Annotated in this window: 111 protein-coding genes and 1 tRNA gene; 62 read left to right on the top strand and 50 right to left on the bottom strand. The window is 70.0% G+C overall.

Features of this window, described 5'->3' with window-relative positions; genetic code table 11:
• From A5757_RS16760 to A5757_RS16745, 4 genes are all read right to left on the bottom strand, one after another.
• Positions 1–800: DUF222 domain-containing protein (locus A5757_RS16760; protein WP_156618466.1), on the bottom strand; the 800-nt coding region annotated here is incomplete at its 3' end.
• Positions 801–844: 44 nt separating this feature from the next.
• Positions 845–1,942: an agmatinase gene (gene speB / locus A5757_RS16755; RefSeq protein ID WP_066836128.1), complete on the bottom strand. Its 1,098-nt coding sequence runs from the start codon at positions 1,940–1,942 to the stop codon at positions 845–847.
• Positions 1,943–2,575: a TetR/AcrR family transcriptional regulator gene (locus A5757_RS16750; protein WP_082929513.1), complete on the bottom strand. Its 633-nt coding sequence runs from the start codon at positions 2,573–2,575 to the stop codon at positions 1,943–1,945.
• On the bottom strand, positions 2,572–4,134 hold the full coding sequence (locus A5757_RS16745) for an ABC transporter substrate-binding protein (RefSeq protein WP_066836127.1): 1,563 nt from the start codon (positions 4,132–4,134) through the stop codon (positions 2,572–2,574). Before A5757_RS16745 ends, A5757_RS16750 begins: the two co-directional genes overlap by 4 nt.
• Before the next feature lie 200 nt (positions 4,135–4,334).
• On the opposite strand from A5757_RS16745, the gene A5757_RS16740 reads away from it, so the two are divergent.
• Both A5757_RS16740 and A5757_RS16735 read left to right on the top strand, forming a co-directional pair.
• The gene (locus tag A5757_RS16740) at positions 4,335–5,114 is read left to right on the top strand and encodes an SDR family NAD(P)-dependent oxidoreductase (protein ID WP_066836125.1); all 780 of its coding nucleotides are present in this window, start codon (positions 4,335–4,337) and stop codon (positions 5,112–5,114) included.
• 46 nt (positions 5,115–5,160) lie between these two features.
• Positions 5,161–6,345 (top strand): metallophosphoesterase, encoded by a 1,185-nt coding sequence (locus A5757_RS16735; RefSeq protein ID WP_066836123.1) that lies wholly within the window; start codon positions 5,161–5,163, stop codon positions 6,343–6,345.
• A 3-nt stretch (positions 6,346–6,348) separates the two neighbouring features.
• On the opposite strand, the gene A5757_RS16730 is transcribed toward A5757_RS16735, so the two are convergent.
• Positions 6,349–7,017 carry a TrkA family potassium uptake protein gene (locus tag A5757_RS16730; protein ID WP_066836121.1) on the bottom strand — a complete coding sequence of 223 codons (669 nt, stop codon included), beginning with the start codon at positions 7,015–7,017 and terminating at the stop codon, positions 6,349–6,351.
• 53 nt (positions 7,018–7,070) lie between these two features.
• Between A5757_RS16730 and A5757_RS16725 the strand changes: the two genes are divergently transcribed.
• The gene (locus A5757_RS16725; protein ID WP_066836119.1) at positions 7,071–8,567 is read left to right on the top strand and encodes a potassium/proton antiporter; all 1,497 of its coding nucleotides are present in this window, start codon (positions 7,071–7,073) and stop codon (positions 8,565–8,567) included.
• Positions 8,568–8,588: 21 nt separating this feature from the next.
• Here A5757_RS16725 and A5757_RS16720 read toward each other — a convergent pair whose 3' ends face one another.
• Both A5757_RS16720 and A5757_RS16715 read right to left on the bottom strand, forming a co-directional pair.
• Positions 8,589–10,814 carry a molybdopterin-dependent oxidoreductase gene (locus A5757_RS16720; RefSeq protein WP_066836115.1) on the bottom strand — a complete coding sequence of 742 codons (2,226 nt, stop codon included), beginning with the start codon at positions 10,812–10,814 and terminating at the stop codon, positions 8,589–8,591.
• Positions 10,815–10,870: 56 nt separating this feature from the next.
• On the bottom strand, positions 10,871–11,839 hold the full coding sequence (locus A5757_RS16715) for a DNA polymerase domain-containing protein (protein ID WP_066836114.1): 969 nt from the start codon (positions 11,837–11,839) through the stop codon (positions 10,871–10,873).
• Between the two features lie 40 nt (positions 11,840–11,879).
• Here A5757_RS16715 and A5757_RS16710 point away from each other — a divergent pair, with 40 nt between their 5' ends.
• A complete protein-coding gene (locus tag A5757_RS16710) occupies positions 11,880–12,503 on the top strand; it encodes a DUF3159 domain-containing protein (protein ID WP_066836113.1) in 624 nt (207 codons plus the stop codon).
• Between the two features lie 66 nt (positions 12,504–12,569).
• On the top strand, positions 12,570–13,073 hold the full coding sequence (locus tag A5757_RS16705; RefSeq protein ID WP_066836162.1) for a hypothetical protein: 504 nt from the start codon (positions 12,570–12,572) through the stop codon (positions 13,071–13,073).
• Here A5757_RS16705 and A5757_RS16700 read toward each other — a convergent pair.
• The 4 genes from A5757_RS16700 to A5757_RS16685 all read right to left on the bottom strand — a co-directional run bounded on the left by A5757_RS16700 (position 13,070) and on the right by A5757_RS16685 (position 17,029).
• Positions 13,070–14,086 carry a GTP-binding protein gene (locus A5757_RS16700; RefSeq protein WP_066836112.1) on the bottom strand — a complete coding sequence of 339 codons (1,017 nt, stop codon included), beginning with the start codon at positions 14,084–14,086 and terminating at the stop codon, positions 13,070–13,072. The two genes, A5757_RS16705 and A5757_RS16700, sit on opposite strands and share 4 nt — an antisense overlap.
• Positions 14,059–14,940 carry an endonuclease/exonuclease/phosphatase family protein gene (locus tag A5757_RS16695; RefSeq protein WP_066836111.1) on the bottom strand — a complete coding sequence of 294 codons (882 nt, stop codon included), beginning with the start codon at positions 14,938–14,940 and terminating at the stop codon, positions 14,059–14,061. The genes A5757_RS16700 and A5757_RS16695 overlap by 28 nt, the downstream gene beginning before the upstream one ends.
• Positions 14,941–14,980: 40 nt before the next feature.
• The gene (locus A5757_RS16690; protein ID WP_066836106.1) at positions 14,981–16,174 is read right to left on the bottom strand and encodes a mechanosensitive ion channel family protein; all 1,194 of its coding nucleotides are present in this window, start codon (positions 16,172–16,174) and stop codon (positions 14,981–14,983) included.
• 138 nt (positions 16,175–16,312) lie between these two features.
• Positions 16,313–17,029, bottom strand: coding sequence for a TVP38/TMEM64 family protein (locus A5757_RS16685; protein ID WP_066836102.1), 717 nt, complete (start codon positions 17,027–17,029; stop codon positions 16,313–16,315).
• Between the two features lie 78 nt (positions 17,030–17,107).
• Between A5757_RS16685 and A5757_RS23965 the strand changes: the two genes are divergently transcribed.
• The 3 genes from A5757_RS23965 (at position 17,108) to A5757_RS16670 (ending at position 19,919) form a co-directional block, all read left to right on the top strand.
• On the top strand, positions 17,108–18,562 hold the full coding sequence (locus A5757_RS23965) for a diguanylate cyclase (protein ID WP_304440364.1): 1,455 nt from the start codon (positions 17,108–17,110) through the stop codon (positions 18,560–18,562).
• A gap of 85 nt (positions 18,563–18,647) precedes the next feature.
• A complete protein-coding gene (locus A5757_RS16675; RefSeq protein WP_066836098.1) occupies positions 18,648–19,403 on the top strand; it encodes a GAF and ANTAR domain-containing protein in 756 nt (251 codons plus the stop codon).
• Positions 19,404–19,538: 135 nt separating this feature from the next.
• Positions 19,539–19,919: an STAS domain-containing protein gene (locus A5757_RS16670; RefSeq protein WP_066836096.1), complete on the top strand. Its 381-nt coding sequence runs from the start codon at positions 19,539–19,541 to the stop codon at positions 19,917–19,919.
• A gap of 9 nt (positions 19,920–19,928) precedes the next feature.
• Here A5757_RS16670 and nrfD read toward each other — a convergent pair whose 3' ends face one another.
• From nrfD to selA, 6 genes are all read right to left on the bottom strand, one after another.
• Positions 19,929–20,930 carry an NrfD/PsrC family molybdoenzyme membrane anchor subunit gene (gene nrfD / locus A5757_RS16665; RefSeq protein ID WP_066836094.1) on the bottom strand — a complete coding sequence of 334 codons (1,002 nt, stop codon included), beginning with the start codon at positions 20,928–20,930 and terminating at the stop codon, positions 19,929–19,931.
• Positions 20,930–21,838 carry a 4Fe-4S dicluster domain-containing protein gene (locus tag A5757_RS16660; RefSeq protein WP_066836092.1) on the bottom strand — a complete coding sequence of 303 codons (909 nt, stop codon included), beginning with the start codon at positions 21,836–21,838 and terminating at the stop codon, positions 20,930–20,932. Before A5757_RS16660 ends, nrfD begins: the two co-directional genes overlap by 1 nt.
• Positions 21,835–25,095, bottom strand: coding sequence for a formate dehydrogenase (gene fdh, locus A5757_RS16655; protein WP_231984024.1), 3,261 nt, complete (start codon positions 25,093–25,095; stop codon positions 21,835–21,837). Before fdh ends, A5757_RS16660 begins: the two co-directional genes overlap by 4 nt.
• A 150-nt stretch (positions 25,096–25,245) precedes the next feature.
• Positions 25,246–26,481, bottom strand: a complete 1,236-nt coding sequence (gene nhaA / locus A5757_RS16645) for a Na+/H+ antiporter NhaA (RefSeq protein WP_369815961.1) — start codon at positions 26,479–26,481, stop codon at positions 25,246–25,248.
• Between the two features lie 86 nt (positions 26,482–26,567).
• The gene (locus A5757_RS16640; protein ID WP_066836084.1) at positions 26,568–28,262 is read right to left on the bottom strand and encodes a selenocysteine-specific translation elongation factor; all 1,695 of its coding nucleotides are present in this window, start codon (positions 28,260–28,262) and stop codon (positions 26,568–26,570) included.
• Positions 28,250–29,530 carry an L-seryl-tRNA(Sec) selenium transferase gene (selA, locus tag A5757_RS16635; RefSeq protein ID WP_066836156.1) on the bottom strand — a complete coding sequence of 427 codons (1,281 nt, stop codon included), beginning with the start codon at positions 29,528–29,530 and terminating at the stop codon, positions 28,250–28,252. Before selA ends, A5757_RS16640 begins: the two co-directional genes overlap by 13 nt.
• A gap of 54 nt (positions 29,531–29,584) precedes the next feature.
• Between selA and A5757_RS16630 the strand changes: the two genes are divergently transcribed.
• Complete coding sequence (locus A5757_RS16630; RefSeq protein ID WP_066836155.1) at positions 29,585–30,115, top strand: DUF488 family protein; 531 nt, start codon at positions 29,585–29,587, stop codon at positions 30,113–30,115.
• A gap of 4 nt (positions 30,116–30,119) precedes the next feature.
• Here the strand turns inward: A5757_RS16630 and A5757_RS16625 are convergent.
• A tRNA-Sec gene (locus A5757_RS16625) sits at positions 30,120–30,214 on the bottom strand.
• 31 nt (positions 30,215–30,245) lie between these two features.
• On the opposite strand from A5757_RS16625, the gene selD reads away from it, so the two are divergent.
• A complete protein-coding gene (gene selD / locus A5757_RS16620) occupies positions 30,246–31,259 on the top strand; it encodes a selenide, water dikinase SelD (protein ID WP_066836153.1) in 1,014 nt (337 codons plus the stop codon).
• A gap of 25 nt (positions 31,260–31,284) precedes the next feature.
• Positions 31,285–31,665 (top strand): VOC family protein, encoded by a 381-nt coding sequence (locus A5757_RS16615; RefSeq protein WP_066836072.1) that lies wholly within the window; start codon positions 31,285–31,287, stop codon positions 31,663–31,665.
• Here A5757_RS16615 and A5757_RS16610 read toward each other — a convergent pair.
• Positions 31,662–32,702, bottom strand: coding sequence for an SDR family oxidoreductase (locus A5757_RS16610; protein WP_082929509.1), 1,041 nt, complete (start codon positions 32,700–32,702; stop codon positions 31,662–31,664). The genes A5757_RS16615 and A5757_RS16610 overlap by 4 nt on opposite strands.
• 3 nt (positions 32,703–32,705) lie before the next feature.
• Between A5757_RS16610 and A5757_RS16605 the strand changes: the two genes are divergently transcribed.
• Positions 32,706–33,881, top strand: coding sequence for an acyl-CoA dehydrogenase family protein (locus tag A5757_RS16605; protein WP_066836148.1), 1,176 nt, complete (start codon positions 32,706–32,708; stop codon positions 33,879–33,881).
• Here A5757_RS16605 and A5757_RS16600 read toward each other — a convergent pair.
• From A5757_RS16600 to A5757_RS16565, 8 genes are all read right to left on the bottom strand, one after another.
• Positions 33,878–34,201, bottom strand: a complete 324-nt coding sequence (locus A5757_RS16600; protein ID WP_066836150.1) for a YbaB/EbfC family nucleoid-associated protein — start codon at positions 34,199–34,201, stop codon at positions 33,878–33,880. The genes A5757_RS16605 and A5757_RS16600 overlap by 4 nt on opposite strands.
• Positions 34,202–34,209: 8 nt before the next feature.
• The gene (locus A5757_RS23900) at positions 34,210–35,742 is read right to left on the bottom strand and encodes a PPE domain-containing protein (protein ID WP_066836070.1); all 1,533 of its coding nucleotides are present in this window, start codon (positions 35,740–35,742) and stop codon (positions 34,210–34,212) included.
• 40 nt (positions 35,743–35,782) lie between these two features.
• A complete protein-coding gene (gene eccE / locus A5757_RS16590) occupies positions 35,783–37,189 on the bottom strand; it encodes a type VII secretion protein EccE (protein ID WP_066836068.1) in 1,407 nt (468 codons plus the stop codon).
• Positions 37,186–38,532: a type VII secretion-associated serine protease mycosin gene (gene mycP, locus A5757_RS16585; protein WP_066836145.1), complete on the bottom strand. Its 1,347-nt coding sequence runs from the start codon at positions 38,530–38,532 to the stop codon at positions 37,186–37,188. Before mycP ends, eccE begins: the two co-directional genes overlap by 4 nt.
• A 167-nt stretch (positions 38,533–38,699) precedes the next feature.
• A complete protein-coding gene (locus A5757_RS16580; RefSeq protein WP_066836066.1) occupies positions 38,700–38,957 on the bottom strand; it encodes an HPr family phosphocarrier protein in 258 nt (85 codons plus the stop codon).
• A gap of 14 nt (positions 38,958–38,971) precedes the next feature.
• Positions 38,972–41,011, bottom strand: coding sequence for a fructose-specific PTS transporter subunit EIIC (locus tag A5757_RS16575; RefSeq protein WP_066836053.1), 2,040 nt, complete (start codon positions 41,009–41,011; stop codon positions 38,972–38,974).
• 24 nt (positions 41,012–41,035) lie between these two features.
• Entirely contained in the window at positions 41,036–42,022 is a 987-nt protein-coding gene (locus A5757_RS16570; protein WP_066836052.1) for a 1-phosphofructokinase family hexose kinase, read from the bottom strand.
• Positions 42,019–42,786 (bottom strand): DeoR/GlpR family DNA-binding transcription regulator, encoded by a 768-nt coding sequence (locus A5757_RS16565; RefSeq protein ID WP_066836050.1) that lies wholly within the window; start codon positions 42,784–42,786, stop codon positions 42,019–42,021. The genes A5757_RS16570 and A5757_RS16565 overlap by 4 nt, the downstream gene beginning before the upstream one ends.
• A 64-nt stretch (positions 42,787–42,850) precedes the next feature.
• On the opposite strand from A5757_RS16565, the gene A5757_RS16560 reads away from it, so the two are divergent.
• Complete coding sequence (locus tag A5757_RS16560; RefSeq protein ID WP_066836048.1) at positions 42,851–44,605, top strand: phosphoenolpyruvate--protein phosphotransferase; 1,755 nt, start codon at positions 42,851–42,853, stop codon at positions 44,603–44,605.
• Here A5757_RS16560 and A5757_RS16555 read toward each other — a convergent pair.
• Positions 44,602–44,838, bottom strand: coding sequence for a hypothetical protein (locus tag A5757_RS16555; RefSeq protein ID WP_066836046.1), 237 nt, complete (start codon positions 44,836–44,838; stop codon positions 44,602–44,604). The genes A5757_RS16560 and A5757_RS16555 overlap by 4 nt on opposite strands.
• Positions 44,839–44,901: 63 nt before the next feature.
• On the opposite strand from A5757_RS16555, the gene A5757_RS16550 reads away from it, so the two are divergent.
• Positions 44,902–45,876, top strand: coding sequence for a pirin family protein (locus A5757_RS16550; protein WP_066836044.1), 975 nt, complete (start codon positions 44,902–44,904; stop codon positions 45,874–45,876).
• 1 nt (position 45,877) lies between these two features.
• Here A5757_RS16550 and A5757_RS16545 read toward each other — a convergent pair whose 3' ends face one another.
• Positions 45,878–48,031 carry an FUSC family protein gene (locus A5757_RS16545; RefSeq protein WP_066836042.1) on the bottom strand — a complete coding sequence of 718 codons (2,154 nt, stop codon included), beginning with the start codon at positions 48,029–48,031 and terminating at the stop codon, positions 45,878–45,880.
• A gap of 31 nt (positions 48,032–48,062) precedes the next feature.
• Positions 48,063–48,629 (bottom strand): TetR/AcrR family transcriptional regulator, encoded by a 567-nt coding sequence (locus A5757_RS16540; RefSeq protein WP_066836040.1) that lies wholly within the window; start codon positions 48,627–48,629, stop codon positions 48,063–48,065.
• Positions 48,630–48,766: 137 nt separating this feature from the next.
• On the opposite strand from A5757_RS16540, the gene A5757_RS16535 reads away from it, so the two are divergent.
• From A5757_RS16535 to A5757_RS16525, 3 genes are all read left to right on the top strand, one after another.
• The gene (locus A5757_RS16535) at positions 48,767–49,408 is read left to right on the top strand and encodes a TetR/AcrR family transcriptional regulator (RefSeq protein ID WP_066836038.1); all 642 of its coding nucleotides are present in this window, start codon (positions 48,767–48,769) and stop codon (positions 49,406–49,408) included.
• Positions 49,409–49,480: 72 nt separating this feature from the next.
• Positions 49,481–50,440, top strand: coding sequence for a class I SAM-dependent methyltransferase (locus A5757_RS16530; RefSeq protein WP_066836036.1), 960 nt, complete (start codon positions 49,481–49,483; stop codon positions 50,438–50,440).
• Between the two features lie 8 nt (positions 50,441–50,448).
• Positions 50,449–51,216, top strand: a complete 768-nt coding sequence (locus A5757_RS16525; protein WP_066836034.1) for an SAM-dependent methyltransferase — start codon at positions 50,449–50,451, stop codon at positions 51,214–51,216.
• Here the strand turns inward: A5757_RS16525 and A5757_RS16520 are convergent.
• Entirely contained in the window at positions 51,213–52,115 is a 903-nt protein-coding gene (locus A5757_RS16520) for a hypothetical protein (RefSeq protein WP_066836032.1), read from the bottom strand. The genes A5757_RS16525 and A5757_RS16520 overlap by 4 nt on opposite strands.
• Positions 52,116–52,240: 125 nt before the next feature.
• On the opposite strand from A5757_RS16520, the gene A5757_RS16515 reads away from it, so the two are divergent.
• From A5757_RS16515 to A5757_RS16500, 4 genes are read left to right on the top strand one after another with little or no spacing between them, the layout of a single operon-like run.
• Positions 52,241–53,104: an SDR family oxidoreductase gene (locus A5757_RS16515; protein ID WP_066836030.1), complete on the top strand. Its 864-nt coding sequence runs from the start codon at positions 52,241–52,243 to the stop codon at positions 53,102–53,104.
• A gap of 15 nt (positions 53,105–53,119) precedes the next feature.
• Complete coding sequence (locus A5757_RS16510) at positions 53,120–54,082, top strand: NADPH:quinone oxidoreductase family protein (RefSeq protein ID WP_066836028.1); 963 nt, start codon at positions 53,120–53,122, stop codon at positions 54,080–54,082.
• 25 nt (positions 54,083–54,107) lie between these two features.
• The gene (locus A5757_RS16505; RefSeq protein ID WP_066836143.1) at positions 54,108–54,812 is read left to right on the top strand and encodes a haloacid dehalogenase type II; all 705 of its coding nucleotides are present in this window, start codon (positions 54,108–54,110) and stop codon (positions 54,810–54,812) included.
• Between the two features lie 9 nt (positions 54,813–54,821).
• The gene (locus A5757_RS16500; protein WP_066836026.1) at positions 54,822–55,307 is read left to right on the top strand and encodes a DUF456 domain-containing protein; all 486 of its coding nucleotides are present in this window, start codon (positions 54,822–54,824) and stop codon (positions 55,305–55,307) included.
• Positions 55,308–55,323: 16 nt separating this feature from the next.
• On the opposite strand, the gene A5757_RS16495 is transcribed toward A5757_RS16500, so the two are convergent.
• Together A5757_RS16495 and A5757_RS16490 are read right to left on the bottom strand one after the other, a co-directional pair.
• Positions 55,324–56,130 (bottom strand): tyrosine-protein phosphatase, encoded by an 807-nt coding sequence (locus A5757_RS16495; RefSeq protein WP_066836025.1) that lies wholly within the window; start codon positions 56,128–56,130, stop codon positions 55,324–55,326.
• Positions 56,127–57,368 (bottom strand): acyl-CoA dehydrogenase family protein, encoded by a 1,242-nt coding sequence (locus A5757_RS16490; RefSeq protein ID WP_197497361.1) that lies wholly within the window; start codon positions 57,366–57,368, stop codon positions 56,127–56,129. Before A5757_RS16490 ends, A5757_RS16495 begins: the two co-directional genes overlap by 4 nt.
• A 29-nt stretch (positions 57,369–57,397) precedes the next feature.
• Here A5757_RS16490 and A5757_RS16485 point away from each other — a divergent pair, with 29 nt between their 5' ends.
• Positions 57,398–57,874 carry a GNAT family N-acetyltransferase gene (locus A5757_RS16485; RefSeq protein ID WP_066836023.1) on the top strand — a complete coding sequence of 159 codons (477 nt, stop codon included), beginning with the start codon at positions 57,398–57,400 and terminating at the stop codon, positions 57,872–57,874.
• On the opposite strand, the gene A5757_RS16480 is transcribed toward A5757_RS16485, so the two are convergent.
• From A5757_RS16480 to A5757_RS16450, 7 genes are read right to left on the bottom strand one after another with little or no spacing between them, the layout of a single operon-like run.
• Positions 57,846–58,991: an acyl-CoA dehydrogenase family protein gene (locus A5757_RS16480; RefSeq protein WP_066836022.1), complete on the bottom strand. Its 1,146-nt coding sequence runs from the start codon at positions 58,989–58,991 to the stop codon at positions 57,846–57,848. The two genes, A5757_RS16485 and A5757_RS16480, sit on opposite strands and share 29 nt — an antisense overlap.
• Before the next feature lie 34 nt (positions 58,992–59,025).
• A complete protein-coding gene (locus A5757_RS16475) occupies positions 59,026–59,919 on the bottom strand; it encodes a DUF4436 domain-containing protein (RefSeq protein ID WP_066836021.1) in 894 nt (297 codons plus the stop codon).
• 9 nt (positions 59,920–59,928) lie between these two features.
• Positions 59,929–61,353, bottom strand: coding sequence for a Re/Si-specific NAD(P)(+) transhydrogenase subunit beta (pntB, locus tag A5757_RS16470; protein ID WP_066836019.1), 1,425 nt, complete (start codon positions 61,351–61,353; stop codon positions 59,929–59,931).
• A gap of 3 nt (positions 61,354–61,356) precedes the next feature.
• Positions 61,357–62,892 (bottom strand): Re/Si-specific NAD(P)(+) transhydrogenase subunit alpha, encoded by a 1,536-nt coding sequence (locus tag A5757_RS16465; RefSeq protein WP_066836017.1) that lies wholly within the window; start codon positions 62,890–62,892, stop codon positions 61,357–61,359.
• Between the two features lie 59 nt (positions 62,893–62,951).
• Positions 62,952–64,295 carry a glycosyltransferase gene (locus tag A5757_RS16460; RefSeq protein ID WP_066836141.1) on the bottom strand — a complete coding sequence of 448 codons (1,344 nt, stop codon included), beginning with the start codon at positions 64,293–64,295 and terminating at the stop codon, positions 62,952–62,954.
• Positions 64,292–65,311 carry a hypothetical protein gene (locus tag A5757_RS16455; RefSeq protein WP_082929508.1) on the bottom strand — a complete coding sequence of 340 codons (1,020 nt, stop codon included), beginning with the start codon at positions 65,309–65,311 and terminating at the stop codon, positions 64,292–64,294. Before A5757_RS16455 ends, A5757_RS16460 begins: the two co-directional genes overlap by 4 nt.
• Positions 65,308–66,261, bottom strand: coding sequence for a WcbI family polysaccharide biosynthesis putative acetyltransferase (locus A5757_RS16450; RefSeq protein ID WP_231984021.1), 954 nt, complete (start codon positions 66,259–66,261; stop codon positions 65,308–65,310). The genes A5757_RS16455 and A5757_RS16450 overlap by 4 nt, the downstream gene beginning before the upstream one ends.
• Positions 66,262–66,399: 138 nt before the next feature.
• On the opposite strand from A5757_RS16450, the gene A5757_RS16445 reads away from it, so the two are divergent.
• The 8 genes from A5757_RS16445 to A5757_RS16410 all read left to right on the top strand — a co-directional run bounded on the left by A5757_RS16445 (position 66,400) and on the right by A5757_RS16410 (position 74,724).
• On the top strand, positions 66,400–67,410 hold the full coding sequence (locus tag A5757_RS16445; RefSeq protein ID WP_197497360.1) for a glycosyltransferase: 1,011 nt from the start codon (positions 66,400–66,402) through the stop codon (positions 67,408–67,410).
• Complete coding sequence (locus tag A5757_RS16440; RefSeq protein ID WP_066836011.1) at positions 67,407–68,501, top strand: glycosyltransferase; 1,095 nt, start codon at positions 67,407–67,409, stop codon at positions 68,499–68,501. The genes A5757_RS16445 and A5757_RS16440 overlap by 4 nt, the downstream gene beginning before the upstream one ends.
• Positions 68,498–69,487, top strand: a complete 990-nt coding sequence (locus A5757_RS16435; protein WP_066836009.1) for a glycosyltransferase — start codon at positions 68,498–68,500, stop codon at positions 69,485–69,487. Before A5757_RS16440 ends, A5757_RS16435 begins: the two co-directional genes overlap by 4 nt.
• Positions 69,484–70,299 carry a glycosyltransferase family 2 protein gene (locus A5757_RS16430; protein ID WP_066836138.1) on the top strand — a complete coding sequence of 272 codons (816 nt, stop codon included), beginning with the start codon at positions 69,484–69,486 and terminating at the stop codon, positions 70,297–70,299. Before A5757_RS16435 ends, A5757_RS16430 begins: the two co-directional genes overlap by 4 nt.
• Before the next feature lie 11 nt (positions 70,300–70,310).
• Positions 70,311–71,864: a Na+/H+ antiporter gene (locus A5757_RS16425; RefSeq protein WP_231984020.1), complete on the top strand. Its 1,554-nt coding sequence runs from the start codon at positions 70,311–70,313 to the stop codon at positions 71,862–71,864.
• 161 nt (positions 71,865–72,025) lie between these two features.
• Entirely contained in the window at positions 72,026–72,901 is an 876-nt protein-coding gene (locus tag A5757_RS16420; protein ID WP_082929507.1) for an ABC transporter permease, read from the top strand.
• A gap of 16 nt (positions 72,902–72,917) precedes the next feature.
• Complete coding sequence (locus A5757_RS16415) at positions 72,918–73,940, top strand: ABC transporter substrate-binding protein (RefSeq protein WP_066836007.1); 1,023 nt, start codon at positions 72,918–72,920, stop codon at positions 73,938–73,940.
• Positions 73,924–74,724 (top strand): ABC transporter ATP-binding protein, encoded by an 801-nt coding sequence (locus tag A5757_RS16410; RefSeq protein WP_066836004.1) that lies wholly within the window; start codon positions 73,924–73,926, stop codon positions 74,722–74,724. Before A5757_RS16415 ends, A5757_RS16410 begins: the two co-directional genes overlap by 17 nt.
• A gap of 31 nt (positions 74,725–74,755) precedes the next feature.
• Here A5757_RS16410 and A5757_RS23250 read toward each other — a convergent pair whose 3' ends face one another.
• On the bottom strand, positions 74,756–74,884 hold the full coding sequence (locus A5757_RS23250) for a hypothetical protein (protein WP_156618462.1): 129 nt from the start codon (positions 74,882–74,884) through the stop codon (positions 74,756–74,758).
• A 132-nt stretch (positions 74,885–75,016) separates the two neighbouring features.
• Here A5757_RS23250 and A5757_RS16405 point away from each other — a divergent pair, with 132 nt between their 5' ends.
• Together A5757_RS16405 and A5757_RS16400 are read left to right on the top strand one after the other, a co-directional pair.
• On the top strand, positions 75,017–75,682 hold the full coding sequence (locus A5757_RS16405; RefSeq protein WP_066836002.1) for a TetR/AcrR family transcriptional regulator: 666 nt from the start codon (positions 75,017–75,019) through the stop codon (positions 75,680–75,682).
• A complete protein-coding gene (locus A5757_RS16400; RefSeq protein WP_066836000.1) occupies positions 75,679–76,455 on the top strand; it encodes an SDR family oxidoreductase in 777 nt (258 codons plus the stop codon). Before A5757_RS16405 ends, A5757_RS16400 begins: the two co-directional genes overlap by 4 nt.
• Here the strand turns inward: A5757_RS16400 and A5757_RS16395 are convergent.
• A complete protein-coding gene (locus A5757_RS16395) occupies positions 76,452–77,564 on the bottom strand; it encodes an alcohol dehydrogenase catalytic domain-containing protein (protein WP_066835995.1) in 1,113 nt (370 codons plus the stop codon). The genes A5757_RS16400 and A5757_RS16395 overlap by 4 nt on opposite strands.
• 35 nt (positions 77,565–77,599) lie before the next feature.
• Here A5757_RS16395 and A5757_RS16390 point away from each other — a divergent pair, with 35 nt between their 5' ends.
• Positions 77,600–78,040, top strand: a complete 441-nt coding sequence (locus tag A5757_RS16390) for a thioesterase family protein (RefSeq protein WP_066835993.1) — start codon at positions 77,600–77,602, stop codon at positions 78,038–78,040.
• A 13-nt stretch (positions 78,041–78,053) separates the two neighbouring features.
• Entirely contained in the window at positions 78,054–78,497 is a 444-nt protein-coding gene (locus A5757_RS16385) for an SRPBCC family protein (RefSeq protein ID WP_066835991.1), read from the top strand.
• On the opposite strand, the gene A5757_RS16380 is transcribed toward A5757_RS16385, so the two are convergent.
• Positions 78,498–79,190: a GntR family transcriptional regulator gene (locus A5757_RS16380; RefSeq protein WP_066835989.1), complete on the bottom strand. Its 693-nt coding sequence runs from the start codon at positions 79,188–79,190 to the stop codon at positions 78,498–78,500. It lies immediately after the preceding gene.
• Between the two features lie 131 nt (positions 79,191–79,321).
• Here A5757_RS16380 and fadD5 point away from each other — a divergent pair, with 131 nt between their 5' ends.
• The 16 genes from fadD5 (at position 79,322) to A5757_RS16300 (ending at position 96,430) form a co-directional block, all read left to right on the top strand.
• Entirely contained in the window at positions 79,322–80,956 is a 1,635-nt protein-coding gene (gene fadD5, locus A5757_RS16375) for a fatty-acid--CoA ligase FadD5 (protein WP_066835987.1), read from the top strand.
• Between the two features lie 290 nt (positions 80,957–81,246).
• Positions 81,247–81,960, top strand: a complete 714-nt coding sequence (locus A5757_RS16370) for an MlaE family ABC transporter permease (RefSeq protein WP_369815962.1) — start codon at positions 81,247–81,249, stop codon at positions 81,958–81,960.
• A gap of 1 nt (position 81,961) precedes the next feature.
• Positions 81,962–82,843: an ABC transporter permease gene (locus A5757_RS16365; RefSeq protein WP_066835983.1), complete on the top strand. Its 882-nt coding sequence runs from the start codon at positions 81,962–81,964 to the stop codon at positions 82,841–82,843.
• Between the two features lie 2 nt (positions 82,844–82,845).
• Entirely contained in the window at positions 82,846–84,066 is a 1,221-nt protein-coding gene (locus A5757_RS16360; protein ID WP_066835982.1) for an MCE family protein, read from the top strand.
• Entirely contained in the window at positions 84,063–85,094 is a 1,032-nt protein-coding gene (locus A5757_RS16355) for a virulence factor Mce family protein (RefSeq protein ID WP_066835980.1), read from the top strand. The genes A5757_RS16360 and A5757_RS16355 overlap by 4 nt, the downstream gene beginning before the upstream one ends.
• Complete coding sequence (locus tag A5757_RS16350) at positions 85,091–86,686, top strand: virulence factor Mce family protein (RefSeq protein WP_066835978.1); 1,596 nt, start codon at positions 85,091–85,093, stop codon at positions 86,684–86,686. Before A5757_RS16355 ends, A5757_RS16350 begins: the two co-directional genes overlap by 4 nt.
• 3 nt (positions 86,687–86,689) lie before the next feature.
• The gene (locus tag A5757_RS16345; protein WP_066835975.1) at positions 86,690–88,318 is read left to right on the top strand and encodes a virulence factor Mce family protein; all 1,629 of its coding nucleotides are present in this window, start codon (positions 86,690–86,692) and stop codon (positions 88,316–88,318) included.
• Positions 88,319–88,389: 71 nt separating this feature from the next.
• Positions 88,390–89,511: a virulence factor Mce family protein gene (locus A5757_RS16340; protein WP_066835973.1), complete on the top strand. Its 1,122-nt coding sequence runs from the start codon at positions 88,390–88,392 to the stop codon at positions 89,509–89,511.
• 3 nt (positions 89,512–89,514) lie between these two features.
• The gene (locus tag A5757_RS16335; protein ID WP_066835971.1) at positions 89,515–91,080 is read left to right on the top strand and encodes a virulence factor Mce family protein; all 1,566 of its coding nucleotides are present in this window, start codon (positions 89,515–89,517) and stop codon (positions 91,078–91,080) included.
• Entirely contained in the window at positions 91,050–91,694 is a 645-nt protein-coding gene (locus tag A5757_RS16330) for a hypothetical protein (protein ID WP_066835969.1), read from the top strand. The genes A5757_RS16335 and A5757_RS16330 overlap by 31 nt, the downstream gene beginning before the upstream one ends.
• Positions 91,691–92,668, top strand: coding sequence for an RDD family protein (locus A5757_RS16325; RefSeq protein WP_066835967.1), 978 nt, complete (start codon positions 91,691–91,693; stop codon positions 92,666–92,668). The genes A5757_RS16330 and A5757_RS16325 overlap by 4 nt, the downstream gene beginning before the upstream one ends.
• Positions 92,665–93,222 (top strand): mammalian cell entry protein, encoded by a 558-nt coding sequence (locus tag A5757_RS16320; RefSeq protein ID WP_066835965.1) that lies wholly within the window; start codon positions 92,665–92,667, stop codon positions 93,220–93,222. The genes A5757_RS16325 and A5757_RS16320 overlap by 4 nt, the downstream gene beginning before the upstream one ends.
• Entirely contained in the window at positions 93,189–94,034 is an 846-nt protein-coding gene (locus A5757_RS16315) for a mammalian cell entry protein (RefSeq protein WP_066835963.1), read from the top strand. Before A5757_RS16320 ends, A5757_RS16315 begins: the two co-directional genes overlap by 34 nt.
• A 65-nt stretch (positions 94,035–94,099) precedes the next feature.
• Positions 94,100–94,744 (top strand): YoaK family protein, encoded by a 645-nt coding sequence (locus tag A5757_RS16310; protein WP_066836132.1) that lies wholly within the window; start codon positions 94,100–94,102, stop codon positions 94,742–94,744.
• A 71-nt stretch (positions 94,745–94,815) separates the two neighbouring features.
• Positions 94,816–95,652: an SDR family oxidoreductase gene (locus A5757_RS16305; RefSeq protein WP_066835960.1), complete on the top strand. Its 837-nt coding sequence runs from the start codon at positions 94,816–94,818 to the stop codon at positions 95,650–95,652.
• A gap of 1 nt (position 95,653) precedes the next feature.
• A complete protein-coding gene (locus A5757_RS16300) occupies positions 95,654–96,430 on the top strand; it encodes a fructosamine kinase family protein (RefSeq protein WP_066835959.1) in 777 nt (258 codons plus the stop codon).
• On the opposite strand, the gene A5757_RS16295 is transcribed toward A5757_RS16300, so the two are convergent.
• Together A5757_RS16295 and A5757_RS16290 are read right to left on the bottom strand one after the other, a co-directional pair.
• On the bottom strand, positions 96,408–98,564 hold the full coding sequence (locus A5757_RS16295; protein ID WP_066835957.1) for an acyltransferase family protein: 2,157 nt from the start codon (positions 98,562–98,564) through the stop codon (positions 96,408–96,410). The genes A5757_RS16300 and A5757_RS16295 overlap by 23 nt on opposite strands.
• A 66-nt stretch (positions 98,565–98,630) precedes the next feature.
• Complete coding sequence (locus A5757_RS16290; RefSeq protein ID WP_156618461.1) at positions 98,631–99,710, bottom strand: phosphodiester glycosidase family protein; 1,080 nt, start codon at positions 99,708–99,710, stop codon at positions 98,631–98,633.
• A gap of 183 nt (positions 99,711–99,893) precedes the next feature.
• Here A5757_RS16290 and A5757_RS16285 point away from each other — a divergent pair, with 183 nt between their 5' ends.
• Positions 99,894–100,178 (top strand): GlsB/YeaQ/YmgE family stress response membrane protein, encoded by a 285-nt coding sequence (locus A5757_RS16285; RefSeq protein WP_066835955.1) that lies wholly within the window; start codon positions 99,894–99,896, stop codon positions 100,176–100,178.
• A 4-nt stretch (positions 100,179–100,182) separates the two neighbouring features.
• On the opposite strand, the gene A5757_RS16280 is transcribed toward A5757_RS16285, so the two are convergent.
• The gene (locus A5757_RS16280) at positions 100,183–101,496 is read right to left on the bottom strand and encodes a sorbosone dehydrogenase family protein (protein ID WP_066835953.1); all 1,314 of its coding nucleotides are present in this window, start codon (positions 101,494–101,496) and stop codon (positions 100,183–100,185) included.
• Positions 101,474–102,238, bottom strand: coding sequence for a pirin family protein (locus A5757_RS16275; protein WP_082929514.1), 765 nt, complete (start codon positions 102,236–102,238; stop codon positions 101,474–101,476). Before A5757_RS16275 ends, A5757_RS16280 begins: the two co-directional genes overlap by 23 nt.
• Positions 102,239–102,309: 71 nt before the next feature.
• Between A5757_RS16275 and A5757_RS16270 the strand changes: the two genes are divergently transcribed.
• Both A5757_RS16270 and A5757_RS16265 read left to right on the top strand, forming a co-directional pair.
• Complete coding sequence (locus A5757_RS16270; RefSeq protein WP_066835949.1) at positions 102,310–102,762, top strand: MarR family winged helix-turn-helix transcriptional regulator; 453 nt, start codon at positions 102,310–102,312, stop codon at positions 102,760–102,762.
• An 18-nt stretch (positions 102,763–102,780) separates the two neighbouring features.
• The gene (locus A5757_RS16265; protein WP_066835947.1) at positions 102,781–103,698 is read left to right on the top strand and encodes a DUF4436 family protein; all 918 of its coding nucleotides are present in this window, start codon (positions 102,781–102,783) and stop codon (positions 103,696–103,698) included.
• Positions 103,699–103,709: 11 nt separating this feature from the next.
• Here A5757_RS16265 and A5757_RS16260 read toward each other — a convergent pair whose 3' ends face one another.
• The gene (locus tag A5757_RS16260) at positions 103,710–104,693 is read right to left on the bottom strand and encodes a sigma-70 family RNA polymerase sigma factor (RefSeq protein ID WP_231984018.1); all 984 of its coding nucleotides are present in this window, start codon (positions 104,691–104,693) and stop codon (positions 103,710–103,712) included.
• Between the two features lie 72 nt (positions 104,694–104,765).
• Here A5757_RS16260 and A5757_RS16255 point away from each other — a divergent pair, with 72 nt between their 5' ends.
• From A5757_RS16255 to A5757_RS16230, 6 genes are read left to right on the top strand one after another with little or no spacing between them, the layout of a single operon-like run.
• The gene (locus tag A5757_RS16255) at positions 104,766–105,605 is read left to right on the top strand and encodes an alpha/beta hydrolase (RefSeq protein WP_066835939.1); all 840 of its coding nucleotides are present in this window, start codon (positions 104,766–104,768) and stop codon (positions 105,603–105,605) included.
• A 32-nt stretch (positions 105,606–105,637) separates the two neighbouring features.
• Entirely contained in the window at positions 105,638–106,612 is a 975-nt protein-coding gene (locus A5757_RS16250) for a hypothetical protein (protein ID WP_369815960.1), read from the top strand.
• A 16-nt stretch (positions 106,613–106,628) separates the two neighbouring features.
• Positions 106,629–107,378, top strand: coding sequence for a DUF2786 domain-containing protein (locus A5757_RS16245; protein WP_066835937.1), 750 nt, complete (start codon positions 106,629–106,631; stop codon positions 107,376–107,378).
• Complete coding sequence (locus A5757_RS16240; RefSeq protein ID WP_066835936.1) at positions 107,375–107,875, top strand: TIGR04338 family metallohydrolase; 501 nt, start codon at positions 107,375–107,377, stop codon at positions 107,873–107,875. The genes A5757_RS16245 and A5757_RS16240 overlap by 4 nt, the downstream gene beginning before the upstream one ends.
• A gap of 10 nt (positions 107,876–107,885) precedes the next feature.
• On the top strand, positions 107,886–108,545 hold the full coding sequence (locus A5757_RS16235; protein WP_066835934.1) for an O-methyltransferase: 660 nt from the start codon (positions 107,886–107,888) through the stop codon (positions 108,543–108,545).
• Positions 108,546–108,597: 52 nt separating this feature from the next.
• Positions 108,598–109,002 (top strand): SRPBCC family protein, encoded by a 405-nt coding sequence (locus A5757_RS16230; RefSeq protein ID WP_066835932.1) that lies wholly within the window; start codon positions 108,598–108,600, stop codon positions 109,000–109,002.
• A gap of 2 nt (positions 109,003–109,004) precedes the next feature.
• On the opposite strand, the gene A5757_RS16225 is transcribed toward A5757_RS16230, so the two are convergent.
• Complete coding sequence (locus A5757_RS16225) at positions 109,005–109,751, bottom strand: IclR family transcriptional regulator (RefSeq protein ID WP_066835930.1); 747 nt, start codon at positions 109,749–109,751, stop codon at positions 109,005–109,007.
• Positions 109,752–109,815: 64 nt separating this feature from the next.
• Here A5757_RS16225 and A5757_RS16220 point away from each other — a divergent pair, with 64 nt between their 5' ends.
• Positions 109,816–111,165: an FAD-binding oxidoreductase gene (locus A5757_RS16220; RefSeq protein ID WP_066835928.1), complete on the top strand. Its 1,350-nt coding sequence runs from the start codon at positions 109,816–109,818 to the stop codon at positions 111,163–111,165.
• Positions 111,165–111,938: a DAPG hydrolase family protein gene (locus A5757_RS16215; RefSeq protein WP_066835926.1), complete on the top strand. Its 774-nt coding sequence runs from the start codon at positions 111,165–111,167 to the stop codon at positions 111,936–111,938. Before A5757_RS16220 ends, A5757_RS16215 begins: the two co-directional genes overlap by 1 nt.
• A gap of 8 nt (positions 111,939–111,946) precedes the next feature.
• Here A5757_RS16215 and A5757_RS16210 read toward each other — a convergent pair whose 3' ends face one another.
• Complete coding sequence (locus A5757_RS16210; RefSeq protein WP_066835925.1) at positions 111,947–112,639, bottom strand: hypothetical protein; 693 nt, start codon at positions 112,637–112,639, stop codon at positions 111,947–111,949.
• Between the two features lie 117 nt (positions 112,640–112,756).
• Between A5757_RS16210 and A5757_RS16205 the strand changes: the two genes are divergently transcribed.
• Positions 112,757–113,058 (top strand): DUF222 domain-containing protein (locus A5757_RS16205; protein ID WP_156618459.1); only part of this gene is annotated, 302 nt, incomplete at its 3' end.

Here is a 113,058-nt window from a genome sequence, read left to right as displayed (position 1 = left end):
TCGAACCACACCTCGCAGGTCGCATCGCAGAGCAGGTAGCGGCGGTCCTCATCGCTCAGTAGCGGACCCAGGTGCAGGGCGGCGCTGGGTTTCTCGACATCGACATGGACGACGACAGTCGTGTGCTGCCCGTGGGGGCGGCGTGCGGCGTCGGCGTCCCACCCGGCCTCCATCAAGCTCATGAAGGCGTCGAGGTTGGTGGGGAACGGGGCCTCGTCCTCGGCGCCGCGGTCGTGGATCAGGGCATCACGGTGCGATTGCAGGGCGGCGTCGAATGTCGCGGCGTCCAACTTCGGCAGCGTGATCGTCCAGGTGGCGCGGTCACCGTGGTCGCGTTTGGTAATGGAGGCTTTCGGTGCGGGCTGGGGTTTGGGGGGTTGGGGTTCGAGTTTGACCGCGGTGCGCAACTGGGTGACCGTGGCGGCCTCGGCGGTCTGGATGTAGTGCTCATCGGAGCCGTCGGCGGCGTGTTCGGCCAGCACCCCGAGCCGATCCAGCGACAGCCGCCCCTCGCGTAGGGCTTGGGTGCAGCGCGGGAACTCTTCGGCGCGGCGGGCGACGGTGACCATGACCTCGGCGTTGCGGGGGGTGACGCCGGTCTTCCAGGCCACCAGCGCTTCCATGGAGCGGGCGCCGGTCATCCCCCACAGCTTGTCGCGGTCGATCTCCTCGATGATGTCGATCAGGCGTCCGTCGATCGCGTTGCGCTGACCGGACAGCTCGGCGAACTCGTCGAACAGCACCTCGAGGCGGTCTTTCGGGCTGACCCGACTGACCAAAGACACTGCCGCGCTGGACATGACCCCATTCAAGCAGCAGCCACCGACAAGAAATCGCGCCGGATTCAGTGGTGGTGATGGTGCGGCCGTCCGCCGCCCTCACCCCGCCGCCGGGCCTCCTCGCCCTCGCGGATCAACCGCAGCTGCTCGTCGGTGCCGCGGCCCGCCAGCAGCGGTTGAGACGGATCCCAGGTGGTGCCGTCCGCGGCATCCCGGCGCCGACGCGCGATGGCCGAGATCACCTCCAGCACCACGCGATTGCCGAGTAGCGCGGTGATGTCGGCATGGTCGTACGGCGGCGCCACCTCCACGACGTCGACACCGACGACCGGTAGCTCGTAACAGATCCGGCGGACGGCGTCGAGCAACTGCCGGGCCGAGAATCCGCCCGGCTCCGGTGTGCCCGTACCCGGCGCATGACCGGGGTCGCACACGTCGATGTCCACCGACAGGAACACCCCTTCGCACGCGTCGGTCGCGATCGCGAAAGCCTCGGTTAGACACGGTTCCAAACCCCGGGCCACGATCTCGGTCATCTCGTAGGACCGCAGCCCCTGGGCGGCCATCCACTGCAGCACCGGTTCGTCGGGCCAGTACCCGCGCAGACCCAGCTGCAGGAACCGGTCGCCGCGCAGTGCGCCTGATTCGATCAACCGGCGCATCGGCAGACCGTGTCCGACAAGCGATCCCAGGTGGATGTCGCCGGTGTCGGCGTGCGCGTCGAAGTGGATCATCGACACCTTGCCGAACCCGTGGTGGCGGGCCACCCCGGTGTGGTCGGGCCACGCGATGGTGTGGTCACCGCCGAGCACGATCGGGACGGCGCCCGCCGAGGAGATCTTGTACACGTCCTCCTCGATCAGCCGGACGGCCTGCTCGACGTCGCCGCTGTAGAGCGTGACGTCGCCGGCGTCGTACACGCGCAGATCGGTCAGCCCGTCCACCCGCAGCGCCAAGCTGGGGCGCGATCCGTTCTGCGGCAAGTAACAGGCCTGCCGTAGTGCCGACGGGCCGAAGCGCGTCCCTGAGCGATACGTCGTGCCGCCGTCCAGGGGAGCGCCGAGGATGACGACGTCGGCGTCCGCGTAGCTGGCCGGATCGTCCAGGTCGCAGCGCGGTACGCCGAGAAAGGTGATGTCGGGGCCGAATCCGGTTCCTGCCATTTAAGTTCCGCCTTCGATGCTGTGCAGCGAGATGACCGCCCGGAACGCATGCCGGATGGTGGCGCGGATGCGCCGCTTGTCGACCGGGCCGAGCGGCCGGTAGAGGTTGTCGATCTCCAGACCCGCCATCACTGCCATGACTGTCCGCGAGTCGAGTTCGGGATGGTGTGAGCCGAGGTCACGGAACAGCCGGCTCAGCGCAGGGATCATTGCGGCGTACCAGGATTCGAACATCGGTCGCAGACGCTCGTCCCGGCTGGCCTCGGTGACCAACTCATAGCGGGCCACGATCGCGCCCTGCGGGGCGTCGAATCCGCCGATGATCAGATCGGCGAACAGGTCCGCGATCTGCTCTGCCGGCATCGCCGGGTCGAGCTGGTCCGCCGTGCGCACGACGCGCTCGATCTCCCGGTCGGACAGTTGCTGGAACGCCTGAGCCACCAGATCCGCCTTGTCGGCGAAGTAGTAGGTCAGCGCGCCGAGCGGGATACCCGCCTGCTGGGCCACCACCCGCATGGACAGCCCGGCCAGCCCGACGCGGGCCATCACCTCGACCGCCGCGTCGATGATCTCGGTGCGGCGCTGGGCCCCGCGCGCGGTGTTGCCGGTCAGGCGGGTGACGTCGGTTCTCACGCCTGGAATTTCAGCGTGGAGAAGTCGGTATCCCACATCCACGCCGGCTGGCTCGCCCAACCCGAGTACCCCTTGCGTGCGGCGATGGTGTTGTGCAGATCGGCCAGGTTCACCCAGCACAGCGAATCGCGGTAGGCCTTGGCCGCCTCGACGTAGAGTTCCCGCGACCGTGCCGGGTCCGGTTCGGCGCTTCCGTCGTCGAGCAGTTTGTCCGCCTCGGGCACCGAACAGCCGAGGAGGTTGACCGGGGCATCGGTGTAGTTGTAGATGCGCGACCACGTATCCGGGTGCGCGGCATCGGGATTGAACGACGCCAGCATGAGGTCCGGTCGCTGGTCGGGGTTCTCGCCGAGCGCGAAGAACTGCGCCAGCGGGAAATCGCGGACCGTGGAGGTCAGACCGGCCTGCTGCAGGATGACCTGAACCTGATTGGCCAGATCCTGCAGCGAGCTGTCCCCGGACGGATAGCCGATCTGCACCGCGCCTCCGCTGCTGCCGAGCGCCGCGAGCTTGGCGGGGTCATGGGTGTGCACGTCGGGCACTGCACCGTCGGGCAGCATCCCGGTGGGGTAGAACTGTGTCGACGGTGACCCCTGATCGCCGAACACCGTGGTGGTCAGTGTGGTCTGGTCGAGCCCCGCGGCCAGGGCCTCGCGGGCCGGGCGGGGTCCGAACACCGGGGAACTGGGGTTCACCATCACCATCGCCTTGACCAGCGCGTCCTCCTGCAGCACCTCGGTGTTCGGACCCGCGGCGACGGCCTGATAGTCGCCCTTGGAGGAACCGTGCAGCACCATGTCGAGCTGACCCGATTCCAGTTGCAGACGCTGGACCGCGGTCGAGGCGATGACCGGCAGCGTGATCGTGGTGATCTGCGGAGCCTCGCCCCAGTAGTGCGGATTGGCGGTGAGGGTGTAGTGGTCGGCGGGCACCGCCTCGGTCAGCTGGTACGGACCGGTGCCTGCGGTGTGGCCGGCCAACCAGCCGGCGCCGCGGTCGTCACCGGAGGTGTTCTGCGCCAACGCCGTCGGGCTGATCATCAGCGGTCCGTACGGTGAGGCCAGATAGTCCAGGAACGGTGCGACGGGCCGGCTCAGGGTCACCTCGAAGGTCCGGGGGTACGGCGTCGCCATCCCCGTCACATCGGCGAGCATGTACGACGGGCCCGCCGCCACGTCGATGCGGCGCTGGAAGCCGGCCCTGGCGGCCTCGGCGTCGAACGGGGTGCCGTCGGAGAACTTCACGCCGTCGCGCAGGGTGAACGTGTAGCGCAGTCCGTCATCGGACACCGTCCACCGCTCTGCCAGCAGTCCCTCGATCTCGGTCGACTCGGGGGCGTACCGGAGCAGGCCCTGGTATGCCGACGTCATGACCAGCAGACCCTCGGGCTGATAGAAGGTGTCCGGGTCGAAGGGCGGCGGATCGCTCATCAGAGGCGTCCGGATGGTCGACGCCAGGGTGGCGTCCTTCGTCGGAGCGTTGCTGCCGCCCGCGCAGGCGGTACCCGCCGCAAGCAGGGTGGCGATGGCCAGCGTACCGGCGACCGACTTGAGTGACATCTGGAAGCTCCTGAGCTCGAGTGTGTTTCGTCGAGTTTCAGGTGACTGCGTTTCGGTCTCGTGACACAGCGGTTACTACTTTGTACGAACGTCCAAGTTTTGGACGACTGACCGAGAAAGTCCGCCGCGGTGGCCATAGTCTTCCGGCACACGGGTTCGCAATCTCCGGCCCGGCCCCCGTCGAGAGGACGAAACACGCCATGTCACCCACGCTGCCAACAGCTTTCGATCTCACCGGTCAGGTGGCGCTGGTCACCGGGTCGAGCAGCGACATCGGGATCGGCTTCGCGAGCGCACGCCTGCTCGGCGAACTCGGTGCGGCGGTGATGGTCACCGGAACAACCGACCGGGTCGCCCAACGGGCCGCCGAGCTGCAGGCCGACGGCATCGCGGCGAGCTCGTTCGTCGCCGACCTGTTCTCCCCGGACGAGGCGCGGCAGTTGGTCGAGGCCACCGTCGAGACATTCGGCAAGCTCGACGTCCTGGTCAACAACGCCGGGCTCGCGTCGATCCACAGCCCCGAGCGGCCCAACGTGTTGGCGGCGATGACCGACGACGAGTGGTCACTTGCGTTGCGGCGCAACCTCCACAGCGCGTTCTACGTCACCCGCGCAGCACTGCCCGGAATGGTCGTGCGCGAATACGGCCGCATCGTCAACGTCGGCTCCACCGCGGGCGTCCTCACCGCGTACACCGGTGACGTCGGCTACCACACCGCGAAAGCGGCGATGCTCGGTATGACGCGGTCGGTCGCGGTGGACTACGCCCCCCACGGGGTGACGGCGAACCTGGTGGTGCCCGGCTGGATCGCGACCGCGGCGCAACTGCCCTCGGAGGTCGAAGCCGGAAACGCCACACCCGTGGGCCGCTCCGCAACGGCGGAGGAGGTCGCGGCGGGAGTGGCGTTCCTGGCGTCGCCCGGGGCGTCCTACGTCACCGGTACGACACTGGCCATCGACGGCGCCAACTCGATCTCCTGACCGGCGGCCGCGGTTCGGCAGGCCCGGCGGCGGGTAACGTCGGGCGATGACCGACACCCCCTCGGCCGGCGTCGACACCGTCGCACGGCCCCGCCGGCGTCGATGGCGCCGGATGGCCGTCGTCCTCACGATCATGCTGCTGCTGTTCGGTGTGCCGTGCTGGACGCTGCTGTGGGTGGGATCGCCGTGGCCGACGGCGGTCGCGCTGGCCGGCACCGCGTTGTTCGCCGTCGCGTTCGCGACCCTGCCGGCCCTGATGATGTCCGGGCACGGCCGCACCCGCAGCGACCGGACGGCCGCGTTCGGCGACGCGCTGCTCGGGGCGGTGTGGGTGCTGTTCGTGTGGTCGGTGCTCGGCCAGCTGCTGAGGCTCGTCCTCATCGCGGTGGGGGTCGACGACCCGGTGCGGTCGCGTGTCGTCGCGGTGACCATCGTCGCCGCGGTGGCCGCGCTCCTGGTGTGGGGCTACGTCGAGGCGATGCGCGTCCCGCGGGTCAAACGCCTCGAGGTCGGCATCACCGGGCTCGGCCGCGCCCTCGACGGTCTGCGCGTGGTGATGATCACCGACACCCACTACGGCCCCATCGACCGGGCCCGGTGGTCGGCCGGGGTGGTGGCGCGCGTCAACGAACTCGACGCGGACGTGGTGTGTCACGTCGGCGACATCGCCGATGGCACCGTCGAGATCCGCGAGCCGCAGTCGCGTCCGCTCGCCGACGTGCGGGCTGCAGCGGCCCGGGTGTACGTCACCGGCAACCACGAGTACTTCAACGAGGCGCAGGGCTGGCTCGACTACATGCAGCGCATCGGCTGGGAGGCTCTGCACAACCGGCACATCGTCGTCGAGCGCGGCGGCGACCGACTGATCGTGGCCGGTGTCGACGACGCCACCGCACGGTCTTCGGGCGTACGCGGCCACGGTGCCGACCTCGAGGACGCGTTGGCCGGGGCCGACCGTACGGCGCCGGTGCTCCTTCTGGCCCACCAGCCCAAACAGGTGGCCGACGCCGTCGCCGCCGGTGTCGATCTGCAGATCTCCGGGCATACGCACGGGGGCCAGATCTGGCCGTTCAACTTCCTGGTGCGGCTCGAGCAGCCCGTCGTCCACGGGCTGAGCCGCCACGGTGAGCGCACCCAGCTCTACACCAGCCGCGGCACCGGATTCTGGGGGCCGCCGTTCCGCGTCTTCGCGCCCAGCGAGATCACCGTGCTGACCCTGCGGACCGCCTGACCGCTACGGACCGTCGGTCGAGTGCAGCGCCAACCGGATCGACTGCTGCGACGCGATGCCGGAGACGAACAACAACTCGTCACCGGTCTCCAGGACGTCGTCGGGCCGGGGCCGCAGCACCGCGCCGCGCCGGACCAGGGTGACCAGAGCGGAGTTACCCGGCAGCTCGAGCTCGGACATCGGTCGGCCGACGATGGGGTTGTCGGCCGGCAGCGTGACCTTGGTCAGATCGGCCTTCCCCTCGCGCAGCCCCATCAGGCGCACCAGGTGTCCGACGTCGATCGCCCCCTCGACCCCGGCCACCAGCGCACCGGGTGTCGAGACCGCGACGTCGATACCCCAGTCCTGACCGAACAGCCACTCGTTGCGGACCTCGTTGATACGGGCCACCACCCGCGGTACCCCGAACTCCGTCTTGGCGAGCAGGCCGACCACCAGATTCGACTTGTCGTCGCCGGTGGCCGCGATGACCACGTCGCAGGTCTGGATGCCCGCCTCCTCCAGCGCCGACAACTCGCACGCGTCGGCGTTGAGCCAGTCGGCGGCGGGAACGGTGTTCGGCTCGAAGCGGCGCCACTCGCGTTCGATGAGCAGCACCTTGTGGCCGTAGTCGAGCAACTCGCGCGCCACGGAACGCCCGACATTGCCCGCGCCGGCGATGCCGATCCGCATTCTGCGCTCCGCCATGGACACATACTGCGCCATCGACTGATTTACTTCTCGCAGTGAGTTTGGACGAGCTCTACCTGACGCTGCTGATCGGCGGTGTCGTCCTGCTTGCCAGCATCGTCGGCACCCGGGTCGCCAACAGCGTCGGATTCCCCAGCCTCATCCTGTTCCTGCTGGTGGGCATCGGGGTCGGACAGGACGGGCTCGGGCTGCCGTTCAACGACGTCGAACTGGCCCGCAATGTGTGCACCGCCGGGCTCGCCGTGATCCTCATCGAGGGCGGGCTCACGACCCGGTTCGCCGACATCCGGAAGGTGCTGGCGCCCGCGGGGGCGTTGGCCACCGTCGGGGTCATGGCCAGCACGCTGATCACCGCGGCGGGTGCGCATCTGCTGCTGCGGATGGACTGGCAGCTCGCGCTGCTGCTCGGCGCGATCGTGTCCTCCACCGACGCGGCGGCGGTGTTCTCCGTGCTGCGCGTGCTGCCGCTGCCCCGCCGGCTCGCGGGGCTGCTGGAAGCGGAGTCGGGGTTCAACGACGCGCCCGCGGTGATTCTCGTGCTGATGTTCAGCGCGGTGCCGTTCGCGTTGGACGCGGAGGGCGCCGTCACCGACGTGGTGTACGAACTGCTCGCCGGAGCGGCGATCGGACTGGCGACCGGATTCGTCGGCGCGCTCGCGCTGCGCCGCATCGCGCTGCCCGCCTCCGGGCTCTATCCGATCGCCACCTTCGGTCTCGGCCTGGTGGCGTTCTCCGCCGCGGGCACCATCCACGCCAGCGGCTTCATCGCCGCCTACCTGTCCGCGGTGGTGCTGGCGAACTCGGGCCTGCCGCACCGGGCGGCCACCCGGTCGTTCGCCGAGGGGCTGGGCTGGCTGGCGCAGATCGGATTGTTCGTGGTGCTCGGACTGCTGGTCCATCCGAGTGAACTGGGCGGGGACGTGGTGCCGGCGATCGTCGTCGGGCTGATGCTGCTGCTGGTGGCCCGGCCGCTGTCGGTGGTGGTGTCGCTGCTGGGGTTCAAGATCCCGTGGCGGGAACAGCTGTTCCTGTCCTGGGCGGGCTTGCGGGGTGCCGTCCCGATCGTGCTGGCGACGTTCCCCGTCGTCGCCGGGGTGCCCGACAGCTCACGGCTGCTCAACATCGTGTTCATCCTGGTGCTGGTGTTCACCCTCGTGCAGGCCCCGAGTCTGCGGCCGGTGGCGCATGCGCTCGGGCTGATCTCCCGCGAATCGGCCCGCGAGATCCAGGTCGAGGCGGCGCCGCTGGACGTGCTCGACGCCGAACTGCTGACACTGACCGTGCACCCGGAGTCGCGGCTGCACAACGTGACGATCCTGGAGTTGCGGCTGCCCGATCCGGCCGTGATCACGTTGATCATCCGGAACGGCCACACCTTCGTGCCGATGCCCGACACCCGCATCGCCGTGGGCGACGAGCTGCTGATCGTCACCACCAGCACGACGCGGGCCGCGACCGAGGCCCGGCTGCGCGCCGTCAGCCGCCGCGGCAAGCTGGCCTACTGGTTCGACGAATACGGCGACGCGGACTAGGTCTGTCTGCTCGCGGCGGGGTCAGCCCGGGAAGCCCGCCGTCACACGGACCGGGATGTTGCCCTGCCGGGGCAGTCCGGTGATCGGGTCGTACTCGACGTCGGTGGGCACCAGCCGGCCGACATTGCTGCCGCGGTCGCGCACCTCGTCGTCCTCGGCAGGCAGCCCGCCGAACGCGTGGTGCATCGCGATCACATCCGGCCGCAAGGTGTCGTCGGCTTCGACGACGCTGGGAATGTAGTCGTGCGGAGAGGTCACCGTGATCACGTCGCCCGACGACAGCCCGAGCGCGTTGATCGTATCGGGATGCATGTAGGCAGGGTTGTAGGCCTTACCGCGGTTGAGCGCGGCCAGGTTGGTGCCCGAGGAGTTCATGAAGTTGTTGTGGCGGCGCGGGATCAGCCGGAACGGATACGCGGAATCGCTTCGGGCCGTGGTGAAGTCCTCGGCCAGGACGTCGTGCAGTTCGCCGAGCAGATGGGTGTTCCCGACGTCCAGGCGCGCCGTGCAGTCCGCGTCGCGTTCCTCGACTCTGGCCTCGACGTCGAAGATGTTGCCGTGCGGATGGCTGCGCACCTCGTCGAACGGGATGCGCGACGTCGCACACATCTGCGCGAAGAGTTCCTCGGTGGTGAAGTCGGTGTCGCCGTTGATGTTCAGCACGATCGGCGGGGATTCCATGAACCGCCCGCCACCGCCGCCGAAGAAGTTGACGAACCACAGGTCGAGGTTCATGCGCTTGGTCAGGCCGAGGAAGAACCGCCACTCCTCGGTCAGATCCGAGCCCGCGGGCGGCTCGACGATCCGGTCGACGTACTGCGCGTACGGCGCGGGGATGCCGGTGCCGCTGGTGTAGTACTTGATCAGTTCGCTGCCCATCGTCATCGCGGGCGTCTCCATCTGCATCATCGGTGCGATGACGTAGTGGGCCAACCGCGACGTCAGCGACATCTCGGTGTCCAGCGTGACCAGCAGATCGAGGCTTTCCAACGCGCGCAACGTTTTCCGCTGATCAGGCCAGGCCGCCATCGGGTTGCCGCCGATACAGATCAACGCCTTGACCTGACCGTCGCCCTCGAGCAGGATCTCGTCGGCCAGCGCCGCGGTCGGCATCCCGGCGACGGTGTCGGTCAAGCCGCGCACCCGCAACCGCTCGCCGTAACCCCACCCCTCGTACGGCGGATGGGCCTGGGCCTTGGCGGTGAAGGCGGGCATCAGGGTGTTGGGCCGCGTCACCTTCTCGCCGGCGCGCTGCCAGCGGCCGCAGATGGTGGTCAGGCACAGGCACAGGTATTCGAGCAGGCTGCCGTGCAGCGCGAAGTTGGCGCCGGTGCCCGCGTTCACCATCCCGGGGCGGTCGCCGTAGGTGGCGAAGAGCCGGGTGGCTTCGAGGAACTGCTGCAGCGGGATGTCGGCGCGTTCGGCGACGTAGTCGGGGGTGAAGCCGGCGGTCGCTTCGGCCAGCGCCTCGAAACCCTCGACGTGTTCGGCGAGAAAGTCGTAGTCGCATAGCTTTTCGTTGATGATCAGGTTGATCATGCCCGCCACGATCGTGACGTCCTCGCCCGGGCGCGGCTGGAGGTGGATGGCGGCCCGCGCCGCGGTCTGCGACCGGCGCGGGTCGATGACGATCAGCTTCATCCCGCGGCCGATCGCCGATCGCAGATTCTGCGCCGGATTCTGGCCGGGGATACCGATCGCCTTGGATACCAGGGGATTGGTCCCGATCAGCAGCCAGCTGTCAGCTTCGTGGAAGTCGATGTCGCCGCCCAGCCAGTGGCCGTGCGCGGCGAGGGCGATCTGCTTACCCGGTTGGTCGATCGTGTTGGCGGTGAAGAACATCGGCGATTCGATTCCGCGGATGAAGGCGTTCGCCATGAGGGCCGACGCCGGGTAGGGCAGACCGTTGGTGCCGAGATACAGCGCGACCGAACGCGGGCCGTGTTCGGAGATCAGCTCCTGCAGGCGGTCCGCGATCTCGTCCATCGCCCGCTCGGCCTCGATCGCGGCGTAGGTGCCGTCGGGCTGCCGCTTCTGGCTGTGCAACAGCCGGCCGGGGTTGTTGTGGATCTCCGGCAGGGCCCGGCCCTTGGCGCAGGAGTAGCCCTTGAACAGCGGATTGTCGGGATCACCGGTGACCTTCGTGAGCCGGCCGTCGACCACGGTGGCCAGGACGCCGCAGTGTGCCGAACAGATGCGGCAGATTCCGGGGTGGGTGGTGACGGTGGAGGCAGAGGTGCTGGGCACTCGCTCAGTTTTTCATCGTCCGGCGCGAGCAGACGCAGAATCGGGTGATTGGTGTCTTACGAATCCGAGTTCGTGTCGGCTCGGCGGGCCTGGGCGCGGCGTTTGCCCTCGTGCATCGCCGCGACGCGGGCGACGGGGATGGTGTGGCCCTGCGCGACGAGGTCGGCGGGCAGGGACTGCGGTGCGGGCATCTGCTCGGCCCACGGGTCGCGATCGCCGAGCACGTCGACCGCCGTGCGCACCGTGAAGTCCGACGGATGTACGGCGTCGAGCTCCGCCCACGTCACCGGGAACGAGACTGGGGTGCCCGGGCGGAACCGCGGGCTGTAGGGGGCCACCACCGTCGCGCCGCCGGCCCGGGTCGAGTCGACGAACACCTTGCCGCCGCGGTCGGCCACGACGAACGCGGTGGTGGCGATCGCGGAGTCCAGGGCCTCGGTGCGGGCGGCGAGCGCCCGGGTGGCCGCCGCCACGTCGTCGGCTCCGGCGCTGTCGTCGACGGGGACGAACACGTGCAGCCCCTTGGCGCCGCTGGTCTTGACCGCACCGGCGAGCCCGCAATCGTCCAGCGCCCGCCGCACCAGATGCGCCACCGCGACGACGGCCGCGAAGTCACGGCCCTCGGGCGGATCGAGATCGAGGATCAGGTGGGTGGGGCGGTAGATGTGGTCGGCCAGCCCCAGGCTCGGGTGGTACTCGACCGCGCGCTGGTTGGCCAGCCACAGCAGCGTGCGCCGGTCGTCGCACACCGGATACCGCACTTCGCGCCGGGAGGCGTCGGCCCAGATGGACACCGTCCTGATCCAGTCCGGCGTGTACTTCGAGGCGTTCTTCTGCATGAACGGCGCCCGGCCGCGCAATACCCGCAGCACGGTGAGCGCGCGGCCCGCGAGGCCCGGCACGATCCGGTCGGCCACGGCGTCGAGGTAGTCGACCAGATCGCGCTTGGTGGCACCGGAGTCGGGGCCCAGCTCCTGGTCGAGGTTCGTCAGCTCCACCCCGGCGCGCTGCTCGCCGCCGCTCATGGGCCCACCCTAATCGGGGTGCCCACTACGCTCGGCAGACATGACCGACGCGGGGACCCCGATCGAGGATCTGCTGGCCCGTGCCGGCGGTTTCCGCGGCCTGGTGCAGACAGCGCTGCCGGTGGCGGTGTTCGCGGCGACGTCGGCCGCGGCGGGGCTCCGGCCGGCCACGGCGGCGGCGGTTGTGGTGGCGGCGGTCCTGCTGATCTGGCAGCTGAGCCGGCGTGAACCCCTGCGTCCCTCGCTGTTCGGGTTCGCCGGCGTGGCCGTGTGCGCGGGTCTGGCGTTCGCCACCGGCCAGGCCAAGGACTTCTACCTGCCCGGCATCCTGATGTATCTCGTGCTGGCCGTGGCGTTCACCGCGTCGGTGGTGGTCCGCAGACCGCTCGTCGGGGTGGTGTGGGCGAAAGTGACCGGCCGCGACGGCTCCTGGCGCCGCAACCGGCAGGTGCGCCGGATCTTCGACGGGGTGACGCTGGTGATGGCGGCGGTGTCCTGGGCGCGGTTCCTGGTGCAGGACCACCTGTATGACAGCGGGCAGGAGGGGCCGCTGGCCGTGGCCCGCATCGCCATGGGTTGGCCGCTGTTCGTGGTCACCACGACCCTGATCTATCTCGCCGTGCGGACCGCCAACCGGACGTTGCCGCGGGTGTCGGGACGCTAACGATTCGGCGCTGACTCGGCCACGGCCCTCGCGCGCGCGAAGCGTGCCGTGGTGTCGTGGGGTGTGATGCCCCGCTTCCGGATCGCCCTTCTCAGCCTGTCCGCAGGCGCCGTCGCGTGTGCTGCGCTCTTTGCCGCCGGCGCCGCCCCCTCGGCGGCTGCACCTACCAGCGATGCGCAGGGGTACGTCGACTCGACAGCGCGGTGCGCTTCCCCGGCGACCGCCGTCGCCTTCGGCTACACCGCGTCGTCGCGCATCGCGATCTGCAAGTCGGCCGACGGCGACTACACCTACCGCGGCGTGCGGGTGCGGGACGGCGCAAAGCTGATCCTGCCCGCCGAGTCTGCCGGGGAGGGCGTGTACACCGCCGAGAACGACGGCGTCACCTACACCGTCTCGGCGGACGACCTCACCGTCAGCGCCGGTGACACCGTACTCCGCGAAGAGGCGATGCTCGAGTTCCAGGGCCCCGCCGCAGCGGGCACCGCGAAGCCCCCCGCCTCGACGCCCACCTCGACCGTCCCGCTGGGACCGCCCCTACCCGCCGAGGTCGGCGGCAGCGAGAGCTAGACGCTCAGCCGGCGGTACCGCTGCAGCCGTCGGATCCCGGCCGTCGAGGCCGACCCCTCGCGCGGCCGGATCGCGGCATCCACCCGGGCCCGGACCTCGTCGGTGTCGAAGCCGGTGCCGATGGCGACGAGACCGTTGGTGCGCGCCGCCGCCGGCGCCGCCGTGACGTGCACCGACGGGCCCACCACGTGCAGGACGTAGCGGCGCATCCGGTCGCGGTAGCGCACCGCCACCGTCCCCTTGATCCGGTACACGCCGGCCGGCGGAGCCTCCGCGAAGTCGAGCAGCGCCTCCGGATCCACACATCCCTCGCTGGTCGAGCTGACCGACACCGCATGCACATGGTGGTGCTGCGCCTCGTCATCGATCAGCAGTTCGCGCAGGGACAGCTGACCCGACCCGGGGTCGGCGTCGTCGGCGACGTCGTAGAGCAGCGTCGGATCGACCCGGCCCCCGACGGTCGCCACGATGTGGGCGTCGGGATTGCACTCGCGGATCCGCGCCTCGATCCGCGCGAGTTCGGTGTCCCGGGTGTCCTCGGCCAGCTGGTCGAGTTTGTTGACCACGACCAGCGACGCCGCGGCGTACCGGGCGGGTGGCACCCCGCCGGAGTCCACCGTCTCGAAATGCCGTGCGGCGTCGATGACGTCGACCACCCCGCCGGGGCGCACCCGTTCGGCGCCGCTGAACCGGATGATCCGCGAGATCGCCACCGGCTCGGCCAGTCCGCTGGCCTCCACGATGATCGCGTCCAGCCCCAACCGCGGGTCGGCGAGCTTCTCCAGCGCGGCGTTGAGCCCGCCTTCGTCGGGCAGACAGCAGATGCAGCCGCCGGCGATCGACGCGGGCTCGTCGACCTGACCGGTGACCAGGGCGGCGTCGACGTTGAGTTCACCGAAGTCGTTGATGACCACGCCGATGCGGGCGTCGGGTGCGCGCAGCACATGGTTGAGCAGGCTCGTCTTCCCGGCACCCAGGTAACCGGTCAGCGCGATGACCGGAATCGACTCCACCGCACCCCCTTCCACCGGTCCAGCAGTGTAGGCCCACGCACGGGTACGGCTGGGGGGCCCGTGCGGACCAGCCGGCACCACAGCCCGAAGTGATCGGACGGGAAGATCCGCGGCAGCTCCGGCGAGATCGGCTCGGTGCCCAGCAGATCGATCTCCGCCGCAGTCCACCGGTCGCCCTTGAGCAGGACCCGGTCGAAGCGCACCTGCCGGTGTTTGGGCTTGCTGTCCCAGCGCATGAGGTTGATGTCGGTGTCCTCGGTGTAACCTGGGTCGCCGGGACGCAGCGCCGGCCACACGTCGCGGTACGCCGCCGCGATCCGGTGGTTCTCGGAGTCCCGCATGTTGAAGTCGCCGAGCAGCACGGCGTCACCGGTCCGACGAAGCGCTCGGACGATCCGGCGCAGTTGGCGGGCCCGCAGCCGGGCGCGTTGCTTACCGCTGTCCAGATGGACGTTGCCGATCACGAGATCCGCACTGCCGACCGCACAGCGGCCGCGCAGGAAACCCCGCGACAGGCGGCTCGGCAGCCGTCGGTAGGTGACGTCGGTCAGCGGCAGCCGGGACAGCAGGGCCATTCCGTAGTTGCCGGCGTCGCCACCGACGACCGCGGCCCGGTGATAGTGCTCGCGGATCCAGTCCTGGCCGGTGAACACGTCCCACGCGGCCGGGGTGACCTCCTGTAGCACGACGACGTCCGGCGACCGGGCGGCCAGCAGGTCGGCGATCGCCCGGTACCGCTCGGGCGCGTGGTGGTCGTTGAACCAGATGTTGAACGTCGCCAGGGTCAGCTCGGCACGGGCGGCCGGGGACCTGGCCGGAGATCTGGTGTGACCGGTCGGGCCGGCGACGGGCACGGACCTCGGTCGGCGTAGAAGCGGGAGTCTCATCCTCCGGTCATGGTGCCCGGTCGGTGGCCGTCAGCGCGGATCCGCGCCGCTCGGCGTCGGGATTGCCGGTGAACAGCCCCGAATCCGCCTTCGACCCGCGCCGCGGTGCACCCGCGGTCTGCAGCTGCGGGATCGCATCGGTCTGGTGGTCGATGCGGCGGCGCGGCAGGGCGCCGGGATTGGTGCGCTGCAGCCACTCGACCATGCCCTCGCGGACGTCGCAGCGCAGGTCGAACAGCGCGCCGGCGTTGGAGGCGCTGACCAGCATCCGGACCCGGACGTATCCGTCGACAGCGTCGGTCACCTGGAGCACCCCGACGCGTCGGTCCCACAGCGGGTTGTTCTTCAGCAGCCGGTCCAGCTCGGTGCGCATGTCGTCGAACGGCACGGTGAAGTCCACGTCGAGTTCGGCGGTACCGAGCAGCTCGGTGGCGTTGCGGGTCCAGTTCTGGAACGGCGTGGTGGTGAAGTACGTGCAGGGCAGCACCAGGCGGCGCTCGTCCCACAGGTGGACGACGACGTAGGTCAGGGTGATCTCCTCGATGCGGCCCCACTCCTCCTCGAGCACCACGACGTCGCCGACCCGGATCGCGTCGGAGAACGCGATCTGGATGCCGGCGAACACCGAACCCAGCGAGGTCTGCGCGGCCAGGCCGGCCACCACCGACAGCACACCGGCCGAGGCGAACAGCGTCTTGCCGATGTCGCTGAACGACGGGAACGTCATCAGCGCGGCCGCCCCGCCGAGCACCACGACCACCGCGATCGCCAACCGGCGCAGGGTGGTGACCTGGGTGCGGATCTTGCGGCGGTGCCGGTCGGCGTCGGTCAGCCCGGTGTCGCCGCCGGCGAACCGCTTGATCACCTGACGTTCGGCCACCAGCACGAAAGTGGCGATCAGCCAGGTGATGGTCGCGATCAGCGCGATCACCAGGGTGTGGTCCAGCCATCCCCGCCAGCTCGCCTGCGCGTCGGAGGTGCGGCGTAGCGCGGCCGTCGCGGCGATCACCATCAGGGTCGCGCGCACCGGGCTGCGGCTGAGTTGGGCGATGTCGCACACCACCGCGGACCGGCGGCCCAGCCGCTGCACCAGCCAGGTGATCAACAGACCCACCCCGTACGCGACGGCGACGGCACCCGCCACCCAGGCGGCGGTGACGGCGAAATGGGTGGCGGATTCGAGCTGGAGGGTTTCAGGCATGAAGCTGTCTGCTCCTTGAATCGGGGGCGGACGGATCGCGGCGTCATCGGTGACGTCCTCGGCGACCCGACAGAGCCTTCCCCGAGTGGCGGCGCGGCCAAACCGCCCGCCGGCCGGTGACCGGGATTGAGAGTGAGTTCACACCGACGGTTCGGGCGGCGGGCGGTGCGCCCGCCAGCGCCGATAGCCGCTGCGCGCGGCGAACACCCCCACCACCGCGGTGATGCACCACACGGCGATCGCGGTGAACAGCAGCGGTGACGACGGTTCGCCGACCGACGCTCCCAGCGCGGTGTAGACGAACGCGCGCGGCAGCGACCCGATCAGCGCGCCGACCACCATCTGCCACAGCGGCACCCCGAACGCGCCGAACCCGTAGGAGGCCAGGGCGTCGGACACCCCCGGCACGAACCGCTGCCCGACGACCGCCCACAGACCGCCCCGGTCGATCAGTGCGTCGAGCCGGTCGGAGCGGTCCGGCCCGAGCAGCGCACGCGCACTGTCCCGGCCCGCGCGGCGGCCGGCGAGGGAGGCCACGGCCGCGGTGCCGACCGTGGCCCCGAGGGTGACCGCGGTGCCCAGCAGTGGTCCGAACAGCACCCCGCTGCCGGCCGCGAGGATCGGCCCCGGCACGAACAGCGCGCCGAGCAGCGCGGAGACCACCACGTAGGTCAGCGGCGCGGCCGGGCCGGTCGCCGCGACGGCAGCGCGCACCTGCTCGACGTCGACCGCCCGCGTGACGGTGAACAGGTAGAACAGCCCGGCCAGGAACGCCATGAACAGTGCGAGCCGCACCAGGTGGCGCCGCCGATCGGCAGGCGCCGGGCGGTCGTCGGACCGCACGTCGTCAGACATCGACGTCGATCCTGCCGCACCCCGGTAATGTGCTGCACGGCGCCGGGGTCGGCGCCGCTTCGTGGGGGAGCAGCAGTGATGACAGACCGGCCGGCGCGCGACAGGTGGCGGCGCGGCCGTACCCGCATGGTCGACCTCGCCGACGACGTCGTCGCGCAGCACTACGGCAGTACCGTGCCGCAGCTGCGGGCGCTGCTGAACATCTCGCACGCGGTGATGCGGGCCGACTTCTTCGACGAGGCGCTCGAGGTGATCGCCGAACAGTCGCTGCGGGCCCTCGGGGCCGCATCGCTGTCGATCAGCCGCTGGGAACGCGACGAGGACATCCTGCGCACCCTGATCAACGTCGGTGACCTCGGACCGGGTGAGGAACGCTGGCCGGAGGACGAGACCTACGCCCTCGCCGAGGAAGCGCACGTCAAACGGTTGCTGCAGCACGGCGCGCACTACATCAACGCGATCGACGCCCCACCGCCGCTGGGCGGCAGCCTGACCGTGCTGCACCGCCTGGGCAAGGAGAGCGAGGTCGCCGTCGCGATCATGCACGACGGCGCCATGTGGGGTGAGTTGTGGGCGTCGGGCACCGACGGTCGCCGGTTCGGCCCAGACGACGTCCAGCTGATACAGGCGATCGCCGCGCACGTGGCGGTGGCGATCGGCCGCGCCGAACTGTTCAGCACGGTGTGGCGGTACTCCTACGAGGATCCGCTGACCCAGCTGGCCAACCGCCGGGGCCTGGACGTGCACCTGGAGACGTTGGACGGCGACGACGGGCGCCGGGCCGTGGTGGTGTGCGATCTCGACGACTTCAAGAACGTCAACGACCGGTACGGGCATGCGGCCGGTGACGCGCTGCTGCGGGTGGTGGCCGACGCCCTGACCGCCGCGGTGCGCGACCATCCCGGCTCCGTGGTGGCGCGCCTCGGCGGCGACGAGTTCTGCGCCGTTCTGGCCGACGCGAACCGGCAGGACGCCCAGGAGGTGATCCGGCGGGTCTGCGCGGCGGTGGACGCGGGGGCGGCACACCGCGCGACGATGACGTGGGGGGTCGCGGCTTCACAGACCGGGACCCAGACCGGTGTCGAGCTGATCGCCGTCGCCGACGCGGCGCTGATCGAGGCCAAACAGGCGCGGGATCGCCGCTCCCACATCGAGGGCGCCGAGCTGGGGTCCGTCGCGGCGGCGCCCCAGGACCTGGTCTCCCAGGTGGTCGCCTGTCTCGATCGGATGCGCCCGTCCTCGCCCGTGCAGGCGCTGACCTGCCTGGCCGAACAGGTGGCCGCCCGCCCGGACGTCGCCGCCTGGTCGATCGCCGAGATCACCGACGCAGGCGCAGGTGAGCGCGTCGAACGCGCCGCCTGGGGGGACGCCGCGCCGGACCGTCGGCCGGTGTTGACGGTCGGAGCGGGCGGCCCGCGGCGATTCGTCCTGCGGTTGCATCCGGCGGGCGAGCCCGACGAGCTGGCGGCGTTGCTGCCGCACCTGCGGGTGCTCGCGCACTACTGCAGTGGATTCGGCGTCGGCACCGCATGACGCGTGCCAGAATCCGGCCCATCCGAGACGTTCGCTGCGACGAATCACTGGGCGATAACGAGTCGGTGAGAAGGCGAGGCGACCCATGACCATCGAGCGTCCCGGCGAGCTCGACCGACTGGCGACGACGTCGCAGGCGATCATGTCCCTGCACGATGTGTTCGCCGCCGAGGAACCCCTGGACGCGGTGCTGGACCGGGTGGCGCAGGCCGCGGCCCGGGCGATCCCCGACGCGGACGGCGTCTCGCTGACCGTCATCGACGATCACGCTGCGCGGACCGCAGCGTGGACCGACGAGCGCTCCCACGACCTGGACACCGCGCAGAACGACGACGGGGCCGGTCCGTGCCTGGAGTGCGCCACCAGCCGCCAACCGGTACGGGTGGCGCTGGAGGAGATCTCGTCCGAGCAGGAGCGCCGGTGGCCGCGCTTCGTCGCCGCGGCCCGGAGCGAGGCCGTCTCGGCGACGCTGTCGGTGCCGCTGCTGGTGGGCCCGCCCGGATCGGACGCCGAGCTGTTCGGTTCGCTCAACGTCTACAGCTTCACCGCGGGCGCTTTCGACCCGTTCGACGAGGAACTCATGCGGCTCTACACCGTCACCGCCGGTGCGGCCATCGCCAACGCCCGACGCTGGCAGCAGAGCCGCGACACCACCGAAAATCTGCAGCGCGCACTGACCTCGCGCGCGGTGATCGACCAGGCCAAAGGGGCGTTGCAGGCCGTGCACGGCTGTTCCCCCGACGAGGCGTTCGACCGGTTGGTCAGGAGGTCGCAGGAGTCGAACGTCAAACTCCACACCGTCGCCGAGCAACTGCTCGAATCGCTGCGCAACCGCGACTGAGACCGACTCACCTGCGCTATAGCCAAGCGCGCCCAACAGGATTAGGCTGGGTCTATCAGAGTAGGGGTTTAAAACCAGAGCCTCGCTAGCATCTCATCCGTCGATCGCGTGACGGTAGAGGCATTGAGGCCCACAATGAACGATTTTCGTTCCGACCCACATTTCATCCCCGTCCCCGACGTCACCATCCGCGAGATCCGCCGTGACGAGGCGTTGATCCTGGAGATCACCGGCGCCGTCGACATGGTGACCGCGCCGAAGTTCCTTGCCGCAATCCGATCGGCTCTCGCCGAGCGCCCGCAGATCCTGGTGCTCGACCTGTCCGGCGTCAGCTTCCTGGCCGCGGCCGGGTTGCACGTCCTCGACGTCACCCGCTCCGAAGCCGGCGACACCATCATGTTCGCGGTCGTCGCCGACGGCCCGGCCACCGTGCGGCCGATCGAGATCACCGGCCTGTCCGGAATCCTCGCCCTGTACGCCAAAATCGACGACGTGGTCGAGTTGAGCGCGGCCTGACCCGTCTGGTCAACCGCGGGAGTTCAATCGCTCCCGCTGAGGCACCACAACGTATTTCGGGTCCTTGGTCGATGCGACGCCGGCCTCGAACACTCCGAAGCGCTGCAGCGCGCTGCCGACGAGTAGCGCGGCGCCTGAGGCGGCCACCGCCCAGCGCCGCCGGCCCGCCACCACCGCGCCGACCGCCCCCGCGACGGTGAGGACCTCCGAGGTCTGCCGCAACCGATGCGGGCGGCCCGTCGTGTACGCCTCACCGACGAGACCGAGCCGGTGCTCCATCGTCCGCGACGCCGCCACCTCCAGCGCCGCTCCGGCCACCGCCATCCGCCGCGCCGGACCGGTCTCGCTCACCGGCGCCAGCAGCATGCCCAGGCCTGCCCCGCTGGCCGCCGCCGACCCGGTGAAGACGAACGGCAGATACGGATGCGCCTCGCGCCAGGCGGGAACCGCGGTCTGCGACAACAGAACCGCGGTGTAGGACGCGACGCCCGGGGCCACCGCGGCGGCCTCGATCCCGGCCGGGCGTGCCAGCCACCCGACCAACCGGCCCAGCCGCGTGGCCCGGATTCGCGCGGGTATCAGTTCGGCCACTGCGGCCAGGCCCGCGCCGGGTCCGTAACCGCCGAGCAACCACGTCCCCATACTCATCGGGGAACTCGGTTTGGCCACCCGCAGCATGTGGTGGAACCGCTCCGGGCGGCCCAGATCGCCGATCAGGAAATACATGCTCGCCAGCAGACTCACCAACGCACCGACCCGTGACACCCGCCGCAGCTGCGGCCGGCCGGTCAGGTCCGCGCCCGCGGCCAGCAACGCCGACCCCGCCGACAGCCCGCCGCTGAACAGATAGGCCGCGATCATCCAGTTCCACACGGGCGTCTTGAGGATCTGCCGCCCGTAGTAGGACCGGAAGTCGGCGGGCGCCACGGCCATGTCGTCGCGGCCGCCCCTGCGTTGTGCGGGCCGGGCGTGCACGTCGTTGGCTCCGGTGTCGCTGAGCTTCTCGCGCATCAGCTTCTCCCGAGGAACGCCGACACCGCGATACCCACCAGCGCCGAGGCCGCCACCCCCGCGTAGCGCCACATGGCGCCCGCATCCCGGGTCGGCACCACCGGATCCGGCGGCAGGCCGTACACCTCGGGTTCGTCGAGCAGCAGGAAGAACGCGCCGTCGCCGCCGACGCCGTCGTTGGGATCGTGTCCATACAGCCGCGCCTCGCTCAGCCCCTGCGCATGCAACTCCTCGACGCGCAACGCCGCCCGCTCCCGCAGCTCGTCGAGGACGCCGAACTGGATCGAGTCGGTGGGGCAGGCCTTGGCGCAGGCCGGTTCGAGACCGTCGTGCAACCGGTCGTAGCACAGCGTGCACTTCCACGCCCGGCCGTCGCCCTCCCGGCGCTCGATCACCCCGTACGGGCAGCCGGACACGCAGTAGCCGCAGCCGTTGCAGATGTCCTGCTGCACAACGACAGTCGAGAACTCGGTCCGGAACAGCGCGCCGGTGGGGCAGACGTCGAGGCAGCCCGCGTGGGTGCAGTGCTTGCACACATCCGAGGCCATCAGCCAGCGGAAGTCCTGCCGGGTTTCCGGAGCCATGGTGTCGCCGGGCCGCTCGAAACCCGGCATGCCGAGGTCCTCGGGCTCGATCGGTGTGCGGCCCGGTTGCTCGATGAACGCAACGTGCCGCCACGAATTCGCGCCCAGCTCACCGGTGTTGTCGAACGACATCCCGAGCAGGTTGAACCCGTCGCCTTCTCCTGAGACGGGCACCTCGTTCCACTCCTTGCACGCGACCTCGCAGGCCTTGCAGCCGATGCACACCGACGTGTCGGTGAAGAAGCCCACGCGCGGCGGGGGCTCGGTGTACCCGGCGTCGCCGGCCACGTCATGGAGCGGACCGTAGAAACTGTTGTTGCTCAAGGTGTCTGCTCCGTATGGTCGGTCGAGTTCTGCGTGGTGTCGAGGTCGGTACCCGTCTCCGGCGTGATGCCCGCGCGGTCGCGGTACATCCGCACGTACTCGAGTAGCTGCGCACCGCGTGGCCGCCGGCCCGGCCGGATGTCGCACGTCGCGACCTTGCTCTCCTGGATGAAGACGTTGGGGTCGGCCACCACACCGAGCAGGTCGTTGACGACGTCGCCCTCGATCAGACCCTGGTTGCCCCAGTGGTACGGCATCCAGATCTGGTGCACCTTGCGGTCGTCCACCCGCAGCGGCCGCATCCGGTCGGTGACGAACACGCGGGCGTCCACCGCCGTCCTGCTCGTCACCACGTGTGCCCACTCCATGTGCGTCAGCCCGCGTTCGGCCGCCAGTTCCGGTGATACCTCGACGAACAGACCGGGCTGCAGTTCGGCCAGGTACGGCAGCTGGCGGCTCATGCCACCCGCGGTGTGGTGCTCGGTGAGCCGTGCGGCGGTGAACACGTACGGGAACACTTCGCCGTGCGCGTCCGGCCACGACGGGTTCGACGGATTGTCCGCTCGCCCATACACTTTGCGCGCCGGGTTGCCCTGCTGGCGGTACAGCGGGTTGCGGACCGGCGACTCGTGCGGTTCGTAGTGTGTGGGGAGCGGACCGTCGAGCACGCCGTTCGGGGCGAGCAACCACGCCTTCCCGTCGGCCTGCATCACGAACGCGTCATCACCGCGCAACGCCGCCACGCCCACCGCCTCGGGCGACGGGCGGTAGTTCGGCGGCTTGTTCTTCTCGAAGTCCGGGATGTCATAGCCGGTCCACTCGCCGGCCTCACCCTTGTCCGGATCCCACCACACCAGCTTCTTGCGTTCGCTCCACGGCCGGCCCTGCGGATCGGCCGACGCCCGGTTGTAGAGCACCCGACGATTCAGTGGCCACGTCCAGCCCCACTCGTTGTCGTAGGGCCCCTGCTCGGTGTGCGGTTTGCGTCGGGCGGCCTGGTTGACCTCGTCGGCGTACACGCCGCTGTAGATCCAGCAGCCGCAGGCCGTGCTGCCGTCGGCTTTCAGGTCGAGATAGCCGTCGACCGCGCGACCGGTGGTGAGGTCGACGCCGTTGATGCGGCGCAGAACGTCCTCCCCTGACGGTTCGTCGCCGTCGAGCTCGTAGTCCCACCAGAGGTCCAGGATCGGACGGTCGCGCTGATCGGTTGAGCCGGCGAGCTTTTCGCGGATCCGGCGACCGAGGTGGTAGAAGAACCACAGCTCGCTACGTGCGTCGCCGGGCGGTTCCACGGCTTGCTCCCGCCACTGCAGCATCCGCTGGGTCTGGGTGAAGGTGCCCGACTTCTCGACGTGCGAGGCCGCCGGGAAGAAGAACACCTCGGTGCGGCACTCCTCGGGGGTGATCTCCCCGGTCTCGATCTCCGGGCCGTCCTTCCAGAACGTCGCGCTCTCGATCATCACGAGGTCGCGCACCACCAACCAGTCGAGGTTGGCCATACCCAGGCGCTGCAACCGGCCGTGCGCCGAGCCGACGGCCGGATTCTGGCCCAGCAGAAAGTAACCGGAGATCTTGCCGTCGACCATGTCCATCACGGTGCGGTACGTGCCGTGGTCGCCGTTGATGCGCGGCAAGTAGTCGAAGCAGAAGTCGTTGTCGGCGGTCGCGTGCTCGCCCCAGTACTCCTTGAGCAGCGACACCATGTAGGTGTCCGCGTTGTACCAGAAGCCCTTCTGGTTGCGGCTCTTGATGTCGTCGAGGTAGTCGGCCAGCGTCTCGTGGCCGGCCCGAGGCATCGCGAGGTACCCGGGCAACAGGTTGAACAGCGTCGGCACGTCGGTGGAACCCTGGATGCTGGCGTGCCCCCGCAGCGCGAACACCCCGCCGCCCGGGCGGCCGATGTTGCCCAGCAGCAACTGGATGATCGCACCGGCACGGATGAACTGCGCGCCCAGCGTGTGCTGGGTCCAGCCGACGCTGTAGACCAGCGCGGCGGTCTTCTCCCGGCCCGACGCCGCGGTCCACTTGCGGGCGACGTCGAGGAACTGCTCGGCAGGCACGCCGCACACCCGCTCGACCATCTCGGGGGTGTAGCGGGCGTAGTGCCGCTTGAGGATCTGGTAGACGCAGCGCGGGTGCTGCAGCGTCGGATCGTTCGGGATGTCGCCCGCACCGCCCTCGACCGGCGGGCCGCCGGACCCCGATTCGTAGGCCGTGCTCTCCTCTTTGGCCTCCGCGCCCCCGGTTTCGGGGTCGGTGCTCTCGTACTGCCAGGTCGACGGGTCGTAGGACGCGGTCTCGTCGTCGTAGCCGGAGAACAGGCCGTCGAGATCCTCGGCGTCCTGGAAGCGTTCGTCGACGATGAACGCGGCGTTGGTGTAGGCGGTGACGTACTCCCTGAAGTCGAGCTCGTTGCTCAGGATGTAGTTGATGACCCCGCCGAGGAACGCGATGTCACTGCCGGCGCGCAGCGCGACGTGGCGGTCGGCCAGCGCGCTGGTGCGGGTGAACCGGGGATCGATGTGGAATACCTGCGTGCCGCGGGACTTGGCCTCCATCACCCATTGGAATCCGACCGGGTGGGCCTCGGCCATGTTGGAACCCATGATGACGATGAAGTCAGAGTTGGCGAGATCCTGCTGGTAGTCCGTCGCCCCGCCGCGACCGAAGGAGGCTCCCAGACCGGGAACCGTGGCGCTGTGTCAAATACGCGCCTGGTTCTCGATCTGCAGCGCGCCGAGCGCGGTGAACAGCTTCTTGATCAGATAGTTCTCTTCGTTGTCCAGGGTCGCGCCGCCGAGACTGGCGATACTCATGGTGCGGCGCAGGGTGTTCCGGTCCTTGTCGAAGTCCTGCCACCCCTTGGCGCGGGCGTCGAGCACCCGGTCCGCGATCATGTCCATCGCCGTGTCGAGGTCGAGGTCCTGCCAGTCGGTGGCATATGGCGGGCGGTAACGCACCGTGGTCTCGCGCTGCGGACCGGTGACAAGTTGCTTGCTCGCGGATCCTTTGGGGCACAGGCGGCCGCGGGAGATCGGGCTGTCCGGGTTGCCCTCGATCTGGGTGACCTTGCCGTCCTTGACGTACACCTTCTGCGCGCAGCCGACCGCGCAGAACGGGCACACGGAGTGGGCGACGCTGTCGGCCTCGGCGGTGCGTGGCGTCAGCTCCAGCGATCGGCGGGACTGCGCGGCCTTACCCCGGCCCAGCGGGTCGTCGCCGGTGAGCTGGCGGTACACCGGCCAGGACTCGAACATGTCCTTGATGCCCACCGTCACCTCCGTCCTGGTCGCTGCCTCGATCCAACCGTCGATCCGTTGGGTTCGCAACCACCGCGTCCCGCGTCGGACGCCTCGGTATACCCCGACACCGCGGGATGAATCCGGCGATCAGCGTGGGCGGCCACGTCACAGCGGGTGCGGCTCGGCCGCTGCGCGCCGATACATCCGGTTGCGGATCCCGAGGATCGTGGCGCCGAGCAGCGCCGAGAGCAGTGACCCGGTGAGCACGCCGATCCGCACGTGGTCGGTGACGGTCCCGCCGTCGAACGCGAGATCCCCGATCAGCAACGACACCGTGAACCCGATACCGGCCAGCAGGGCGACGCCGCAGATGTCGACTGGGTGCAAGCCGGCGCCCGCGCGGGTGAAGGTCTTGATCAACAGCGTGACCCCTGCGATACCCACGACCTTCCCGACCACCAGCCCGACGATGATCCCGAGCGTCACCGGTTCGGTCAGCGACTGTGCGAGACCTGAGATCCCGCCGACGGTGACGCCTGCCGCCAGGAGTGCGAACACGGGCACCGCGAAGCCCGCGGAGATCGGGCGGACGGCATGCTCGTAGCGCTCGCACCACTTCGCAGCGGGTACCACCAGGCCGAGCGCCACGCCGGCGATCGTCGCATGGATGCCTGCTGCGTGAACCAATGCCCAGGTGAGCGCACCGACCGGGAGCAACAGCCACCACCGCGTCGGGTAGCGCCGCACCAGCCAGGCGAACAGCGTCAGCGGAACAACGGCGGCCAGCAGCGGCGCGAAAGCCAGCGAGCTGGTGTAGACCACCGCGATGATCGTGATGGCGATGAGATCGTCGACGACGGCCAGGGTCAGCAGGAAGACGCGCAGACTCGACGGCAGGTTCCTGCCGATAACGGCCAGCACCGCGAGCACGAAGGCGATGTCTGTGGCCGCCGGAATCGCCCAGCCCTGCAACGCATCCGATCCTGCGATGCTGTTGACGGCGACATAGGCGACGGCCGGTACCGCGATGCCGCAGAGCGCGGCGATGACGGGAACCGATGCGCGGCGCGCATCGCGCAGTTCGCCGTGCACGAATTCGCGTTTGAGTTCGAGTGCGACGACGAAGAAGAAGATGGCGAGCAGGCCGTCGGCGGCCCAGGCCGCCAGTGTCAGGTTCAGATGCAGCGACTCCGGGCCGAAACTCCACGCACGTAAGTCGTGATAGCTCTGGGACCACGGTGAATTGGCCCATACGAGCGCGGCAACGGCGGCCCCGAGTAGCAGGATGCCGCCCACGAGATCCTGGCGCAGTGCGCGGCCGAGTTGGGAAATCCTTGGGGGCCGCCGCTTTTCGTGCGCACCTATGCCGGTATGGGGCGGTGACGTCGAAATGTCTTGCACTGAAGCACCTTTCGGGCAGGTATGAACAACCATGCCGACCAGGCTTCCCGGCGCTCCGAACCCCACTGTACCAGTAACGGGGTCGGTCACCCCGCTCGGTTGTTCGACACCAGCCGGGTACCGTCGCTATTTGCCCGCGTAATCCGTTGGCGGTCAAGAAGTTCCAGGAGCGGAACGGCCACGCGCCGGGTGGTGTCCAGGGCGCGCTTGGCCTCGGCGACGGTGAACGGCTGGGGGAGGCCGGCCAGGATCGCCGCCGCGGCGTCGACAACGTCGGGGCCCAACACCACGCCTGTCGCGATCCGGGTGAGCCGGCCGGCCCGTACCGCGGCCGCCAGTTCCTTGGAGCCCAGCCCGAGGGCGGTCAAGGCGTCGGCCTCCGGAGCCCGGAACGGCGCGGCGGCCAGCAGCTTCTCCACCTCGCGCACCGCATGGTCCACCCGCTCGGGTAGCTGCACCCCGGGCTTGCGCACCCGCCCTTGCGAGACTTCGAGTCCGGTGCCCTCGATCAGCGGCGCGATCAGCTCGGGGGCGGGCAGGCCGAGTGCTCGGCGCAGTGCCTCCGCCGGCATTCCGGCCGCGATGTCGTTCTCCGTCGACCACCGCTCCACCGCCGGCACCACATGCTGACAGCGCTCGGCCCACCAGCTTTCGTCGATCACCCACTCGTCGATCCGCAGACCGCGCTCGGGCAGACCCATCGCGCGCAGTTCGCTGCGGCGTGCGCAGACGGGGGGCCGGGGCCGCCCGTCGGCCAGCTCCGCGGCCCGGGCCCGCGCCGCACCGCGCCTCCGCAGCGCCGGCGGCCGGACGTCGAGCACCTCGACCCCGGCGGCGATCCGGTGTGCACCCGGATCGCGCAGCACGCCGATGTCGCCGACCCGCAGCGGCAGCGGGCGGGCCAGCCGCAGCCGGGCCGCCGCCTGCCCGAGAGGGCGCACCGTCACCGGGACCGCGGCCGACCCGAGGTGCAGGACGAGTTCGCGGTGCACGTCGTCGGGGACGGTGAGCGCCACGTCGACCTCGGTGGTGGTCAGCCAGGCGTCCGGGGTGCACAGGGCGTCTCCGCGACCGAGTTGCCGGTGGTCGATGCTGCGCAGGTTCACCGCGACCCGGGCGACGGCGCCCACCTCGGTGCGGTCGCGTCCCAGGGACTGCAGCCCGCGGATCGCGACGCGGCGCCCGTCATGAGTGAGTTCGTCACCCACGCGCAGCGTGCCTGCGCCCAGCGTGCCGGTGACCACGGTCCCCGCACCCCGCACGGTGAACGAACGGTCCACCCATAGCCGCACGTCCGCGTCGCGGTCGGGCGACGGCAGCCGGTCGACCAGGGCGATCAGGCCGGCGCGGACCGCGTCGAGGTCGGCGCCGAGCACAACCGGCGCCGTCGGTAGCCGCTCCCGGGTCTGCGCCACCGCCCGGCCGGGATCGGCCAGGTCGGTCTTGCTGACCACCACCAGAACGTCGTCGACGCCCAGTGCCCGCAACGCGGCCAGATGTTCGTCGGACTGCGGCATCCAGCCCTCGGTGGCGGCGACGACGAACACGACGGCCGGCACCGGGCCCACGCCCGCGAGCATCGTCGCGACGAACCGCTCGTGGCCCGGCACGTCGACGAAGGCGACCTCATGCCCCGCGATGTCGGTCCAGGCGAAGCCGAGTTCGATGGTCAGGCCGCGACGCTGCTCCTCGGCGAGTCGGTCGGGCCACATCCCGGTGAGCCGGTGCACGAGCGTCGACTTGCCGTGGTCGACGTGTCCGGCCGTCGCTACGACGTACACGCCAGGATCGCCGCCGCGAGCAGCTCGTCCTCCTCGGGCGCCACGGTGCGCAGATCGAGCAGGCAGCGGCCGTCCTCGACGCGGCCGACCACCGCCGGTGTGCCCGTGCGCAGCTCGACGGCGTAGGACTCCGGCAGGCTCAGCCCGGCGCTGGGCAGCGCGACCTCCGGGGCGCCGCCGCCGCCGACCGCCGCCACACAGTCCACGACGTCGGCGCCGGGCAGCCGTTCGGCCAGCCGTCGGGCCCGGGCCCGCAACCCGTCGACGTCCGCGGTGAGCGCCTGCTCGACAGGGGGTGGCGGTCCGGTCAGCGTGGCCTCGAGCGCGGCCAGGGTCAGCTTGTCGACGCGCACCGCGCGGGCGGCCGGATGTCTGCGCAGCCGGTCGATCAGGTCGGCGGTGCCCAGCAGCAGACCCGCCTGCGGGCCGCCGAGCAGTTTGTCCCCGCTCGCGGTGACCAGATCGGCGCCGTGGCGCAGCGCGGTGGTGGCGGCCGGTTCGTCGGGCAGCACCGGATGCGGGGTCAGCAGCCCTGACCCGATGTCGACGACCAGCGGCGCCGGCAGACCGGCCAGGTCGGCGACGGCGACGCTGGAGGTGAATCCGCTGACGTGGTAGTTGGACGGGTGCACCTTGAGGATGAAGCCGGTGTCGGGGCCGATGGCGGCGGCGTAGTCGCGCAGATGGGTGCGGTTGGTGGTGCCGACCTCGCGGATGCGCGATCCGGTCGATTCCAGTAGCTCGGGCAGGCGGAAGCCGTCGCCGATCTCGATGAGTTCGCCGCGGCTGACGACGATCTCGCGTCCCGGCGCCAGCGTCAGCGCCGTCAGCAGCAGCGCTGCGGCGTTGTTGTTGACCACGTGCACCCCGCCCGCGGCCGGCACCGCGGCGGACAGCGCCGCCAGGGCACCGCGTCCGCGACGGGCCCGGCGGCCGGTCTGCAGGTCGAACTCGACGTCGGTGGCGCCGGCTGCGGTCGTCATCGCCGCGACCGCGGCCTGCGACAGGGGGGCCCGGCCGAGGTTGGTGTGTACGACGACCCCGGTGGCGTTGATGACCGGCCGGAGGCTGGCCGCGCCCGCGGGCAGCGCGGCGACGGCGTGGTCCGCGACGTCGTCGGCGGCGATCTCGCCGTTGCGGGCGAGCTGCTGGGCGGCGGCGATCACGGACTTGACCAGCGTCCGGCCCAGCGTGCGCTGCGCGTCGACCAGGCGCGGATCGGCGAGCAGCGCGTCGGTGCGGGGGATCCGGCGGCGGGGATCACTGATGACCACGACGCCATCATGCGCCATCATCACGCGCCACCCGGGTACACCGGAGATGTGCTGACGTCTGTGGGTCACGGCAAGCTGGAGCGCGCGCAGTTCGCGGTGCTGCTGCAGGATGCGGGTATCGAGGCCCTCGTCGATATCCGGCGCTTCCCGAACAGCAGACACAACCCCGATGTGGAGTCGTCGACGATGGCGGTGTGGCTGGCCGACGCGGGCCTGGCCTACCGATGGGATCCGCGCCTCGGCGGACGCCGCCGGCTGCCTGCCGGGGAGCCGCCCGAGGACGGCTGGTGGCGCGTCACCCAGTTCGCGGCCTATGCCGCGTACACCCGCACCGCCGAATTCGCCGACGGGTTCGGCGAGCTGATCGAGCAGTCGCGGCGCCAACCCACCGCCATGATGTGCAGCGAGGCGGTGTGGTGGCGGTGTCACCGGCGCATCGTGGCCGACGTCGCAGTGGTCACCGGGGCGAGCGAGGTCCGCCACCTGATGCACGACGGACGGCTGCTGCCGCATCCGGAGCCGACCGCGGCCGTCCTGCGGCCGGACGGGTCCGTGGTGTGGCCCGCCCAGCTGGGCTGATGGGTGGCGGAGGCGGACGGGAATCGAACCCGCCAGCGACAGTTCCTGCCGCTCAGCGATTTTGAAGATCGTGCCGGTCACCAGACCGAATACGCCTCCGGAGGCCCACCGGTCCATCATGGCAGGCAGCATGGAGGCCGTGACCACAGGACAGATCTACCGACTGACCCAGTACGCCCACGGCGGCGGATGCGCATGCAAGATCCCACCCGGCGAGTTGGAGAACGTGGTGCGCGGGCTGACCGGCGCCGCGCCCGTCGATCCGATCGGCGAACTGCTGGTCGGCCTCGACGACGGCGACGACGCGGCCGCGGTGCGGATCGCGGGCGGGACGGCGCTGATCATGACGACCGACTTCTTCACCCCGGTGGTCGACGATCCGTACGACTGGGGCCGGATCGCGGCGACCAACGCGCTGTCCGACGTCTACGCCATGGGCGGCCGGCCGGTGGTGGCGGTCAACCTGCTGGGCTGGCCGCGCGACGTGCTGCCGTTCGAGCTGGCCGCCGAGACGCTGCGCGGCGGCCTCGATGTCTGCACGGCGGCCGGCTGCCACCTGGCCGGCGGGCACAGCGTCGACGACCCGGAGCCGAAGTACGGGCTGGCCGTCACCGGGATCGCCGACCCCGACCGGCTGCTGCGCAACGACGCCGCCAGGCCCGGCACCGCGCTGTCGCTGACCAAGCCGCTCGGCGTGGGCGTGCTCAACAGCAGACACAAGGCCACCGGCGAACGGTCCGAGGAGGCGATCGCGGCGATGACCACGCTCAACGCCGACGCCGCCGCGGCCGCGTTGGCTGCCGGTATCGAATGCGCCACCGACGTCACGGGTTTCGGCCTGCTCGGCCACCTCTACAAGACCGCCCGCGCCAGCGGCGTCACGGCGGTGGTCGACGCTGCCGCGGTGCCGTATCTCGCCGGGGCCCGCGAGGCGCTGGCCGCCGGATACGTGAGCGGCGGAACGCGGCGCAACCTGGACTGGGTGGCCCCGCACGCCGACCTCAGCGCGGTCAGCGCGGACGAGGCGCTGTTGCTGGCCGACGCCCAGACCTCCGGCGGTCTGCTGCTGGCAGGTGAGATCCCCGGCGCCCCGGTCATCGGCGAATTCGTGCCGCGTGGAGAGCACGTGATCGTCGTGCGGTGACGGTCCCGGTCTCTAGGATCGGACCATGCTCAGCGCCGTGGGAAGCCTCGCCTCGATCTCCATCGACTGTCCCGATCCTGACCTGCTGGCGCCGTTCTACCGCGATCTGCTGGGCCTCGACGAGGTGTTCGCCACCCACGACCGGGGCATCGTCTCGCTCGCTGGTGCGGGCCCGATGCTGACGCTGATGCGCGTGGAGACCTACGTCGCCCCGAACTGGCCGGACGGCCCGCAGCTGCAGCAGATGCACCTCGACGTCGCGGTCGACGACCTCGACACCGCAGTGGCCGCGGCCGTCGCGCTGGGCGCCACCGAGGCCGCGCGGCAACCGGCGGCGCAGGCGTGGCGGGTGCTGCTGGACCCGGTCGGTCACCCGTTCTGCCTGAGCACGGTGCGCCCGGATTAGCTGTCTCGTTCTGCCGCAGCGGTTTCCGCGTCCCGGATCGCGTCGTTGACCCGTCGGTTGTGGATCAGCACGTCGTCCATCACCTCGGTGAAGACGCTGCGGGCGGCCAGGAGCGGCCCGACCCAGGCGGGTGCCGTGACGCGGGAGGCCCGGCGCTCGACGCCGTCGAGGACGGCGGCGGCGGCCGCCTCGACGGTCATCGGGCGGGTGATGAAATCCGGTGCGACGTCGCGGATCGCGGCGGCCTGTTCGTCGGCGAAGGCGTCGGCGGCCAGGTCGGTGTCGATGAAGCCGAGGTAGGCGATCCCGGCGCTGACGCCGTGCTGCGCCAGTTCGACGCGCAGGGTGCGGGCCAGCTGTTCGACCCCGGCCTTGCTGACGGCATACGGCGCGGCGAGCACTCCGTTGAAGAAGGCGTAGATCGAGCCGACCAGCGCGATGTGCCCGCGGCGGTCGATGACGGCGGGCAGCGCGGCGCGCACGGTGCGCCACTGCCCGAGCAGATCCACCTCCACGGTGTGTTCGAAGGCGTCCGGATCGATGGTGCCGACGGTGTGCGACGGCGGTGCGATACCGGCGTTGGCGATCACGACGTCGATACCGCCGAACCGGGTGGCCGTCTCCTCGGCGGCGCGGCGCAACGCGTCGGCGTCGGTGACGTCGGCCTGGAACGCGGCGGCGCCGGGGCCCAGTTCGGCGGCGAGTTCGGTCAGCGGCTCCAACCGGCGACCCACCAGCGCCACGCGGGCGCCGCGGTCGTGGGCCTGCCGGGCGATCTCGGCGCCGAGACCCCGGGCGGCGCCGGTGACGAACACGACGCGGCCGGTGAGGTCGAGTCGCATCGGCGCACCGAAGCGGGCGCCGATCACGGGCACCCCCTGGGCCAGCCGCACCGCGGTGCGTCCGAGCAGACGTACGGCGTCGTCGATCATTGCGCCCTCCCCGTCGGTGGAGCTCAGAGTATGGCCGCGGCGGTGCATCGGGAAACAGAAGTGCAACGGTTCGCCGGGAAACTCTGCTCCACGACGTACGGTCATCCGATGACCCAGACCGACATCGATGTCGTGACGCGCGCGCGCGACATGCGGGACCTCGTGGCGAGCAACGCCGCCGAATCAGAACGCCTCCGCACCCTCGCCCCGGCAATCGTCGAGCAGATGTGGGCCGGCGGCCTGATGTCGGCGTTCAACCCCGCCCCGGCCGGTGGTGTCGAGCCCACCTTCGCCGAGATGATCGAGACATGGATCGAGATGGCTTGGCAGGACGGGTCGTTCGGCTGGATCGGTATTGCGAACATGCCGTCGTCGTTCGCCGCCGCCAGCTATCTGCCCGACGCCGGATTCGCCGAGGTGTTCACCGGCAACGACAACCGGGTCACCATGGGCGGACAGTTCTTCCCCAACGGCCAGGGCGTCACGGTCGACGGCGGCTACCGGTTGTCCGGATCGTGGAGCTTCGGCTCCGGCACCGGGCACGCACAGTACGTCGCCGCGGGCTTCTTCCCCCTCGACGACGGTGAGATGCGTTGGGTCAGTGAGGGAGTGCCCGACATGCAGGTGGCGATCCTGCCGCGGGCCGACGTCACGTTCAGCGACGGCTGGCACGTACAGGGGCTCAAGGGCACCGGCTCCTACGACTACAGCGTCAGCGACGTGTTCGTGCCCGCGCACCGCACGTTCCCGCTGTTCGAGCGCATCCCGCAGCGCGGATCGTCGCCGGCCACCCGGATGGGGCTGATGCCGGTCACCGCCGCGGGCCACGCGTCATGGGCACTCGGCGTGGCCAAGAGCATGCTCGACGACGTGCAGGACCTGGCCGCGACGAAGTACCGGATGAGCGATATGGCGTCGCTGGCGAGCCGGCCCACCTTCCAGAAGGGACTGGCCCACCACGTCGCGGCCTGGCGGGCGGCGCGGCTGCTGGTCCTGGACGCGTTCACCACCGCCGAGACCACCGTCGGCGCGGGCGCTGACCTCACCCCGGCGCTGCGGGCCGATATGCGCGTGGCCGCCGTCTACGCCACCGATGTGGCGCGGGCCTGCGCGGAGTGGGCGCATCTGGTCGCGGGGACGAGCGCGATCCGGGAGGGCAGCCGCCTCGAGCGGGCGTTCCGCGACGTCTACACCGGCACCCAGCACGCGTTCATCAGCGAGAAGGTCGCGATCGATGCCGCCCAGATCTGGCTGGGGATCATCGAGGACCAGCCCGGTCTCTAACCGAACGGGTCGCGATCGGTGAGCTCGGCGACCATCGCGTCGATCCGTTCGCGGTCCGCCTCGATCGCTGCGGTGGCCGCCTCCGTCGCGTTCTGCAGCGCCTCGTTCAACCGGGCCTCGACGGTCTGGGCGCCCAATCGCAGCGTGCCGTCGGCGATGTAGACGTCGGTCAGCTGATGGTGGCCGTCGAGGGTGACCTCCACGGTGCGCGACGCGTCGGAGCCGGTGAACGTGTCGGTGTTCATCTTCTGCAGCTGCGCATCCATGATCGACTGCAGCTCGCGGGCCTGCCGCAGGACGGCAGCGACCGCGGGATGCATCTCGTCGGTCACTTGGAATCCTTGTTGTCCTGCGGACCTTTGCGGGGCTGCCGGCCGATGATCGCCTCGGTGAACGGCCGGTCCTCGACGTAGAGATCCTCGTCGGGCGAGAGCCCCGGCGTGCGCTTGCGGTCCTGGCCGCCGCCGCGCCCGGCGCCGGCGCCGCCCATCGGCATACCGCCCATCCCCATGCCGCCCACTCCGGCGCCGGCACCGGCCGGGCCACCCGCGTTGCCGCCGCGCGCACCGCCGGTCGCGACGGGTGCCACCGAATCGGCGCCGACCGCGGGCTGCAGCGGACCGGCCGGAATCCCGCCGGCTCCGGCACCTCCGCCACCCGCCCCACCGCCGGCGCCGCCACCACCGGCAGCGGCGGGGGTGAGACCGGGATCGTCGGGCAGGGGAGGCAGACCCTCGTCGCCGGCGCCGGGTATCTCCCCGGGCAACCCACCGCCGGGTGCGCCGCCACCGGCGGGCGAGCCACCCCCGGGCGAGCCACCGCCCGCAGGCGATCCGCCGCCGGGTGAGCCACCACCGGACGGCGCGCCACCGCCCTGGCCGCCCGCCGATGCCGGGGACACCGCGGGGGAGCCGCCCTGCCGGCCGAAGTCGCTCGGGTTCGGCATCCCGCCGGACGGTGCGCCGCCACCGCCACCGCCGCCGCCGACCGACGACGGTCCGCTCGGCGCGGCGGAATCGGGTCTGCCCGGCATCGACGGGGTGATGTCGGCCCCTGCGGCGTAGCCCTCCCGCAGATCGTCGGACTGCTGCTGGAGTTGCTGCATGTCGTTCTGCAGCTGCTGGATCACCGGATCGCCGGCAGATCGCTGCCGGTAGGCCGTCGCCAGCTGCTGCTTCTTGGTCATGTACTGCTCATAGATGGTCTGGTGCGCGGCCTTGGCGGCGAGGTGGGCCTCGCGGATCTTCTCTGCCGAGTGCGCGAGCTCGCGGTAGGCCTTGCTCAGATCCTCCAGCCAGGCGTTGAACGTGTTGTGGCGCTTGAGCGCCGCATCCGCGGCCTCGCCCTCCCAGTCGGTGGTGTTCGGCAACCCGGAGCGCGCGTCGAGATGGTCGGCCATGATCCCGAAGTTGACGGCCAGCAGCTGCAGGGAGGCGCCGTCGTCGCCCTCGGCCAAGAGCTGCTGGGTGGTCTCGACGTCGGCGTAGGACCCGGGCGCGACGGCACCGAACGCGGGGTCGTCGGGGACCGCGGGCAGCGGCACCGAGTTGTCCGGGATGGTGATCCGTCCGACGGCGGCAGCGCGGTCGGGATTGTCGATCGCGACGCCGTACTCCTCGTCGACGTTCTGATAGGCGTCGGCCGCGGATCGCAACGAACCCATGATGTTGGCGTTCTCGGTCTCGGCGTAGGACCAGTACTGGCTCAGCGCCGCGGCGTTCTTGTTGAGGTTCTCCACGGCGGCGATGGTCGCGGTGAGGCGGTCGGGGCGTTGTGCTTCGGACTGCAGCTTCACGAACGGGAAGGTCATCGCGTCCGCCTGGGTCCGCAGCGTCTGCGGATCCACCCGTTGTTCCGTCATGCGCGAGCCTCCCTCCCCGTCAGCGCCCGCGTGCCCTGACTCATTGTTCCAGCGCCATCTGGTAGCGGCTCTCCTCACGCGGATTGATGAGGTGGATCGGTAGCTGCCGATGTCGCGGGGTGTCGATGAAGTTGTGGCGCAAGATGACCCGGCTGACTCCGGGATGCGGTCCGAGGTAGGTGGTGGCCTCCCCGCCGTGGCCGGGCCACGAGATCTTCGCGACGTCGCCGATGCGGCCGTTGACGAATCCCGCGAACTCACCGAAGCGCGGACCGAGGGTGACGACCCCGCCCGCGGCCGCCGACCGCACCACGAACTGTGTGAACAACCGCGCGTCACCGAGGTTGATGCTGACGTCGATGTCGTCGAACGGCATGTAGACCGGATGACGGTCCGCGGTCTCGCCGACCAGGATGCCGGCGGAGCCGATCGGGAGCTCGTAGTGCCGATCGGTCACCGGGCTGATGCCCTGCAGGGCGGCGCGCTGCCCGCCGAACAGACACGAAAAGCCCCGCGGCGTCGTGGGATTGGCCAACGTGGTGAGCAGCACCGTGGTGGTCGGCGCGGTGCCCGGCCGGATCCGCATCCGGGTGATGGTGTGGTCGGCGCGGGCCGACCACCAGGCGTCCGGTCCGCCGGGTGCGCTGTAGGCGGCGGTGAAGGTGCTGCGGCCCTTGATCGACGACCACGTCTCGCGTTCGAAGCTGACCTCGGTCGCCCGGTCGAAATCGTCGAAACTGCGGCTGCAGCGAGCATCGATTCCGTTGCTGGACAACTGATCTGCGATGCGCGTCGTAGAGGCGACCAGATAGCGGGCCAGCCCGGCGACGCCGGATTCGCGGCGTTGCGCGGTTTTGCGCGTCCGGTCGGGATCGGCGCGCAGCACGATCCACGTGCGCCTGCTGGCCGGCGCCGGATACGGACCGACGACCTGTTCGTAGAGGGCGACGAGGCTGGCGGGCGCGGTCTTGCCGACGCGATAGCCGGCGGAGACGACGTCGGCCTCGAGATCGGGGCAGTGCGCGGCGATGAGTTCCTCGACCAGCGCGGTGTCGAGGACGTCGTCGGTGAACGCCTGCCCGTTGACCACGACCGTCGGGGTGAACGGCCGCGGCACCAGCTCGATGGCCGAAACGAGATGGTCGCCCTGCCAGCGCACGGCGACGTGATCGCCGGGCAGTACGGTCGCCCCCACCGCGGGCTCGGACGGCGGGGCGGGCAGATGGCGGTGGCCGCGCCGCCAGGAGAACAGGACGGTGATCCAGCCGGTGAGCCGGCGACCACGCAGCGTCACCACCGCGATGAGCGCGATGGCGACCGAGATGCCGACGCCCAGCCACAGTTGGTTGTTGGGAATGCACACCGCGAGGCAGGCCGGGATCAGCACGGCCGCCCAGATGAGGTGGCCGGTGGTGAACCGCAGACCGAAATGGCGCAGCACGGTCATCGGCGCCTCAGTGCCCGGCGGGTGAGCGCGCCGATTCCCAGCACCGCGGCGAGTCCGGCCGCGATGATGACGACCATCGTGATCGGTCCGCGGTCCGGCGGCGGGACGTACGCCGGCGGCGGGATCTCCTTGACCCGGTAGGGCACGGTCGCCGGGCCCTCGGGCACGTCCCAGGTGAGGGCGGCGACCGGGTCGATGACGCCGGCGCCGACGTAGTTGTCGACGCCGCCGCCCGGATGCCGGGCCGTCGCGGTGATGCGGTTCATGAGCTGGGCGGGGGACAGCTCCGGAAAGCGCTCCTTGAGCAGCGCCGCCAGCCCGGAGACGTACGCCGCGGCGAACGACGTCCCGCCGATCGGGATCGGCCCGTCCTGACCCTGCAGCGCGTTGACCGGCGCGCCGTCGTAACCCAGCGCGGTGATGTTGGCGCCCGGCGCTGCCGCACCGACCCAGGGGCCGGACATGGAGAAGTTGCTGGGCTGGCCGTTCTCGTCGATGCTGCCGACGGTCAGCACCAGCGGTGAGTACCAGGCCGGGCTGACGATGGTCTGCACCTGCTGCCAGCCGCGCGGATCGGCCGGGATCGCCGGATCGGGCGGCGGATTCTGGCTGCAGTCCTGACCGGTGTTGCCGGCGGCCACGATGACGACGGCGTTCTTGACGTTGACCGCGTAGTTGATCGCCGCGCCCAGGCCGGTCTCGTCGATGCGCCTGGTGATCTTGTAGCAGGCGGCCTCGCTGATGTTGATGACCTGCGCGCCGAGGTTGGCGGCGTGCACGACGGCGCGCGCCAGACTGCGCAGCGAACCGGCCGTCGGGGTGGTGTTCGGGTCGTTGGGGTCCTGTCGGGCGCCGACGGGCTGGAACGCCTCGGAGGTCTGCCGCAGCGACAGGATGCGGGCGTTGGGGGCGACGCCGATGAAACCGTCGGTGGGTGCGCCGCGCCCGGCGATCAGCGAGGCGGTCAGCGTGCCGTGGGAGTCGCAGTCGGACATGCCGTTGCCGGCCTGGTCGACGAAATCGCCACCGGGTTCGGCCGGGACCCGCGGGGAGCCGGTCACGCCGGTGTCGATGACGGCGACGGTGACCCCCGCGCCGGTCGCGAACTTCTGCGCCTCGGGCAGCTGCAGATAGTTGTTGGCCCACGGGCGGTCGGCAAAATTGCTGTTGGGCAGGACGGTCGGTGCGGAGCACACCCGGCGCTGTTCGGTCGGCGAATCCGGGCCGGTCTGGTCGGGGGGCACGGCGACGGGGTCGATGACGGGCGGTTCGAGCGCTGCGGCGGGCGGTGCCGTCAGCAGAACCAGCAGCAACGCCGACAACAGCACAACGATGCGACGCATCGCGTCACCCACCCCCCTCGTCGCGCAGAACGCGGCCTCGAGACTCAGGGGCCCTTAGCAAACCGGCAACCGGCCGCTGAGCAGCCCATCCTGTCGCGTCGCCCCGACCGATCGCATGCACGGTAGCAATCGTAGGCGCGCGCCGAAGGGGTCGGTCGCGGTTTTTCTCAGGCGTCGAGATCCTGGGCGACCAGAGCCGCGACGGTGTCCAGGGCGCCTTCGTCGTCGGATTCCACGGTGACCTCCGCGCCGTTGTCGGCGCCGAGCGTCATGATCATCAGCGCCGATCCGGCGTCGACGGGTTCGCCGCCGGCCATCGAGAGGGTGACGGGGACGCCGGCGTTGACGACGGCCTCGGCGATGATCGCGGCGGGGCGGGCGTGCAGGCCGATCGACGAGCCGACGGTGACGGTCTTGGCGGGCATGGGTTCTCTTTCCTTCAGGCGGTCGTCGAACTCGACGAAATGGCGGATTTCTCTCGTACTTCTGCGCGCGTTTGTTCATTTGGGCGGAATTGTTTGGCGGCGACGACGGCGACGGCCGCGGCGGCGGTACCCGCGGCGAGTGCGACGAGGAACCACAGCAGGTTGCCGATCGCGAAGAAGACGAAGATGCCACCGTGCGGCGCCTTCAGCGTGACGTCGAACGCCATGATCAGCGCGCCGGTGACCGCGCCGCCGAACATCATCGACGGGATCACCCGCAGCGGGTCGGCGGCCGCGAACGGGATCGCGCCCTCGGAGATGAACGAGGCGCCCAGCAGCCACGCCGCGCGGCCGTTCTCCCGTTCGGGTTCGGTGAACAGCGCCGGGCGCACCGTCGAGGCCAGCGCCATCGCCAGCGGCGGCACCATCCCGGCCGCCATCACCGCGGCCATGATCCGCAGCGACGCCGGGTCCGCGACGTTGAGACCGGCCGTGGCGAACGCGTACGCGGCCTTGTTGACGGGTCCGCCCAGGTCGAAGCACATCATCAGACCGAGGATGACGCCGAGGATGATCACCGAACTCCCCGACAGTCCGCCCAGCCAGTTCGTCAACCCCGAGGTGATCGCGGCCAGCGGACGTCCCAGCAGCAGGAACATCAACAGCCCGACCGCCAGCGACGCGAACAGCGGGATGACCACCACCGGCATGAGGCCCCTGGCCCACTGCGGCACCTTGATTCGGCTGATCCACAGCGCGGCGAATCCGGCGATCAGACCGCCGACGATGCCGCCGATGAATCCGCCACCCACGAACACCGCGACCGCGCCCGCGGTGAAGCCGGGGGCGATGCCGGGCCGGTCGGCGATCGCGAACGCGATGTAGCCGGCCAGCGCGGGCACGAGGAACGAGAACGCCAACCCGCCGAGCGTGAACAGGATCGCGCCCAGGTACTGCACGAATCCACCCGGCGGCAGATCGGTCAGGGAGTTCGTCGTGGCGATGATGTTGCCCAGTGAGCTGCTCTCGCCGTCGGGGGTGTTCGCGATGTCGTAACCGGCGAACAGGAAGCCCAGCGCGATCAGCAGACCGCCCGCTGCGACGAACGGGATCATGTAGCTCACACCGGTGAGCAGGATCTGCCGGGTCCGGGTGCCCCACCCGACGTCGCCCGACGGCGCCGCCGCCGACGTCGCCCCCGCAGAGCCCTCGACGCGCGCGGCGTCCGGGTTGTCGGCGGCGCTCAGCGCCTCGGCGACCATCTTGTCCGGTTCGTTGATCGCTCGTTTGACGCCGGAGGCGACGACGGGTTTACCCGCGAAGCGCTGCCGGTCCTTGACGCCGACGTCGGTGGCGAAGATGACGGCGTCTGCCGCGGCGATCGTCTCCGCAGACAGCGGTGTGCTGCCCGAGGAGCCCTGCGTCTCGACGTGCAGGGCTACGCCGGCGGCCTTGGCGGCAGCGACGAGGGAATCGGCGGCCATATAGGTGTGGGCGATGCCGGTCGGACAGGCGGTGACCGCGACGAGGGTGCGCGGCTCGGCGGGCTCGGCCTGCGCGGGCTGGGCGGGTTGGGCGGGCTGCGCGGGTTGGGGGTTGACGACGTCCTCGACCAGCGCCACCACCTCGTCGGGGGTGGCCGCGGCCCGCAGGGCGGCGACGAACTCCTTGCGCACGAGCGCCCGCGCCAGGCTGGAGAGCAGCTTCATGTGCGCGGAACCGCCGGATTCGGGGGCGGCGATCAGGAACGCCAGATCGGCCGGGCCGTCAGGGGCGCCGAAGTCGACCGCAGGCCGCAGGCGGGCGAAGGCGATGGTCGCGGTCGACACGAACGGGGAGCGGCAGTGCGGGATCGCGATGCCGCCGGGCAGGCCCGTCGCCGACTGCTCCTCCCTGGCCATCGCCGCGGCGCGCAGCCCGTCACCGTCGTCGGAGCGGCCCGCTTCGGCGACCAGGCGGGTGAGGCGGTCGATGACGGCTCCTTTGTCGTCGCCGGCGTCGACGTCGAGCAGCACCAGATCGCCGGTGATGATCGAAGCGGTGGGACTGGACATGGCGGTTCTTTCTGTCGTCGGAAGCTAGGAGTTGAGCCGCGCGGCGTCGATCGGAGTGACGGCAACACCGTCGAGGTCGAGTTGGGCGGGCGCGGGCAGGGCGGTGCCCGGCAGCGCGGCGGCGGCACTGCCATAGGCCACGGCCATCCGCAGCCGGTCGGCGGGGTCCGCGCCGCCCACCGCGGCGCGCAAGTATCCGGTCAGCGCGGAATCGCCGGCGCCGACAGTACTGCGGGGCACGATCGGGGGCGGCGTCGCGAACCAGGCGCCGGTGGCGTCGACCAGCACCGCACCCGCCGCACCGAGGGTGGCCAGCACCGCGCCGACCCCGCGGTCGAGCAGATCCCGCGCCGCCGCCGCCACGGGTTCGGCGTCACCCGCCGCCGCCGCGGCCTCGAGCTCGAGGGGGTCGGCGCCGACGAGGTCGGCGAGTTCCTCGGCGTTGGGTTTGAGCAGATCCGGTGCGGCCCGCCGATCGGTGCGGAACGCCGCCGCGAGCGCGCCGAGCGGTCCATCGGAGGTGTCGACGGCGATGCGGCAGCCGCTCGGTTGCAGCAGTGCGACCGCGATGGCATACCAGTGCTCGGGCAGGCCGGGCGGCAGCGAACCGGAGAGCACCACCCAGTCGGCGCCGCGGGCGGCGTCGGCCACGGCGGCGGTGAGGGCGTCGCACGCCGCGTCGTCGAGGACTCCGCCGCGGTCGTTGAGTTTCGTCGTGGTGCCGTCGGGTTCGGTGAGCGCGAGGTTCGTGCGCACCGGCTGGTCGGCCGGGACCCGGCGGAACGGGACACCGCTCGCCCGCAGCGCAGCCACCAGCGGATCCTGCTCGGCGGCGGGCAGGACGGCGACGGTGTCGATCCCGGCCAGCGACAGTGCGCGGGCGACGTTGACGCCCTTGCCGCCCGGCTCGTCGACCACGGCGGCGACGCGCTGGACCGCGCCCCGCCGTAGCGGCGCCGACAGCGTGACCGTGCGGTCGATGCTGGGGTTCGGGGTGACGGTGACGATCACGCGACCACCACCTCGACGCCGCGCTCGATGAATTGCCTGCGGTAGCCGTCGCCGAGCTCGCTGTCGGTGATCAGGGTGTCCACGCTGGACAGCGGGGCGAAGCTGACGAAGTCCTCGCGGCCGGCCTTCGAGGAGTCGGCGGTCACCACGACGCGCGTGGCCGCGCGGACCATCGCCCGTTTGACGGCGGCCTCGTCGCTGTCCGGCGTCGACAGCCCGTGCTCGACGCTGATGCCGTTGGCGCCGACGAACGCCACGTCGACCCGCAGGGTGTCGAGGACGCGTAGCGCCTGGTCGCCGACGGCGGCCTGGGTCAGTCCGCGTACCCGGCCGCCGAGGAGCTGCAGATGCACCGTCGGCATGCCGGCCAACCGGGCGGCGATCGGGACGGAATTCGTCACCACGACGAGTTCGCGGTCGGTCGGCAGCTGGGCTGCGACGCGAGCGGTGGTGGTGCCCGCATCGAGTAGCACGCTGCCACACCCTGCCGGGAGATGGTCGATCGCCGTGGCAGCGATGCGGTCCTTGTGTTCGGCGCGGGTCTCGTCGCGTTCGCCCACACCCGATTCGACGAGGTGCAGCGAGCGGGTCGGCACGGCGCCGCCGTGGACGCGACGCAGCAGCCCGGCCCGGTCGAGAGCAGCCAGATCCCGGCGCACGGTCTCGGTGGTCACGTCGTAGACCTCGGCCAACTCCGCCACCGATGCCCGGCCCTTCTGCAGCACCAGGGAGGCGATGGCCTGCTGCCGTTCTTCGGCGTACATGGGCCTCCACGTTCTGGGTCTGGGTGCGATCGATCGGGGGTAAACGGGCAAAGGCTCGTTGGTTATGTTTGGTTTTACCCCCGATCGTGTTGACTTGTCAATTGTTTTTTGTAATCTGGACCACATGAACGCGTCGTCGTCGTCCGGATCACCATTCCCCCCCGGCACCGTCCTGCACGGGGTTCCGGTCGTGCCCGGAGCCCGGTACGCGCCGGTGATCCGACCCGGCAAGCCAGTGGTCGAGGACGGGCCGGCAGGTGAGGTCGCTGCCGATGACCGGCCTGCCGAGACCGCCCGGTTCACCGCAGCGGTGACCGCGGTCGTCACCCGGCTGCGCGAGCGCGCCGCCCACGCCACCGGCGCCGCGGCGGAGGTACTCACGGCCACGGCGACCCTGGCGCAGGACCGCGCGTGGCTGGCGGCGGCGGAGAAACGCATCGGTTCCGGAGCGCCGGCCACCCGCGCGGTGCGGGACGCGGTGGCCCAGTTCGTCGACATGTTCACCGCAATGGGCGGACTGATGGCCGAGCGCGTCACCGATCTGCAGGACATCCGCGACCGGGTGATCGCCGAGCTGAGCGGGCAACCCGAACCGGGCGTGCCGGTCCCGACGGAGCCGTCGATCCTGTGCGCGGCGGACCTCGCCCCCGCGGACACCGCGGGTCTGGATCCGGCGCTGGTCGTCGCACTGGCCACCACGCTCGGCGGGCCGACCAGCCACACCGCGATCATCGCCCGCCAACTCGGCATCCCGTGCGTGGTCGCCGTCTCGGGTCTCGATGAGGTGCCCCCGGGGGAGTACGTGCTGGTGGACGGTGCGGCGGGCACGGTCACCGTCGCTCCCGACGACGCCCTCGCAGCGCGGGTCGTCGACGCCGCGCGGCATGCCGCCGAACGCACCGCACAGTGGACCGGACCGGGGGCCACCGCCGACGGTCACCCCGTGGCGATCTTGGCGAATGTGCAGGACGGCGCCGGTGCGCGCGCGGCGCGCAGCACGCCCGCGGAGGGCGTCGGGCTGTTCCGCACCGAACTGTGCTTCCTCGACCGCCACACCGAACCCGGGGTCGACGAGCAGGCCGAGATCTACGGCGAAGTGCTCGCCGCCTTCGCCGGCCGCAGGGTCGTCATCCGCACGCTCGACGCGGGATCGGACAAACCGCTGGCGTTCGCCGGCCATCCCGACGAGGCCAACCCCGCGCTCGGCGTGCGCGGAATCCGGATCGCCCACGGCAATCCGGGCCTGCTCGAACGTCAGCTCGCCGGTATCGCCGCCGCGGCGCAGCGCACCGGCAGCCGGCCGTGGGTGATGGCGCCGATGATCGCCACCGCGGATGAGGCGAAGGCCTTCGCGACCGCGGTGCGGCAGCACGGCCTCACGCCCGGCGTGATGGTCGAGGTGCCCGCCGCCGCCCTGCTGGCCGACCGGATTCTCGAACACGTCGACTTCCTGTCGCTCGGCACCAACGATCTCGCGCAGTACACGATGGCCGCCGACCGGATGTCCGCCGAGCTCGCGACGCTCACCGATCCGTGGCAGCCCGCGGTGCTCGCACTCGTGGCGATGACCGCGCGAGCGGGTGCGACGGCCGGTAAGCCGGTCGGCGTGTGCGGTGAGGCCGCGGCCGATCCACTGCTGGCCTGTGTGCTCACCGGCGTCGGCGTGACGTCGCTGTCGGTGGCGGCCGCCGCGGTGCAGGGGGTGGGCGCTGCGCTCGCGCAGGCCACGTTGGAGCAGTGCCGTGCGGCCGCGGACGGTGCGCTCGGCGCCGCCACCGCAGCGGACGCGCGGGCGGCGGCACTGGCCGCGCTGGATTAGACGGTCCAGCCGGTCGCCTGCGGCCACGACTCCACGTCGACGCCGTCGCGGCGCAGCACGACGTATCGATACCCCTGGTCGGCGGCGTGTCCGGTGGTGTCGGCATAGACGCGGCGCGCCTCGTCCTCCGAGCCGCGGGTCACAGAGGTCTCCTGGGCGCCCTGGCCCGCGTCACCCGCATCGTGGAGCGTGGCGGCCACGACCTCCCAGACGGGTCCGTTCGTCTCGGTCATATCCCTGCGGGTACCCACAGAACGCCAGGGAATCAATCGGACTGCGGTCCGGTTATTGGTGGCATGCCTGCCATCACTGCCGACACTCTGACCCTGCCCCGCGTGGCGGCGCCGGCGCCGTCCGACACCGACCGCCCCGTCCGCTCGATCACCACCGGCCCCCGGGGTTACGAGGGCGAAGGATTCCCCGTCGTCCGTGCCTTCGCCGGAGTCAGCTCCGCCGACCTCGACCCGTTCATCCACATGGACCAGATGGGGGAGGTCGAATACGAACCCGGCGAGCCCCGCGGTACCGACTGGCATCCGCACCGCGGGTTCGAGACGGTGACCTACATGATCGACGGCCGCTTCGCCCATCAGGATTCCCACGGCGGCGGCGGACTGATCACCGACGGCGCCACGCAGTGGATGACGGCCGGTGCGGGCATCCTGCACATCGAGACCCCGCCCGCCGAACTCGTCGAGAGCGGCGGCCTGTTCCACGGCATCCAGCTCTGGGTGAACCTGCCGCGCGAGAACAAGTTCGCCGCCCCGCGCTACCAGGCCATCGAGGGCGGCGAGGTCGCCCTGCTGTCGTCCGACGACGGTGGCGCGCTGGTCCGCATCATCGCCGGAGAGCTGGCCGGACAGGCCGGCCCGGGCAGTACACACACCCCGATCACCATGGCGCACGCCACGATAGAACCGGGCGCCCGGCTCAGCCTGCCGTGGAACCGCGACTTCAACGCGCTGGCATACGTGCTGTCGGGCCGCGGCACCGTCGGTCCGGTCGGGCATCCGATCCAGCAGGGGCAGCTCGCCGTGTTCGGCCCCGGCGACCGTATCGCCCTCTCCGCGGCAGCCACCCAGGAATCCCGCAGGCCGGCTCTCGAGGTGCTCCTCCTCGGCGGCAGGCCGATCCGCGAGCCCGTCGTCCAGTACGGCCCGTTCGTGATGAACTCGAAGTCCGAGCTCATCCAGGCGATGGAGGACTACCACGCGGGCAAGTTCGGCGTCATCCCGCCGGACGCGCTGATGCCGCACACGTCGGGCCGGTAAGTCAGGCCCGCGCGGCCGCGGCCTCCTCGCGCGTCGGGTAGAGCAGTTCCAGTTCGCCGAGCTGGGCGGCCACGGTCAGCAGGGGCAGCGCGGCGGGCACCGCGAGGTCGCTGCCGTCGGCCTCTGCGCGCAGCGCTCGGACGAAGTCGTCGGTGATCGGCGACAGCGACCGTGCGACCGGCCGGGCGAGCATCCGCAGCGCCACCAGATCGGCGTGGTTCTCGAGCACCGCGCGGGTCTGCGGGTAGACGCCCAGCGGTGGCGGCACCGCGTCGGCGACCAGTTCGGCAGCCGACCGCAACCGCACCGTCCGGCCGGCCGCGCGGACCACCGGCGCCTTGGCGTCGATCTCGCCGCCGCTCTCCGACAGGTAGTGCCGCAGCGCGTCGTCGAGGGTCCGGGTGGCCTCCAGCGCGTTGTGGCTCAGCGCGATGACCCGGTCGTCGGCCGTCTCCGACGCACCGCGGGTCACGCGCAGCACACCGGCCTTGAGCAGGTCGGCGCCCGCCATGTTGGCCTTGCGTACCGCCAGCGACACCGAGGCCGTCGCGCCGCGGGGCCACAGCAGCACCGACACCGTCACACCGACCAGCGCGCCCACCACCACGTCCTCGACGCGGATGAGCCCAACCGACCATCCCGATGGCTGGATCACGTTGAAGATGATCAGCACCATCATCGTGAACGCGGCCTGCCCGGCGATGAACGACGCCACCTCGGGCACATAGGCCGAACCGAACGCCACCACCGGTAGCAACGCCCACATCACCACCGGTTCGACGCCGACCAGTTCGATGACCACCACCCCGAGCAGGAATCCGATACCGGTTCCGACGACGGCGCGCACCACCCGCGTCCCGGTGGTCAGCGCGCTGCTGCGCAGCACCGACATCGCCCCGAGCACCACCCAGAACCCGTGCTCGACGGGGAAGACGTGGGTGACGGCGACCGCGAGTGCCAGCCCCAGTCCGGTGCGCAGGCTGTTCTGCAGCGCGACCGCGCGGGTGGCGACGAACCCCTTGGTGATCGCGGCGACGGCGGTGGTCTCGGGCATCACCCACTCCGCGGTGCCCGTCTCCGGCAGCCGCCGGCCGAGGACGCGGGCCCACACCGGACGGGCGTCGGCGAGCGCGGCATTGCGCACGACGCGGCCGGTGACGCCGACCGTCGCCGAGAAGGTGCGCCGGCCCAGCAGCGTGCGGCCCACCTCGACGGCTTCGGCGTCGTCGGGGACGGCGAGGATCTGCTCGATGTCCTCGCGGTAGCGCCCGCGGGCGACCCCGCGCAGTTCGGTGAGCGCCTCGTCGAGATCGGCGGTGCGCGCAGCGCGGTCCTGACGATCGGAGATCAGCAGCACCGCGGCCGCATCCCGCAGCACCCGCATGATCGGCGGCTTCATATCGCCGAGCAGAGCGCCGTGGTCGTCGGTGATGCGGTCTGCCAGCCAGCCCAGATCGTCGACCACACGAACCAGGGCGCGGCTGCCCGCGGTCAGGGCCACCGGCCGGTAGTCGGCGTTGACGAAGTTGTCGTACAGCGCGTTCATCGCCCGGTTGACGTCGCGGGTGGTCGCCGTGCCGTCCAGACAGTCGGCCAGCTTCTCGCACACCCTCGCGGCGTGGCGGCGCAGCTCGTCGTGGTGCCGGGGCGGGAGCAGGAACAGCGCTGCCGGGACGCACACCGCCAACGCGATCAGCCATCCGGTGAGACGCTCGTCGATCGGGCCCGGCTGGGTGCAGGCGGGTAGGACGAACGTCATCAGCGTCGCGCGCTGGCCCGCGGCGATGATCTCGCTGAGCACCCCGGCGAACATCACGGCCACGCCGAGCACGAACATCAGGCCGACGGACAGCCACGGATAGGGCGCGACGAGGGTGCCGACCGTGATGAGGATCGCGCCGTTGATCGCCAGCCCGCCGTAGGCGAGCGCCCGGGCCGGCCGGTTGCCGGGGAAATCGGCGAGGATCAGCAGCGCCACCGAGCCGAAGATCGTGAACATCGGCGTCTGCGACGAACCGGCGATGGCGAAGCTGACGGCCGCGGCGATCGGCAGCACGATGCCCGCGCGCGCCGCGCGGCGCAGCGCGTCGCGTTCCGGGTCCCGCCGCTCGATCCGGTCGGCCGCCCGGCGCCACACAACGGCCGGGGTCAGCATGACCGCCGATGGTAGACCGGAACGGGACCCCTCAGGAGCCGTCGGACAGCGACTTGAAGCGGCCGGAGTCGAGCGCGTGGATGATCTCGGCAGCAATCCACGACACCGCGGCGTGGTCGCGGGGGATGGTGGCCTGCTCGTACCCGACGAGGGTGTAGACGCACCACGCCGCGAAGACCTCCGCCTGCCGCTGGTCGCCCAGGATCTGCAGCGAGGACTCCCGCACGATGTCGTAGCGTTGCCGGTCCACCTCAGCCTGCACGGCGTACACGTCCGAATCGATCGAGCTCCACACCCGGATCGCGGCTTCGGCGCCGTGCGGCAGCGCGAGCGCCTCCTCGATCAGGACCTCGACGCGGCGGTGCGGATCGCTGAACGTGCGGACCGCCTCCACGATCTTCGTCACCGCCTGGTGGCGCCAGTACTCGACCAGCTCACGGGTGTAGGTCGACCAGTTCGAGAAGTAGTGATAGAACGAGCCCGTGGTCACGCCGAGTCGCTGGCATACCTCCGCGAGTTTCAGTCCTCCGTAGCCCTGATCGGACAGCACAGCCAGGCCGGTATCGAAATAGGCCTCCCGTGAGATCGCTCCCCCCATGGAGCACATCGTAGTTGCCCGGGGTGACGTATGCGGATACATCCCCACAGCTGACGGTTTGCTGAGAATCGCGCGGCGCATCCGATCGCAGCGACCGTAAATCGGGTCCCCAGGTGACTTGTGGCACAATTTCACCTGTGCCCCACACTGCCAGCAGAGGACCAGGACGTCCTCCAGCGGCGAAGGCGGCGGAGACGCGCGAGCGGATTCTGCGCGCGGCGCGAGAGGTTTTCAGCGAACTCGGCTACGACGCAGCGACTTTTCAGGCCATCGCGATCCGAGCCGACCTGACCCGCCCCGCGATCAACCACTACTTCTCCAGCAAGCGCGTGCTCTACCGCGAGGTCGTCGAACAGACCAACGCCCTGGTGATCAGCTCGGGGATGGAACGCGCCAAAGGTGTCACCACGCTGCTCGGCCGGTTGTCGGCGTTCTTCTCCGCGGCCATGCACGCCGACTCTGAGGATCGCTCGTCGGCGGCGTTCCTGGTCACCTCGGTGCTGGAGTCGCAGCGCCATCCCGATCTGCGCAGCGACGAGCACGACGCGCTGCGGATGAGCCGGTCCTTCGTCTCGTGGGCGGTCAACGACGCGATCGAGCGCGGGGAGCTCAGCACCGAGATCGACACCGCATCGCTGGTCGAGATGCTCGTCGCGGTGATGTGGGGGATGGGCTTCTACGCCGGTTACGTCGGCAGCCAGCAGGAGATGGACGACATCGTCGAGAAGTTCGAGCTGCTGATGGCGAACAAGCTCTGGCAGCTCACCGACGTGCGGTGACGTCGCGCACATTCTATAGCTTGCCTAACCTCCTTCGTTAGCATGGTGGTCTCGACCGCCTGAAGGAGAAGCATGAGCTCGTTGCGGAGTCACGACGACACCTGGGACATCGCGACCAGCGTCGGATCGACCGCGGTCATGGTGGCCGCCTCGCGCGCCGCCGAGACGGCGAGCGCTGACCCGCTCATCGAGGACCCGTACGCGAGCATCCTGGTCGCCGGCGCGGGCACCGGCATCTGGGAATCGGTGCTCGACGCCGATTTCGTCGACCGGGTCGCCGAGGCGGACGCCGAAGCCGCCGCGATCTTCACGCACATGAACAACTACCAGGCCGTGCGAACCCACTTCTTCGACGCGTTCTTCACCAGCGCCGCCGAGGCGGGCATCCGGCAGATCGTCATCCTGGCCTCCGGCCTGGATTCGCGGGCCTACCGGCTGCCGTGGCCGGACGGCACCGTCGTCTACGAGATCGATCAGCCCAAGGTGCTCGAGTACAAGGCGTCTCGACTCGCCGAGCACTCCGTCACCCCGGTCGCCGACCGCCGCGAGGTGCCGATGGACCTTCGCCTCGACTGGCCCGCCGCGCTGCGCGACGCCGGCTTCGATCCCGCGCAGCCCACCGCGTGGCTGGCCGAAGGGCTGCTGATGTATCTGCCCGCCGACGCCCAGGACCGACTGTTCGCGCAGATCACCGACCTGTCCGCACCGGGCAGCCGGGTGGCCGCCGAGACCGCCGGTTTCCAGACCTCCGACGAGCGACGCCGGCAGATGCGCGAGCGGTTCGAGCGCATCGCCGAGAAATTCGACATGGCCGAGACCCTGGATATCCAGGAGCTCATCTACGAGGATCCCGACCGCGCCGCGGTCGACGCCTGGCTGGACGAGCACGGATGGTCCGCCACCGCCGTCCACTCCCCGGACGAGATGCGCCGCCTGGGCCGCTGGGTGCTGCCCGCCGACTTCGAGCCCGGCGGCGACGACGCCAGACAGGGCGGCTTCTCGGATTTCGTCACCGCCCAGCGGAACGCGTAGGCCGCCGCGTGGAGACTTCGAGTGTCATCGGCGGCGTCAGCCCGGCCGCCGTGCTGAGCACCGCGGCCGTCGCGAGCGCCTCCGGATGTGCTGACCCGCTGGCCGCCGTGCTGATCGGTACCCCCGAGATCACCGCGGTCCTGCAGCGCTCCACCGCCCTCATCGACGAGGTGCCCGCCCTGGCCGCGGCCCACCATGTCCTGGCCGACTACCAGGCGGCGCGCAGCAGGCGGTTCGACGCGTTTCTCGCCGACGCCGTGCGCGCCGGGGTGCGCCAGTGCGTGATCCTGGCCGCCGGCCTGGACACCCGCGCCTTCCGGCTGCGGTGGCCGGCGGAGACGACGATCTTCGAGGTCGAGTGGCCCAAGGTGCTGGAGTTCAAGACGGCGGTCCTCGACGCGCACGGCGCCCAGCGGCCCGAAGGCTGGTATCCGGTCGCGGTCGCGGCCGACGGACGCTGGCCCCGGGAGCTGTGGAACGCGGGCTTCAACCACAACGAGCCGACGGCGTGGCTGGCCGAGGCGCTGCTGCCGCTGCCCGACGACGCGCAGGACGTGTTGCTGTCCGAGATCGACGGGCTCAGCGCGGCGGGCAGCGTGCTCGCCTACGACGACGCGCTCGGCCGGTGCTCCGGGCGCTCGGACGCGGCCGACTGGCTCACCTCGCGCGGCTGGTGGACCGACGTCGTCGATGCCCGTGACCTGCCGGAACTGGCCGCGCACCGCGCGGAGATGTCCGAGCACGCGGTCCTGGGTACCGCCCAGAAGATCGCCTAGTACAACGCGCGGACCTGCTCGCGGGCGAAGAACTCCTGATCCTCGCCCCAACCCTGCCGCCCGTCCCAGCGCCAGTCGGTCAGCGTCCAGAACGTCATCCGGCCGGGCCAGCCCAGCCATCGCAGCGCCGTGCGCACGTCGCCCTCGGCGTGCAGCGTCCGGCCGAACTCGTCCTCGGCGTCGAACACCACCCGCCGGGGTGCGCCTCTCCGGCGCTCGGGCACCAGCCGCGAACCCTGCTTCAGCTCGCCGAGGCGGCCGTCGCGCACGAGGTATCCGCCCACCAGCACGTCGGCCCCGGGCCGGTCGCCGGCCATCGTGATCGCGTGCCAATGGTCGTCGGGTCCGGCGATGGCCCACAGGTAGTCACCCGATCGGCGGGCGCCCGGCCGGTGCGGACCCCAGGTGCGGTCGCGCATCGAGAAGCAGTCGAGGTCCAAGTCCTCGCCGCCCAGCCGCATCCGGCCGCGGATGCGGCCCGGCTGGTCGAGATGGCACCGCTGGGCCGAGGCCGGGCCGAGGGCGTGCGGCCCCATCAGGGCTGTCCACTCCAATTCGAACTCCAGACCCAGCGCTGCATAGGACAGCCGGTAGTGCCGCAGCGGCTCCACCACCTCGTGCCGCAGCGAGTTCGGCAGCGTGAAGTCGGCGAATTCCATTGCGCCCGTTGGTGGTTGCTGCCAGCGCCAATCGTAGAACAGGCAGTCATAGATCTCTTCACCGGCCGGATCCCACAGCGCCGGACCGCCCCCGGAGGCGCCGGTGCGCACATCGTGGAAGTAGTAGATGAACCCGTTGATGTCGCGTTCGGGGATGGCGAAGCCGAACCACCCGCTCTCGCACCAGTCCGGGTCGTCGCTGGGGGGATGGAAGACCTCGTCGGCCGCACCGATCTGCACCTTCCGAATAAACCACACGATTTAATCGGCGGAGGCGGAACGCGATACCCGACCCGGCGTTCCGGCGCCGATCCCGCCGCCGTATACCTAGAGGTGAACTGGCCGACATTGCCGAGAGGAACCCCATGTCAGGAGTGCAGGATCGAGTCATCGTCGTCACCGGGGCCGGTGGCGGTCTGGGGCGGGAGTACGCGCTGACGCTGGCCCGCGAGGGCGCCAGTGTCGTGGTCAACGACCTCGGCGGCGCACGTGACGGCACCGGGGCCGGATCGGCGATGGCCGATCAGGTGGTCGAGGAGATCAAGGCCGCAGGCGGCCGCGCGGTGGCCAACTACGACTCCGTGGCCGAAGCCGAGGGTGCCGAGAACATCATCAAGACCGCGATCGACGAGTTCGGCAAGGTCGACGGCGTGGTGAGCAACGCCGGCATCCTGCGCGACGGCACCTTCCACAAGATGTCGTTCGAGAACTGGGATTCGGTGCTCAAGGTGCACCTGTACGGCGGATACAACGTGATCCGCGCGGCGTGGCCGCACTTCCGCGAGAACGGCTTCGGCCGAATCGTCGTCGCCACCTCGACCAGTGGTCTGTTCGGCAACTTCGGGCAGGCCAACTACGGCGCCGCGAAGCTCGGGCTCGTCGGCCTGATCAACACCCTGGCCCAGGAGGGCGCGAAGTACGACATCAAGGCCAACGCCGTCGCCCCGATCGCCGCGACCCGGATGACGCAGGACATCCTGCCGCCCGAGGTGTTCGAGAAGCTGACCCCCGAATACGTGGCGCCGGTCGTGGCCTACCTGATGACCGAGGAGGTGCCCGACACCGCGTCGGTGTTCATCGTCGGCGGTGGCAAAGTACAACGGGCAGCGCTCTTCCAGAATGAAGGCACCACGTTCACCAACGTGCCCACGGTCGACGACGTCGCGGGCAAGTGGGGCGAGATCACCGATCTGTCGGCAGCCCAGCAGGCCAGCTTCAAGCTCGGCTAGACGGGAGATGCAGCAGTGAAAGCCCTTCTCGCACGGGAACTCTCCGGCCCGAGCGGGCTGGACTACACCGACGTCGACGAACCCGGCGGCGAGGGCGCGGTGGTGGTGGACGTCGGCGCGGCCGGCGTCTGCTTCCCCGATCTGCTGCTGCTGCGCGGCGAGTACCAGCTGCGGCTGGAGCCGCCGTTCGTGCCGGGCATGGAGGTCGCAGGCACGGTGCGCTCCGCTCCGCCCGGATCGGAATTATCAGTTGGACAACGGGTTTCGGCGTTCACCCCGCTGGGCGCCTTCGCTGAGCGGGTGGCGGTCGGCGTGGACAACGTGGTCCCGACGCCCGCCGACATCGACGACGCGTCCGCGGCGGCGCTGCTCGGCAACTACTACACGATGTATTTCGCCCTGGTCCGCCGCGGCGCGCTGCGGCCCGGGGAGACGGTGCTGGTGCTGGGCTCGGCCGGCGGTATCGGGACGGCATCGGTGCAGATCGCCAAGGCGCTCGGCGCGCGCGTGATCGCGCTGGTGCACCGGCAGGAGGCCGCAGATTTCGTGGCCTCGCTGGGTGCCGACGTGGTGCTGCCGCTGACCGACGGCTGGCTGCAGGCGGTCAAGGACGCCACCGACGGCCGCGGCGTCGACCTGGTGGTCGATCCGATCGGCGGTCCGGCGTTCGACGACGCCGTGCGCGCGCTGACCACCGAGGGCCGGCTGCTGGTCCTCGGTTTCGCCGCGGGCGGTATCCCGACGGTGAAGGTGAACCGGCTGCTGCTGCGCAACGTCTCGGTCGTCGGCGTCGGGTGGGGTGAGTTCGTCAACCGCACCCCGGGTGCGCAGTCGCTGTTCGGGTTCGGGCTGAGCAAGCTGGTCGAGGGCGGGCTGCGGCCGCCGCCGCCGGTGCGCCACCCGCTGGCAGAGGGCCGAGCGGCGCTCGAAGCGCTGGCCAATGGCGAGATTCGCGGGAAGCTGGTCCTGGAACCGTGACGAGCGCTTGCGCGAGGAACCGACGATGGTGACGGAGTTGCGGGCGTTGGCGTTCGACGTGTTCGGCACCGTCGTCGACTGGCGGTCCAGCGTCATCGCCGAGGCCGCGGAGTTCGGTAGGCGCCACGGCGTGACACGGGACTGGGCGGCGTTCGCCGACGACTGGCGTGGCGGCTACGTGCCGGCGATGGATCGCGTCCGCCGCGGCGAGGTGCCGTGGACGAAACTCGACGATCTGCACCGCGGGATGCTCGTCGAGTTACTCGGCGACATCGCCGGTGTCGGCGAGCAGGACATCGACGACCTCAACCGGGTGTGGCACCGGCTGAACCCGTGGCCGGACTCGGTGGGAGGGCTGACGCGACTCAAACAGCGTTATGTCATCACGCCGCTGTCCAACGGCAATGTGTCGCTGCTGACGAACATGGCCAAACACGCCGGCCTGCCGTGGGATTGCGTGATGTCGGCCGAGCTGTTCGGCCACTACAAACCGGACCCCGAGGTGTATCTGGGCTGCGCGGCGCTACTCGACGTCGCCCCGGACGAGCTGATGCTGGTGGCCGCACACCCGAGCGATCTGCGGGCCGCCCGCGACGCCGGACTGCGCACCGGATACGTGGTGCGGCCGCTGGAGCGCGGACCGGGGCGCAGGCCCCCGCGCTATGAAGAGGGCGAGTTCGATCTGGTCGCCGCGGATTTCGGCGACCTGGCCGACCAGCTGCATGCGTAGATTCGGGGCATGAGTTTCGGCGGGATCGTGCTGGTCGCCCTGGCGATCGCGGTCGGGATCATCGGCATCGTCGTGCCGCTGCTGCCCGGCACGCTGTTGGTCTTCGCCGCGATCGCGGTGTGGGCATTCGTCGAACAGACCACCGCCGCCTGGGTGACGCTCGGCGTGGTGACCGTGATTCTCGGGGCGGCGCTGCTGATCAAATACCTGTGGCCGATGCGGCGCATGCGGGCGGCCGACGTGCGCACGATGAGTCTGGTGACCGGCGGCGTGCTGGGCGTCATCGGCTTCTTCGTGATCCCGGTGCTCGGGCTGGTGATCGGCTTCGTCGGCGGGATCTATCTGACCGAGCTGGGTGTGCGCAGGGATCAGCGGGTCGCGTGGGCGTCGACAGTGCACGCGCTCAAAGGGGTGGCGCTGTCGATGGGGGTGGAGTTGGCGGGTGCGCTCCTGGCGACCGTCGCGTGGGTGGTCGGGGTGTACGTCACGCAGTAGCGCGGGTGTTACGCAATCAGCCCAGCAGGGCGGTGCGCAACCGGGCGAGCTCCTCGGCGCTCACGCCCGCGGCCTCCAGGAAGCCCTCGAGCGAGCCGTACTGCGAGAAGATCGTGCGCCGCGCCGTGTCGAGGTACTCCTCGCGCACGCCGAGCACCTCGTGGGTCAGCCGCGCCTGTGCGAACGTCATCACCTCGGGGGTCTCGGCCGCCCGGTCCCGCAGCGAGTCCAGAATCTGGTCCCGCAGCTGGGCGACCGCATCGTTGCTGCGCAGGAAGTCGGCCAGGATCGCGTCGCGGTCCACTCCGACCGCCTCGAGGACCGTCGCGACGGTGAACCCCGTACGGTCCTTACCGGCGAAGCAGTGCGCCAACACCGGGCGACGGTCGGCCAGCAGGGTGACCACCTGACGAACCGCCCGCTGCGCGCCGCCCAGCGTCGGGAACCGCTCGTACTCCTCGGTCATGAACCGCGCCGCCGCGAGCGAGACGTCCTCGTCGTCGGGCTTCTCGGTCATCATCCGCTGGAACGACGTCTCGTGCGGCGCCTCGCCGTCGACCGCCGACACGTCGGGGAACGGCAGCAGGTGCACCGCCACCCCGTCCGGCACCCGGCCCGGTCCGCGGCGTTCCACCTCGCGCGGCGAGCGCAAATCGGCCACGTCGGTGATACCGAGTTCGGCCAGGGCCGCTCGCCCGGCGTCGTCGAGTGCGCTGATCTCACTCGACCGGAAGAACAACCCGGGCCGCACCCCGGTCTCCTCTGCGACGTCGCGGAAGTTCCACGCGCCGGACAGGTCCGTCGGCTGGGGTCGGCCGCTCACGCGCCGGTCACCGCCGGGTTCGATGGGCGGCACACCGCCGTGGCGAACGGCGACTTCTCGCGGCCGAGTTCGGCGCGGGCGATCGTGCGCATGTGGACCTCGTCAGGGCCGTCGAACAGCCGCATCGCGCGGTGCCACGCGTAAAGCCGGGCCAGCGGGAAGTCGTCGGACACCCCGGCGCCGCCGTGCACCTGGATCGCGCGGTCGATGACGTCGCAGGCGATCTGGGGAGCGACGGCCTTGATCTGGCTGACCAGCACGTGGGCAGCCTTGTTGCCCTGCTGGTCGATGGTCCACGCCGCCTTGTGACACAACAGCCGGGCCATGTCGATCTCGTTGCGCGACTTGGCAATCGCCTCACGGACGACACCTTGCTCGGCCAGCGGCTTACCGAACGCGACGCGCTTCTGCACCCGGTCGGTCATCAGCGCCAGCGCCCGCTCCGCCGCACCGAGGGCCCGCATGCAGTGGTGGATCCGGCCCGGTCCGAGGCGGGCCTGGGCGATCGCGAAGCCGGAGCCCTCCTCGTGCAGCAGGTTCTCGACGGGGACCCGGACGTTGTCGAAGACGATCTCGCAGTGCCCGTGCTGGTCCTGCCACCCGAACACCGGCAGCGAACGCCGGATGTCGACGCCCGGGGTATCGGTCGGCACCAGGATCATCGACTGCTGCTGATGGCTGGCCGCGTCGGGATTGGTGCGGCCCATGACGATCATGATCTTGCAGCGCGGATCGGCGGCGCCGGTGATCCACCACTTGCGGCCGTTGATCACGTAATCGGATCCGTCGCGCAGCATGGTCGTCTCGATGTTGCGGGCGTCGGACGAGGCGACGGCCGGCTCGGTCATCGCGAACGCGCTGCGGATCTCACCGTTGAGCAGCGGCTCGAGCCACTGCTTGCTCTGCTCCTCGTTGGCGAACAGGTGCAGCGTCTCCATGTTGCCGGTGTCGGGGGCCGCGCAGTTGATCACCTCGGGCGCGATCTCCATGCTCCAGCCGGACAGCTCGGCCAACTCGGCGTACTCGAGGTTGCTCAACCCGGAGATCGACGGCAGGAACAGGTTCCACAGGCCCTGCTCCTTGGCCTTGACCTTGAGCTCCTCGACGATCGGGGGAACCGTGTGGTCTTTCGGCCCGGCCTCGTCGCGGTAGCGGTGGTACTCCGCCTCGGCCGGAAACACGTGCTCGGTCATGAAGTCGGTGAGCCGACTGTGGTAATCCCGGGCCTTGTCCGACATCGCGAAGTCCATGCCGTCACGATAGGACGATGCCTCCGCAGACCGTCCGCCGGGCCACTGTGGGTGACGTGCCCGCCGTCGAACGCCTCGTCGCCGCTGCGTTCGACCGGTATGTCGAGCGCATCGGCCGTCCCCCCGCGCCGATGACGCACGATTATCGCGCGCTGTTGGACACCGCGCGGGTGTGGGTGAGCGAGGGCGCCGACGGCGTCACCGGCGTGCTGGTGACGGTGCCGCACGACGACCATCTGCTGCTCGACACCGTCGCCGTCTGTCCCCGGGCGCAGGGCGGCGGTGTCGGCGCGGTACTGCTGGCCCGCGCGGAGGATGACGCCCGCGAACTCGGCCTGCCCGAGGTGCGACTCCACACCAACGTCGCGATGACCGAGAACCTCACGTTCTATCCCCGCCACGGCTACACCGAATCCGGCCGCGGCCGCCGGGACGGCTACGACCGGGTGTTCTACGTCAAGCGGGTCAGCGGGTCGTCAGCGTCCGCGAGATGACAAGCCGCTGAATCTGATTCGTGCCCTCGAAGATCTGGGTGATCTTGGCTTCGCGCATGTACCGCTCGACGCGGAAATCGCGGGTGTAGCCGGCTCCGCCGAACACCTGCACCGCATCGGTGGTCACTTTCATCGCCGCGTCGGTCGCGACGAGTTTGGCGACGCTGGCCTGCGTCGAGTACGGCAGTCCGAGGTCGCGTCGGCGCGCGGCGTCCAGGTACGTCGCGCGGGCGCTGACCACCGCGGCGGCCATGTCGGCGAGCAGGAAGCCCAGCCCCTGGTGCTCGACGATTCTGCGGCCGAACGTCGTCCGCTCGTTGGCGTAGCGCGTGGCCTCGTCGAGCGCGGCCTGCGCCAGACCCACGGCCACCGCGGCGATGCCCAGCCGTCCGGAATCCAGCGCGGAGAACGCGATCTGCAGCCCCTGCCCTTCCGCGCCGATCCGGCGCTCGGCGGTGACGGGCGCGTGGTCGTAATAGGCCGACGTGGTGGGGACCGCGTGCAGCCCCATCTTCTCCTCCGGCTTGCCGAAAGAGAGTCCGGGCTGGTCAGCGGGAATCAGGAAGCAGGAGATTCCCCCTTTGTCTCCTTGGCCCGTCCGGGCGAACAACGTATAGAAGTCGGCTCTACCGCCGTGGGTGATCCACGACTTCTCCCCGGTGATCTCATAGCCATCGCCGGAAGGTGTTGCAGCGCAGCGCAATGCCGCGGCGTCGGAGCCGGCCTGCGGTTCGGACAGGCTGTAGGCGCCGATCTGATCGCCGGACAGCATGCCGGTCAGCCAGCGCTGTTTCTGCTCGTCGGTGCCGAACATCAACAGCGGGTGCGACGACAGGCTGTGCACGCTGACCGCGACGGCGACCGCTGCCCAGCGCGCGGCGATCTCCTCGAGCACCTGCAGGTACACCTCGTAGGGCTGGCCACCGCCGCCCCACTCCTCGGGCTGCGGGAGGCTGAGCAGACCGGCCGCACCCAGTTGGGCGAACACGCCGTCCGGGTAGGTCTCCGCCTTCTCGTGGGCGTCGACGATCGGATCGAGGACCTTGTCGGCGATGTCGCGGGTCAGCGCGATCAGGTCCGCGGCCTCGCGGGTGGGTAGCAGTCGATCGACGGCCATCGTGCCTCCCTTGGTTGACGTGGTCGTGCTGCGCTCAGTCTCCGCGGCGGTACCAGGCGACGAAATACAGCACCATCGCCGCCGTCAGCGCCAACAGGACCCACAGCACCAGGATCTGGTCGATCCACGCACCGGGTGGCGGCGCGCCGGGCATGAAGTTGCGGATGGGAACGATCGCGAACAACGATGCGGCGTACCAGGTACCGAACGGCGGTAGGAACTTCCGCCGGCCACGCAGCATCTCGATCGACACGAACAGCGCCAGCGCGGGCAGGGTGAGCAGCACCAGGCACAGGCCCAGGTCGAACGCCAACGGACCGCGTGCCCGGCTCAGCGTGATCGTCTGGTAGTCGCCGTCAGGGGCGGACTGGGTGGCCGGACCGCTGCGCTCGCTGCTGATGTCCCAGCTGTTGAGCCCGCCTGTCACCTCGAGCCGGGCGGGTTCGAACTCGCGGTCGTCACCGGAACCGACGAGCACATCGGCCCCGAGGGCACCCACGGTGTAGGTGTCGAAGGGCCAGTTGTCCGCATCGCCGTCGGCCGCGATGGACGTCTGGATCTCCTGCGGCAGCTCACCTTTCGGCGTCTGAAGATCCCCGCCGATGCTGACCTCGTTGACGAACAGGCGCACCGCGATGTCGGTGTTCACCACGTTGAGATCGGTGTTCATGAACTCGTCGGCGGGGAAGACCACGACATTCACGTCGACCTTGTTCTCGACGGGGTGGATCGCCTCCAGGGTCACCTGGACGATGGTGTCACTGGTCGTGCCGAGGTCCGGCGGCCCCAGCGACTGCTCCGGACCGGCGACGTAGCGGTAGCCGGCCAGCGCCACGGCGTAGATCACCACCACGATCATCACGGTGCCGACACTGGCCAGCCGCCCACGCAGACCGCGCGACTGTTGCTCCACGTCCGGCGCGCTCATCGCGAACCGCTACAGCGCCGCGAGGATGTCGTTGACGCGATCCCGCGCGTCACCGAACAGCATCTGGGTGTTCTCGCGGAAGAACAGCGGGTTCTGCACCCCGGCGTATCCGGAGGCCATCGAGCGTTTGAACACGATGACATTGTCGGCGTTCCACACCGTCAGCACCGGCATTCCGGCGATCGGGCTGCCGGGGTCCTCGGACGCGGCGGGGTTGACGGTGTCGTTCGCGCCGATCACCAGGACGACCGAGGTGCCGTCGAAATCGTCGTTGATCTCGTCCATCTCGAGCACGATGTCGTAGGGCACCTTGGCCTCGGCGAGCAGCACGTTCATGTGGCCGGGCAATCGGCCGGCGACCGGGTGGATGCCGAAGCGCACGTCGACACCGCGCTCGCGCAGCTTGCGGGTCAGATCGGCGACGCCGTACTGCGCCTGCGCGACGGCCATCCCGTAGCCGGGCGTGATGACCACCGAGCTCGCGGAGGCGAGCAGCTCGGCGGCGCCATCGGCCGTGATCTCCCGATGTTCGCCGTAGTCCACATCGGAGCCGCCCCCTGGACTCTCCATCCCGAAGCCGCCCGCGATGACGGAGATGAACGACCGGTTCATCGCCTTGCACATGATGTAGGACAGGTAGGCGCCGGAGGAGCCGACGAGCGCGCCGGTGATGATCAGCAGGTCGTTGCCGAGCAGGAAGCCGGATGCGGCCGCCGCCCAGCCGGAGTAGCTGTTGAGCATCGACACCACCACCGGCATGTCGCCGCCGCCGATGGAGGCGACCAGATGCCAGCCCAGGAGCAGCGCCAGCACCGTGACCACGATCAGTAGCCACAGCTGCGGATCGATGACGAACCACACGGTCAGCGCCGCGAAGAGCACCAGCGCGCCGACGTTGAGGATGTTCTTGCCGGGCAGCATCATCGGGGCCGATTTCATCCGCGCCGACAGTTTGAGGTTCGCCACGACCGACCCGGTGAACGTCACCGCACCGATGAAGACGCCGATGACGACCTCGGCGGAGTGGATCCCGAGCATCCCCTCGCGAGCCAGTTGCAGCGCGTCGGCGCCGTCCGGCGCCGCTTCGACGTGCAGGTAGCCGTTCCAGCCGACCAGCACCGCGGCCAGGCCCACGAAGGAATGGAGGAGTGCGATCAGTTCCGGCATGCCGGTCATCTCGACGACCTTGGCACGCCACAGACCGATCGCGGCGCCGATGACCATCGCGCCGACCAGCAGCCCGAAGCCCAGCGGCTCGATGTGCCGTGCCAGCGCGAGGGCGATGGTCGCCAGGAGTGCGACGGCCATGCCGGCGATGCCGAATGTGTTTCCGGCCCTGGACGTCTCGTGCCGGGACAGCCCGGCGAGCGCCAAGATGAACAGCAGGGCAGCGACGACGTAGGCCGCGGTGGCGGCGGTTTGCACGGTGAACACGGGTCAGCTCCTCGAGAACATCGCCAGCATGCGGCGTGTCACCGCGAAGCCACCGAAGACGTTGATGCTGGCGAGCAGGATGGCCAGGAAGGCAAGGACGGTGATGACGGTGCCGTTGGCCTGGTCGCTGTGCCCGATCTGTAGCAGCGCGCCGACGACGATGATGCCGGAGATCGCGTTGGTCACCGACATCAGCGGTGTGTGCAGTGCGTGGTGGACGTTGCCGATGACGTAGTAGCCGATGACGATCGCCAGCGCGAAGACCGTCAGGTGCACCTGCAGCGCGGCGGGGGAGGCCGCGATCAGCAGGAACAGCAGCGCGGCGACACCGAAGGTGATGCCGAGGCGGCGGCCGGTCGACATGGGCTGTTTCGGCGCGGCGGGTTCGACCGGCGCGGTGGCGGGGGCGGCCGGCGCCGCGGACACCTGGACCGGGGGCGGCGGCCAGGTGACCTCGCCGTTGCGCACCACGGTCACCGACCGCTGCACCACGTCGTCCCAGTCCAGGGTGAGCCGGCCGTCCTTCTCCGGGGTCAGCAGCTTGAGCAGGTTGACCAGGTTGGTGCCGTACAGCTGGGACGCCTGGGCGGGTAGGCGACCGGCCAGATCGGTGTAGCCGATGATCGTCACCCCGTTGTCGGTGACGATCGCCTCGTCTTTGACGGTGCCCTCGACGTTGCCGCCGTTGGCCGCGGCCATGTCGACGATCACGCTGCCCGGCTTCATCGACGCCACCATGTCCGCGGTGATGATGCGCGGCGCGGGCCGGCCCGGGATCAGCGCCGTGGTGATGATGATGTCGACGTCCTTGCACTGCTCGGCGTACAGCGCGGCCTCGCGGACCTTGTAGTCCTCGCCCATCTCTTTGGCGTAGCCGGTGGCCGACACCTCGGCCGCGGCCGGATCGACGGCCAGGTACTCACCGCCGAGCGAGGCGACCTGATCGGCGACTTCCGGACGCGGGTCGGTGGCGCGCACGATCGCGCCGAGGCTGCCCGCGGCGCCGATGGCCGCCAGACCGGCAACCCCCGCGCCGACGACGAGCACCTTGGCCGGCGGCACCTTGCCCGCCGCGGTCACCTGTCCGGTGAAGAAGCGGCCGAACCGGTGGGCGGCCTCGACGACCGCGCGGTAGCCGGCGATGTTGGCCATCGACGACAGCACGTCCAGCGATTGCGCCCGCGAGATCCGGGGGACCGCGTCCATGGCGAGCACGGTGATCGGGCGGGCGGCCAGTTTCTCGACGAGGTCGGGGTTGAGCCCGGGGGAGATCAGGCTGACCAGCGTCGCGCCGTCGCGCAGCGCCGCGATCTCCGAGTCGGTGGGTGCGTTGACCTTCAGTACGACCTCGGCCCGCCAGGGGTCGCCGATCTCCGCCCCGGCCTCGACGTACGCCGCATCGGAGAAACTCGAGGCGGCGCCGGCGCCGGATTCGACGACCACGGAATATCCGAGCTTGATGAGCTGCCCGACGGTCTGCGGTGTGGCGGCGACGCGGGTTTCCCCGGGCTGGGACTCGCGTGGTATCGCGATGAACATCGAGACAGTCTGGCATCGGCGCGGGACCGCCGGTCCCGCGCCCCCGCGTTCGGCGCGTCTCACCAGGATAGATCGGGTTCGGGCGGGCCGCAGCGCAGCCCGATCGGCTCCGGGTCGAGGGTGACGGTGCGGCCGAGCCGGTCGGCGTCGGCGGGATCGGCGAACCGGACGGCGCCGGTGGTCCAGCGCCGGGCGCGGTTGAGGGCCCAGGTCGCCCGGCACGTCACCGCGGCGCCCGCGGTCACTGCCTGCGCGGTGCCGACGGCGGCGCTCTGCAGCAGGGCGGCCACCCCGGAGCGGGGCAGTACGGCGCGGCCTGCGGTGGTGACGAAGAATCGGCAGCGCCGCAGTACCTCCGGCGGGACGGGTCCGGTCCGCAGACGGTCGTCGGCGGCGCCGATCTCGGCGAGCAGTCGGTCCGCCGCGGCGCCCTGCACCCAGATGCCGACGTCCTCGCCGAGGAAACCGCTGACGGTGTGCAGCAGCGAACCGGCCGTGTGCCCGTCGGCGTCCACTTCGACGGCGACATCGGGCAGCGCATACCGCAGACCGGTGCGGCGGGCGTCGGGGTCGGTGATGCGCCGGGCGAGCGCGAGCGCCTCCCCGTTCTTGACCGCCGCCCGGTCGGCGACGTCCCTGCCCGCCCAGTCCGGCCCGTCATGCCAGGCGACGGCGTCCGCGGCGTGGTGCAGGACGGCGCCGCAGGCCGCCGCGCGATGGGCGAACTCCCAGTCCTCACCGCCGTACCCGACGAACGACGCGTCGAATCCGCCGACGTCGTCGAACAGGTCCGAGCTGCAGCACATCACCGAGCTGATGATGTACCGGTAGGACCGGTGATCGATGTGCAACAGGTTGTCGGTGGCGGCATAGGCGTCGAGGAGCCAGCGGGGGTCTGGGAGTGGCTCCGGCGGGCCGTCGGCGGGGATCGTCCCGAGGTGGGCGTAGCGCCGCCGGCCCACCACCAGGGCGTCGGGTAGCTGCGCGGGCAGCCGGGTCACCGCCCGCAGGTAGCCGGGTTCGGGCACGGTGTCGGCGTCGAGGAAGGACAGCACCGCGGCGTCTGCGGCCGCAGCGCCGAGGTTGCGGGCGGCGGCGGCCCGGAAGCCGAGGTCGTCTTGACGGACCAGGCGGATGTCCAGCGGTGAGCGGGGCAGCGTGGGGGCACACGGGGAGCCGTCGTCGGCCACGACCACTTGCACGAGCTGCGCCGGGTAGGTCTGGCCGGCCAGCGCGGCCAGCAGCAGGTCGAGCTGGCGCTGCTGGTTGTAGAAGGGGACGATCACCGCGACGGTGGGGTCGGTCCGGGCGGGGTCGAGGTGAGCAGCGATCAGGTCCCATCGGTTGCCGGGCACGGTGAAACGGCCGTCGTCCAGGGGTATCGCCCGGTCGGCGGAGGTCATCGATGCCACTGTTCCAGCAGGCCCGCGTACTGGCCGGCGGCGTCGGCCCGCGACGGGGTGCAGGTCGTGCCCGGCGGCAGCCACGTCACCGCAGGCCGGTCGAGGGTGGCCAGGAGCGCGTCCCGCAGGCCCGCGGGGGTGTCGGGATAGAGCAGGACGGCGTCCGGATTGCGCGCGTGCACCTCGCGGCTGTAGCGGTTGGCCGGTGCGAGCGGCCGCCTGCCGGCGCCGATCCAGGAGTTGAGCGAACCGGAGGCGGATACGTGCCGGTGCGGTGCGACCGGCACGGTGACCGCCTGCAGCGCGTGGGCGACCTCGTCATCGGGGAGGTGTCCGGTGACTCGGAAAGATCGTGCGCTGCGGGCACATTCGTCGGTCAGCTGGTCGACCAGGTCGGCGTGACCGGGCGAGGGCGCGCCCAGGGCGACGATCCCGACCTCGGGCACCAGTCCGGCCAGGGCGGCGACGACTTCGGCGTGGCCTTTGCCCGGATACAGAAAACCGAAGATGCCGACGGTCCGCGGGCCGTCGTGCGGTGGTGGTGAGGCGCTGACGGCCTGCACCGGTAGCGGCACCACGGCGACCCGGCGCGGTTGCAGGTCGTCCTCGGCCAACAGGATGCGTTCATGTTCGCTGTTGACGACCACCCCGTCGAGCAGGGCGACGACCTGGGCGTAGGCCGTCCGGCGCCGGTGGTGGTGCGTGCCGTCGGACGGCTGCGGCAGATCGTGCAGGGTTGCGGTCACCCGGCCACCGCGTCCCCGGATGCCATCCACCACCGCGCGCACCGCCTCGGCGGCCTCTTCCGGTGTACGGCCGAAGACGCGGTCGGTGAACTGCAGATGCAGCGCACCCTGCGGCGGCAACCGCAGCGCGGCGTCGGCATCGGCGGCCCGCAGGTGCGGATGATCGAATCCGTTGTCGCGCAGCGACTGTGCGAGATCAATGCCGAACCGGGTGACGCCGTGTTCGGCGGGGCCGACGATCAGATGGGTGACGGGGGTTGCAGCGGTCACCCGGCCACGCCCGCCGTCAGTCCGAGGAGGTCGAGGGTGCGTGCGTGTCGTTCGAAGGCCAGCGGGACGAACTCCGGATGGTCCCGGTACCACCGCAGCGCCGCGGTGTGCACCTCGTCAGGTGTCCAGCTGCGCTGCGGAGCTTGCCAATTCGGTCGCGGTGGCGTATCGATGCCCAACGCCGCAAGCACCCTGGCCTCCAGCGGTGCAATGATCGAGCCGAGCAGCGCCCGCGCCGGCGGGGTGACCGACAGTGTGACATTTTCATGACGCATCACTCGGCGGGCGAGGTCGGCCAGGACGCCGTTGCCCGGGTGGTTGATCGTGTGCGCGGCATCGGCGCCGTGTGCAGTCAGCACGTCGGAGACGCCCACATCGGTCTGGGCGCGTTCGCGGCGGGCGAGCTCCTCCCGGCTCGCCTCGGCCACCGCGCGCAATTGTGCCGCCGACACCTCGACGTCCCAGGCCGCGTCGGCGGGCCTGCCGTCGCGCGCGGCCACGATCGTGCGCAGGTCGTGGTACGGCAGCGGGTCAGGGGTGATCGAACGGTCGGCCGGATTGCGCACGATGGCCTGGAACGGGTAGAGCCCCGCGTATCGAATCACAGGCCACCGCACCACTTTTGATCCTCGGGGTAACCGTCCGGCGAGCTGGGCGGTACCGATCGGGAGGTCCCGGTAGTCATCTCGGATCGGCTGCGCGATGAGCACCGCGGTCTCGCGGAGCAGGTCGTCGAGGTGGCGCAGATCGGACTGCTGCAGCTCGTGGACCGGTGGGATGCGGGCGGTCCGGTACGGCCGCTGCGGCACCGCGTCGAGGATCAGCCGCAACGCCTCGGCCTGACAGTTGCCGACGACCAGCCACAGCGGCTCGGACGTCGGCGGCGGCGTCCCGGGCGGGCGGTAGAAGTCCCGGTAGTGCCACACCCGGCCCGCGTCAGCGTCGTTCACCACGTCGAGAGTAGGCGCCGATCGTGATACAAAGTCGTTGGCGCAATCGTCTAGCAAGGGGCGAGGGTGTGCCGCCCCTGCCTGCACGACGGATGGTCATTGATCGTAGTTGCCTCGGTCCCTGCTGCGCACCCTTACGTGCGCGCCATCACCGACCCTGAAAATGTTCTGCTGCTTGATGATCCACGTCCGATCGGCGCGACGTCGATCGACCAGTGGTGGCCGCCGCGGCTGCTCGACGCGATGTTCCTCACCGAGGAATTCGGGTACTTCGACGTCATGCACGTGCACTTCGGATACGACTCCACCCCGCCTGCCGCGCTGCGCGAGGTGGCCGGGGTGCTCGCCGAGCGCCGGGTGCCGCTGGTGGTGACCGTCCACGATCTGCACAACCCGCACTTCGCCGACCCCCGGGAACATCTGGCGAGGCTGGATGAGCTGATCCCGGCGGCCGACGGGGTCATCACCCTCACTCCGGGGGCGGCCGCCGCCATCGCCGAGCGGTGGGGCCGGCGCGCCGCGGTGATCCCGCACCCGCACGTACTGCCGCTCGACGGTATCGGCGCACACCGCCGGACCACCCCGACGCCGGTGGTCGCCGTGCACGCGAAGTCGTTGCGCGCCAACATCGATCCCCTGCCGGTACTCGAGGCCCTGCTCGCCGTCGACCAGCCCGCATGGCGACTGCGACTCGACGTCGACGAGGATGTGCGCCGCTCTCCCCGGGCCGGTGCGCTCACCGACGAGCGGCTCGCGGATCTGGCCGGACGCGGCGTCGACGTCCGCGTGCACCCGCGTTTCACCGACCGCGAACTGCAGGACTACCTCGGACAGATCGACGTCCTGGTGCTGCCGTACCGCTTCGGAACCCACTCCGGCTGGGTGGAGGCGTGTTACGACGCCGGCGTCGCCGCGATCGTCCCCGGGTGCGGTCACTTCCACGAACAGCACGGCGATCCGGTCTACCGCTTCGGCAGCGAACTCGCCGAGAGTCTGCGCGGTGCCGTCGACGAGGGACTTGCACTCGCCGAGCACCGCCGGGCGAACGCCGGTGAGCGAAGAGCGCTGCGGAAGCAGCAACTTCGGGAAGTCAGGCAGGAGACGACCGACCTCTACCGTGCGTTGCTCGCGCAGATATCCGCCGCGTGACCCGCGCGCTCCGGATCGCGCTGATCGCCTCGGCGCGCTACCCCGTGCGGCAGCCGTTCGCCGGCGGCCTCGAGGCGTTCGTGTACCAGTTCGCCCATGCCCTCACCGCCGCGGGACATTCGGTGACGATGTTCGCCGCGCCGGGCTCCGAGGTCGATCTGCCCTGGGAAGTGCTCCCGGTGCACACCCTGGAGATGTCCGACGCGTCCCGTGGAGACCCCTCGGTGCCGGACTGGGTGGTTCACGAGACGCACGCCTACCTGTCGGTGATGCTGAATCTTGCTGATCGGCTGCGGTATTCGTTCGACATCGTGCACAACCACAGCTTGCACTACCTCCCGCTGGCGATGGCGCGGACGCTGCCGGTGCCGATGCTGACCACGCTGCACACCCCGCCGCTCAAATGGCTCGAACAGGCCGTCGCCCTACCCGGCGGGGTGGCAGGCGAATTCGCCGCGGTCAGCGCGTTCACCGCCCGCCAGTGGGAACCGGTCAACGGGCCGGTGCCGGTCATTCCCAACGGCATCGATCTCGACGATTGGCTGCCCGGCACGGGCGGCGATTACGCGGTATGGAGCGGACGCCTGGTCCCGGAGAAGGGTCTGCCCGACGCGGTGGCCGCAGCCCGGCGGGCGGGGTTTCCCCTGCGGATCGCGGGCCCGATCGGGGACCCGGCCTACTTCGACCAGGAGGTGCGGCCGCTTCTGGGCGGGTCCGTGCTCTACGAGGGCCACCTGCGGCGCGACGAACTCAACGAACTCGTCGGCGGCGCCGCGGTCGCGCTGGTGACGCCGCGCTGGGAGGAGCCGTACGGCCTCGTCACCGCCGAGGCGCTCGCCTGCGGTACGCCCGTGGCCGCCGTCGCCCGCGGCGGCATCCCCGAGACGATCGACGATGCGAGCGGTCGGCTCGCGCCGCCAGGAGACGTCGAAGCCCTCGCCCAGGCGATGTGTGCGGCCGCACGGCTGCCCCGCGGGCCGGTCCGCGCCCGCGCGGAGGCGCACTGCTCACAGGCGGTGATGGTGGAGCGCTACCTGGCCCGCTACCGGCAGCTCATCGATGCCGCCGAGCCGGAGCGGGTGTCGGCGTGATCGGCTACTACGTGCACCACCACGGCCGCGGGCACCTGACCCGGGCGCTGGCCATCAGCGCGCATCTGAGCGAGAACGCGGTCTTCTTCTCCTCCCTGCCGCGGCCGGCCGGGCTGCGCGACGGGGATGACTGGGTGCGGCTACCGATGGACGTACCGGACCACCTCGCACCGGCCGGCGACCCCGTCGACCCGACGGCTCACGGCAGGCTGCACTGGGCGCCGGTCGGCGTGGACGGTCTCGCGGACCGGTCGGCGCTGCTGCTGGCCGCCATGGCGTCGGTGCGGCCGCGCCGGATGGTCGTCGACGTCTCGGTGGAGGTGGCGTTGCTGTGCCGGCTCGCCGGTGTCCCGGTGACCGTCATGGCGATGCCGGGCGACCGCGACGACGCCGTCCACGGGCTGGCCTACGACATCGCCGAGGCGATCGTCGCCCCGTGGTCCGACGACGTCTACCGCCCGCAGTGGCTGCATCGGTACGACACCCGGACCCACTACGTGGGCGTGATCAGCCGCTTCGACGGGATGGCGCCGGCCCCGCCGTCGGACGGTCCACGGACCGGTCTGCTGCTGGCCGGAGCGGGTGGTTCGGAAGTGCCCCGGGACGCCCTGGATCAGCTGCGGCACGCAGCGCCCGGCCACCGGTGGGTGGCCGCGGGTGGTGACGGCGGGTGGATCGACGACCTGTGGCCGGTGCTCACCGGCGCCGACGTCGTGATCACCCACGCCGGGCAGAACGCGGTCGCCGACGTGTCGACGGCGCGCGTGCCCGCCGTGGTGATTCCGCAGCAGCGGCCGTTCCGGGAGCAGCACGCGACCGCGATCGCCCTCGCCGAGGCGGGTGTCGCCGTCACCGCACCGGCATGGCCGTCGCCCGGCGATTGGCCGGAGCTGCTGGCCGCCACCGCGGCCCTCGACCCCACCCGGTGGGAACGCCTGCGCGGCCGGGGCGCCGCAGCGCGGGCGGCCGCGGTGATCTCGGCATGACCGTCGCGGTGGTGACCGTCGCTCACGGCCGGCACCGGCATCTGCGACTGCAGGACGCGGGACTGCGCCGGTCGACGCTGCGGCCGGAGCTGCGCATCGTGGTCGCGATCGACGATCCCGGCATCGCCGCCGTGGTGGACCCGACCGCCGTGGTGATCGACTGTCCCACAACGCCGTCGGGCCTACCGCTGGCGCAAGCCCGCAACCTCGGCGCCGCCGCCGCCCTGGAGCGCGGCGCCGACGTGCTGACCTTCCTCGACGTCGACTGCATCCCGGGCGACGCACTCGTCGGCCGGTACGCCGAGGTCTGTGCCGATGCCGCCGGGCCGGCATTGTTCAGCGGACCGGTCACCTATCTGCCGCCGCCCGGCGATGACGGCTATCGGGTCGGGGACCTCGCCGCGATGACGCGACCGCATCCGGGCCGGCCGGTCCCCGGTCCGGACGAACTGATCATCGCCGACGGTCACGATCTGTTCTGGTCGCTGTCATTCGCGGTGACGGCCGAGACGTGGCGGCTGCTCGGCGGATTCTGCGAGGAGTACACCGGATACGGCGGTGAGGACACCGATTTCGGCGCCGTCGCGCACGAGCGCGGGGTCCCGCTGGTCTGGGTGGGCGGTGCGCATGCTTACCACCAGCACCACCCGGTCTCCGACCCGCCCGTCGAACACCTCGCGGAGATCGTCGCCAACGCCCAGACCTTCCACCGGCGCTGGGACCGGTGGCCGATGCCGGGGTGGCTGGACGGATTCGAGCGGGCCGGTTTGATCTCGCGGCGCGGTGGAGACATCGTTCTCACACCTTCCTGAAAGGACCTCGAGTGGCCGCCTTCACGATGCTGCTGGTCCTCATGGCGGCCACCGTCGTCCTGGCGCCCCTCGCTGAACGCTGGTCGCTGCCCTATCCGGCGGTGCTGCTGGCGTTCGGTCTGCTGCTGGCCTTCGTCCCCGGCATTCCGGTGCCGACCCCGCCCCCGGAGCTGATCCTCCCGCTGGTGCTGCCGCCGCTGCTGTTCGCCGCCGCCCGTCGCACGTCCTGGCGGGAGTTCCTGGACAACCGGCGCCCGATCATGCTGCTGGCCGTCGCGCTGGTCGCCGTCACCGCGTTCGCCGTCGGCGCCACCCTGCACGCGCTGGTGCCGACCGTTCCCCTGATCGCGGCGATCGCACTCGGGGCGGCCGTCGCGCCGCCGGACCCGATCGCGGCGACGGCCGTCGCGCGCAAACTCGGTATCCCGCGAAGGCTGCGCACCATCCTGGAGGGGGAGGGGCTGTCCAACGATGCGACCGCCCTGGTCCTCTACGAGGTCGCGGTGGCCGCCACGCTGACCGGCGCGGTCTCACCGTTGGGGACCGCGAAGGCGTTCGGGCTGGCGGTGGTGCTGGGCGTGCTGATCGGACTGGTGATCGCGGCGGCCGCCCGGTTCCTCGTCACCCGGCTGCCCGCGCACCCCGCAGGCAGCGCGCTGGTGTTGGTGGTGCCGTTCGTGGCGTACGCCGCCGCCGACGCGGCGCACGGCAGCGGGGTGCTCGCAGTGGTGACGGTGGCGCTGGCGCTCAGCCGCTACGGCGACGCCGAATCCTCCAAGACCCGGCTGGTGACCGGCACCACCTGGGAGATCGTCGAACTGCTCGTCACCGGTGCGGCATTCGCGTTCGTCGGGCTCGAACTCCGGGCAGTCGCGATGAGCATTGATGCACCGCTGAGCGGGCTGATCCGCGACGCTCTGGTGATCACCCTCGTCGTCATCGTCATCCGGTTCCTGTGGATCTTCCCGGTGGCAGGCATCGACGAACGGCTGCACCGGCGCAAGAGCCATATCGCCGAACCCATCGGCTGGCGCGAGATGACGGTGTCCTCCTGGGCGGGGATGCGCGGGGTGGTGACACTGGCCGCGGTGCTGGCGCTGCCGCCGGAGTTCCCGGAACGGGATCGCCTGGTGTTCTTCGCCTTCGTCGTCATCGTGGTGACGCTGCTGCTGCAGGGGCTGACGCTGCCGACGCTGGTGCGGCGGCTCGGTGTGCGCGCCGACGACGGCGAACACGACGACGCGTTCCAGGAGCTGTTGCGGCGGGCGCGGGAAGCCGGCTTCACCCGGCTCGACGAACTGGCCGACCGTGACGGCGCCGACGCCGAGGCGATCGACCGCGCGCGGGACAACGCCGATCGCATGTGGCAGGCGATGGGTTACGAACCCGCCGATTCGCCGGGCGACCAGGGTGAACACGCTGGGCGAGTGAACGACCTCAAGGATGAAATGCTCTCTGCGGCAAGGGATGCTGTCGTAGCGGCCCGCTCGGAATCCGGCATCGATCCGACGGTCGTGGACCTGGTGCTGCGCCGCCTCGACGCCCGCGGCCGGCAGCCCGAGTGACCGGCCGGATAAAACTCACCGCGATTTCATCGCTTCCGCCCAGGTCAGGCGGACCGGTACCAATAGCCGGGTGAACGCCGCGCGGTCCGACCACTGCTGTCGCTGACGCCTGCCTTCCCTTCTCTTCTCCGCTCCAGCCCTCCCCATCGAAGGTCGTCACAGTGTCGGTGTTCGTCCCCAGCACCCCGGCTATCGCCTCGGACGAGTCGCGGTCGCGCGCGTCCGGTGCCGTGCCGGCCGCCGGGCGGTGGCGCGGCCGGCTGATCCGCGCCGCGCTGCCGCTGATCTCGGTGGCCGTGTTCTTCGGGCTCTGGCAGCTCGCCGCCGCCAGCGGGGTCTGGAACCAGACCTTCGTGCCCTACCCGGCGACCGTGTGGCAGGCCTTCGTCGACGTCTCCACCACCCACGACGGGGTTCGCGGCTACGCGGGCTACCTACTGTGGGAGCACCTGTACATGACGCTGCGCCGGGTGCTGGTGGGCGTCGTCATCGGTGTCGCGGCCGGGGTGACGCTCGGGCTCGTGATGGGGTCGATCAGCTGGGTGCGCGGCGTCCTCGAACCATGGTTGACGTTCCTTCGGGCGCTGCCGCCGCTGGCGTACTTCTTCCTGCTGGTGATCTGGCTCGGCATCGACGAGGCGCCGAAGATCACGCTGCTCGCGCTCGCGGCCCTGCCGCCGGCGGCGGTCGCGACCACGGCCGCCGTGCTGGCCGCGCCGGTCGGGCTCGTCGAGGCCGCCCGCGCCCTGGGGGCGTCGCGCGCCGAGGTGATCCGCGATGTCGTGGTCCCCTCAGCGCTGCCCGAGACCTTCACCGGCGTCCGGCTCGCGGTCGGCATGGCCTATTCCTCGGTGGTCGCCGCCGAACTGTTCAACGGCCTGCCCGGAATCGGCGGCGTGGTCAAGGACGCCAGCAACTACAACAACACCCCCGTCGTCCTCGTCGGCATCTTCGCCATCGGGATCTCGGGTCTGGTCATCGACGGTCTACTGCGTGCGCTGGAACGCCGCAGTGTCCCCTGGATCGGAAGAACCTAGAAAGGTCTAGAACACCATGAGGATCAAATCGATTGCGGTCGTGGCGGTTATGTTGCTCGCGCTGGCCGGGTGCTCGGTCGAGAAGGGGCAGGACGCCGAGAAGCCGACGATCCGCATCGCCTACCAGAGCTTCCCGAGCGGCGACCTGATCGTGAAGAACAACGGCTGGCTCGAGGACGCGCTGCCCGACTACAACATCAAGTGGACGAAGTTCGACTCCGGCGCCGACGTCAACACCGCGTTCATCGCCAAGGAGGTCGACTTCGGCGCGCTCGGCTCGAGCCCGGTGGCGCGCGGGCTGTCAGCACCGCTGAACATCCCGTACAAGGTGGCGTTCGTCCTCGACGTCGCCGGCGACAACGAGGCACTGGTCGCGCGCAACGGCAGCAACATCACCACGATCCCCGAGCTGCGCGGTAAGCGGATCGGCACCCCGTTCGCGTCGACCGCGCACTACAGCCTGCTGGCCGCGCTGGATCAGAACGGACTGTCGCCGGCCGACGTGCAGCTGGTGGACCTCCAACCGCAGGCCATCCTGGCGGCGTTCGAACGCGGTGACATCGATGCGGCCTACTCGTGGCTGCCGACCCTCGATCAGCTGCGCGCGTCGGGCACGGACCTGATCACCAGCAGGCAGCTGGCCCGCGACGGGAAGCCCACGCTCGACCTGGCCGTGGTCGCCGACGAGTTCGCCGACGCCCATCCGGACGTCGTCGACATCTGGCGCCAGCAGGAGGCCCGGGCCCTCAACGTCATCAAGGACGATCCGGACGCCGCGGCCACCGCCATCGCCGCTGAAATCGGCCTGACCGCCGACGAGGTCAAGGGGCAGCTCGCCCAGGGTGTCTACCTGACGCCCGCCGAGGTGGCGTCGCCGGAATGGCTTGGCTCCGATGGCAATCCGGGCAACATCGCGGCCAATCTGGAAAGTGCGTCGCAGTTCCTCGCCGAGCAGAAGCAGATCCCGGCCGCCGCGCCGCTGCAGACGTTCCAGGACGCGATCTACACCAGGGGGCTGCCCGGTGCCATCACCCAGTGACGGGACGGTCGAACTGCGCGGGGTGACCCACCGCTACGGCACGGGCGGTGGCGAGGTCACCGCGGTCGGGCCCGTCGACCTGACCGTCGCGCCAGGGTCGTTCCTGGTGCTGGTCGGCGCGTCCGGCTGCGGTAAGAGCACCCTGCTGCGGCTGCTCGCCGGCTTCGAATCGCCCAGCGAGGGCGCGGTGGAGGTGTCGGGCACGGCGCCCACCCCCGGAGTGAGCGCCGGTGTGGTGTTCCAGCAGCCGCGGCTGTTCCCGTGGCGCACCGTCGGCGGCAACGTCGACCTCGCCCTGAAATACGCCGGGGTGCCGCGGGGGCAGCGCGCCGAGCGTCGCGAACAGCTGCTGGCGCGGGTGGGGCTCGAGGGCACCGCGGGCCGGCGGATCTGGGAGATCAGCGGCGGTCAGCAGCAGCGCGTCGCGATCGCCCGGGCCCTGGCCGCAGAAACCCCGCTGTTCCTGCTCGACGAACCCTTCGCCGCGCTCGACGCGCTCACCCGCGAGCGGCTGCAGGAGGATCTGCGTCAGGTCAGCGCCATCTCTGGCCGCACGACGGTCTTCGTCACCCACAGCGCCGACGAGGCCGCGTTCCTCGGCTCGCGGATCGTCGTGCTGACCCGCAGGCCGGGTCGGATCGCGCTGGACCTGGACGTCGACCTGCCGCGCAGCAGCGTGGACCCCGACGACCTGCGCCGGTCCCGGGAGTACTCCGAGTTGCGTGCCGAAGTGGGCCGCGCGGTGAAGGCGGCGGCTCAGCCGTCGAGCGCGACGCTGAAGTAGGTCCCCTGGTCAGAAGCCTGGGATAGGCAGGTCAGACGGGCGGATAGGCGGGCGGCGGGAAGCCGCCGCCGGGTCCCGAGATGCCGCGCAGGCCCCAGCCGAGGTAGCTGAAGAAGAACTCGATCTCGTCGCTCGCGTCGTAATCGGGATTCGGATCCATCGCATACCTCCGTCGAACGCGGGCGTTTGGCCCAGTTTAGACCCGATGCGCCCGGCTCAAACAGTGAGTTCGGGCTATTGCTTAGACTGATCAACCAGCCAGTTGATTGATACCCGTCGATTGAGAGTCGCCATGTCCCGACACCTCGGCAACGAGACCACCCCCAACGGGTCGTCCCGTCGCGACGAACTGTTGCGCGTGGCCACCAAACTATTCGCCGCCCGGGGCTACCACGGCACCCGGATGGACGACGTCGCCGACGCCGTCGGCCTGAACAAGGCGACGGTGTACCACTACTACGCGAGCAAATCGCTGATCCTCTGGGACATCTACCGGGGCGCGGCCGACTTCACCGTCGAGGCGTTGCACGACGATCCGACGGCCTCGGCCCGCGAGGTGATCTACCACTACACGCGGCGACTGATGGTCGGCATCGCCAGCGACCTCGAACGGGCCGCGGTGTACTTCCAGGAGGGCCCCTACATCAGCGAGTGGTTCACCGACGAGCAGGTCGCCTACATCCGCGAAAAGGAGACCCAGGTCTACGAACACGTTCGCGACGTCATCGACCGCGGTATCGCCAGCGGCGAGTTCTACGAGTGCGACTCCCACGTGCTGGCGCTGGGCTACATCGGGATGACGTTGGGGTCGTACCGGTGGTTGCGCCCGCAGGGCCGGCGCACTGCGCCCGAGATCGCCGCCGAGTTCAGCACCGCCCTGCTGCGCGGTCTGATCAAGGACGAGACGGTACGCGCGGAATCGCCTCTGGGCGTTGATGATTCGGCGCAGGCCCGATGAGCGCCGGCATGTTCTCCCTCGACGGCAAAGTCGCGGTGGTCACCGGCGGCGGCCGTGGGATCGGTGTGATGATGGCGCGCGGTCTGCTCGAGGCCGGCGCCGCGGTGTACCTGTCCAGCCGTAAAGAGGCCGAACTCGACGCGGCCGTCGCCGAACTGTCGCCGCTGGGCCGGGTGACCGCGGTGCCGGCAGACCTGGGCACCGCCGAGGGCGTGCAGACGCTCACCGACGCGCTCACCGCGCGCGAGGACGCCGTGCACGCGCTGTTCAACAACGCGGGCGCGAACTGGGGAGCGCCGTTCGAGGAGTTCCCCGAATCCGGGTTCGACCGGGTCTTCGACGTCAACGTCAAGGGCGTCTTCCTACTCACCCGCGCGCTGGTACCGCTCCTGACCGCGGGCGCCACCGACACCGACCCGGCGCGGGTGATCAACACTGGAAGTGTCGACGGGTTCTTCACCCCGGAGAAGGGCCGCAACAACTTCTCCTATGCGGCGAGCAAGGCCGCCGTGCACATGCTGACCAAACACCTCGCGACCGAACTGGCCCCCAGGATCCTGGTCAACGCGATCGCACCGGGGCTGTTCCCGTCGCGGATGACCAAGGTGCTGCTCGCCGCCGGTGAGGAAGCCGTCGGTGCGGCACTGCCGCTCGGCCGCGTCGGGATAGCCGACGACATGGCCGGGATCGCGGTGTTCCTGGCCAGCCGGGCCAGCAGTTACATCACCGGGGCGATCATCCCGGTCGACGGCGGAGTCAGCACGATCCGCTAGGCGAACTCGATCACCTGCCGGACTGTCCTGCCCTCGGCGAGGCGATCCATGGCGGTATTGATGTCCTCGAGCGGAATCGTCGAGGAGACAAGGGTTTCCACCGGCAGCCGGCCTTCCCGCCACAGGTGGACGAAGCGGGGGATGTCGCGCGCGGGTACGGCCGAACCCAGATAGCTGCCGATCAGCGAGCGGCCCTCGGCCACCAGCCCCAACGGCGACACTTCGATGCGCGCGTCGGGGTGCGGCAGGCCGACGGTGATCGTCCGTCCGCCGGGCGCGGTGTGGGCGATCGCCGTCTCGAGTGCCGAGGCATGCCCGACGGCTTCGATCACCACCTCCGCCTTGACGTTTCGTTCGGCGGCCTCCTCCGGGCTGTAGGCGGCGTTGATGCCCATCGACCGCGCCCGCTCGAGCTTGTCCTCGAGCCGGTCGATGCCGATGACGTCGACGCCGTCGAACGACATCGCGGTGATCATCGCCGCCATCCCGACGCCACCGAGGCCGACGATCGCGACGGTCTGCCCCGGCTTCGGTTGACCGACGTTGAGTACGGCGCCGCCGCCGGTGAGCACCGCGCAGCCGAGCAGGGAGGCGACCACGGGCGGCACCTCCTCGCCGACGGGCACCACCGAGTGCCGGTCGACGACGGCGTGGGTGGCGAAACCCGACACCCCGAGGTGGTGGAACACCGGCTCGCCGTCGCGGCGCAGCCGGATGTCGCCGTTCATCAGGGTGCCGGCGGCGTTCGCGGCGCTACCCGGTTCGCACGGGGTGAGCCCGTCGGTCGCGCACGCCGCGCACCGACCGCAGCGGGGCAGGAACGTCATCACCACGCGCTGGCCGACGGCGAGATCGGACCCACCGGGGCCGATCTCCTCCACGACGCCGGCTGCCTCGTGGCCGAGCAGCATCGGTACCGGCCGCACCCGGTTGCCGTCGACCACCGACAGGTCGGAGTGGCACAGGCCGGCGGCCTCGATGCGGATCAGCAGTTCGTCCGGGCCGGGTGGTGCCAGCTCGAGATCGGTGACGGTCAAAGGGGTCGACTGGGCAAAGGGGCCCGGACGGCCGATCTCCTCGAGTACGGCGCCGCGGATGGTGATCGTCATGACCTCCAGACTGCCCGTACTGCGAGACTGCAACCATGCCCCGCGACAACTCGAGCCATTCCAGCGGCGATTTCCCGGTGCACTGGCCGGTCACCACGCGGTGGACCGACAACGACATGTTCGGCCACCTCAACAACGCGGTGTACTACGCGCTGTTCGACACCGCGATCAACGGCTGGATCGGCACGACGGCCGGGGTGGATCCGGTGTCCGCGCCGTGGCTGGGGGTGGTGGCCGAGTCGGGCTGTCAGTACTTCTCCGAACTGCGGTTCCCGGATCCGCTGACGGTCGGGTTGGCGGTGGCGCGGCTGGGCACCAGCAGCGTGACGTACCGGCTGGCGTTGTTCGGTGCGGGCGAGACCTCGCTCGCGGCGCTGGGGCACTGGGTGCACGTGTATGTCGACCGCGACACCCGCAGGCCGGTGCCGATCCCGGACGCCATCCGCACGCTGCTCCAGACGGCGGTGGTGACGTAGATATGCTCCCCGCATGCCGCTCGTGAGTAAGACCGTCGAGGTCGAGGCGCCCGCCGAGGCGATCATGGCGATCGTCGCCGACTTCGAGAAGTACCCGGAGTGGAACCCCGAGATCAAGGGCTGCTGGATCCTGGCGCGCTACAACGACGGCCGGCCCAGCCAGCTGCGCCTGGACGTCGAGGTGCAGGGCCAGGCGGGCACGTTCATCACGGCCGTCTACTACCCGGGCGAGAACCAGATCTTCACGCTGCTGCAGCAGGGCGACCACTTCACCAAGCAGGAGCAGAAGTTCTCGGTGGTGCCGATCGGCGCGACGTCGCTGCTGACGGTGGATCTGGACGTCGAGACGAAGTTGGCGATCCCGGGCCCCATGATCAAGAAGGCGATCGGGGACACGCTCGACTACCTGGCCGGCAACCTCAAGTCGCGCGCGGAGCAGATGGCCGCGGGCGCCTAGCTACTGATCCCACAGCCCGATCTGTTCCAGCCGCGCGATCAGGCGTGCGGCGCCGTCGGTGAACTGTGCCCGGGTCAGCCGTCCCACCGTCTCCCGGTCCCCGCGGCGCAGCGCCTCGATCAACTCGCGGTGGCTCGCCACCGCCTCGGCACCCCAGCCCGGATCCGACGTGTACACCAGCGACGGCAGATACCGCGCGACATGCAGCAGGAACCACGCCAGTTTGATTCGCCCGCTGGCCTGGTTGAAGACCCGGTGGAACGCGAACTCTGCGGCCGCCACCTCCGCCGGATCGCGCTGCTCGACCGCCGTCGCCAACGCCGCATTCAGCCGCTCCAACTCGTCGAGCTGCGCCGCGGTGATCCGCTGCGCTGTCGAGCCGGCCAACTCCTCGGCGATCGTGGCCTGCAGCCAGAAGATGTCTTCGACGTCGCCGCGGGTCATCGGGATCACGACATGACCGCGATGCGGTTCCAGCTGCACCAACCCCTCACCGCGCAGCGTCCGTAACGCCTCCCGGATCGGGGTGATGCTGACGCCCAGCCGCGCCGCGGTCTCGTCGAGGCGCACGAACGTCCCCGGCCGCAGCACGCCCGTCATGATCTCGGCGCGCAGTTGCTCGGCGACCGTATCGGGGAGTTGTTGGCGGTGCCGCGGCAGGCGCGAGGGTCGCGGTCTGACTGGCGCGTTCACAATTCCTGCGGCCTCCGGTGCGGATCAGGCGTGGGTTGTCTGGAACAAACCGGGGCCATAGTGTGACCGGGGCCATCCAATGTTTGATCAAATATCAACGACATGCAAGCCGACTTGAGAGGGTTCCGCCGTTGAATCCTGAGCCCTCCGCCGTGGAACAGCCGTACCTGGCGCGCCGGCAGAACTGGACCAATCAACTGGCGCGCCACGCCCTCATGCAGCCGAGCGAGACCGCGCTGCGCTACCTCGGCCGCACCACCACCTGGGGTGAGCTCGACGAGCGGGTCACCAAGCTGGCCGGCGCACTGAGCCGCCGCGGCGTCGGTTTCGGGGACCGGGTGCTGGTCCTGATGCTCAACCGCACGGAGTTCATCGAGTCCTTCCTGGCCGTGAACAAGCTCGGCGCGATCGCGGTGCCGGTCAACTTCCGCATGACGCCCCCGGAGATCGCGTTCCTGGTCAGCGACTGCGAAGCCCGCGTCGTCATCACCGAATCGGTACTCGCCCCCGTCGCCACCGCGGTGCGCGCCCTCGACGGCACGCTGGAGACGGTCATCGTCGCGGGTGGAGCCTCCGAAGATGGAGTGCTCGGCTACGACGACCTCATCGCCGAACCGGGCCTGGACCCCGAACCGGTCGACATCCCCAACGACGCCCCCGCGCTGATCATGTACACCTCGGGCACCACCGGGCGGCCCAAGGGCGCGGTGCTCACCCACGTCAACCTCGCCGGACAGGCGATGACGTTCCTGTTCACCAACGGCGTCGACCTCAACAGCGACGTCGGGTTCATCGGGGTGCCGCTGTTCCACATCGCCGGTATCGGCAACACCATCGTGGGCCTGCTGCTGGGTCGGCCGACGGTGCTCTACCCGCTCGGCGCCTTCGATCCGGGCGCCCTGCTCGACGTCCTCGCCGAGGAGAAGGTCACCGGGATCTTCCTGGTCCCCGCGCAGTGGCAGGCGGTGTGCGCCGCCCAGCGCGCCCAGCCCCGCGACCTCAAACTGCGGACGCTGTCCTGGGGCGCCGCCCCCGCATCCGACACCCTGCTGCGCGAGATGGCAGAGACCTTCCCCGGCACCCAGATCCTCGCCGCGTTCGGCCAGACCGAGATGTCACCGGTCACCTGCATGCTGCTGGGCGACGACGCCCTGCGGAAGCTGGGTTCGGTCGGCAAGGTGATCCCGACCGTCGCGGCACGCGTGGTCGACGAGGACATGAACGACGTGCCGATCGGCCAGGTGGGCGAGATCGTCTACCGCGCTCCGACGCTCATGGCCGGCTACTGGAACAATCCGAAGGCCACGGCCGAGGCCTTCGCCGGCGGCTGGTTCCACTCGGGGGACCTCGTCCGTCAGGACGAGGAAGGCTATATCTGGGTCGTCGACCGCAAGAAGGACATGATCATCTCCGGCGGCGAGAACATCTACTGCGCCGAGGTCGAGAACGTCCTCGCCGCGCATCCCGCGATCGCCGAGGTGGCCGTCATCGGCCGCAGCCACGACAAGTGGGGTGAGGTTCCCGTCGCGGTCGCGGCGGTCACGGACCAGGCGCTGACACTGACGGATCTCGACGCGTTCCTCAGCGACCGACTGGCGCGATACAAGCATCCGAAGGCCCTCGAGATCGTCGAGGCACTGCCGCGGAACCCTGCTGGCAAAGTCCTCAAGACCGAGCTGCGTCAGCGGTTCTCGGACCCCCAATCAGTTGACGCGACCGAAAGTTCCCCTGCCGCAACGGCTTCGGCCGCAGAGCCGGCGAGCTAGCCCATGCCGAAAACCTTGATAACGGTTGGTTGGCCAATCCGGCCGATGCGGCGCACGGCCGTTCAGGCATCGGGTACAGTCCTGTGGTCTCACTTACTACTTGCGAGTAGGGAGATAGTCGTCACCAGAAGTGGGCCGGGGCAAGGAGTGGGCGTGCGACAGCTGATGCCGTTGCGCCATGACGGTTCGGTCATGGGAGCACATCGGTGACCGCCTCCAACGGAGGTCTCACCGGGTACGTGCGCGACCAGACCAGGCCTGCCCTGGAGGCGGTCGGCGGATTCGTCCGCATGTGCGTGCTGACCGGCAAGGCGTTGTTGCGGCCGTTCCAGTGGCGGGAGTTCATCCTCCAGTCCTGGTTCCTGTTCCGGGTCTCGTTCCTCCCGACGGTCGCGGTCGCGGTGCCGCTGACCGTGCTCATCATCTTCACCCTGAACATCCTGCTCGCCGAGTTCGGCGCGGCGGACGTCTCCGGCGCGGGCGCAGCCCTCGGCGCGGTCACGCAGCTGGGACCCCTGGTCACCGTGCTCGTCGTCGCCGGCGCGGGTTCCACGGCCATCTGCGCCGACCTGGGCGCACGCACGATCCGCGAGGAGATCGACGCCCTCGAGGTCCTGGGCATCGACCCGATCCACCGGCTGGTGGTGCCCCGCGTCGTCGCCTCGACGTTCGTGGCCCTGCTGCTCAACGGCGCGGTCATCACCATCGGCCTGGTCGGCGGCTTCATCTTCGGCGTCTTCATCCAGAACGTCTCCGCGGGCGCCTACGTCTCGACCCTGACGCTGGTCACCGGCCTCCCCGAGGTGTTGATCTCGGTGGTCAAGGCGACACTCTTCGGCCTCATCGCCGGACTGGTCGGCTGCTACCGCGGCCTGACGGTCGGTGGCGGCGCCAAGGGCGTCGGTACCGGCGTCAACGAGACGCTCGTGCTGTGCATCGTCGCGTTGTTCGCGGTGAACGTCGTGCTGACGACCATCGGTGTCCGGTTCGGAACGGGGAGCTGACATGGCGGTCAAATCTCAGACGGGCACCGTTCTGCGGCAGCGCTTTCCCCGCGGATACGCGCGTGCCGAGAAAGTGGTCGCCGCTCCGTCGCGCGGACTGGACAGCGTCGGGCACGTCGCCTGGTTCGTCGTCACCGCGGTCGGCTCCATCGGGCACGCGCTGCGCTTCTACCGCAAGGAAGTGCTCCGACTGATCGCCGAGATCGGCATGGGCACGGGCGCGATGGCGGTCATCGGTGGCACGGTCGCGATCGTCGGTTTCGTCACCCTGTCGGGCGGCTCACTGATCGCGATCCAGGGTTTCGCCTCGCTGGGAAACATCGGCGTCGAGGCATTCACCGGATTCTTCGCCGCCCTGGTCAACGTCCGCATCGCCGCGCCGGTCGTCGCAGGACAGGCGCTGGCCGCCACCGTCGGCGCGGGCGCCACCGCCGAGCTCGGCGCCATGCGGATCAGCGAGGAGATCGACGCCCTCGAGGTGATGGGCATCAAGTCGATCTCGTACCTGGTGTCGACGCGGATCATGGCCGGCTTCATCGTGATCATCCCGCTGTACGCAATGGCGATCATCATGAGCTTCCTGTCGGCCCAGGTCACCACGACGCTGTTCTACGGGCAGTCCACGGGCACCTACGAGCATTACTTCCGAACGTTCCTACGACCAGACGACGTCGCCTGGTCCTTCGTCCAGGCGATCGTCATCTCGATCATCGTCATGCTGAACCACTGCTACTACGGCTACTACGCCAGCGGCGGACCTGTCGGCGTGGGTGAAGCAGTCGGTCGTTCGATGCGCGCATCGCTGATCGCGATCGTGCTGGTGGTCCTATTGGCCTCGTTGGCGCTCTACGGCACCGACCCGAACTTCAACCTGACGGTGTAGCCATGACCGCACCCCAAGCTCCGATCAACAATCCGCGCACGCCGCCGCTCAAGATCTCCGCGATCGTGCTGCTGCTCATCGCCGCGGTGGTGGCGACCCTGGTGTGGTTCCAGTTCCGGGGGGACTTCACACCCACCGAGACGCTGACCCTGAAATCCGCCCGCGCCGGCCTCAACCTCGACCCGGGCACCAAGGTGACCTTCAACGGCGTCGAGATCGGCCGCGTGGAGGAGGTCAACGCCACCAGTGTGGGAAACGAGCCGAATGCGCTCATCACCCTCGAGGTGGACCCCGAATACGTGCGACTCATCCCGTCCAACGTGGTCGCCGACATCTCGGCCACCACGGTGTTCGGCAACAAGTATGTGTCCTTCTCGTCCCCGCCGAACCCGTCGAAGGAGCGCATCAGCAGCGACGACGTGATCGACGTGACGAGCGTGACGACCGAGTTCAACACGCTGTTCGAGACCATCGTGTCGATCTCGGAGAAGGTCGACCCCGTCAAGCTCAACCAGACGCTGACCGCTGCCGCGCAGGCGCTCGACGGGCTCGGTGACCGGTTCGGTGAATCGCTCATCGACGCCAACGCGATCCTGGCCGACCTCAACCCCCAGATGCCGCAGATCCGTCGCAACACCCAGCTGCTCGCCGACCTGGGCGAGGTCTACGCCAACGCCGCGCCGGACCTGTTCGACGGTCTGGAGAACGCGTCCACCACCGCGGCCACGCTCAACGAACAGCGCGGCAACCTCGACCAGGCGCTGATGTCGGCTGTCGGGTTCGGCAACACCGGCGGTGAGGTGTTCGAACGCGGGGGACCCTATCTGGTCCGCGGCACCGCCGACCTGGTTCCCACGTCGGCCCTGCTCGACGAGTACAGCCCGTCGCTGTTCTGCATGATCCGCAACTACCACGACGTCGAGCCGAAGATCTCCTCGTCGCTGGGCGGCAACGGCTACTCGCTGCGCACGCACTCCCAGATCCTCGGCGCCGGAAACCCGTACGTGTACCCGGACAACCTGCCCCGGGTGAACGCCAGGGGCGGACCCGAGGGCAAGCCGGGCTGCTGGCAACCGATCACCCGTGACCTCTGGCCCGCGCCCTACCTGGTGGCGGACACCGGCGCGTCGATCGCTCCGTACAACCATTTCGAACTCGGCCAGCCGATCGCCATCGAGTACGTGTGGGGTCGCCAGATCGGGGAGAACACGATCAACCCATGAAAATCACCGGTACCGCCATCAAGCTCGGCGCCTTCTCCCTGGTGCTGCTGCTGTTCACCGGCCTCATCGTCGTGGTGTTCGGTCAGATGCGATTCGACCGCACCACCGGTTACTCGGCGATCTTCAGCAACGCCAGCGGTCTGCGCCCCGGACAGTTCGTCCGCGCCTCGGGTGTGGAGGTCGGCAAGGTCTCCAAGATCGAGCTGATCGAGAACGGCACGCGGGCGAAGGTCGACTTCGACGTCGACCGGTCGCTGCCGCTGTTCGACGAGACCACCGCATCGATCCGCTACCTCAACCTGATCGGTGACCGCTTCCTGGAGCTCAAGCGCGGGGACAGCGACCGGCGGATGCCCGGCGGCGGCACCATCCCCGTCGAGCGGACCGAGCCCGCGCTCGACCTCGACGCGCTGATCGGCGGATTCCGTCCCCTGTTCCGGGCGCTGGAACCGGAGAAGGTCAACAACATCGCCCAGTCGATCGTCACGGTCTTCCAGGGCCAGGGCGGCACCATCAACGACATCCTCGACCAGACGGCGTCGCTGACCTCGGCGCTGGCCGACCGCGACCAGGCGATCGGAGAGGTCATCCGCAATCTCAATACGGTGCTCGACACGACCGTCAAGCATCAGAAGCAGTTCGACGAGACCCTGGTGAACTTCGAGACGCTGATCACCGGGCTGAAGAACCGCGCCGATCCGATCGCCACGTCGGTTGCCGACATCAGCGATGCCGCCGGCACCGTCTCGGATCTGCTGGCCGACAACCGGCCGCTGCTGCAGGACACCATCGGCTACCTCGACGCGGTGCAGCAGCCGCTGGTCGACCAGCAGGCTCAGCTCAACGACCTGCTGGTCCGCTTCCCGACCGCGCTGAAGATCATCGGCCGTGCGGGCGGCATCTATGGTGACTTCTTCAACTTCTACGCCTGCGACATCTCGCTGAAGCTGAACGGGCTGCAGCCCGGTGGACCGGTGCGCACGGTGAAGATCACCTCGCAGCCGTCGGGCAGGTGCACGCCGCAATGAGAACTCTGGAAAGTCCGAACCGGGTCCGTGGCGGCCTGATGGGCATCCTCGTCCTGGTGCTCGTGGTGGGGGTGGGCCAGAGCTTCGCCAGCGTCCCGATGCTGTTCGCGCAGCCGAAGTACTACGCGCAGTTCACCGACACCGGCGGCATCAACCCCGGTGACAAGGTGCGAATCGCCGGCGTGGAGGTCGGTGAGGTGCTGACCACCGAGATCGAGGGCGACAAGGTCGTGGTGGGGTACACCCTCGGCGGCACGCAGATCGGCCGCGACAGCCGGGCCGCCATCCGCACCGACACCATCCTCGGACGCAAGAACCTCGAGATCGAACCGCGCGGCTCGCAGAAGCTCCCGGTGAACGGGGTCATCCCGGTCGGCCAGACCACCACGCCGTACCAGATCTACGACGCCTTCGCCGATGTCACCAACGCTGCATCGGGTTGGGACACCGACTCGGTCAAGCAGTCGCTGAACGTGCTGTCCGAGACCATCGACCAGACCTATCCGCATCTGAGCGCCGCTCTGGACGGCGTGGCGCGGTTCTCCGACACCATCGGCAAGCGCGACGAGCAGATCAAGCAACTGCTCGCCAACGCCAACAAGATCGCCGGCGTACTCGGCGACCGCAGCCAGCAGGTCAACCAGCTGCTGGTCAACGCCCAGACGCTGCTGAGCGCGATCAACGAGCGCCGCTACGCGGTCGACATGCTGCTCGAGCGGGTCTCCGCGTTCTCCACGCAGGTCGAGGGTTTCATCGACGACAACCCGAATCTCAACCGGGTGCTCGAGCAACTGCGGGTGATCAGCGGAACCCTCAACGAGCGCAAGTTCGACCTGGCCGACGTGCTGACCACGCTGAGCAAGTTCACTGCGGCGCTCGGCGAGGGCGTCGCGTCCGGGCCCTACTTCAAGGTCATGCTCGTCAACCTGCTGCCGTATCAGATCATCCAGCCGTTCGTCGACGCCGCGTTCCAGAAGCGGGGCCTGGATCCGGAGCAGTTCTGGCGCAGCGCCGGCCTGCCCGCGTTCCAGTTCCCCGACCCGAACGGTCAGCGCTTCAACAACGGTGCGCCGCCGCCGGCCCCGACGCGGCTCGAGGGCACCCCGGAGTTCCCGAATCCCGCGGTGCCCAAGGGCAGCCCGTGCTCGTACACCCCGCCCGCCGACGGCATCCCCAGCCCGGCGAACCCGCTGCCGTGTGCGGATCTGACAGTGGGTCCGTTCGGCGACAACCCGTACGGTCCGAACTACGGCCCGCCCAACGTGGTGTCGTCGGCGCCGAATCCGAACGCGCCGCCGCCGGCGCCCGGCATCGCCAGCTCCGGGATCCCCGGTCAGGTCGCACCGTCGGCGCCGGGTGTCCCGGTTCCGCTGCCGCCCGCGCCTCCGGGCGCCCGGCACGAACCCCCGGGACCGTTCCCGGGCCCGACCGCCACGGGTGGCAACGTGACGCAGGCTCCGCCGCCGCCGGCGCTGACCGGTCCGCCGCCACCGCCGGGACCGGGGCAGCAGTTGCCGCCGGCCGGTATCCCGCCGCTGCCGGGGAACCCGCCGTTCCTCCCGCCCGGCTCGCAGGAAGCTACGGGGGACTAGCCGATGTCGACGATCTTCAACGTCCGAAACCTCAAGGCGCCGAGCATGTCTCGCGCCGCGATCATCATCGCCACCCTGGCCGTGGTGCTGGCGCTGGTGGCCGCGTTCGTGGGCTGGCAGCTCTACAAGAAGCTGACGACCAACACCGTCACCGCGTACTTCACCGACACGCTCGCGCTGTACCCCGGCGACAAGGTCCAGATCATGGGCGTGCAGGTCGGCCGGATCGACAGCATCGACCCCGACGGCGACAAGATGAAGGTCGTCTTCAGCTACGAGAACAAGTACAAGGTGCCCGCCAACGCGACCGCCTCGATCCTCAACCCGAGCCTCGTGTCATCGCGCACGATCCAGCTGGCGCCCGCCTACACCGGCGGGCCGGTCATGGAGGACGACGCGGTCATCACGCTCGACCGCACGCAGGTGCCGGTGGAGTACGACGAGCTGCGCAACTCGATCGACCGCCTGCTGACCGATCTCGGCCCCACCCCCGAGCAGCCCAAGGGTCCGTTCGGCGAGGCGATCGAGTCTTTCGCCGACGGACTGTCCGGCAAGGGCACCCAGATCAACACCACGCTCAACAGCCTTTCGGAGGCGCTCACCACGCTCAACCAGGGCCGCGGTGACTTCTTCGGTGTGGTCAAGAGTCTCGCTCTGTTCGTCAACGCGCTGCACCGCAGCGATCAGCAGTTCGTCGCGCTGAACCGCGATCTCGCGCAGTTCACGAACTCGTTCACCAACACCGACCGAGAGTTGGCGAATGCGCTGCAGGATCTCAACAGCCTGCTCACCACGACGCGCCAGTTCCTCGACGAGAACAGCGAAGTGCTGACGACCGATATCAACAATCTCGCCGACACGACCAACGCGATCCTGCAGCCGGAGCCGCTCGACGGGCTCGAGACCGGTCTGCACGTGTTCCCGAACCTCGCGGCCAACGTCGTCAACATCAGCTCGCCGAACAACGGTGGCATCGTCTCACTTCCGGTGATCACCAACTTCGCCAACCCGATGCAGTTCATCTGCAGCTCGATCCAGGCCGGCAGCAGGCTGGGCTACCAGGAGTCGGCGGAGTTGTGCGCGCAGTACCTCGCGCCGATCCTGGACGCGATCAAGTTCAACTTCCCGCCGTTCGGGCTGAACCAGGTGAGCACGGCGATGACGCTGCCCAAGCAGATCGCCTACTCCGAGGACCGGCTGCGGCCGCCGCCCGGATACAAGGACACCACTGTGCCGGGCATCTTCTCCCGCGACACCCTGTTCTCCCACGGCAACCACGAACCCGGCTGGGTCGTCGCGCCCGGTATGCAGGGCGTCGACGTGCAGCCGTTCACCGCGAACATGCTGACCCCCGACTCGCTCAACGCGTTGCTCGGCGGCCCCGATCCGGTGAACCCGGCCGCGCCGCCGGCCTTCGGTGTGCAGCCCAACGGCAAGCTGCCCGGGCCGCCCAACGCCTACGCCGAGAACCAGCCGCTGCCGCCCCCGTGGTATCCGCAGCCGGGTCCGCCGCCGGTGCCCGCGCCCGGCGTGATCCCGGGTGACCCGGGTGGTTCGACGATGTCCGCTCCGGCGGCGGGTCCTGCACCCGCTGCGCCGGGCCCGCCCCTCCCCGCCGAGGCAGGACGGTGATGAAATCCATGCGTGCACAAGCGCAGACGACGCCCGCGGCGAGCGGACGCCGCAGGCTGTCGACGATCGGTATGCGGACCATGGCGTTGGCCGTGGCCGCGGTGCTGCTGAGCTCCTGCGGATCGTGGAAGGGCATCGCCAACGTCCCGCTGCCCGTCGGTCCGGGCTCCGGCAGCGACAAGATGACGATCTACGTCCAGATGCCGGATACATTGGCGCTCAACGTCAACAGCCGCGTCCGGGTGGCGGACGTCTTCGTCGGCAGTGTGCAGGCCATTGAGCTGAAGAACTGGGTCGCCACGCTGCGCTTGGACATTCAGTCCGATGTGAAGCTGCCCGCCAACGCGTTGGCGAAGATCGGCCAGACCAGCCTCCTGGGTTCCCAGCACGTCGAGCTGGAGGCGCCGCCGGACCCGGACGCCGAGCCGCTGCGCAACGGGGACACGATTCCGCTGAAGAACGCGTCCGCTTTCCCCACCACCGAGCGGACCCTGGCCAGCATCGCCACCATCCTGCGCGGCGGCGGCATCCCGAACCTCGAGGTGATCCAGACCGAGGTCGACAATCTGCTGACCGGGCGGGCCGAGCAGATCCGCGAGTTCCTGGGCCGGCTCGATGTGTTCACCGACGAGCTCAACCAGCAGCGCGAGGATCTGACCCGGGCCATCGATTCGACCAACGAGCTGCTGACCGTGGTCGCCGATCGCAACGCCACCCTCGACCGGGTGCTGACGGAGTTCCCGCCGCTGATCGAGCACTTCGCCGAGACGCGGGATCTGTTCGCCGACGCCATCCAGGCGGTGGGCCGTATCAGCGCCGCCACCGACACCTACCTGGGTCAGTCGGCCGACGATCTGAACACCAACCTGCGCAATCTGCAGCGTCCGCTCAAGCAGATCGGCAAGGCCTCGCCGTACCTGATCGGCGCGCTCAAGCTGATGCTGACCGTGCCGTTCAGCATCGAGAACATCCCCAAGGCGATCCGTGGCGACTACATCAACGTGTCGCTGTTGGTCGACCTCACGCTGTCGGCCATCGACAACGGCTTCCTCAGCGGCACCGGGATTTCGGGCATGCTGCGGGCCCTGGAGCAGTCGTGGGGACGTGATCCGGCGACGATGATCCCGGACGTGCGGTTCACACCGAACCCGCACAACGCGCCGAACGGACCGCTGGTCGAGAGGGGTGAGTGAGCTGTGCTGACCCGCTTCATCAAGATCCAGCTGGTGATCTTCACGATCCTGACCGTGCTCGCACTGAGCGTGCTGGGCTGGTACTACCTGCGGGTGCCCAGCCTGATGGGCATCGGGCAGTACACGCTGAGTGCCGAGCTGCCTCGCTCCGGCGGGCTGTACGAGACGGCGAACGTCACCTACCGCGGCACCACGATCGGTAAGGTCACCGCCGTCGAGCCCACGGAGACCGGTGCCAGGGCGACGATGAGCATCGACAACAAGTACAAGATCCCGGTCGACGCCGTCGCCAACGTGCACTCCGTGTCGGCCATCGGTGAGCAGTACCTCGACCTGGTCTCCGACGGCAATTCCGGGCAGTACTTCAAGGACGGGCAGACCATCACCGAGAGCACGGTTCCCAGCGAGGTGGGCCCCGCGCTCGATGCGGCCAACGAGGGTTTGTCGGTGCTGCCGGCGGAGAAGATCGACTCGTTGCTGACGGAGACGGCCGACGCGGTCGGTGGGCTCGGTCCCGCGCTGCAGCGGCTGGTCGATTCGACGACGAACATCGCCTCGGATTTCCGCGAGAACCTCGGACCGGTCAACGACATCATCGACAACTCGACGCCGATCCTGGAAAGCCAGGTCACCTCGGGCGACAACATCGAGCAGTGGGCCCGCAACCTGAACATCCTCGCCGCCCAGTCGGCCGAGCAGGACGCGGCACTGCGCAGTGGTCTGCAGCAGGCGGCGCCGACCGCCGATCAGCTCAACGCCGTGTTCAGCGGGGTACGCGATTCGTTGCCCCAGACACTGGCGAACCTGTCGGTCGTGTTCGACATGCTCAAGCGCTACAACAAGGGCCTCGAGCAGACGCTGGTGGTGCTGCCGCAGGGCGCCGCTGCGTCGCAGGCGGGCACGATCTTCGAGGGCGAAGGTCTGCTGCACTTCGGCCTGTCGATCAACCAGCCGGCGCCGTGTCTGACCGGCTTCCTGCCGGCCTCGGAATGGCGCTCGCCTGCCGACACCAGCATGGCGCCGCTGCCGTCGGGCACGTACTGCAAGATCCCGAAGGACTTCCAGGGCAACGTCGTCCGCGGAGCGCGCAACTATCCGTGTGCGGATGTGCCGGGTAAGCGCGCGGCCACGCCGAAGGAATGCCGCAGCGACGAACCGTACGTGCCGCTCGGTACCAACCCGTGGTACGGCGATCCCAACCAGATCCGGGACTGCCCGGCTGCCGGCGCGCGTTGCAACCAGCCGGTGCACCCGGGTCGCAACGGCGTGATCCCGGCGCCGTCGGTCAACAACGGGATGAACCCGCTACCGGCCGACCAGTTACCGCCACCGCAGTCGTTTTCCCCGATCAGCGATCCGCTGAGCCCTCCGGGGCAGGGTCGTGTCGAGTGCAGTGGACAGCAGCCCAACCCGTGCATCTACACTCCGGCACCAGGGCCACCCGGCACTGCGGTGTACAGCCCAGCCAGCGGCGAGGTGGTCGGGCCTGACGGCGTCAAGTACAACGTCAGCAATACGATCGAACCAGGAGACAACGGATGGAAGGAGATGCTGGCACCCGCCAGCTGAACCCCACTCCAGATGCTGACGAAACGCCGGACACCTCGGTAGCAGTATCCCCGGACGACACAACCGAATCCGCGACCGAAGAACCGGCTGAGCCGACCTCCGACGGGCGTCGCGTCTCGCGGCTCGGCCGCGGCTGGCTGACCGCGATCTGCGTGACGTTGCTCCTGCTGACCGCGGGTGCCGGCGTAGGCGGCTACTTCGCACTGAAGTCTCACGAGGAGAGCAGCGCGCTGGCGACCGCGGAGGTCGAGGCGGTGCGGGCTGCCAAAGATTGCGTCGCCGCCACCCAGGCGCCCGACACCACCGCGATGACGACCGGCCAGGCCAAGATCATCGAGTGTTCGACCGGTGACTTCGGTGCCCAGGCCGCGCTCTACAGCGGCATGCTCGTCGACGCGTACCGCGCGGCCGACGTCCAGGTGCAGGTGTCGGACATGCGCGCAGCGGTGGAGAAGCACAACGGTGACGGGTCGATCGACGTGCTCGTGGCCGTTCGGGTGAAAGTCTCAAACTCCGAAGCCGCCGATCAGGAACAGGGTTACCGGCTGCGGGTGCAGATGGCGCCGGCCGACGGCACCTACAAGGTCGCCAGGCTCGACCAGGTCACCTCGTGACGGCGGTGCTCGAGCCGGTGTCGTACGAAGCCGTGGCGGGGACGCCCGCCGACCGCGTGGCCGAGTGGCACACCCGGGCCGGCGCGCTGGCCGTCGACGTGCTGCCCGGTCTGGCGGTGCTCGGCACCACGGTGCCGTGGCTGCTGGTCGGCCCGCAGCTCGGGTGGCTGTGGTGGGTGTTCGTGGTCATCGCAGCGCTGACGGTCGTCGCCATGGCGGCCAACCGGTGGCTGCTGCCGAGTACGACCGGATGGTCGCTGGGGCGGGCGCTGTTCCGGATCCGGGTGGTGCGCCGCGACGGCGCCGCGGTCGGGTTCGCGCGGCTGCTGGTGCGGGATCTGGCGCATCTGCTGGACACCGCGGCGCTGTTCGTCGGCTGGTTGTGGCCGCTGTGGGATCGGCGCCGGCGCACGTTCGCCGACCTGCTGGCCCGCACCGAGGTCCGTCCGGCGGCGCGCCCGCAGCGGGACATCCGCCGGCTGACGGCCAAGGTGCTCGCCGGCGCCGTCGTGGTCAGCGCGCTGGCCGTCGGACTGAACTACGCCGTCGTGTACCGCCAGCAGCAGGCGGTGGACCGCGCGCGGGCGCAGATCGTCGAACAGGGACCCCGGATCGTCGAACAGCTGCTCAGCTACACCACGGAGACGGTCGACGATGACTTCGCGCGCGCACAGTCGCTGACCACCGACTCCTACCGCGAGCAGTTGATCGCTCAACAGAACGCGGTGCGGGAGGCAGGCGCCTCCACGAACGAGTACTGGGCGGTGGTCAGCGCATTGTTGCCCAACCCGCCCGTGACGCCGGACCGCGCGGCGATGCTGCTGGCGATGCAGGGGCAGCGCGGGACGAAGGTCGAGGAGCTGAAGTTCATCACGGCCACCGTGCGGGTGGACTTCGCGAAGGTCGGCGACGACTGGCGGGTGGACAACCTGACCGTGTTGAAGAAGCCGCTGATGCAGGGGGCCGGCGGGTGAGCCCCCGGCGCAGAGTCGAAGCGCAGGAGCGTGACTACTTCTTCTTCCCGGTCGAACCGGTCGAGCCGCGCAGCCGCCCGTTCACGATCTGGTCGACGGTGGCGGGGTTGCTCCTGGTCGCCGCGGTCACTGCGGCGTCACTGATGCTGGTGTCCTACGAGATCGACCGGCGGGCCGAGCAGCGCGACGCCGAGGCGCTGTACTACGTGCGCGGCTTCATGACCATGTACACGACGCTGGATCCGTTCGACGCCAACGCATATGCCGAGCGGGTGCAGGGTCAGGCCACCGGTGAGTTCGCGACCGCGTTCAAGGAGAAGGAGAACGAGATCCTGATCCAGGTCGCGCGCGCAGAACCGACCGAGGGCGGCGTCGTCGAGGCCGGCGTGCAGCGGTGGAACGACAACGGCAGCGCGGATGTCCTCGTCGCCACCAAGACCACATCGAAGACCCCCGACGGCAAGTCGACCATCGAGAGCGGCAACCGCTGGGTGGTCACCGCGACGAAGGAAGGACAGCAGTGGAAGATCAGCCAGCTGATTCAGGTGATCTGACCACCGGGTCCGTCGACAAGCCGGCCCGTACCCGGCGGTGGCCGCGGCGGCGTGCGAACAAGGTTGCGACGCCGGAGGTTCAGCGCGGCGAGGACTCGTCCGCTGCCGATGTCGACGAGCCGGCCGAGGAGTCTGCGACCAAGGTGCCGACGGGTAAGTCGCGGCGCACGCCGAAGCCCGTCGTCGAGGAGCTGGAACCGGAATCCGAAGCCTCCGAACCGGAACCGGCGCAGGAAACCGAATCCGATCCGGAGCTGGCAGACCCCGAACCGCCGCCGCTGCTGATGCCGTATCGACCGGCCGGGAAGCGACTGCTGATCGCCGCGACGGCGGCATCGGTGCTGTTCGTCGCGGCCGGCGCGTTCGCCGGTGCCACGCTGCAGCCGTACCTGGCCGACCGGGCGGCGGTCGAGACGAAACTCGACATCGCGCGCACCGCAACAGAGGCGATCACCACGCTGTGGACCTACACCCCCGACGACATGGCGGCGCTGCCCGACCGCTCTTCGCGCTTCCTCACCGGTGATTTCGCCACGGAGTATCGCCGCTACATCGACGCGATCGTGGCGGCCAACGCGCAGGCCCAGGTGAGCAACACCACCGAGGTGGTGGGGGCGGCGGTCGAATCCCTGTCCGCCGACGAGGCGTCCGCGCTCGTCTACACCAACTCCGTATCGACCAGCCCGGTGAGCAAGAACATCCCGTCGCTGCAGTACCGGTCGTACCGGTTGACGATGGAGCGCGACAACGCCGACTGGCGCATCACCTCGATGGTGCCGGTCACCAATCTGGACCTCACCCCACAGCTGTAACGGGGAATCCGGTGCCACAACCCGTCACCTCGCCGGTCTCGCACCGCCTGACCGTCACGGCGTTGATGCTGCTGACCTTCGCCACAGGACTGGTCGACGCTGTCAGCATCCTGGTCCTCGGCCACGTCTTCGTCGCGAACATGACCGGCAACGTGATCTTCCTGGGGTTCTGGTTCGTCGACAGCACCGTCGTCGACCGGACCGCGGCGGTGATCGCGTTCCTGGCCTTCCTGGCCGGCACCGTGCTCGGCGGGCGGCTCGCCCGTCACCTCGACAGCCGGGTGCGGCGCTGGCTGGCCGTCGCCCTCGGCTTCGAAGTCGTTCTGCTGGTGGCGCTTTCGATTCTGGCCGGCACCGGCGTCCTCGATTATCGGGACGATGGCAAGCTCATCCTGATCGCCGGGCTGGCGGTGGTGTTCGGCGTGCAGAACGCGACCGCGCGCACGTTCGGCATCCAGGAGCTCAGCACGACGGTGCTGACCCAGACGATCGTGGGCATCGGCTTCGACAGCCGGCTCGCCGGAGGAACGGGCCGGCGCGAGAAGTTGCGCTACGGCGTGGTGCTGACGATGCTCGCGGGCGCGGTGGTGGGTGCCACGATGACCCGGGTGACGGTCGCGCCGGTCATCGCGCTGGCCGCGGTGGTCGTGGCGACAGCCGCCGCGATCTTCACACTGGGTCCGGCGGCCGACGCAGCGTCCTCGCGTTGAGACTGCTGTCAGATCACGGAAATCGCCGAGAACACGATCTGTGCGCAGTATCAACGCGGCTAGGGTGGGTTATGCCGACAGTTCTGGTCACCGGCGCCTCCCGTGGAATCGGTCGCGCCATCATCGCCCACCTCGCCGCGCAGGGCTGGGACGTCATCGCGGGGGTGCGCAACGACCGCGATGCCGCTGAAGCATCGGCTCTCGACGAGCGCATCACGCCGGTGCTCCTCGACGTCACCGATCCCGACCAGGTGGCCGCGCTGCCCACGCTGCTGCCGGCGACGCTGGACGCCGTCGTCAACAACGCCGGGATCGCCGTCGCCGGTCCGGTCGAGACCGTCAGCCCGGACGACTGGCGAAAGCAGTTCGAGGTCAACGTGTTCGGGCAGATCGCCGTCACGCAGGCGGTACTGCCCAAGCTCCGGCAGTCGCGTGGGCGGGTGATCTTCGTGTCCAGTCTCAACGGGCAGATCGCGATGCCGCTGCTCGGGGCCTACAGCGCCTCGAAGTTCGCGCTCGAGGCGTGCGCCGATGCGCTGCGGGTCGAGGTGCGGCCGTGGGGGATAGCGGTCGTCGTCGTCGAGCCGGCGCAGACCGACACCGACATGTGGCGCGGCGCCGACGACATGGTCCGCGAGACCGAGGCGGCGATGCCGGCACATCAGCGCGATCTCTACGCGCGCCATCTCGCCGGGATGAAGAAGTTCGTCCCCGCCGCACGCAAACTCGCGGTGCCGACCGAGAAAGTGGTGGCGGTGGTCGACCGGGCGCTCACCGCCAACCGGCCGCGCGCACGGTACGCCGTCGGCGTCGGGCCGAAGGCGCAACTGGCCCTGATGACCAATGTGCCGACTGCGGTGCGCGATCGGGTGCTCGCCACCATGACGCGGATACCCCGTCAACTCTGACGTGACCGCATTCGTCAAACGCCGTCCGGACGCCCCGCCGGGGTTCTTCGCCTGTGAGGCAGCCGGACTGCGCTGGCTCGCGGTTCCCGACGGGGTGCCCTGCGTCCGGGTGCTCGACGTCGACGCGTCCGCACTGACACTCGAACGCCTGCAATCGGTTTCGCCCACCCCCATCGAAGCGCGCACCTTCGGTACGCGGCTGGCGGTGACCCACGCCGCCGGCGCCGCGGCGTTCGGCGCCGCGCCCGGCGGCTGGACCGGGCCCGGGTTCTTCGGACCACTGAGCAATCCGCTGCCGATGTCGCTCACCGGCCACGACGCGTGGGGTGAGTTCTACGCCCGGGAGCGGATCGGGCCGATGGGGGAGCGGGCGCGTCTGCAGCTGAGCAACCAGGCGCGGGCGGATCTCGACACCGTCATCGGCCGTTGTGCGACAGGCGATTACGACGACGGCAGCCCGCCCGCCCGGCTGCACGGCGATCTGTGGAGCGGCAACGTCATGTGGACCGCGGACGGTGTGGTGTTGATCGACCCCGCGGCGCACGGCGGCCACCACGAGACGGATCTGGCCATGCTCGCCCTGTTCGGCTGTCCCTTCCTCGACGACGTGATCGCGGGATACGAACAGGTGCAGCCACTCCGGCCCGGGTGGCGGCAGCGCACGGCGCTGCACCAGCTGTATCCGCTGCTCGCCCATGTCGCGTTGTTCGGCAGCGGCTACGTCGGACAGACCGAACGCGCACTTACCGCGGCGATCAGGGCATCACCTGGCGGGTGACTTCGGCGAGCACCGGCGCCGTCAGCTCCGCGTACTCACCGGTGATGTGGTTGTCGTCGCGGTACACCAGTGTGTTCCCGACGATCACCGGGCACACGGCCTCGGTGCAGAACAGATCGGTCAGCTCGGCGTACCGACCGCCCGCTGCCGCGACGGTCGCCGATTCCGCCGTCACGCCACCGGCGTCGACGGCGACATTGCGGGCCGGGGTGCACGCACCCACGTCGTCGATGTGTCCGGACAGGCAGATGGGCACCGTCGACTGCGGATCCGGCGCCGGGCCGAGCACCAGCACTGTCGCCCCGGTCGCCCGCAACCGAATCACCAACCGCGACAGGCCGTCCAGCCACGCCGGATCGTAGGTGGTGAAGCCGAAGTCCCCGCCGTAGCGGCGGGACATGTCGACCACGATCAGCTGCGGCCGTTGCGCTTCGAGCCGGGTCAGCGCATCCGTACGCCACTGCTCGCACTCGGTGTACGTCCGGCCGAGATAGGGGCTGCGGATCGGTAGCTCCATCAACGGGCAGGTCACCTTGGCCATCGTCTCGAGTCGCCAATGGTTCTGCTGGGCAACGATTTCCAGGGACGGCTGCCACATGGCGGCGTGCGAGTCGCCGACCAGCGCCACCCGCTCCGGGCCGTTCTCGTCCCCGGACACGCACTGCGGTTGGTCGACCTCCCGCCACGACAGCACGCACCCGTTGAGGAAGATCTCGGGTTTGCCGACCCCGCCCAGCGACGGATCGAGGTTCGCCGGAACAGCCCGCAGTGCGGCGGCCGCGGCCACCGCGGCGCGGACCTGATCGCGGGCGGTCGGCGCGGGCGGCGGCGTGACGTCCTGCGGGGTGGCGGCGACGGACGGCGCCGTCAATGCCACCGGAACCGCCGGGGTGCCGTCGCCGGTCGGCACGGGCCGTACGGTCAGCAGCACGATCGCCGCGCACACCGCGGTCGCGGTGGCCACCCCGCCCACCGCGAGGCTGCGCAGCGCCGAACCCCGCAGCGCGGCGGCGAACCGCGCCGGGTTCTCGACCAGGTGCAGCGTCAGGATCGCCAGTCCCAGTGAGATGACGACCAGCGCGAGCCGGCTCGCCAATCCGAGATCGGTGCCGAGCACCACCGGAGCCAGGGTCAGCACCGGCCAGTGCCACAGGTACCACGAGTAGGACACCCGCCCGGTCGCGGTGCACAGCGGCTTCGACAGCAGCCGACCCACACCGAGATTCGGTGTCGCGCAACCGGCGACGATCACCAGCGCCGTACCCACGACGGGCAGCAGCGCGGCAGTGCCGGGGAACGGCGTCGCCGACGAGTACCGCACGCACGCGACGACGACCATGATCAGCCCGGCCCATCCGACCAGGGCGGCGACAACCGGCGGCAGCCGGCGCCACCACCCCGCCGACAACGCGATCAGCCCACCCAGCGCCAGCTCCCAGGCCCGGCTCGGCAGCGAGAAGAACGCCCACGACGGCCAGCTCTGCGTCCACGCCAGCGAGATGGCCAGGGATCCGCCCGCGACCGCCAACAGCACCACCGCGTACGGCAGCACCGACCGCGCGGCCGCCGGACCGAAGCGCCGTCCGATCAGCAAAGCGGTGCCGACGATCAGCGCGGGCCAGACGAGATAGAACTGCTCCTCGACACCGAGAGACCAATAGTGTTGCAGCGGGGAGGGATCGGTGGCGGCCAGATAGTCGGTACCGGTGACGGCGAAGCGGTAGTTGCCGGCGTAGAGCGCGCCGGCGACGGCGTCCCACAGCGTGGCCCGCGCCTGCAGTGGCGGGAGCAGCACCACCGCGCCGATCGCGGTGGCGATCAGCACCAGGGCCGCGGCCGGCAGCAGTCGTCGGGCCCGGGCGGCGTAGAACGCGCCCAGGCGAACCCCTCCGGACGCGACCTCCCGCCACAGCAGCCCGGTGATGAGGAACCCCGAGATCACGAAGAACACGTCGACGCCGACGAATCCGCCGCCCAGTCCGGGGACCCCGGCGTGGTACAGCACGACCGCCACCACCGCGACCGCGCGCAGCCCCTCGATGTCGGTGCGGAACCGTTTACGCAGCGGCGGTCGACCGCTCACGGGCGCGCCGCGTCGGAGGCCGGGCCGGGAAGGGTTCGTCACACTGGTCACTTGGGAACCGATGGTCCCACGGCTGCGGCGCCGAACCCGGTATTGACCGACGTCGGACGGGGCGAGTCAGTTGAAGGCGAGCCAACTGGGCAGTGCGCGTTCCTTCGAGTTGCACAGCACCGCCCGGGTGTCGCAGTTGCCACGCGGTGACCCGGCACCACTCCACATGCCGCCGGTGTCGCGGCGCAGCACGATCGCAGACGACCCGCCGCCGTCGAGCAGCACGGCATGGTCGGCGCCGAGTCCGCGGAACAGATCCTGCATGTTGTCGGGGGTGTAGTTGCCGCCCTCGAAGACGTAGAGCTGGTCGCTGCTGCTGTTGTAGCCGATGGCCGTACGGGCAGCGCTCGGTCCGGGGTCGTTCATCTGGTCGGTGTCACCGGGCGCCAGCAGCCCCAGCCCGGCCACGGCGACGAAGCGCGCTCCCGCGTCCACCAACTTGATGATCTCCGGGCCGCCGGCGTCGTAGTCCTGCTCGTGCTTGGGCATCACCACATAGGGCGCCCCGCCGACGGGCAGGATCATCGTCGCCAGTGCCGCCCACCGCTCGTCGCCGCCGGACAGACCCTGTTTACCGGCGTAGGGGATGGTTCCGGTGACCGGGACGTTGGCCCTGCCCTGGCCGCGGGTGTTGTCGACGTAGGCGCCCAGCGGTGAACTGCAGCCGGTGTCGCGCCAGGACCCGCCCTGCTGACCGCGCACGTCGAAGAAGTTGGCGTTGATGGCGATGACCGGCTGGCCGAGCGCCTGCCATGCCTGCAGCGGGGTGTATGTCTCCGCCGCCTGCCGCAGGCCCTCGCTGGTGCGGGCGCGGGGATCGCGTTCGCAGCGGGCCTGATAGCCCTGGTGGGTGTCGACGAGCAGACGCGGGTTGAGCCGTCCCGAAGCGTTCTTGACCGTCATCAGATGGCCGCCGTTGTTCATCGTGTACTCACGGCCGTCGGCGGCGCGGAACGGCGCGGCGAACTCGCCGCCGAAGTTGTAGACGAGATAGGAGCCCTTGGTGTTCGCGATGGCCCCGAGCAGTAGCGCCTTCGCGTCGCTGGCGTGTGCCACCGGCGCTGCCAACGTGCCCAGCGCGGCGCTCAGCGCGACGGCGACCACACCCGCCGTGCACCGCTGGAACAGCTTTGCCGAGAACCGCACAGTCCAACGATATTCACACCCGTCACTCTGTCAACTTCCGTAACACCCAGGTCACGGGGTGGCTGCGGGGTGGTTGCACTTCCGGCATCAGGTTTGCCGGATCTGCGTGAGGGGGGTCGCGAACGGGAACACCGGTTGTCGTCGGCGTCACTCGGGCGCCGCGACGATGGGAAGAGCACAGCAATGGGAACAATCATCGTGGCGCTCGTGGTGGGGGCAATCCTCGGTGCCTTGGCACGGTTGATCATGCCGGGCAAACAGAACATCGGCGTCATCATCACCGTGGTACTCGGGGCGGTTGGCGCACTCCTCGGCTCCTGGATCTCCAATGAGATGTTCGGCACCGGCGACAAGATGTTCTCGCCTATCCCATTCCTGATCGGACTGGTTGTGGCGGTCATCCTGATCGCGATCTACGTGGGCGTCACGGGCCGGCGCGGCACCCGGCCAGGAACCAACGTCCGCTGAGCGGCTACCGCGGCGGTGCGAGGCGGTAGACCGCTCCCGCGTCGTCGTCGGTGATGTACACGGCGCCGTCGGGGCCGGCCACCGCATCGACCGGCCGGCCCCAACGGGAGCCGTCCCCCGACTGGAACCCGCCGACCAGCGTCTGCTGATCGCCGAGATCGCCACCGCTGTAGGGATAGAACGAGACCTCGGGCGCGCGTGGTGGTTGTGCGTTCCAGGATCCGTGGATTCCGACGAGAGCGCCCTGCGTGTACGGGGCGGGTAGTGACCCGTCCACGAAACTGAGCCCCAGCGGGGCGGAGTGCGCACCGAAGCTCTGCTCGACCGGAGACAGCGCCGCGCAGTCCATCTTCGACCCGTCGGCGTTGGTCTGCACATCCCGGATGAATCCGAGATCGCCGGTGCCGCCGGACGCACCCTGGTCGATGTTGCAGTAGGGCCAGCCCAACTCCCGGCCGGGCGTCAGCTTGGGGAGTTGCTCGGGTGGATGGTCGGCGACGTATTCGGGGTCGACCCGGCCGGTGGCCGGATTCAGCACGTTGTCCCGTCCGTTGACCGCCGTCCACACCGCACCGTCGGGGGCGACGGCCAGACCCGTGCCGTTCCGGACGCCGGTGGCGAACGGTTCGGCAGGGCCGCCGCCCGCCGGCACCCGCATGATCGTGGCGCGCGGCGGGGTGGCGTCGCGGTCCTCGGCGGAGATGTTTCCCGTGGAACCAATGGAGAAGTAGACCGCGCCGTCCGGGCCGACCACCACGCTCTTGAGCGCATGGGCGTAGGCGCCGCGCAGGTCGGGGCTCTTGGCATCGGGCAGACCGGCGGCCACCGTACGACGGTTGATCGCAGCACCGTCGACATAGTCGTAGGCGTCGATCTGATCGCTCTCGGCGATGTAGAGAGTGGCCCCGGAGAACGCCATGCCGTGCGGCTGGTCGAGGCCCTCGAGAAACGTGCTCTCCCGGGGCGGCTCGCCACCGGGTTCCAGTTTCACGATCCGGCCGGACTCCGGTACCGAAACCAGCAGCGCACCGTCGGGCGTCCACCGGGCCAACCGCGCCTCCGGCACCCGAGCCCACACCGACAGCGACCAGCCCGCGGGGATCAGCGCTTCGCGGGGTTCGTCGAACGGAGCGTCGGCCAGTGCCGGCGGGACGGCGACCGGCGCCGCCGCCAGTCCCGTGGAAGCCGGCGCAGACGAGGACGCGGCCGTGGTGGACTCGGGCGCCGGAGCCGGTTGCGGGTCCGACGAACACGCCGCCGCAACGAATGCGGCGCTCACGGCGACGCCGATCCGCCTACACGTCACCGAGACTCGCATGCATCTCCCAGACCAGGATCTCCGACGGCGCGACGGCGGTGACGCGCTGGCCGCCGGAGGCGGTGAACCGGACGGCGTCGCCGGCGCCGAGTGCGCCCGCCCCTTCAAGCGTCACCTCACCGCGCGGGACGAAGAGGTGCAGATACCGCGCCTGCGGCAGTTCGACGGTGTCGCCGGGTTGCAGCCGTGCGCCGTGCAGCGCGGCGAACCTGTTGCGGATCGTGATCGCGGTGTCGTCGGCGTGTTCCGGCATCCCCGAGGCGATCGTGACGAGCTTGCCGCGCAGCAGCTCGTCGTCGATCTCGAGCTGCTGATAACCGGGGGTGACACCGGATTCGTCTGGCAGCACCCACATCTGGACGAAGTGCACCGGTTCGGAGTGCATGGGATCGCCGGTCAGCGTCCACGAGTCGTTCTTCTCGGAGTGCAGGATTCCGCGGCCTGCCGACATGCGTTGGGCCAGACCGGGATAGATGACACCGGAGTGACCGGTGGAGTCCTGGTGCACCAGCGAGCCACGCAGCACCCAGGTGACGATCTCCATATCGCGGTGCGGGTGGGTGTCAAAACCGGCAGCCGCTGCGACCCGGTCGTCGTTGTTGACCAGCAGCAGGCCGTGGTGGGTGTTCGCCGGGTCGTAGTGGTCGGCGAAGGAGAACGAGTGTTTGGAGTCCAGCCACGAGATCGTGGTCTTCGCGCGGTCTCCTGCGCGCCGGACGTCGACGGTCTCCGCTACGGCCATGGTCATCACCCCTCGAGGTCCTGCGCCAGCCTAGGTGGCGGCACTGGACGCGACAACATTGATGATGTGTCATGTATTCCGTGTGGTTGTCAGAGGAGGAGCAGCGGATCTGGCGCAGTTACCTGGCGATGGTGTCGGCGCTGGACAGGGCGATGAACCGGCAGCTGCAGGCCGACTGCGGACTGTCCCGCAGCGACTATGACGTGTTGGTGACCCTCGCCGAGGGTGGGCCGCTGCGCATGAATGCCCTCGGTGAGGTGCTGGGCTGGGAGCAGAGCCGGCTGTCGCACCAACTGCGCCGGATGCGCGACCGCGGCCTGGTGAACCGGTCCGGCGCTGCCGAGGATCGCAGGGGTGCGACGGTCTCGCTCGCCGCGGCCGGACGGGCGGCGCTGCGCAAGGCGGCGCCGGGACACGCCGCGCTGGTGCACGGGCTGGTCTTCGAGGCGATGACCGCCGCGGAGCGGGAGACGTTCGGCGCGGTCGTCGAGGGGGTGCTGCAACGCGCGCTCTCGGCCCCGTGACGGTATTAGGCTGCCGCGATGAGCACACCCCCGACCAGGCCTCGCGCGTTGCGGGCCGTCGTCATCTCCTGCCTGGCGGTGGCGCTGCTGATGGCGGGCAGTCTCGCGCTCTACGCCTCCAGCCGGCACTGGTCGGAGGAGGCCACCCTCATCGGGGACATCGACAACCCGGACCGGGTCGACATCGTCATGTGGATCAACCGCGTCGACACCTCCGCGTCGACGGTGTCCGTGAGCGTCATCGAGGTCGACGCCTACGGGCGGTTCGCCGACGACCAGGGCAACCTGAACCTGCCCACCCGGCTGACGTCGAGCTCGCTGGTCAACCCCTCCGTACCGCTGCCGCAGAACGACTCCACCCCGGTCATCGAGCAGCGGTTCGGGGTCGGTGGCACGCCGACCGACTACCCCTTCGACCGGTACACCACGACGATGGCGTTCAACGTCGTCACCGACGACGGCACCGTGTTGCCGACGTCGGCCACCGTCGCCAACACCGACTCGTTCTTCTGGATCACGCCGACGCTCAACACCGACTACGGCGACGGCCTCGACGTCGACCTGCTGATGAAGCGCAGCACCCCCACGGTGGTGTTCGCCGTCTTCGTCATGATCCTCATGCTCGGCCTGGCGGCCGCAGCCGTCACGGCGTCCTACTACGCGCTGCGGTGGCGGCGCGGTCTGGTGCTGCCGGCATGTTCGATGATGGCGGCGATCCTGTTCGCCCTGATCCCGTTGCGCAACGCGGTGCCCGGCGGCCCGCCGATCGGCTCGCTGATCGACTTCGCGTCGTTCTTCATCGCCGAGGCGGTCATCTCGATCTCTCTGATCACCAGCGTGGTGCTGGGCTATCGCCACGACATCGCGTTCGAGCGCGCCGAGGCTGAGCGCGCCGGCCTGACCATCGACGAGTATGCGATCGGCCGCAAACCCTGAGCTGTCGAGCGCTACACGCGGTCGGGCAGGCCGAAGGCCGCGAAGTCCGTGGCGTGGAAGGCCACCACGTGCGCGATACCGGCGGCCGTCACGTCGAGTACGTGCAGCTGGAAGGGATCGTGTACTCCGGTCTCGCGATTGCGCATGTACACGGCGGCGGCGGGCTGACCGTTCGCGGCGGTGGGCAGCAACCGCATGTCCCCGGGGAGCTCCGCGGGACAGTGCGTCTTGGACAGCAGCACGATGTTCTCGGGGCCGGTGTACCAGCCGTCGAACGGCGGCATCTCCCAGACCGCGTCTGCGGTGAACAGCTCGACGAGCTGATCCATGTCGTAGGTCTCCCACGCGGTGACGTACCGGGCCAGCAGGTCCTGCGCCTCGGGGGAGTCCGGTGGGGCAAGCGCGTCGTCCTCGCTCGGGCCGATCTCGTCGAGCTGGGCTCGGGCCCGCTGCAGCAGGCTGTTCACCGCCGCGGTCGACGTTCCGACGGCCTCGGCCACCTCGGCGGCCTTCCACTGCAGCACCTCACGCAGCACCAGCACCGCCCGCTGCCGCGGCGGGAGATGCTGTAGCGCCGCGACGAACGCCAGCCGCACCGAATCGCGGGAGCCCACGATGGCCGATGGATCCGAGGCATCGTCCGGCAGCGGTTGCAGCCAGGGGACCTCCGGACGCTGGTGGATGTCGTCGACCGGATCGGAACTCGGTGTGCCCAGACCGGACGGCAGCGGCCTGCGCGCGCGGCCCTCCAGCGCGGTGAGCGAGGTGTTGGTGGCGATCCGGTAGAGCCAGGTGCGCACCGACGAATTGCCCTGAAAGCCCTTGTAGGACTTCCACGCCCGTAGATAGGTCTCCTGTACGAGATCCTCGGCGTCGTGCAGCGATCCGGTCATCCGGTAGCAGTGCGCGAGCAACTCCCGCCGGTACTGCTGGGCATCGGCGAGGAAGGCGTCTTCGGCACTGCCGTCATCGGTGTTCGCGGCCAGGACGGTCACGTCTCCCGAGCTTACGCAGCAGCCCGACACGGTGCATCTGACAATTCGGGGCCACCGGATAGTCTCCCGGGCATGGCCAGCACCCGCACCGAGCGAAGCTTCGACGGCGTCGGCGGTGTCCGCATCGTCTACGACACGTGGACGCCGGACACCACACCGCGCGGCGTCGTCGTCCTCGCCCACGGCTACGCCGAGCACGCCCGCCGCTACGACCACGTCGCGCAGCGGTTCGGCGCGGCCGGACTGGTGATGTACGCACTCGACCACCGCGGGCACGGCCGCTCCGGCGGTAAACGGGTTTACCTGCGGGACATGTCCGAGTACACCGCCGACTTCCACCGGCTGGTCACGATCGCCGGCGAGGAACACGCGGGGCTGCCGAAGATCGTCGTCGGCCATTCGATGGGTGGCGGGGTGGTGTTCGCCTACGGCGTCGAACACCCCGCCGACTACACCGCGATGGTGCTGTCCGGACCCGCGGTGTACGCGCAGTCGGGGGTCAAGCCGTGGCTGGTGAGGGTGGCCAAAATCCTGGGCCGGATCGCCCCCGGCGTCCCGGTCGAACAACTCGACGCCGACGCGGTGTCCCGCGATCCGGAGGTGGTGGCGGCGTACAAGGCCGACCCGCTGGTCTACCAGGGCAAGCTGCCCGCGGGTGTCGCGCGCGGACTGTTCACCGTGGGGGAGTCGATGCCCCGGCGAGCCGCCGCGTTGACCGCACCGCTGTTGGTCGTGCACGGCGAGAAGGACTCGCTGATCCCGGTGGAAGGCAGTCACCGGCTGGTCGAATGCGTGGGCAGTTCCGATGTCCGCCTCAAGGTCTATCCCGGGCTGTTCCACGAGGTGTTCAACGAACCCGAACAGGCGCTGGTACTCGACGACGTCACGGCGTGGATCGAGGTCCGGCTGTGAGAAGCCCGGCCATCAAAGCTCTTGTGGCAGTAATGCTCTCATGCCTGCTGCTGATCGGCGGGTGTTCGTCGGAGGAATCGCAGCCGGCGGCGGCCGACTGGACCGAGGACGAGGTCACGTTCACCGCTGATGGGCTGACCATCTACGGCACCTACCGGCACCGCCCGGACACCACGGGACCCGCCGCCCTGCTGATCTCGGAGAGCGGGCAGACCGACCGCAACGGCGACAACGCGGTCGCGGGTCCGGTCGGCAACATGCGCCAGCTCGCCGAACTGCTCTCGGGTCACGACGTGGCGTCGCTGCGCTACGACAAGGTCGGTACCGGACGCACCGGCATCGGCCCGTACGCCGCGCGACCGGCGGATGTGGGTAGCGCGGTGTACACGACGGGCGCGGCCGCCGCGCTGCGCTTCCTGGCCGACCAGCCGGGCACCGAGAGGGACCGGGTCTCGATCTACGCGGTGGGGGAGGGCGCGGTCCACGCGATGACGCTGGCCGCTGCGACCACCCCGGACGCGCCGAAGGTGCACTCCCTGGGGCTGCTGCAGCCGCTGCCCGGCCGCTATCTGGACATCGTCACCGACCGGGTGCGCGGACAGGCCTCGCCGGAGGTGCTTGCGCAGTGGCTGGCCGCCGTCGACCAGATTCGCACCGCGGGCACCGTGCCGGCACAGCTTCCCGAAGGGCTCAGCGCGATCGTCAATCCCGGCAACGTCAAGGCCGTCATCGAAGCCGACCGGATCGATCCGCTGGCACTGGCCGCCGACCTGCCCGCGGGCACGCCGGTACTGCTGACGTGCTCGGACGCCGACGGCCAGGCCCGCTGCGAGGCGCTGCGCCCGCTGATCCAGGCGCTGAAGCACACCGCGCTGACCGTCGTCGAACTCGACGGAGTGAGCCACGTGCTGCGCGACGATCCGACCGACAACGTCGCCAACTACGCCAACGGTGATCCGCTTTCTCCACAGGTCGTCTCGGCGATCGATGGATTTGTCGGGAAGTAGCCATAATCTGGCCCACATGAGCGACGACAAGATGCTGGCGCGGATCGCGGCTCTGCTGCGCCAGGCCGAGGGCACCGACAACCCGCACGAGGCCGAGGCGTTCATGGCCGCCGCACAGCGGTTGGCCACCGCGACCTCGATCGATCTGGCGGTGGCCCGCTCACACTCCGCGCAGCGGGGCAAGGCGCAAGAACCCGTGCAACGCACCATCACCATCGGTGAGGCCGGCACCCGTGGCCTGCGCACCTACGTCCAGCTGCTGGTGGTGATCGCCGCGGCCAACGACGTGAAGTGCGATGTCGCCTCGAATTCGACGTTCGTCTACGCCTACGGCTTCGCCGAGGACATCGACGCCAGCCACGCGCTCTACGCCAGCCTGGTGACCCAGATGGTCAAGGCGTCCGAGGCCTACATCGCCACCGGCGCGCACCGGCCGACGCCGACCATCACTGCGCGGCTGAACTTCCAGCTGGCGTTCGGCGCCCGCATCGGGCAGCGGCTCAGCGAAGCCCGCGACGAGGAGCGCGCTGCCGCCACCAAGGATCGCGATCGTCGTCCGGGCACTGCAATTGCGTTGCGCGACAAGGATCTCGAGCTCAAGGACTTCTACCGGCAGGCTTCGCAGGCGCGCGGCACCTGGCGGGCCACCAGCGCGACGGCGGGCTACTCGTCGGCGGCGCGGCGCGCCGGTGACCGGGCGGGCAGGCGGGCACGACTGGGGATGGGTCCGGAGTTGGCCGGCGCCCGGCACGCGCTGGAGACGTGACCCCGCGCGATACCCAGCGCGCGCAGGTCTACGGCGCGGAGCAGTTCGTGCGCACGCTGTTCGACCGGGCCGCGCAGCACGGCAACCAGGTGGTCGAGTTCTTCGGCGCACAGCTGACGCTGCCGCCGGAGGCGCGGTTCGCGTCGGTGGCGTCGGTGCAGCGCTACGTCGACGACGTACTCGCCCACCCGACGATCCGGTCCCACTGGCCCGGCGCCGGACCGCTGAGCGTCCGGGCCCGCCGCGGGGTGACGGCCGCGCACTACGAGCGCACCGACGACCGCGCCGTGATCGCGGTGCCCGAGAAGCGGACGACGTGGGCCCTGCGGGAGCTCGTGGTGCTGCACGAGATCGCCCATCACCTCTGCCGGGCCGAACCCGCCCACGGACCGGCGTTCGCCACCACGATGTGCGAGCTGGCCGAGGCCGTGATGGCGCCGGAGGCGGCGCATGTGCTGCGGGTGGTGTACGCGAAGGAGGGGGTCCGGCTGGGTTAGCGTTCATGGCGTGAGTGAGCCGGATCCGCAGGCGGTCGATGAGTTGTTCGGCGAGCTGCTGCACACCGAGGACGAAGCGTTGGTAGCCGCCAGACAATCGGCCTCGGCGGCCGGGATGCCGCCGATCGAGGTGTCCGCGCAGCACGGCAGGCTGCTCGCGCTGCTGGCCACGATGATCCATGCGCGCCGCGTCCTGGAGATCGGCACGCTGGCCGGCTACAGCACCATCAACCTCGCCCGCGGCGCCGGACCCGATGGACACGTCGTCACCCTCGAGTTCGAACCCCGGCACGCCGAGGTGGCCCGCGAGAACCTGGCCCGCGCCGGCGTCGCCGACCGGGTCGAGGTGCTCGTCGGTGCGGCGCTCGACACCCTGCCCACGCTGCAGGGTGGCGAACCGTTCGACCTGGTGTTCATCGACGCCGACAAGGAGAACAACATCGCCTACGTCGAATGGGCCATCGCGCTCGGCCGGCCGGGCACCGCGATCGTCGTCGACAACGTCACCCGGATGGGGCGGATCTACGATCCGGCGCCCGATGACGTGCAGGCCCGCGCGGTGCGCGAAATGCTCGAACTGATGGGTGACCATCCGCGGTTGTCCACGGCCGCGATCCAGACCGTCGGCACCAAGAACTGGGACGGCTTCGCGGTCGCCGTCATCACCTAACGCGGTCACGTAGTCCGTTTAGCGGCCGTGCCGCTCGGGCATCGCAACGCACATGGGTGTCGAGGTGAGCGGTGGCTCGGTGGTCGTCAGCCGCGTGGTCCGGGCTGCGCCGTCGGCGGTATGGGCGGTTCTGACCGATCTGCGGGCCTGGCCGAAGTGGGGTCCGACCGTCGCCGGGGCCGAACTCGACGGGGCCGGATCCGGGGCCGGCGAACTCGCCCTCGGCGCCCGCGGCAAGGTTTTCACGCCCGTCGGTGTGCCGCTGCCGTTCACCATCACGGAGTTCGAGCCCGGTCGGCGCTGGGCGTGGCGGGTGGCGGGGATTCCCGCGACCGCCCACGGCGTCGAACCGGTCGGCGACGGGACCCGGGTCTACATGTCGGCGCCGCTGCCCGCCGCGCCGTACGTCCCGGTGCTGGCGATCGCGTTGCGGCGCATCGACCGGATGACCAGCTGACCTCAGCCGGTCCAGTCCGCAGCGACGTCGCGCAGTGCGGCGACGATCGCCGCCTCGTTCGCCCGGAACCGTTCGGTGGGTGCCGGCACGGAGATCGCGACCATCTGACCGTCCGCCGTCCGACCGGCGACGCCGGCCGCCGAGATACCGACGGTGTGTTCATCGCGATCGAAAGCGATTCCTGTGCGGCGGATCTCGGGAAGTTCGGTGCGCAGCTTCGCCACGGTCGCCTCGTCGAGACCGGCCATCAACGAGTCGGCCGCCGCTTCCTCGAGCCGGGCCAGTGCCGCCTTGCCGTTGGCGGTGTCGCCCAGCGGGAAGCGCACCCCGACCGCCGACACCGCGCGCAGCCGGTGCGCGGACTCGACCTGGTCGATGAACCACATCTGCCGGCCGCGCAGCACCGACAGATCGACGGTCTCACCGGTTCGCGCCGCCAGCTGCTCGAGCGCCGGGCGGAAGCGTGCGGCGAGTCCCGCGCTGTCGGCGCTGGTGAGTGCGAGCAGCCGGGTGCCCAACAGGTAGCGGCCTTGCTCGTCGACGGCGGCGAGGCCGACGTCGGTCAGCCCGACCATCAACCGGCGCACCGTCGACTTGGCCAGCCCCAGCCGCGCCTCCAGGTCCACCAGCCGCAGCCGGCCCGGCTCGGTGGCGATCTCGTCGAGCGCGGCCGCCGCGCGGCGTAACACCTGGATGCCCTCGTCACGGGCGCTTCGTCCAGTTCGTTGATTCTTGTCCGAGGGCGTCACCCCGTCACTATATTGATCCGCACAATGAATCCGACAAATTCACTATGCGAATCAGGGAGAGACCATGACTGCTGTAGTCGCTCTGCCGAGCGACCGACATTTCCGTCGCGGCGAGCCCGGTTACGAAGAGGCCCGCCGCGCGACGGTGTGGAACGCCCGTACGCCGCAGCGTTATCCGGATGTGGTGGTACAGGCCGCCGACGCCGATGACGTCGTCGCGACCATCCGCTATGCCAAGGCGCACGGTCACCAGGTGGGCATCCGCTCCGGTGGGCACAGTTGGGCGGGCAATCATGTGCGCGACGGCGGCGTGCTGCTCGACGTCAGCCGGTTGGATCACTGCACCGTCGACCGGGACCGGATGGTGGCCGTCGTGGGTCCGGGCAAAGGCGGCAGCGTACTCGCCACGGAGCTGGCCGCTGACGGCGTGTTCTTCCCCGCCGGGCACTGCAGGGGAGTGCGGATCGGCGGGTACCTGCTGCAGGGCGGTTACGGCTGGAACAGCCGCGTCCTCGGGCCGGCGTGCGAGAGCGTCCTCGGTCTCGACGTCGTCACCGCCGACGGCGACCGGCTCTACGTCGACGCCGAGCACCACCCCGATCTCTACTGGGCGGCCCGCGGCGCCGGACCCGGATTCTTCGCGGTGGTGACTGCATTCCACCTCCGGCTGCATCCCAATCCGCCCGTCTGCGGCAGCAGCCTGTACGTCTACCCGCTCGACTACGCCGAGGACATCTTCACCTGGGCACGCGCCGTCAGCGCCGAGGTCGACCGCCGCGTCGAACTCCAGATCGCCACGTCGAAGTCGGTGCCGGGCGCCGGTCTGGACACCCCCGGCATTGTGTTCGCCTCACCGGTCTTCGCGGACTCCGAAGCCGACGCGCGCGACGCGCTGGCGCTGCTCGACTCGTGTCCTGCGCGCGAAAAGGCGGTATTGGCAGCGCCTTTCGCTCCGACTGACCTGCCCACCTGGTACGACGGCATCATGAGCAACTACCCGGACGGTCACCGGTACGCCGCCGACAACATGTGGACGTCGGCATCGGCGGAGGATCTGATGCCCGGTATCCACCGAATCCTCGAGACGTTGCCGCCCCATCCGTCGCACTTCCTGTGGCTGAACTGGGGCCCGTCGCCGCAGCGGCAGGACATGGCCTACAGCCTCGAGGACGAGATCTATCTGGCGCTCTACTCGGTGTGGCAGGACGACACCGACGACGACCGCTACGCGGACTGGCCGCGATCCAACATGGCTGCCATGGCGCATCTGGCCACCGGGATCCAGCTCGCCGACGAGAATCTCGCGCAACGGCCCGCCCGGTTCGCCACCGACGATGCCATGGCGCGATTGGACAGGGTCCGCGCCGATTACGACCCCGACGGGCGGTTCCACGCCTGGATGGGCCGGCCCTGATGTCGGCTTACCTCGGCTACCGCGGCGACGACGCCGACACCGCGTGGGCATCGTTCTTCGACCGGCAGATGGCGCCGCTGCCGGCCCATGTGGTCACCGCGTTGCAGCACGGTCCGCAGGCCGATCAGACACTGCTCGGATTCGATGACGCCGCAGACCTTCTCGACGCCGGGTACCAGCAGACCGAGAACGGATTCGGACATCTGCGCGGTGGCGGTTTCAGCGTGGCGGTGCGCACGGACATGCCCGGCGTCACCCCTGCGATGTGGGACTGGTGGTTCGGCTGGCACGGCAGTCAGACCACCCGCTACAAACTGTGGCATCCGCGTGCCCACGCCTCGGCGCGGTGGGCGGACGGTGGCGGTGACGGCCGTTGGGTCGGTCGCACCTCTCTGATCGAGGAGTACCTCGGGTCGGCCTACGCCAAGGCCGCGATCCGGTTCGTCGAACCGTCGGTGCTGGGTCTGGATGCCGGATGCCTCGGCGAGGACGTCGCGGTGTGTGCGCGACTGGGGTCGAGCGAGACACCGGTCGACATCGGCTGGTTCGTCCACCATGTGCGAGCCACCACCGGCGGTGCGGAGATGCGGTCGAGGTTCTGGATGGGTGGCCCGTACATCGGTGTGCGGACCTCAACTCGCCTGGCCGACAACGTCGTCCGCCCGGTCGCCGCGCGCCGGCTGCCGGAGCCGCGTGATCTGCTCGTGCACTGTGCGCAGGAGATGAATCACCTGGCCGGCTTCCTGCCCGCGCTGTACGCGAGATTCGGCTGAGTGCGGACTCACCAGAGCGACAGGCCCCACTGAGCCAGCACGGGGGCCACCATCGTCGCGTGCACGATGCGGCCGGACAGGTCGTCGGTGTGGGCGTACAGGATCCCCACGGCCGCCACGGTTCCCTCGGGATTGCGGGCGTAGACCGGCGCGCCGGAATCACCGAGATCGTCCCACGCCCGGAACGACACCTGGGTGTCGGTGACGGCGGTGACCGGCCCGCATGACAGACCCGTGCGTGCACCGGATTTGCACAGCTGCGGATTCTCGCGGCGGACGTCGTCGGCCGTCATCACCCGGGTGACCCGCATCGCGTCCACGTCGGGAACCACGGGCACCGAACTGCCGACCAGATCGACCAACCCCGCGTCGCGGACGCCGGGCTGCACTTCCGATCGAATGTAGCGCCCGATAACCCTGTCGCCCATGGGAGTTCGTTGCAGGACGGTGTCGTTGGCCGGGTCCCGTCGGCAGTGCCCGGCCGTGAGCATCGCGGGTGCGCCGGCGGGGGTGCGGACGGTGAAGCCGGACGTGCACTGGAAGGGCTGGCCGTTGGGGGCCAGGATCGTACTCAACAGATACGCGCCCGGGCTGGCCACCGGATACTCGCCGAAGGCGTGCGCAGCGGATGGTTGGGACCAGGTCAGCAGGGCGATCAGCGCCGCAGCGGCGCCGGCGGCGGATTTCAGTCGATCAATCATCGACGCGACTTGTACCCGGAGCAGCGGTTCCTACACGGCATGCCTCATCTTCCGTCACCGCGAGCATGCTCGGGGGCGATTCGGATTTTTGTCGGACCCCTCTGCTTTGATGGTGATATGTCCTCAGCGGCAGCGTCTTTGGTCAGTCGGGTCAGCCCGAAAGACCGCCTCGAGGTGCTGTTCGACGAGTTCGCCGAGCTGTCCGGGCAGCGCAACGCGATCGACGGACGGCTGATCGACATCATCGCCGAGATCGACCGCGACGAGCTGTGGGGGATGACCGGCGCCCGCTCCATGGAGGCGCTGGTGGCCTGGAAAACCGGCGTCACCCCCCGCAACGCGGAGGTCATGGTCACCGTCGCCCGCCGCGCCGAAGAGTTTCCGCGCTGCACCCAAGCGCTGCGCGAGGGGCGGCTGTC

Origin of the sequence: Mycobacterium sp. 852013-51886_SCH5428379, assembly GCF_001665575.1 — a bacterium.
In the GTDB taxonomy this organism is placed as follows: domain Bacteria; phylum Actinomycetota; class Actinomycetes; order Mycobacteriales; family Mycobacteriaceae; genus Mycobacterium.
Note: the sequence above shows the minus strand (reverse complement) of the source record. Positions and strands in the feature narration are given on the sequence as shown.

Bases quoted from the DNA above. Each gene is read 5' to 3' on its own strand.
- speB (WP_066836128.1), bottom strand. From the start codon at position 1,942: ATGGCAGGAACCGGATTCGGCCCCGACATCACCTTTCTCGGCGTACCG.
- A5757_RS16745 (WP_066836127.1), bottom strand. From the start codon at position 4,134: ATGTCACTCAAGTCGGTCGCCGGTACGCTGGCCATCGCCACCCTGCTT.
- A5757_RS16740 (WP_066836125.1), top strand. From the start codon at position 4,335: ATGTCACCCACGCTGCCAACAGCTTTCGATCTCACCGGTCAGGTGGCG.
- A5757_RS16735 (WP_066836123.1), top strand. From the start codon at position 5,161: ATGACCGACACCCCCTCGGCCGGCGTCGACACCGTCGCACGGCCCCGC.
- A5757_RS16730 (WP_066836121.1), bottom strand. From the start codon at position 7,017: ATGCGGATCGGCATCGCCGGCGCGGGCAATGTCGGGCGTTCCGTGGCG.
- A5757_RS16715 (WP_066836114.1), bottom strand. From the start codon at position 11,839: ATGAGCGGCGGCGAGCAGCGCGCCGGGGTGGAGCTGACGAACCTCGAC.
- A5757_RS16710 (WP_066836113.1), top strand. From the start codon at position 11,880: ATGACCGACGCGGGGACCCCGATCGAGGATCTGCTGGCCCGTGCCGGC.
- A5757_RS16705 (WP_066836162.1), top strand. From the start codon at position 12,570: ATGCCCCGCTTCCGGATCGCCCTTCTCAGCCTGTCCGCAGGCGCCGTC.
- A5757_RS16690 (WP_066836106.1), bottom strand. From the start codon at position 16,174: ATGCCTGAAACCCTCCAGCTCGAATCCGCCACCCATTTCGCCGTCACC.
- A5757_RS16685 (WP_066836102.1), bottom strand. From the start codon at position 17,029: ATGTCTGACGACGTGCGGTCCGACGACCGCCCGGCGCCTGCCGATCGG.
- A5757_RS23965 (WP_304440364.1), top strand. From the start codon at position 17,108: ATGACAGACCGGCCGGCGCGCGACAGGTGGCGGCGCGGCCGTACCCGC.
- A5757_RS16675 (WP_066836098.1), top strand. From the start codon at position 18,648: ATGACCATCGAGCGTCCCGGCGAGCTCGACCGACTGGCGACGACGTCG.
- A5757_RS16670 (WP_066836096.1), top strand. From the start codon at position 19,539: ATGAACGATTTTCGTTCCGACCCACATTTCATCCCCGTCCCCGACGTC.
- nrfD (WP_066836094.1), bottom strand. From the start codon at position 20,930: ATGCGCGAGAAGCTCAGCGACACCGGAGCCAACGACGTGCACGCCCGG.
- selD (WP_066836153.1), top strand. From the start codon at position 30,246: ATGGAGGCCGTGACCACAGGACAGATCTACCGACTGACCCAGTACGCC.
- A5757_RS16615 (WP_066836072.1), top strand. From the start codon at position 31,285: ATGCTCAGCGCCGTGGGAAGCCTCGCCTCGATCTCCATCGACTGTCCC.
- A5757_RS16610 (WP_082929509.1), bottom strand. From the start codon at position 32,702: ATGACCGTACGTCGTGGAGCAGAGTTTCCCGGCGAACCGTTGCACTTC.
- A5757_RS16605 (WP_066836148.1), top strand. From the start codon at position 32,706: ATGACCCAGACCGACATCGATGTCGTGACGCGCGCGCGCGACATGCGG.
- A5757_RS16600 (WP_066836150.1), bottom strand. From the start codon at position 34,201: ATGCATCCCGCGGTCGCTGCCGTCCTGCGGCAGGCCCGCGAGCTGCAG.
- A5757_RS23900 (WP_066836070.1), bottom strand. From the start codon at position 35,742: ATGACGGAACAACGGGTGGATCCGCAGACGCTGCGGACCCAGGCGGAC.
- eccE (WP_066836068.1), bottom strand. From the start codon at position 37,189: ATGACCGTGCTGCGCCATTTCGGTCTGCGGTTCACCACCGGCCACCTC.
- mycP (WP_066836145.1), bottom strand. From the start codon at position 38,532: ATGCGTCGCATCGTTGTGCTGTTGTCGGCGTTGCTGCTGGTTCTGCTG.
- A5757_RS16580 (WP_066836066.1), bottom strand. From the start codon at position 38,957: ATGCCCGCCAAGACCGTCACCGTCGGCTCGTCGATCGGCCTGCACGCC.
- A5757_RS16575 (WP_066836053.1), bottom strand. From the start codon at position 41,011: ATGTCCAGTCCCACCGCTTCGATCATCACCGGCGATCTGGTGCTGCTC.
- A5757_RS16565 (WP_066836050.1), bottom strand. From the start codon at position 42,786: ATGTACGCCGAAGAACGGCAGCAGGCCATCGCCTCCCTGGTGCTGCAG.
- A5757_RS16560 (WP_066836048.1), top strand. From the start codon at position 42,851: ATGTTTGGTTTTACCCCCGATCGTGTTGACTTGTCAATTGTTTTTTGT.
- A5757_RS16555 (WP_066836046.1), bottom strand. From the start codon at position 44,838: ATGACCGAGACGAACGGACCCGTCTGGGAGGTCGTGGCCGCCACGCTC.
- A5757_RS16550 (WP_066836044.1), top strand. From the start codon at position 44,902: ATGCCTGCCATCACTGCCGACACTCTGACCCTGCCCCGCGTGGCGGCG.
- A5757_RS16545 (WP_066836042.1), bottom strand. From the start codon at position 48,031: ATGCTGACCCCGGCCGTTGTGTGGCGCCGGGCGGCCGACCGGATCGAG.
- A5757_RS16540 (WP_066836040.1), bottom strand. From the start codon at position 48,629: ATGGGGGGAGCGATCTCACGGGAGGCCTATTTCGATACCGGCCTGGCT.
- A5757_RS16530 (WP_066836036.1), top strand. From the start codon at position 49,481: ATGAGCTCGTTGCGGAGTCACGACGACACCTGGGACATCGCGACCAGC.
- A5757_RS16515 (WP_066836030.1), top strand. From the start codon at position 52,241: ATGTCAGGAGTGCAGGATCGAGTCATCGTCGTCACCGGGGCCGGTGGC.
- A5757_RS16505 (WP_066836143.1), top strand. From the start codon at position 54,108: ATGGTGACGGAGTTGCGGGCGTTGGCGTTCGACGTGTTCGGCACCGTC.
- A5757_RS16500 (WP_066836026.1), top strand. From the start codon at position 54,822: ATGAGTTTCGGCGGGATCGTGCTGGTCGCCCTGGCGATCGCGGTCGGG.
- A5757_RS16490 (WP_197497361.1), bottom strand. From the start codon at position 57,368: ATGTCGGACAAGGCCCGGGATTACCACAGTCGGCTCACCGACTTCATG.
- A5757_RS16485 (WP_066836023.1), top strand. From the start codon at position 57,398: ATGCCTCCGCAGACCGTCCGCCGGGCCACTGTGGGTGACGTGCCCGCC.
- A5757_RS16480 (WP_066836022.1), bottom strand. From the start codon at position 58,991: ATGGCCGTCGATCGACTGCTACCCACCCGCGAGGCCGCGGACCTGATC.
- A5757_RS16475 (WP_066836021.1), bottom strand. From the start codon at position 59,919: ATGAGCGCGCCGGACGTGGAGCAACAGTCGCGCGGTCTGCGTGGGCGG.
- A5757_RS16465 (WP_066836017.1), bottom strand. From the start codon at position 62,892: ATGTTCATCGCGATACCACGCGAGTCCCAGCCCGGGGAAACCCGCGTC.
- A5757_RS16460 (WP_066836141.1), bottom strand. From the start codon at position 64,295: ATGACCTCCGCCGACCGGGCGATACCCCTGGACGACGGCCGTTTCACC.
- A5757_RS16430 (WP_066836138.1), top strand. From the start codon at position 69,484: ATGACCGTCGCGGTGGTGACCGTCGCTCACGGCCGGCACCGGCATCTG.
- A5757_RS16415 (WP_066836007.1), top strand. From the start codon at position 72,918: ATGAGGATCAAATCGATTGCGGTCGTGGCGGTTATGTTGCTCGCGCTG.
- A5757_RS23250 (WP_156618462.1), bottom strand. From the start codon at position 74,884: ATGGATCCGAATCCCGATTACGACGCGAGCGACGAGATCGAGTTCTTC.
- A5757_RS16405 (WP_066836002.1), top strand. From the start codon at position 75,017: ATGTCCCGACACCTCGGCAACGAGACCACCCCCAACGGGTCGTCCCGT.
- A5757_RS16400 (WP_066836000.1), top strand. From the start codon at position 75,679: ATGAGCGCCGGCATGTTCTCCCTCGACGGCAAAGTCGCGGTGGTCACC.
- A5757_RS16395 (WP_066835995.1), bottom strand. From the start codon at position 77,564: ATGACGATCACCATCCGCGGCGCCGTACTCGAGGAGATCGGCCGTCCG.
- A5757_RS16390 (WP_066835993.1), top strand. From the start codon at position 77,600: ATGCCCCGCGACAACTCGAGCCATTCCAGCGGCGATTTCCCGGTGCAC.
- A5757_RS16385 (WP_066835991.1), top strand. From the start codon at position 78,054: ATGCCGCTCGTGAGTAAGACCGTCGAGGTCGAGGCGCCCGCCGAGGCG.
- A5757_RS16370 (WP_369815962.1), top strand. From the start codon at position 81,247: ATGTGCGTGCTGACCGGCAAGGCGTTGTTGCGGCCGTTCCAGTGGCGG.
- A5757_RS16365 (WP_066835983.1), top strand. From the start codon at position 81,962: ATGGCGGTCAAATCTCAGACGGGCACCGTTCTGCGGCAGCGCTTTCCC.
- A5757_RS16360 (WP_066835982.1), top strand. From the start codon at position 82,846: ATGACCGCACCCCAAGCTCCGATCAACAATCCGCGCACGCCGCCGCTC.
- A5757_RS16355 (WP_066835980.1), top strand. From the start codon at position 84,063: ATGAAAATCACCGGTACCGCCATCAAGCTCGGCGCCTTCTCCCTGGTG.
- A5757_RS16350 (WP_066835978.1), top strand. From the start codon at position 85,091: ATGAGAACTCTGGAAAGTCCGAACCGGGTCCGTGGCGGCCTGATGGGC.
- A5757_RS16345 (WP_066835975.1), top strand. From the start codon at position 86,690: ATGTCGACGATCTTCAACGTCCGAAACCTCAAGGCGCCGAGCATGTCT.
- A5757_RS16340 (WP_066835973.1), top strand. From the start codon at position 88,390: ATGCGGACCATGGCGTTGGCCGTGGCCGCGGTGCTGCTGAGCTCCTGC.
- A5757_RS16330 (WP_066835969.1), top strand. From the start codon at position 91,050: ATGGAAGGAGATGCTGGCACCCGCCAGCTGAACCCCACTCCAGATGCT.
- A5757_RS16310 (WP_066836132.1), top strand. From the start codon at position 94,100: ATGCTGCTGACCTTCGCCACAGGACTGGTCGACGCTGTCAGCATCCTG.
- A5757_RS16305 (WP_066835960.1), top strand. From the start codon at position 94,816: ATGCCGACAGTTCTGGTCACCGGCGCCTCCCGTGGAATCGGTCGCGCC.
- A5757_RS16285 (WP_066835955.1), top strand. From the start codon at position 99,894: ATGGGAACAATCATCGTGGCGCTCGTGGTGGGGGCAATCCTCGGTGCC.
- A5757_RS16280 (WP_066835953.1), bottom strand. From the start codon at position 101,496: ATGCGAGTCTCGGTGACGTGTAGGCGGATCGGCGTCGCCGTGAGCGCC.
- A5757_RS16275 (WP_082929514.1), bottom strand. From the start codon at position 102,238: ATGGCCGTAGCGGAGACCGTCGACGTCCGGCGCGCAGGAGACCGCGCG.
- A5757_RS16270 (WP_066835949.1), top strand. From the start codon at position 102,310: ATGTATTCCGTGTGGTTGTCAGAGGAGGAGCAGCGGATCTGGCGCAGT.
- A5757_RS16265 (WP_066835947.1), top strand. From the start codon at position 102,781: ATGAGCACACCCCCGACCAGGCCTCGCGCGTTGCGGGCCGTCGTCATC.
- A5757_RS16255 (WP_066835939.1), top strand. From the start codon at position 104,766: ATGGCCAGCACCCGCACCGAGCGAAGCTTCGACGGCGTCGGCGGTGTC.
- A5757_RS16250 (WP_369815960.1), top strand. From the start codon at position 105,638: ATGCTCTCATGCCTGCTGCTGATCGGCGGGTGTTCGTCGGAGGAATCG.
- A5757_RS16245 (WP_066835937.1), top strand. From the start codon at position 106,629: ATGAGCGACGACAAGATGCTGGCGCGGATCGCGGCTCTGCTGCGCCAG.
- A5757_RS16230 (WP_066835932.1), top strand. From the start codon at position 108,598: ATGGGTGTCGAGGTGAGCGGTGGCTCGGTGGTCGTCAGCCGCGTGGTC.
- A5757_RS16220 (WP_066835928.1), top strand. From the start codon at position 109,816: ATGACTGCTGTAGTCGCTCTGCCGAGCGACCGACATTTCCGTCGCGGC.
- A5757_RS16215 (WP_066835926.1), top strand. From the start codon at position 111,165: ATGTCGGCTTACCTCGGCTACCGCGGCGACGACGCCGACACCGCGTGG.
- A5757_RS16210 (WP_066835925.1), bottom strand. From the start codon at position 112,639: ATGATTGATCGACTGAAATCCGCCGCCGGCGCCGCTGCGGCGCTGATC.